This window comes from Pseudoalteromonas sp. L1 (assembly GCF_021728095.1).
In the GTDB taxonomy this organism is placed as follows: domain Bacteria; phylum Pseudomonadota; class Gammaproteobacteria; order Enterobacterales; family Alteromonadaceae; genus Pseudoalteromonas.
In genome coordinates this window covers 1-89,653 of record NZ_JAKKCT010000009.1, presented here as the reverse complement: position 1 = coordinate 89,653, position 89,653 = coordinate 1, and the positions used below count along the sequence as shown (strand labels likewise).

General features: G+C 41.2%; 89 protein-coding genes and 2 tRNA genes. 52 read left to right on the top strand and 39 right to left on the bottom strand.

The features are described 5' to 3' along the window. Nucleotides 1-500 precede the first annotated feature (500 nt). Together gppA and rhlB are read right to left on the bottom strand one after the other, a co-directional pair. Nucleotides 501-1,994, bottom strand: a complete 1,494-nt coding sequence (gppA, locus tag L3V38_RS19470; protein ID WP_237120453.1) for a guanosine-5'-triphosphate,3'-diphosphate diphosphatase — start codon at nucleotides 1,992-1,994, stop codon at nucleotides 501-503. 44 nt (nucleotides 1,995-2,038) lie between these two features. Next, nucleotides 2,039-3,316: an ATP-dependent RNA helicase RhlB gene (gene rhlB, locus L3V38_RS19465; RefSeq protein ID WP_130150350.1), complete on the bottom strand. Its 1,278-nt coding sequence runs from the start codon at nucleotides 3,314-3,316 to the stop codon at nucleotides 2,039-2,041. A gap of 90 nt (nucleotides 3,317-3,406) precedes the next feature. On the opposite strand from rhlB, the gene trxA reads away from it, so the two are divergent. The 3 genes from trxA to L3V38_RS19450 all read left to right on the top strand — a co-directional run bounded on the left by trxA (nucleotide 3,407) and on the right by L3V38_RS19450 (nucleotide 6,611). After that, nucleotides 3,407-3,733, top strand: a complete 327-nt coding sequence (gene trxA, locus L3V38_RS19460; protein WP_054554679.1) for a thioredoxin TrxA — start codon at nucleotides 3,407-3,409, stop codon at nucleotides 3,731-3,733. A gap of 180 nt (nucleotides 3,734-3,913) precedes the next feature. Beyond that, nucleotides 3,914-5,173: a transcription termination factor Rho gene (rho, locus tag L3V38_RS19455; protein WP_062569498.1), complete on the top strand. Its 1,260-nt coding sequence runs from the start codon at nucleotides 3,914-3,916 to the stop codon at nucleotides 5,171-5,173. A gap of 181 nt (nucleotides 5,174-5,354) precedes the next feature. After that, nucleotides 5,355-6,611, top strand: coding sequence for a methyl-accepting chemotaxis protein (locus L3V38_RS19450; protein ID WP_237120452.1), 1,257 nt, complete (start codon nucleotides 5,355-5,357; stop codon nucleotides 6,609-6,611). On the opposite strand, the gene L3V38_RS19445 is transcribed toward L3V38_RS19450, so the two are convergent. Then, nucleotides 6,584-9,418, bottom strand: a complete 2,835-nt coding sequence (locus L3V38_RS19445) for a tetratricopeptide repeat protein (protein WP_237120451.1) — start codon at nucleotides 9,416-9,418, stop codon at nucleotides 6,584-6,586. The genes L3V38_RS19450 and L3V38_RS19445 overlap by 28 nt on opposite strands. Nucleotides 9,419-9,574: 156 nt before the next feature. Here L3V38_RS19445 and L3V38_RS19440 point away from each other — a divergent pair, with 156 nt between their 5' ends. Beyond that, the gene (locus tag L3V38_RS19440) at nucleotides 9,575-10,156 is read left to right on the top strand and encodes a DNA-J related domain-containing protein (protein ID WP_237120456.1); all 582 of its coding nucleotides are present in this window, start codon (nucleotides 9,575-9,577) and stop codon (nucleotides 10,154-10,156) included. Nucleotides 10,157-10,160: 4 nt separating this feature from the next. Here the strand turns inward: L3V38_RS19440 and dbpA are convergent, their stop codons facing one another. After that, nucleotides 10,161-11,549 carry an ATP-dependent RNA helicase DbpA gene (dbpA, locus tag L3V38_RS19435; protein WP_237120450.1) on the bottom strand — a complete coding sequence of 463 codons (1,389 nt, stop codon included), beginning with the start codon at nucleotides 11,547-11,549 and terminating at the stop codon, nucleotides 10,161-10,163. A 193-nt stretch (nucleotides 11,550-11,742) separates the two neighbouring features. Between dbpA and L3V38_RS19430 the strand changes: the two genes are divergently transcribed. Further along, entirely contained in the window at nucleotides 11,743-12,693 is a 951-nt protein-coding gene (locus tag L3V38_RS19430) for a tetratricopeptide repeat protein (RefSeq protein WP_237120449.1), read from the top strand. Nucleotides 12,694-12,875: 182 nt separating this feature from the next. On the opposite strand, the gene L3V38_RS19425 is transcribed toward L3V38_RS19430, so the two are convergent. Beyond that, nucleotides 12,876-13,781, bottom strand: coding sequence for a DUF808 domain-containing protein (locus L3V38_RS19425; RefSeq protein WP_237120447.1), 906 nt, complete (start codon nucleotides 13,779-13,781; stop codon nucleotides 12,876-12,878). A gap of 115 nt (nucleotides 13,782-13,896) precedes the next feature. On the opposite strand from L3V38_RS19425, the gene L3V38_RS19420 reads away from it, so the two are divergent. From L3V38_RS19420 to L3V38_RS19405, 4 genes are all read left to right on the top strand, one after another. Further along, nucleotides 13,897-14,187, top strand: a complete 291-nt coding sequence (locus L3V38_RS19420) for an MliC family protein (protein ID WP_237120445.1) — start codon at nucleotides 13,897-13,899, stop codon at nucleotides 14,185-14,187. An 81-nt stretch (nucleotides 14,188-14,268) separates the two neighbouring features. Beyond that, the gene (gene ubiD / locus L3V38_RS19415) at nucleotides 14,269-15,735 is read left to right on the top strand and encodes a 4-hydroxy-3-polyprenylbenzoate decarboxylase (protein WP_237120444.1); all 1,467 of its coding nucleotides are present in this window, start codon (nucleotides 14,269-14,271) and stop codon (nucleotides 15,733-15,735) included. An 86-nt stretch (nucleotides 15,736-15,821) separates the two neighbouring features. Next, nucleotides 15,822-16,535: an NAD(P)H-flavin reductase gene (gene fre / locus L3V38_RS19410; RefSeq protein ID WP_130150342.1), complete on the top strand. Its 714-nt coding sequence runs from the start codon at nucleotides 15,822-15,824 to the stop codon at nucleotides 16,533-16,535. A gap of 167 nt (nucleotides 16,536-16,702) precedes the next feature. Continuing rightward, on the top strand, nucleotides 16,703-17,119 hold the full coding sequence (locus L3V38_RS19405; RefSeq protein ID WP_130150340.1) for a CBS domain-containing protein: 417 nt from the start codon (nucleotides 16,703-16,705) through the stop codon (nucleotides 17,117-17,119). Between the two features lie 11 nt (nucleotides 17,120-17,130). Here the strand turns inward: L3V38_RS19405 and add are convergent, their stop codons facing one another. The 8 genes from add to cyaY all read right to left on the bottom strand — a co-directional run bounded on the left by add (nucleotide 17,131) and on the right by cyaY (nucleotide 26,750). After that, entirely contained in the window at nucleotides 17,131-18,132 is a 1,002-nt protein-coding gene (add, locus tag L3V38_RS19400) for an adenosine deaminase (RefSeq protein WP_237120442.1), read from the bottom strand. Between the two features lie 111 nt (nucleotides 18,133-18,243). Beyond that, nucleotides 18,244-20,934 carry a CHASE domain-containing protein gene (locus tag L3V38_RS19395; RefSeq protein WP_237120440.1) on the bottom strand — a complete coding sequence of 897 codons (2,691 nt, stop codon included), beginning with the start codon at nucleotides 20,932-20,934 and terminating at the stop codon, nucleotides 18,244-18,246. Between the two features lie 33 nt (nucleotides 20,935-20,967). Beyond that, nucleotides 20,968-22,077 carry a heme biosynthesis HemY N-terminal domain-containing protein gene (locus L3V38_RS19390; RefSeq protein ID WP_237120438.1) on the bottom strand — a complete coding sequence of 370 codons (1,110 nt, stop codon included), beginning with the start codon at nucleotides 22,075-22,077 and terminating at the stop codon, nucleotides 20,968-20,970. Then, on the bottom strand, nucleotides 22,074-23,891 hold the full coding sequence (locus L3V38_RS19385; protein ID WP_237120436.1) for a uroporphyrinogen-III synthase: 1,818 nt from the start codon (nucleotides 23,889-23,891) through the stop codon (nucleotides 22,074-22,076). Before L3V38_RS19385 ends, L3V38_RS19390 begins: the two co-directional genes overlap by 4 nt. 1 nt (nucleotide 23,892) lies before the next feature. Beyond that, entirely contained in the window at nucleotides 23,893-24,831 is a 939-nt protein-coding gene (gene hemC, locus L3V38_RS19380) for a hydroxymethylbilane synthase (RefSeq protein ID WP_237120434.1), read from the bottom strand. A 29-nt stretch (nucleotides 24,832-24,860) separates the two neighbouring features. Next, a complete protein-coding gene (locus L3V38_RS19375) occupies nucleotides 24,861-25,751 on the bottom strand; it encodes a DUF2914 domain-containing protein (RefSeq protein ID WP_237120432.1) in 891 nt (296 codons plus the stop codon). Nucleotides 25,752-25,773: 22 nt separating this feature from the next. Next, nucleotides 25,774-26,430, bottom strand: coding sequence for a dienelactone hydrolase family protein (locus tag L3V38_RS19370; RefSeq protein ID WP_237120431.1), 657 nt, complete (start codon nucleotides 26,428-26,430; stop codon nucleotides 25,774-25,776). Continuing rightward, nucleotides 26,427-26,750, bottom strand: a complete 324-nt coding sequence (gene cyaY, locus L3V38_RS19365; RefSeq protein ID WP_062569480.1) for an iron donor protein CyaY — start codon at nucleotides 26,748-26,750, stop codon at nucleotides 26,427-26,429. Before cyaY ends, L3V38_RS19370 begins: the two co-directional genes overlap by 4 nt. Nucleotides 26,751-27,085: 335 nt before the next feature. Between cyaY and lysA the strand changes: the two genes are divergently transcribed. The 7 genes from lysA to L3V38_RS19330 all read left to right on the top strand — a co-directional run bounded on the left by lysA (nucleotide 27,086) and on the right by L3V38_RS19330 (nucleotide 33,075). Beyond that, nucleotides 27,086-28,339, top strand: coding sequence for a diaminopimelate decarboxylase (gene lysA / locus L3V38_RS19360; RefSeq protein WP_130150325.1), 1,254 nt, complete (start codon nucleotides 27,086-27,088; stop codon nucleotides 28,337-28,339). Between the two features lie 64 nt (nucleotides 28,340-28,403). After that, a complete protein-coding gene (gene dapF / locus L3V38_RS19355; protein ID WP_130150323.1) occupies nucleotides 28,404-29,234 on the top strand; it encodes a diaminopimelate epimerase in 831 nt (276 codons plus the stop codon). Next, nucleotides 29,231-29,842: a DUF484 family protein gene (locus L3V38_RS19350; protein ID WP_062569477.1), complete on the top strand. Its 612-nt coding sequence runs from the start codon at nucleotides 29,231-29,233 to the stop codon at nucleotides 29,840-29,842. The genes dapF and L3V38_RS19350 overlap by 4 nt, the downstream gene beginning before the upstream one ends. Beyond that, nucleotides 29,839-30,792: a tyrosine recombinase XerC gene (locus L3V38_RS19345; RefSeq protein WP_237120430.1), complete on the top strand. Its 954-nt coding sequence runs from the start codon at nucleotides 29,839-29,841 to the stop codon at nucleotides 30,790-30,792. The genes L3V38_RS19350 and L3V38_RS19345 overlap by 4 nt, the downstream gene beginning before the upstream one ends. Before the next feature lie 12 nt (nucleotides 30,793-30,804). Further along, complete coding sequence (locus tag L3V38_RS19340; RefSeq protein ID WP_130150316.1) at nucleotides 30,805-31,515, top strand: HAD-IA family hydrolase; 711 nt, start codon at nucleotides 30,805-30,807, stop codon at nucleotides 31,513-31,515. A 69-nt stretch (nucleotides 31,516-31,584) separates the two neighbouring features. After that, on the top strand, nucleotides 31,585-32,697 hold the full coding sequence (locus L3V38_RS19335; protein ID WP_237120429.1) for a retropepsin-like aspartic protease: 1,113 nt from the start codon (nucleotides 31,585-31,587) through the stop codon (nucleotides 32,695-32,697). Nucleotides 32,698-32,706: 9 nt separating this feature from the next. Beyond that, nucleotides 32,707-33,075, top strand: a complete 369-nt coding sequence (locus tag L3V38_RS19330; protein ID WP_130150312.1) for a HopJ type III effector protein — start codon at nucleotides 32,707-32,709, stop codon at nucleotides 33,073-33,075. Here L3V38_RS19330 and L3V38_RS19325 read toward each other — a convergent pair. Then, nucleotides 33,070-33,477: a GNAT family N-acetyltransferase gene (locus tag L3V38_RS19325; protein ID WP_237120428.1), complete on the bottom strand. Its 408-nt coding sequence runs from the start codon at nucleotides 33,475-33,477 to the stop codon at nucleotides 33,070-33,072. The two genes, L3V38_RS19330 and L3V38_RS19325, sit on opposite strands and share 6 nt — an antisense overlap. 46 nt (nucleotides 33,478-33,523) lie before the next feature. Continuing rightward, nucleotides 33,524-33,829: a DUF6482 family protein gene (locus tag L3V38_RS19320; RefSeq protein WP_063700650.1), complete on the bottom strand. Its 306-nt coding sequence runs from the start codon at nucleotides 33,827-33,829 to the stop codon at nucleotides 33,524-33,526. Nucleotides 33,830-33,902: 73 nt separating this feature from the next. Between L3V38_RS19320 and L3V38_RS19315 the strand changes: the two genes are divergently transcribed. The 3 genes from L3V38_RS19315 (at nucleotide 33,903) to L3V38_RS19305 (ending at nucleotide 36,248) form a co-directional block, all read left to right on the top strand. Further along, entirely contained in the window at nucleotides 33,903-34,589 is a 687-nt protein-coding gene (locus L3V38_RS19315; RefSeq protein WP_237120454.1) for a pseudouridine synthase, read from the top strand. Nucleotides 34,590-34,658: 69 nt separating this feature from the next. Beyond that, nucleotides 34,659-35,033, top strand: a complete 375-nt coding sequence (locus L3V38_RS19310; RefSeq protein ID WP_130150308.1) for a BlaI/MecI/CopY family transcriptional regulator — start codon at nucleotides 34,659-34,661, stop codon at nucleotides 35,031-35,033. A gap of 9 nt (nucleotides 35,034-35,042) precedes the next feature. Continuing rightward, nucleotides 35,043-36,248 (top strand): M56 family metallopeptidase, encoded by a 1,206-nt coding sequence (locus L3V38_RS19305; RefSeq protein ID WP_237120427.1) that lies wholly within the window; start codon nucleotides 35,043-35,045, stop codon nucleotides 36,246-36,248. A 63-nt stretch (nucleotides 36,249-36,311) separates the two neighbouring features. Here L3V38_RS19305 and L3V38_RS19300 read toward each other — a convergent pair whose 3' ends face one another. Further along, complete coding sequence (locus L3V38_RS19300) at nucleotides 36,312-36,695, bottom strand: MAPEG family protein (protein WP_237120426.1); 384 nt, start codon at nucleotides 36,693-36,695, stop codon at nucleotides 36,312-36,314. 231 nt (nucleotides 36,696-36,926) lie between these two features. Between L3V38_RS19300 and L3V38_RS19295 the strand changes: the two genes are divergently transcribed. Continuing rightward, complete coding sequence (locus L3V38_RS19295) at nucleotides 36,927-37,805, top strand: DMT family transporter (protein WP_237120424.1); 879 nt, start codon at nucleotides 36,927-36,929, stop codon at nucleotides 37,803-37,805. Nucleotides 37,806-37,845: 40 nt separating this feature from the next. Here L3V38_RS19295 and L3V38_RS19290 read toward each other — a convergent pair whose 3' ends face one another. Further along, the gene (locus L3V38_RS19290; protein ID WP_130150301.1) at nucleotides 37,846-38,163 is read right to left on the bottom strand and encodes a multidrug efflux SMR transporter; all 318 of its coding nucleotides are present in this window, start codon (nucleotides 38,161-38,163) and stop codon (nucleotides 37,846-37,848) included. Then, a complete protein-coding gene (locus tag L3V38_RS19285; RefSeq protein WP_237120422.1) occupies nucleotides 38,163-39,695 on the bottom strand; it encodes a carbon-nitrogen hydrolase family protein in 1,533 nt (510 codons plus the stop codon). Before L3V38_RS19285 ends, L3V38_RS19290 begins: the two co-directional genes overlap by 1 nt. A gap of 255 nt (nucleotides 39,696-39,950) precedes the next feature. Here L3V38_RS19285 and L3V38_RS19280 point away from each other — a divergent pair, with 255 nt between their 5' ends. After that, a complete protein-coding gene (locus L3V38_RS19280) occupies nucleotides 39,951-41,051 on the top strand; it encodes a GGDEF domain-containing protein (RefSeq protein WP_237120420.1) in 1,101 nt (366 codons plus the stop codon). On the opposite strand, the gene L3V38_RS19275 is transcribed toward L3V38_RS19280, so the two are convergent. Then, nucleotides 41,044-43,326: a penicillin acylase family protein gene (locus tag L3V38_RS19275; protein ID WP_237120419.1), complete on the bottom strand. Its 2,283-nt coding sequence runs from the start codon at nucleotides 43,324-43,326 to the stop codon at nucleotides 41,044-41,046. The genes L3V38_RS19280 and L3V38_RS19275 overlap by 8 nt on opposite strands. Before the next feature lie 168 nt (nucleotides 43,327-43,494). Here L3V38_RS19275 and L3V38_RS19270 point away from each other — a divergent pair, with 168 nt between their 5' ends. The 6 genes from L3V38_RS19270 (at nucleotide 43,495) to folX (ending at nucleotide 50,319) form a co-directional block, all read left to right on the top strand. Next, entirely contained in the window at nucleotides 43,495-46,869 is a 3,375-nt protein-coding gene (locus L3V38_RS19270) for a response regulator (protein WP_237120417.1), read from the top strand. A gap of 4 nt (nucleotides 46,870-46,873) precedes the next feature. Continuing rightward, nucleotides 46,874-47,500 (top strand): DUF480 domain-containing protein, encoded by a 627-nt coding sequence (locus tag L3V38_RS19265; RefSeq protein WP_130150292.1) that lies wholly within the window; start codon nucleotides 46,874-46,876, stop codon nucleotides 47,498-47,500. A gap of 67 nt (nucleotides 47,501-47,567) precedes the next feature. After that, on the top strand, nucleotides 47,568-48,404 hold the full coding sequence (nadE, locus tag L3V38_RS19260) for an ammonia-dependent NAD(+) synthetase (RefSeq protein WP_237120415.1): 837 nt from the start codon (nucleotides 47,568-47,570) through the stop codon (nucleotides 48,402-48,404). A gap of 260 nt (nucleotides 48,405-48,664) precedes the next feature. After that, complete coding sequence (gene folM, locus L3V38_RS19255) at nucleotides 48,665-49,384, top strand: dihydromonapterin reductase (RefSeq protein ID WP_130150288.1); 720 nt, start codon at nucleotides 48,665-48,667, stop codon at nucleotides 49,382-49,384. A gap of 18 nt (nucleotides 49,385-49,402) precedes the next feature. Continuing rightward, nucleotides 49,403-49,957 carry a GTP cyclohydrolase I FolE gene (gene folE, locus L3V38_RS19250; protein WP_062569460.1) on the top strand — a complete coding sequence of 185 codons (555 nt, stop codon included), beginning with the start codon at nucleotides 49,403-49,405 and terminating at the stop codon, nucleotides 49,955-49,957. 2 nt (nucleotides 49,958-49,959) lie between these two features. Next, nucleotides 49,960-50,319 (top strand): dihydroneopterin triphosphate 2'-epimerase, encoded by a 360-nt coding sequence (gene folX, locus L3V38_RS19245; RefSeq protein WP_062569459.1) that lies wholly within the window; start codon nucleotides 49,960-49,962, stop codon nucleotides 50,317-50,319. On the opposite strand, the gene L3V38_RS19240 is transcribed toward folX, so the two are convergent. Together L3V38_RS19240 and L3V38_RS19235 are read right to left on the bottom strand one after the other, a co-directional pair. After that, the gene (locus L3V38_RS19240; RefSeq protein WP_130150286.1) at nucleotides 50,316-50,750 is read right to left on the bottom strand and encodes a YqaA family protein; all 435 of its coding nucleotides are present in this window, start codon (nucleotides 50,748-50,750) and stop codon (nucleotides 50,316-50,318) included. The two genes, folX and L3V38_RS19240, sit on opposite strands and share 4 nt — an antisense overlap. A gap of 68 nt (nucleotides 50,751-50,818) precedes the next feature. Further along, nucleotides 50,819-51,190 (bottom strand): DUF4870 domain-containing protein, encoded by a 372-nt coding sequence (locus L3V38_RS19235; RefSeq protein ID WP_237120413.1) that lies wholly within the window; start codon nucleotides 51,188-51,190, stop codon nucleotides 50,819-50,821. A 190-nt stretch (nucleotides 51,191-51,380) separates the two neighbouring features. Between L3V38_RS19235 and L3V38_RS19230 the strand changes: the two genes are divergently transcribed. From L3V38_RS19230 to L3V38_RS19215, 4 genes are read left to right on the top strand one after another with little or no spacing between them, the layout of a single operon-like run. Beyond that, on the top strand, nucleotides 51,381-52,082 hold the full coding sequence (locus L3V38_RS19230) for a spondin domain-containing protein (RefSeq protein WP_237120411.1): 702 nt from the start codon (nucleotides 51,381-51,383) through the stop codon (nucleotides 52,080-52,082). A 10-nt stretch (nucleotides 52,083-52,092) separates the two neighbouring features. After that, nucleotides 52,093-52,818, top strand: a complete 726-nt coding sequence (locus tag L3V38_RS19225; RefSeq protein ID WP_237120409.1) for a spondin domain-containing protein — start codon at nucleotides 52,093-52,095, stop codon at nucleotides 52,816-52,818. Between the two features lie 58 nt (nucleotides 52,819-52,876). Next, complete coding sequence (locus tag L3V38_RS19220) at nucleotides 52,877-53,605, top strand: response regulator transcription factor (protein ID WP_130150281.1); 729 nt, start codon at nucleotides 52,877-52,879, stop codon at nucleotides 53,603-53,605. Between the two features lie 8 nt (nucleotides 53,606-53,613). Continuing rightward, entirely contained in the window at nucleotides 53,614-55,080 is a 1,467-nt protein-coding gene (locus L3V38_RS19215) for a HAMP domain-containing sensor histidine kinase (protein ID WP_237120407.1), read from the top strand. Between the two features lie 30 nt (nucleotides 55,081-55,110). Here L3V38_RS19215 and L3V38_RS19210 read toward each other — a convergent pair whose 3' ends face one another. Both L3V38_RS19210 and L3V38_RS19205 read right to left on the bottom strand, forming a co-directional pair. Next, entirely contained in the window at nucleotides 55,111-57,285 is a 2,175-nt protein-coding gene (locus tag L3V38_RS19210; RefSeq protein WP_237120406.1) for a S9 family peptidase, read from the bottom strand. 126 nt (nucleotides 57,286-57,411) lie between these two features. Continuing rightward, complete coding sequence (locus L3V38_RS19205; RefSeq protein ID WP_237120405.1) at nucleotides 57,412-60,840, bottom strand: S8 family serine peptidase; 3,429 nt, start codon at nucleotides 60,838-60,840, stop codon at nucleotides 57,412-57,414. A gap of 239 nt (nucleotides 60,841-61,079) precedes the next feature. Here L3V38_RS19205 and L3V38_RS19200 point away from each other — a divergent pair, with 239 nt between their 5' ends. Together L3V38_RS19200 and L3V38_RS19195 are read left to right on the top strand one after the other, a co-directional pair. Beyond that, nucleotides 61,080-61,550, top strand: coding sequence for a DUF2721 domain-containing protein (locus L3V38_RS19200; RefSeq protein WP_062569451.1), 471 nt, complete (start codon nucleotides 61,080-61,082; stop codon nucleotides 61,548-61,550). A gap of 103 nt (nucleotides 61,551-61,653) precedes the next feature. Continuing rightward, on the top strand, nucleotides 61,654-62,106 hold the full coding sequence (locus L3V38_RS19195) for a cytochrome c (protein ID WP_237120404.1): 453 nt from the start codon (nucleotides 61,654-61,656) through the stop codon (nucleotides 62,104-62,106). A 59-nt stretch (nucleotides 62,107-62,165) separates the two neighbouring features. Here the strand turns inward: L3V38_RS19195 and L3V38_RS19190 are convergent, their stop codons facing one another. Then, entirely contained in the window at nucleotides 62,166-62,816 is a 651-nt protein-coding gene (locus L3V38_RS19190; RefSeq protein ID WP_237120403.1) for a cytochrome b/b6 domain-containing protein, read from the bottom strand. Nucleotides 62,817-62,923: 107 nt separating this feature from the next. Between L3V38_RS19190 and L3V38_RS19185 the strand changes: the two genes are divergently transcribed. Both L3V38_RS19185 and L3V38_RS19180 read left to right on the top strand, forming a co-directional pair. Further along, nucleotides 62,924-63,631 (top strand): AzlC family ABC transporter permease, encoded by a 708-nt coding sequence (locus L3V38_RS19185; RefSeq protein WP_237120402.1) that lies wholly within the window; start codon nucleotides 62,924-62,926, stop codon nucleotides 63,629-63,631. Continuing rightward, a complete protein-coding gene (locus L3V38_RS19180) occupies nucleotides 63,628-63,927 on the top strand; it encodes an AzlD domain-containing protein (protein ID WP_063700605.1) in 300 nt (99 codons plus the stop codon). The genes L3V38_RS19185 and L3V38_RS19180 overlap by 4 nt, the downstream gene beginning before the upstream one ends. On the opposite strand, the gene L3V38_RS19175 is transcribed toward L3V38_RS19180, so the two are convergent. Beyond that, nucleotides 63,924-65,078 (bottom strand): iron-containing alcohol dehydrogenase, encoded by a 1,155-nt coding sequence (locus L3V38_RS19175; RefSeq protein WP_237120401.1) that lies wholly within the window; start codon nucleotides 65,076-65,078, stop codon nucleotides 63,924-63,926. The genes L3V38_RS19180 and L3V38_RS19175 overlap by 4 nt on opposite strands. A gap of 160 nt (nucleotides 65,079-65,238) precedes the next feature. Between L3V38_RS19175 and L3V38_RS19170 the strand changes: the two genes are divergently transcribed. Continuing rightward, nucleotides 65,239-66,105 carry a LysR family transcriptional regulator gene (locus L3V38_RS19170; RefSeq protein ID WP_237120399.1) on the top strand — a complete coding sequence of 289 codons (867 nt, stop codon included), beginning with the start codon at nucleotides 65,239-65,241 and terminating at the stop codon, nucleotides 66,103-66,105. A gap of 67 nt (nucleotides 66,106-66,172) precedes the next feature. Then, nucleotides 66,173-66,655 carry a glutathione peroxidase gene (locus L3V38_RS19165; RefSeq protein ID WP_130150266.1) on the top strand — a complete coding sequence of 161 codons (483 nt, stop codon included), beginning with the start codon at nucleotides 66,173-66,175 and terminating at the stop codon, nucleotides 66,653-66,655. 55 nt (nucleotides 66,656-66,710) lie between these two features. Here L3V38_RS19165 and L3V38_RS19160 read toward each other — a convergent pair whose 3' ends face one another. After that, a complete protein-coding gene (locus L3V38_RS19160; RefSeq protein ID WP_083515317.1) occupies nucleotides 66,711-66,899 on the bottom strand; it encodes a hypothetical protein in 189 nt (62 codons plus the stop codon). 390 nt (nucleotides 66,900-67,289) lie between these two features. Here L3V38_RS19160 and L3V38_RS19155 point away from each other — a divergent pair, with 390 nt between their 5' ends. Continuing rightward, entirely contained in the window at nucleotides 67,290-68,090 is an 801-nt protein-coding gene (locus tag L3V38_RS19155; RefSeq protein ID WP_130150264.1) for a YggN family protein, read from the top strand. A 52-nt stretch (nucleotides 68,091-68,142) separates the two neighbouring features. Here the strand turns inward: L3V38_RS19155 and L3V38_RS19150 are convergent, their stop codons facing one another. Continuing rightward, nucleotides 68,143-69,585 carry a PLP-dependent aminotransferase family protein gene (locus L3V38_RS19150; protein WP_130150262.1) on the bottom strand — a complete coding sequence of 481 codons (1,443 nt, stop codon included), beginning with the start codon at nucleotides 69,583-69,585 and terminating at the stop codon, nucleotides 68,143-68,145. Nucleotides 69,586-69,686: 101 nt separating this feature from the next. On the opposite strand from L3V38_RS19150, the gene L3V38_RS19145 reads away from it, so the two are divergent. Further along, a complete protein-coding gene (locus L3V38_RS19145) occupies nucleotides 69,687-70,616 on the top strand; it encodes an EamA family transporter (protein WP_237120397.1) in 930 nt (309 codons plus the stop codon). Nucleotides 70,617-70,670: 54 nt separating this feature from the next. On the opposite strand, the gene L3V38_RS19140 is transcribed toward L3V38_RS19145, so the two are convergent. Further along, nucleotides 70,671-71,519 carry a YegS/Rv2252/BmrU family lipid kinase gene (locus L3V38_RS19140; RefSeq protein ID WP_237120395.1) on the bottom strand — a complete coding sequence of 283 codons (849 nt, stop codon included), beginning with the start codon at nucleotides 71,517-71,519 and terminating at the stop codon, nucleotides 70,671-70,673. A gap of 323 nt (nucleotides 71,520-71,842) precedes the next feature. Between L3V38_RS19140 and L3V38_RS19135 the strand changes: the two genes are divergently transcribed. The 5 genes from L3V38_RS19135 to L3V38_RS19115 all read left to right on the top strand — a co-directional run bounded on the left by L3V38_RS19135 (nucleotide 71,843) and on the right by L3V38_RS19115 (nucleotide 73,882). Further along, nucleotides 71,843-71,983 carry a hypothetical protein gene (locus tag L3V38_RS19135; RefSeq protein ID WP_165381466.1) on the top strand — a complete coding sequence of 47 codons (141 nt, stop codon included), beginning with the start codon at nucleotides 71,843-71,845 and terminating at the stop codon, nucleotides 71,981-71,983. A 225-nt stretch (nucleotides 71,984-72,208) separates the two neighbouring features. After that, nucleotides 72,209-72,299 (top strand) — tRNA-Ser (locus L3V38_RS19130). 53 nt (nucleotides 72,300-72,352) lie between these two features. Continuing rightward, a tRNA-Ser gene (locus L3V38_RS19125) sits at nucleotides 72,353-72,445 on the top strand. 109 nt (nucleotides 72,446-72,554) lie between these two features. Then, nucleotides 72,555-73,046 (top strand): DUF4124 domain-containing protein, encoded by a 492-nt coding sequence (locus L3V38_RS19120; RefSeq protein WP_237120394.1) that lies wholly within the window; start codon nucleotides 72,555-72,557, stop codon nucleotides 73,044-73,046. A 68-nt stretch (nucleotides 73,047-73,114) separates the two neighbouring features. After that, nucleotides 73,115-73,882 (top strand): MBL fold metallo-hydrolase, encoded by a 768-nt coding sequence (locus L3V38_RS19115; RefSeq protein WP_237120393.1) that lies wholly within the window; start codon nucleotides 73,115-73,117, stop codon nucleotides 73,880-73,882. 122 nt (nucleotides 73,883-74,004) lie between these two features. Here the strand turns inward: L3V38_RS19115 and L3V38_RS19110 are convergent, their stop codons facing one another. After that, nucleotides 74,005-75,132, bottom strand: a complete 1,128-nt coding sequence (locus tag L3V38_RS19110) for an aminotransferase class V-fold PLP-dependent enzyme (protein ID WP_237120392.1) — start codon at nucleotides 75,130-75,132, stop codon at nucleotides 74,005-74,007. After that, nucleotides 75,132-76,301: a monodechloroaminopyrrolnitrin synthase PrnB family protein gene (locus tag L3V38_RS19105; protein ID WP_237120391.1), complete on the bottom strand. Its 1,170-nt coding sequence runs from the start codon at nucleotides 76,299-76,301 to the stop codon at nucleotides 75,132-75,134. The genes L3V38_RS19110 and L3V38_RS19105 overlap by 1 nt, the downstream gene beginning before the upstream one ends. A gap of 113 nt (nucleotides 76,302-76,414) precedes the next feature. On the opposite strand from L3V38_RS19105, the gene L3V38_RS19100 reads away from it, so the two are divergent. The 3 genes from L3V38_RS19100 to L3V38_RS19090 all read left to right on the top strand — a co-directional run bounded on the left by L3V38_RS19100 (nucleotide 76,415) and on the right by L3V38_RS19090 (nucleotide 79,447). Beyond that, nucleotides 76,415-76,876: an Lrp/AsnC family transcriptional regulator gene (locus L3V38_RS19100; RefSeq protein ID WP_237120390.1), complete on the top strand. Its 462-nt coding sequence runs from the start codon at nucleotides 76,415-76,417 to the stop codon at nucleotides 76,874-76,876. A 67-nt stretch (nucleotides 76,877-76,943) separates the two neighbouring features. Then, nucleotides 76,944-78,311, top strand: coding sequence for an alpha/beta fold hydrolase (locus L3V38_RS19095; RefSeq protein ID WP_237120389.1), 1,368 nt, complete (start codon nucleotides 76,944-76,946; stop codon nucleotides 78,309-78,311). After that, nucleotides 78,308-79,447 (top strand): GNAT family N-acetyltransferase, encoded by a 1,140-nt coding sequence (locus L3V38_RS19090; RefSeq protein WP_237120388.1) that lies wholly within the window; start codon nucleotides 78,308-78,310, stop codon nucleotides 79,445-79,447. The genes L3V38_RS19095 and L3V38_RS19090 overlap by 4 nt, the downstream gene beginning before the upstream one ends. Here L3V38_RS19090 and L3V38_RS19085 read toward each other — a convergent pair. Beyond that, nucleotides 79,424-80,014: a DUF938 domain-containing protein gene (locus tag L3V38_RS19085; protein ID WP_130150246.1), complete on the bottom strand. Its 591-nt coding sequence runs from the start codon at nucleotides 80,012-80,014 to the stop codon at nucleotides 79,424-79,426. The genes L3V38_RS19090 and L3V38_RS19085 overlap by 24 nt on opposite strands. 183 nt (nucleotides 80,015-80,197) lie before the next feature. Between L3V38_RS19085 and L3V38_RS19080 the strand changes: the two genes are divergently transcribed. From L3V38_RS19080 to L3V38_RS19060, 5 genes are all read left to right on the top strand, one after another. Continuing rightward, nucleotides 80,198-80,392: a hypothetical protein gene (locus tag L3V38_RS19080; RefSeq protein ID WP_054554610.1), complete on the top strand. Its 195-nt coding sequence runs from the start codon at nucleotides 80,198-80,200 to the stop codon at nucleotides 80,390-80,392. A 105-nt stretch (nucleotides 80,393-80,497) separates the two neighbouring features. Continuing rightward, nucleotides 80,498-80,863 (top strand): hypothetical protein, encoded by a 366-nt coding sequence (locus tag L3V38_RS19075; protein ID WP_237120386.1) that lies wholly within the window; start codon nucleotides 80,498-80,500, stop codon nucleotides 80,861-80,863. An 8-nt stretch (nucleotides 80,864-80,871) separates the two neighbouring features. Next, entirely contained in the window at nucleotides 80,872-82,248 is a 1,377-nt protein-coding gene (locus tag L3V38_RS19070) for a class II fumarate hydratase (RefSeq protein WP_237120384.1), read from the top strand. 149 nt (nucleotides 82,249-82,397) lie between these two features. Continuing rightward, nucleotides 82,398-82,886, top strand: coding sequence for a hypothetical protein (locus tag L3V38_RS19065; RefSeq protein ID WP_237120382.1), 489 nt, complete (start codon nucleotides 82,398-82,400; stop codon nucleotides 82,884-82,886). A 13-nt stretch (nucleotides 82,887-82,899) separates the two neighbouring features. Further along, nucleotides 82,900-83,298 (top strand): hypothetical protein, encoded by a 399-nt coding sequence (locus L3V38_RS19060; protein WP_130150240.1) that lies wholly within the window; start codon nucleotides 82,900-82,902, stop codon nucleotides 83,296-83,298. Here the strand turns inward: L3V38_RS19060 and L3V38_RS19055 are convergent. The 8 genes from L3V38_RS19055 to L3V38_RS19020 all read right to left on the bottom strand — a co-directional run bounded on the left by L3V38_RS19055 (nucleotide 83,291) and on the right by L3V38_RS19020 (nucleotide 89,364). After that, the gene (locus L3V38_RS19055; RefSeq protein WP_062569427.1) at nucleotides 83,291-83,476 is read right to left on the bottom strand and encodes a hypothetical protein; all 186 of its coding nucleotides are present in this window, start codon (nucleotides 83,474-83,476) and stop codon (nucleotides 83,291-83,293) included. The two genes, L3V38_RS19060 and L3V38_RS19055, sit on opposite strands and share 8 nt — an antisense overlap. A 65-nt stretch (nucleotides 83,477-83,541) precedes the next feature. Next, entirely contained in the window at nucleotides 83,542-83,859 is a 318-nt protein-coding gene (locus tag L3V38_RS19050; protein WP_062569426.1) for a hypothetical protein, read from the bottom strand. Further along, entirely contained in the window at nucleotides 83,856-84,494 is a 639-nt protein-coding gene (locus L3V38_RS19045; RefSeq protein WP_237120380.1) for a hypothetical protein, read from the bottom strand. The genes L3V38_RS19050 and L3V38_RS19045 overlap by 4 nt, the downstream gene beginning before the upstream one ends. A gap of 71 nt (nucleotides 84,495-84,565) precedes the next feature. After that, a complete protein-coding gene (locus tag L3V38_RS19040) occupies nucleotides 84,566-85,258 on the bottom strand; it encodes a PspA/IM30 family protein (RefSeq protein ID WP_062569424.1) in 693 nt (230 codons plus the stop codon). 24 nt (nucleotides 85,259-85,282) lie between these two features. Beyond that, entirely contained in the window at nucleotides 85,283-85,696 is a 414-nt protein-coding gene (locus L3V38_RS19035; protein WP_063700564.1) for a DUF2170 family protein, read from the bottom strand. Between the two features lie 79 nt (nucleotides 85,697-85,775). Further along, the gene (locus L3V38_RS19030) at nucleotides 85,776-87,497 is read right to left on the bottom strand and encodes a polyamine aminopropyltransferase (RefSeq protein WP_237120378.1); all 1,722 of its coding nucleotides are present in this window, start codon (nucleotides 87,495-87,497) and stop codon (nucleotides 85,776-85,778) included. Nucleotides 87,498-87,501: 4 nt separating this feature from the next. Continuing rightward, on the bottom strand, nucleotides 87,502-88,401 hold the full coding sequence (locus tag L3V38_RS19025; RefSeq protein WP_062566277.1) for a DUF350 domain-containing protein: 900 nt from the start codon (nucleotides 88,399-88,401) through the stop codon (nucleotides 87,502-87,504). A 30-nt stretch (nucleotides 88,402-88,431) separates the two neighbouring features. Then, the gene (locus L3V38_RS19020) at nucleotides 88,432-89,364 is read right to left on the bottom strand and encodes a CHAD domain-containing protein (RefSeq protein WP_237120376.1); all 933 of its coding nucleotides are present in this window, start codon (nucleotides 89,362-89,364) and stop codon (nucleotides 88,432-88,434) included. Nucleotides 89,365-89,653: the final 289 nt, after the last annotated feature.

The following is an 89,653-nucleotide window of genomic DNA, read 5'->3' as shown; positions in this document are numbered from 1 at the left end:
TGAATTCTGAATTTTGATATCTTTCGATATCGAATTGACTGTGCTGCAATAAATAAATTTATTGCCGTTGGTCACTCAGTTCAATTGAGACTCTAAATTTGTTTGCGTTACTCAGTATAAACTAAGCGTCGCTGTTAGAACTCAATCTGTACGAGTGCCCACACAGATGATTGCTTTATATTTTTAAAGAACGTTTATGAGACTTTCGCGTCTCAAGGGCTGTGCATTCTACGCAAGCCGTTATTTTTGTCAATACTTAATTTTGAGAAAAGTTACTTTTTTAAGAAACGTTTCAAAACTCAGTTTTACTTGACACCCTGAGTTGCTCTTGCCTCGCTAAACGTTGCTGTCTGCCGTCTCAGTGGGGTCGCATTATAGGGAGATCCGAATTGAGATCAACTGTTTTTTGAAGTTTTTATGAAAAAAATGACTGTTCGCGCAAAATACAAACGAAACGCGTAAAAATAGCACTAAAAAAGGCCCTAATGGGCCTTTTATCGTTATTTTACTATAAGCTTCCAACCTACTTTTGCTTGCAGCTTGGACTCTAGTTGCAGCTCACTGGCCATTAATGGGTGATATTTTAACCAATCGCCATCAAATGTCAGCGTCAGAGTATTTTCATTTGCACTCAAATCAAGCAGCGGCAGTACATCATCTTGTCGACGCATAGATAAGATCACTGCGACCCTCACTATTTTAGTCAAACATTCCGCTAGTTGTTTATGACACCCTAAATGATCAAAACTGTGTTTGATCAGATCTGAGCGATGTTCATTCGCAACGGCAGTGATCAGCTTATGCTCCGATTGTGAAAAACCAGGCATATCTGTGTTCTCTAGTATATAGGCGGTATGTTTATGATATTGTTTATACTCGATTAGCAAACCAATCTCATGCAATTTTGCCACTGTCTTTAATAACGCGATTGCATTGCTATCAATTGATTGCCATTGCCCTTTCACACTTTTTGCCAATTGTTCAGCAAGTTGTGCGACACGACAAGCCTGCTTTTGATCTACATGGTAACGATTCATTAAGCCATCAACTGTACGCTTGCGAATGTCATGGTTATGTAGCTCAGGCACCATGCTATATAAAACACCTTCACGTAATGCACCACGAGCAAGACCCATTTGCTTTATATTTAACGACTCGAATAAAGCAATTAAAATGGCTAGTCCTGAAACGAATACTAAGCGCCTCTCTTCTATTAAGCCAGGGAGCTCAAGATCAGCAATTGTGTCATATTGGATTGCTTGCTCTTTGATAGCTAAAAGCTTATCAAGCGTTAAGAGTTCATCTTGATTTTGTGCAACCATGATTTCTTGAATTGCTTGCACTGTACCAGATGCACCGCTGGCGATTTGCCAGCCAGATTTTTTATACTCTGCAACAATATCTTTAACAACATCATGTGCTGCTTTTATAGCCGCATTGAAATTCTTTTCATTGAGCTTTTGATCTTTGAAGTAACGCTCAAGAAAAGTCACGCATCCCATATTCAGACTTTTATAGTGTAATGCCTCAAAACCTTTACCAATGACGACTTCAGTACTTGCCCCACCAATATCGATAACAAGCTGTTTGCCATTGCAAGCTGATGTATGTGCCACACCTTTATAAATTGTCTTAGCTTCTAGCTCACCGCTGATGACATTGATTTTATGACCAAGGATCTGTTCAGCTTTTTGCTTGAATACATCGGCATTGGTAGCAAGGCGTAAGGTTGCGGTTGCAACGATGGTGATATTATCTTTTGGTATGTCTTGTAAACGTTCAGCAAACAAGGCTAGGCATTCCCAACCTCGTTGCATGGCTTCTTTGCTAAGCACGTTGTTTTCATCAAGCCCAGCAGCTAGCCTCACCTTACGTTTGACTCGACCGATCGTTTGCAGACCGCCAGCAATTGATTTAGCAATTAACATATGAAAACTGTTAGAGCCTAAATCAATAACTGCATACACATTTTTTTGCGGTTGAAGTTGCCCCACCGTTCAAAAACCTCTAGTTACTACTAAGTCTTAAAAACGGCCGTTTATGACGACCGTGATTTTTGGTAACTATTGTTTGGGCGACGTCCGTTGTTATTACGATTACGGGGGCCTGTAGAATAGTTCCGCTTTTTCTGAATAGTAGGCTTAGTTAAATCATCAAGCAATGCACTTTTATCATAATGTGATAATGGAATGCTGTGCTCTATATACTGTTCAATCTCATGAAGGTTATATGCATACTGCTCACAGGCAAAACTAATCGCGTGGCCTGATGCACCAGCGCGGCCTGTACGCCCTATGCGATGTACATAATCTTCACAATCATCTGGTAAATCAAAATTAAATACATGGCTTACTTCTGGGATATGTAAACCACGGGCAGCTACATCTGTTGCCACTAAAAAGTCTAAATCGCCTTTGGTAAATTGAGCCAAAATTGATTGACGCTTTTTCTGGTTCACGTCACCGGTTAATAACCCAACTCGATGACCATCCGCTTTCATCCAAGCATAAACATTTTCACAACTGTGTTTTGTATTTGCAAACACAATTGCTTTGTCTGGCCATTCTTCTTCAATTAACGTTAACAGCAACTTAATTTTGTCATCTTGTGATGGATGAAATAGCTCTTCTTGAATACGTTTGCCTGTTTTAACGTCTGGCTCAACTTGTACGTGCTCAGGGTTTGTCATATGTTCGAATGCCAACTCTTGTACGCGATAAGACAAGGTTGCTGAAAACAATAAGTTCAAGCGTTCAGCTGTTTCTGGCATACGTCTAAACATATAACGAATGTCTTTAATAAAACCTAAATCGAACATGCGATCGGCTTCATCAAGTACTACAACTTCAATTTCGTTCAGGGTATAACAACCCTGTTTGTAAAGATCGATGAGGCGTCCGGTGGTGCCAATTAAAATATCAACGCCTTTTTCTAGTTGTGCACGTTGTTTTTCGTAATCTTCGCCACCATATACTAACCCTAAGTTAAGATTACAGTGTGGCGCTAAAATTTTTGCATCTTTGTGTATCTGAATCGCCAGCTCCCGAGTTGGGGCCATGATCAGGGCTCTTGGATGTTTACTAGATGCTTTGCTAGATTGTAATAACCGATGGCACGTGGCAGTTAAAAACGCCAACGTTTTGCCCGTACCCGTTTGTGCTTGGCCAGCAATATCGCGGCCTTCACAAATAAAAGGTAGGCATTTAGCTTGAATGGGAGTGCAATATTCAAACCCATTTTCGGTTAAACCGGCAACCACTTCCGGTGCGATAGCAAAGTCTGAAAACTTTTTATCGGTCAAATGTGTCTTAGTCATAGCGTTTAAGCATAACGTTTAAACTTGCAATAAGAAACAAGAGTGTTTAAATACGCATTAAATATTTCGCCTAACTTATCGGAGATCGCAATGAGCGAGAAAATTATTCAATTAACTGACGATAGCTTTGAAGCTGACGTACTTCAATCAGACAAACCTGTACTTGTTGATTTTTGGGCTGAATGGTGCGGACCTTGTAAAATGATCGCCCCAATTCTTGACGAAGTAGCGGGTGAATTTGACGGTCGTGTGACAGTGGGTAAACTTAATATCGACCAAAACGCAGGTACACCACCTAAATTTGGTATTCGTGGTATCCCTACGTTACTTCTTTTCAAAGATGGTCAAGTCGCAGCGACTAAAGTAGGTGCACTTTCTAAAACTCAATTAGTTGAGTTTTTAGAGAACAACATCTAATTTTGACTGTAAAAAAGGGCTTTTTGCCCTTTTTTTAACTTTATTTTGTTTAAAGACTGGACGCCTAGCTAGTGACCTGCTAGTTTATAAAGCCAACTAATCCTTAGTTATACCAACAAACCTCACTCATGTATCAAACGATGATTTGAGTATGATAATTGTAATAAAGAACCCACCAATATGCATTTACGCGAATTAAAAGACAAGTCGATCAAAGAGCTTGTGAACCTAGCTGAGTCCATGGGGCTCGAAAACGTAGCCCGTTTAAGAAAACAAGACATTATTTTTGCCATTCTAAAAGCACACGCTAAAAGCGGTGAAAACATTTTTGGCGGCGGTGTACTAGAAATCTTACAAGATGGTTTTGGTTTCTTAAGATCATCAGAAGCATCTTACTTAGCAGGCCCAGATGATATTTATGTATCTCCGAGTCAAATCCGCCGATTCAGCATGCGTACTGGTGACTCAATTTCAGGCTTAATTCGTCCGCCAAAAGATGGTGAACGTTACTTCGCACTCCTGAAAGTTAATGAAGTTAACTTCGACAAACCTGAAAACTCACGCACTAAAATCCTTTTTGAAAACCTTACTCCACTTCACGCAAACGAACGTTTACGTATGGAACGTGGTAATGGTAGTACTGAAGACATTACAGCGCGTGTACTTGATTTGGCCTCACCAATTGGTAAAGGCCAACGCGCACTTATCGTTGCACCGCCAAAGGCAGGTAAAACGATGCTGCTGCAAAATATTGCGCAATCAATCAGCTATAACCAACCTGACTGTGAGCTAATGGTTCTTCTAATCGACGAACGTCCAGAAGAAGTAACTGAGATGCAACGCCTTGTTAAAGGTGAAGTGATTGCATCTACATTTGATGAACCAGCAAGCCGACACGTTCAAGTTGCAGAAATGGTTATCGAGAAAGCAAAACGCCTTGTAGAGCACAAAAAAGACGTGGTTATCTTACTTGATTCAATCACTCGTCTTGCACGTGCTTACAATACAGTGATTCCTTCGTCTGGTAAGGTATTAACCGGTGGTGTTGACGCTAATGCATTACACAAACCAAAACGTTTCTTTGGTGCAGCTCGTAACGTAGAAGAAGGCGGTAGTTTAACAATCATCGCAACTGCGCTTATCGATACCGGTTCGAAGATGGACGAAGTTATCTACGAAGAGTTTAAAGGTACAGGTAACATGGAACTACACTTAAATCGTAAGATTGCTGAAAAGCGTGTATTCCCTGCAATTGACTTTAACCGCTCAGGTACACGTCGCGAAGAGTTACTAACTAAACCTGATGAACTACAGAAAATGTGGATTTTACGTAAGATTGTCCATGAGATGTCTGAAATAGATGCGATGGAGTTCTTAATTGATAAGCTCTCAATGAGTAAAACCAATGATGAGTTTTTCGACTCAATGAAGCGTAAATAAACGCGGATAGACTTCAAAAAATGCCTGTTTAAAACACAGGCATTTTTTATATGCCATTCTAATAATACCAATACATTTTATTAAGAACGTTATTTTGAGGCATTGTTATTAATTAGTATAAATTGGAATATACATTAAAGCTGTTCTATACCTAATAAGATTAAAGGTAAAGGACACTTCAATGATTCGCTTTAAAGTAGCTATAACTCTGTTTGTAATAAGCCTACTTAGTTGTATTGCCTGTTTTTCTTTTTTTAACTTAAGCCCTCTTGCCTATATTACACTCAGCACAATCATTATTTTGCCTTGGCTTATCATGCTAGGTTTTTTATTCATAAATGATAAAAAGCAACGCGATCACTTAACTCATTTCGTCTCAAGTATTACCTCTGAACATGGCGTCAACTTTACCTTCAGGTTTGACGAAAGCAATGAACAGCTTCCCAAGGCATGTCATGCACTAAATGCCAGCCTAACTCTCGTCGATCACATGCTAAGTGAGATTTATGCATCCTCAGCACGGTTATTACCGATGGCTGATGCTTTACGGGATACTTATGCCTCCATGACCCAAAAAGCGACAATTCAAAATGCTCATGGTGTTGACCTAGCAAACACAATAGAAAGAACAATTGATGTATCAAGAGAATTAGATGCCAGCTTAGAACAGATTTACCATGCAGTATCCGATGCTACAGACTCAGTAAAGCAAACACGTGTAGATGCAGATAAAAGCCAAGCAAGCTTGGTAAAATTAGCAGAAAATATTAATCAGACGAGTGAGCAAATAATTCTTCTCAAAAAAGACAGTGATGCCATTGGCTCTGTGATAGATGTGATCAACGGTATTGCCGAACAAACGAACTTGCTGGCATTAAACGCAGCGATTGAAGCTGCCCGGGCTGGTGAGCAAGGACGAGGCTTTGCAGTAGTTGCTGATGAAGTACGAAACTTAGCAGCTCGTACCAGCCAATCAACGCAAGAAGTACAAGAAATGGTGTCTAAAATTCAACAAAGTACTGAACGTGCGAATCAGCTAATGCAAACGGCATTAAAAGAAACCGAGCAAACGGTTAAGCTATCGGAAGAGTCCACCAAAGAAACCAATAAAATCGAACAAGCCATGCTTGCCATTAATGCGTTATCTGAAAATATCCATGAGCAAGTTGCCATACAAAGTCAGATGTCTGATGAAGCGCAAGCGAGTATTGAGTCAATGGTGGAGCTTAATTCAGATGCGTTATCCAGCTCACAGATTCAAGCCGTTTCAAGTCAAGACTTAGTAAAATTAGCACATACATTAGATGAGAAGTTGTCGATATTTAAAATCACTCACCCGTCAACAGATGTAGTACAGCGAGTTGATCGTTCCCGATTTGAAAGCTCCCACGATAAAGCTATCGAACAAATTCAAGAGGGTGACATTGAGCTATTTTGAGCCTCTGATGCACTGTGCAGGAGATCAAGTAATTGAGCAACTAAGCTTGGTAACTCTATAAGTTGATTATGCTTAAGTGCCGACTCGAGTGCCATTGCGCTGCTGGCGACTTCATCGAGGGCAAACATTTTTGCTGCGCCCCCAATTCGGTGCGCATCTTGTTGTAGGTTAAATAAATCGTGCTCTGAGAAGTGCAACTGAACTTGTGAGGCTTCGTAGTCAAAACTACCAATAAAACTTGCAACTAAGTCGCTCATATCCTGTTGCTCGTCCATGACATTGAGGGTGTTTTTACAGTGTTTTGCAAGCTGAGTGTAAAACACTTTTTTGTCAATTGGCTTGGCTAAATAGCCTGTAAAACCTGCTTTTAAATAGGCTTCGACTTCATGACTGATGGCATTCGCTGTCAACGCATAAACAGGTTGAGTAAACCCACAATCACGTAACAATTTAAGCGCACTTAACCCGTCGAGCACCGGCATTTGAATATCAAGTAAAACAACGTCAGGAAAAGTTTGTAGACACTGTTCAACGGCTTGTTCACCGTTTTCTACTGCAATGACTTCTAATCCCATCGACTCTAAATAACGGTGAATTAACCTGCGGTTATCAACATGATCTTCCGCTAGGAGTACTTTTCCACTGAGCCCTGATGGCGTTTGTTGAGCACTTGCATCATGCTCTATTTTATCGATAGCTGGAATATGTTCTTTACAGGGTAAGTAAAAAGAAAACTCGCTGCCTTTGTTTACTTCACTCTCAACGCTTATATAGCCACCCATCATCATTGCAAGCTGCTGTGATAAGCTCAGTCCCAATCCCGTTCCGCCAAAACGTCGGCTAATACTATTATCTGCCTGACTAAAACATTCGAAGATCAACTTTAGCTGCTCTTCATTCATACCAATGCCTGTATCAGTTACTCGAAACCATACTCCATGTTGCGATAAAGAAACATATAACCTCACCTCACCTTGATGAGTGAACTTGATAGCATTTGCACATAGGTTGATCAAAATTTGTTTAACCCGAGTAAAATCTAAATAACTATAAAATTGCTCGCCTAACTCGTTATGGAATGTGAACTGCAGGTTTTTATCTATGGCTTGTCCACTAAGCATGGCATGAACGTCCGTTGATAATTTAACGAGATCACCTTCTTTTAGGTTTAATTCCAGTTTGTTTGCTTCGATTTTACTGATATCTAGCACATCATTAATAAGTTCTTTTAAGTGCTCACTTTGCTTATGAATGACACGCAATTCGTCATTGAGGGATTCAGGTTTATAAAGGCCATTCATCAAGTTATCGGTCTGACCTAAAATGGCTGTCAGTGGGGTACGTATTTCGTGGCTTATATTCGCTAAAAACTGACTTTTTATTTCATTAGCTTTGCGTAGCTGATCCGCTGTTTTTTCTAACTCTTTAGTGCGCTTGGCAACCATTAGAGACAGCTGCTCTTTTGCTCTTTTTTCTATGCTACGTCGATAAACAGTGACCCCTGTCACCACCAACATAATAAATAGAATAAACAGCATAATAGCCAACTGTCGCTGCTTAGACATTTCTAGCTCTTGCACACTTTGCTGTTGTTTTAAATCAAGGATCTCTTGATTTAGCTGGCTTGCTTGTATTTGACTTTGTAGCTCACCCAAGGATTTCAGTAACTTTTCATTTTTAGCAGTATTTGTGTCGCGCACAAATTGATCAAACAAGGCCACTGACGCCTTATAATCTCCTTGCCCTGCTTTAATTAATGCACGCATGCCCAAACCGTCAAGAACGCGTAATTCATCCTTAAATTCTTCTGCCATTTTTGTGGAGGCATTAAGGGTTTGCTCTGCCTTTGCTAACTTCCCTTGCAGTAACTCTATTTTCGCAAGCGAAAATAGGCCCGCTAACTCCAATGACTTATTATCTATCTGTTGGGCAAACTCTACCGCTTTCTCTGCATGACTAATAGCAAGTTCAAGATCACCTGTGCGCAAGTAAACATTGGCGATATTGCCATGTCGTGATGATAAGTAATAGGCATTATTTGTTGATTGGTAATAGCGTAAAGCTCGCTGATAATAATGTAGTGACAACTGATATTGCCCTAACTCAGAATATGCGACCCCCATATTGCCATAAGACTGTGCCACTCCATCTTTATCACCTAGCTCTTGATAGATCTCAAGCGTCTCTCGATACATATCAAGTGCTGTACTATAACTCGATAAACGAATATAAATGCCTGCAATATTGTGCAAAATATCAGCTTTATCTTGAGCAGTACCGTATTGCTCAAACAACGTTTTAGCTTGTTTATAGTAATCAAGTGCTTGATGCATATTGAACATATTAAAATAAGCAAGGCCAATATTACTGAGCAAATTTGCTTTAGAAATAGGATCTTTCATGTTTTCCGCGACTTTCAAAGCACGTAAGTACGTCGCGACTGCTTGTTGCATTAAACCTTGGTAATAATAAGTGACGCCTTGCATTTTCATTGCTAAAAAATACCCCTCAGGATCCGATTCAAGGGTCGTATTTTTCTCAGCTAACTGGTAATGCTCAACGGCAGCCGCAAAGTTGCCCTGCTCGAGTGCCAAATCGCCTAGTTGCATATGAATATCATGCTGTTTGTGTGAACTTAACACAGAAGAAGCCAACAGTTTTTTTCCTAACTGCAGCTTTTCATCCCATTGCTGAGATTGATTAAAACGCTCCAATACTGAAGGATGGGCATGCGCAATATCGGTAAATAAAAACAAGGAACAAAAGAACATCAAGTTAATTAAGCCGCTGCGCAATTTTATAAGCATATTGTATATATCCCTAAAAGCTTAGTATGCATTAAGCCACTAAAATTAAATCTTGATTAACTGCGCCAACGATTAAAAACACAAGCGTGGTTTTAGTAACGCTGCTGTGATAGCGTGTATAAATTAAAGATTACACTAAACATCGGCTTACGAACAATGGTTAACCCACTGATTGACGAGATTTTTTGCTTACTTATAAGACAGCCGATTTGGAAAGTTCATACATTAGCAAGCGCCTTATCAGAAACTAATCACATCAAAGCACTCGATGATGGCCCGCAAAAAGACTTGTTTAAGCGCAATTTTCTAGTCATGAATGCACTTTATCAGCTGCAATTACAGCTGTTCCCTGACTACCATCTACGTATCGCTTCGCTGCATATAGAGCTTTTAAATACACCGTCACATACAGCATTACTGCAAGCGGAACCTTTAAGAGATTACTACCTAGATTGGCACAATTACGACACATCTAACGATGAAATTGAAGCTCTTCTTGATAATTTCTGGCAACGTTTTGCTCAGCAACCTTGCGTAAAAACAGCAAAACTCACTCCCTTTCAACACCAAGAAATACGGGAGCGGTGGAATTTAAATACTGAATATTCATTAAAGGATGTACAAAAGCGTTGGCGGCAACTTGCATTAAAACACCACCCAGATAAGCAGGGCTCTGCGGCGGTGTTTAAACAAATACAAGATGAATATGAGCAACTTAAATTATATTGCTCATTATGATCAGTTAACGAGTGAGGCGACGCGCCCGGATTTTACGCTTTTTGATATTGCCTTCTGTTAATTTTCGTAAAGCAGGTTTTGCAGCAACACGCTCAACAGCAATAAAAGCGACATTATCCAGCACATTAATTTTACCAACTTGATGGCCTGCAACCCCTTCTTTACCAGTTAACGCCCCTAAGATATCACCCGCACGAATTTTTTGCTTTTTACCCGCATCAATCATGATGGTTGCCATCGTTGGCTTATAAGCTGGCTTTTCGAGTAAATTAAACGGCGGTAGTGGTTCAGGGTCAAAGTCACGCTCATAGTGGTCACCGATTTGCGCTACCTTGAATTGTTCTGCTTCCCCATAAATTGAACAAGCAATGCCTTTTTTACCTGCCCGCCCAGTACGACCAACTCGGTGAACATGAGTTTGTGGGTCATGAGCAAGGTGGTAGTTCACCACCATGTCCATATCATTAATATCCAGTCCACGAGCAGCCACGTCTGTCGCCACTAAAATAGAAGCACTCTTATTCGCAAAACGAATTAATGTACGCTCTCGCTCTCGCTGCTCAAGGTCACCATGCAGTGCAACTGCACTGAAGCCCTCAGCAAAAAGGTCATCACAAATCTGTTGCGTCTCTACCTTGGTGTTACAAAAAATCACACAGCTTTCTGGTTGAAACTTCAGTAACAGTAGCTTTAGGGTATTAAAACGCTGCTTGTTGTTATCCAACTTATAAAAATATTGCTTAATAGTGCTTTTTTCTTGCTCTTCTTCAACCTTAATCATTTCAGGGTTGCTAAGTACTCGCTCAGCAATCGCTGCTATCGACTTTGGATAGGTCGCGCTAAACAACAGTGTTTGACGCTGTGCTGGAATGCAATCAACAATCGCGTCTAACGTATCCTGAAACCCCATATCAAGCATTTGATCGGCTTCATCCAGTACCAATGTCTCGACATCATCTAAACTCAATGTCCCTTTACGAATATGGTCATCTACACGGCCAGGCGTACCCACTACTATGTGAGCACCATGTTCAAGTGAACCTATTTGCGGACCAATAGACACGCCCCCACATAAAGTTAATACCTTAATATTATGAATGCTGCGCGCTAGCTTACGTACTTCTTGGGCCACCTGTTCGGCTAATTCACGAGTAGGGCATAAGATTAATGATTGAATACGAAAACGCTTTACATTCAGCTTAGCTAATACACCTAAGCTAAATGCAGCTGTTTTACCTGAACCAGTTTTCGCTTGCGCAATAATATCTTTTCCTTGCAAAATCACAGGCAAGCTTTGTGCTTGCACTGGGGTCATTTGTGAATAACCTAAGGTCGATAAATTTTCTACTAGCTCTTGCGGTAAAGCCAATGATGTAAAAGCAGTTGCTGTCACAGTAAAATTCCACACTTGATAATTGAGGGACATCCTCGAAGATGTAGGTGATCATAGCAGACATTCGCTCTTTTCTCTAAAGCAAAAATAAGTACGACTCTCACCATGCCTGCAGTTCATATTTCGTTACAGTTTGCTACTTTATAACTCACTGTATATGTTCTAACTTAAGGGTATTACCAAGGAAGAAGCTATGTTACTTTTTAATACCGCTGTTGCTGATGTTTTCTATAAACAGGCTACAACTTGCCCTCACTGTCAGAGTAAACACTTTTCACTGATTAATAACAGTAAGCTGCTTCGTTTTACTATTTTACCTGTTGCCCCTTTATCTATTAGTTATCAGCGCCAATGTGATGATTGTGGTCATATAACTGATGTGCCTTGGTACTCTCTGCCCGTTTTAGAGCTCATTTCATTTATAAAGTATTTCATAGGACTTTTAGTTATTAGCTACCTCTTAACGACGTTTATATTAAGTAGCCAACGCCAGAGCGAAAATGAAATACACTACCTAGATACACCAAAGCAATTTGATACTTACTTTGTTCTTTCGGAACAATTTACGGGCCATCCCAAACGCGTTAATAACTTAAAAGTCGCCCAATTAATTGAATTTGATGATAATACGATGACCTTTCGTGTAGGTAACTACACTTATAAATACAATAAAGATATCGAAATTGCGATGCGAACCAGCATGCTGGTACAAGATAATTACTTTGCCAGTAAAACAATTACCTTAACAAAACAGCAAGTTCATAACTTTTACCGCGATAACATCATCTATAAGATTTTACGCCCAGAGCTTTATAGCCTATTTGGTGGCTTTGTGATGCATCCACCTAAACCTAAACCTCTTTATACAGGCGTAAAGCTTGATAAAAATAACCAGCAAGGGATCACTTACTTTAAAGATGGTCTTTATAAGGAAGCGATTGAGAGCTTTACCCTCTCAGCAGAAGCGGGATACTCATGGGGACAGCTCAACCTTGCTCAGATGTACCGAGATGGACAAGGAATCCCTCAAGATACTGCTAAAGCTGCTTACTGGTTAAACAAAGCAGCACAACAGAGCAACCCTAAAGCAAAAATTGAACTCGCAGAATTGTGCCAATCTATCGACTGCACCCATTTAGAATAATCTAGAAAGATTCACGCAAAATAGTATTTACAACACAATTGATACAATATAACATAATCACATCATTACTTAAGTTTAATCAGTAAATCGCTCATTAAACTTAAGATAGACCCTGCACACTAGCACGCTAACGTTCCCGTGCTACACTCTTGCCGGCGGGGTTATCTCGCCGGCCTTTTCAATTAACCTTTTAGTTTATGCCAACCTTGTAGACACACCACCATTATAAGCCCTGCAAGTATGCCGAGCATGCCATCAAATAAAATAGGAGCAACAAATTCTCCTGCAGCACCTGCATGTTGCAATGCAAAATGAGTAACGGCTTGCTGAGTATGATGTAACAGAGCAATGCCATGTACTAAAATACCACCACCAACTAAAAACATCGCAATGGTCCCTGCAATAGCTAAGAAACGCATTAATTTTGGCGCCAATGCAAGTAAAAATTTACCGAGTAACTCTTTTAGCCTACTACCACTATTTTCTGCAGTTTGAAGCAAATACAGTCCCGCATCATCCAACTTAACGATACCTGCTACTAAGCCATAGACACCAATCGTCATGATCACCGCGATAACACTCAGCACTAACGCTTGGTTAATAAGTGTGGCACTCGCAACAGTACCTAGCGTAATGACGATTATTTCGGCTGAAAGAATAAAGTCGGTACGGATAGCTCCTTTAACCTTCTGCTTTTCATACTCTGTTAAATCTTGATGTTCTAAGGATAGCTGCTCGGAACTCTCCTTATGACCCAATAACTTTTCGACTATTTTTTCAGCCCCTTCAAAACATAAAAATAAACCACCAATCATTAGCAAAGGGGTAATAAGCCAAGGAAGCCATGTACTGATTATTAACGCGGCTGGTACCAGTATCGCTTTATTAAGAAAAGAGCCTTTAGCAACAGCCCAAACAACGGGTAATTCACGGTCAGCTGTCACACCAGTAACTTGCTGTGCATTGAGTGCAAGATCATCGCCAAGCACACCCGCCGTTTTCTTAGTTGCGACTTTACTCATAGTCGCAATATCATCTAAAAGTGTAGTGATATCATCAAGTAATGTGAGTAAGTTAGTGCCTGCCATAGTAATTCCTTGCCAATTAATTACACTCACAACATAACTTATCTAGTCATTTTCACCAACGGTTAATTTTTCTTTGTTAGGCTTATACTTCATTCAGTAAACAGGGGGTGTTGCAATGATAAGACCACTTCTCTCAGGACTCGTTCTCGTTAGCTTATGCGCATGTGCAAAGCAAAGTGATCCAAATAATTACACATGTAGCGAAGACTCCACTGTGAGCATTGCTGACATCAGCGAAGATGAAGCCGAATTGTTGTTCAAAGAACAGAGCTTTGTATTAAACCGACAAGTAAGTGCATCTGGCGTTAAGTACAGCAATGACACTGTTCTTTTTTGGTCAAAAGGTGCTGAGGCTATGCTCATTTTAAAAGGAAAAAAATATCATTGCGCACTAAACCAATCCTAGCAAAATCTGATTGTTGAAATTCGCTTAATCACTGGTTTTGAGTATAATGGCGACAGTTTATCCAGCGTTTAAGTAGCCATAATGAAATACAAAGATCTTCGCGAGTTTATCGAATTATTGGAACAAAAAGGTGAATTAAAACGGATCAAGCAAGAAATCGATCCTTACCTTGAAATGACCGAGATTGCCGACCGTACTTTGCGTGCCGAAGGCCCTGCATTGTTATTCGAAAACCCTAAAGGTCACTCTACCCCTGTATTAGCAAATCTATTTGGTACACCAAAGCGTGTTGCAATGGGCATGGGACAAGATGATGTTAGTGAACTACGTGAAGTAGGTAAACTGCTCGCTTTTTTGAAAGAGCCTGAGCCTCCTAAAGGTATCAAAGAAGCACTTGGACAAATCCCAGTATTTAAGCAAGTGCTAAATATGCCAGCAAAAGAAGTAAAAAAAGCCCCTTGCCAACAAGTGATACTGGAAGGTGATGATGTTGATTTAACAAAGCTTCCAATTCAGCACTGCTGGCCAGGCGATGCAGCACCTTTAATCACATGGGGACTAACTGTCACTAAAGGGCCTTATAAAAAACGCCAAAACTTAGGTATTTACCGCCAGCAGCTACTTGGCAAAAATAAAATTATTATGCGCTGGTTATCTCACCGTGGTGGAGCACTCGACTTTAGAGAGTGGTATAAAGAGCACCCTGGTGAGCCTTACCCTGTATCAATAGCACTTGGGGCTGATCCTGCCACCATATTGGGTGCTGTTACACCAGTGCCTGACACCTTGAGTGAATACGCCTTTGCCGGCCTGTTACGAGGAAGTAAGACAGAGGTCGTTAAATCTATCTCAAATGATTTACAAGTACCTGCAACAGCTGAATTTATTCTTGAAGGCTATATTATGCCGGATGAAACGGCACCTGAAGGCCCCTATGGCGATCACACTGGTTACTATAACGAAGTTGATGAATTTCCAGTGATGACGGTTACCCATATCACACACCGTGAAAATCCAATTTATCATAGTACTTACACAGGTCGTCCACCTGATGAACCTGCCGTTTTAGGTGTAGCATTAAACGAAGTATTCGTGCCGATTCTACAGAAGCAATTTCCTGAAATTGTTGATTTTTACCTACCACCCGAAGGCTGCTCTTATCGTATGGCCGTGGTCACTATGAAGAAACAATATCCAGGACATGCTAAGCGAGTCATGATGGGGGTGTGGTCTTTCTTACGTCAGTTTATGTATACCAAATTCGTCATTGTTTGCGATGATGATGTAAATGCACGTGATTGGAATGATGTCATTTGGGCGATCACCACACGTATGGATCCTGCGCGTGATACCACACTGATCGAAAACACTCCTATCGATTATTTGGATTTTGCCTCGCCAGTATCTGGCCTTGGCTCAAAAATGGGTATGGATGCAACCAATAAATGGCCTGGAGAAACAGACCGTGAGTGGGGTGAACCCATTGTGATGAGCCCTGAAATCAAACAACGTGTTGATGAAATATGGGACAGCTTAGATATTCTCTAGCCTGTGTCTATGATAAACTGTTCAAAAATTAACGGTTGTATAAACCTACAACCGTAAAATGCGTTTCTGCTTATTAAAGGTAAACTATGCAAACATTACTCGCTGACGTTGTTGCGATCAGCCCGCTTACAGACCATGTACATAAGGTCATTTTGAAACCACAGCAGCCTGTGTCATTCGAGGCAGGCCAATATATGCAACTTGTATTAGGCGAAAAAGACAAGCGTGCCTTTTCAATTGCTAGCCGCCCTTCTCAAACGGATCAGGTTGAACTACATATTGGTGCATCTGGTGCAGACTCATATGCTATGCAAGCACTTGAGCATTTACGCCAAGCACATACAGAGCAGCAGCAAGTAAACGTGGAAGTGGGCTTAGGTGTATCGCAACTTCGTGCAGAAGGTGAGCGTCCAATCATTTTACTAGCTGGCGGAACAGGCTTCTCATACGCAAAGTCAATGGCTGATCACCTCGCAGAAATTGGTTGTGAACGCACCGTATTGTTTTACTGGGGTGTCCGCGAACAAGCAGCATTGTATGCTCATGATGAAATGCAAGCATGGGCTAACAGTAACCCACACTTTCAATATATCCCTGTCGTTGAAAATGCACCAGCAAGCTGGACAGGTAAAACTGGCTACGTTCACAAAGCTGTTATGGCAGATATCGTGTCACTCGAACCCTATGATATTTATATGGCAGGTCGTTTTGACATGATTGGTATTGTACGTGATGACTTTATTAATCATGGAGCAATCCGTGAGAATATGTATGCCGACGCATTCGCATTCATCAAATAAATAGTCAAAAAGCTCTCTAGGCATTCAATATAGAATGCCTTTTTTATTAATCTCTTCAACAAACTACTTTGTGCAATTAATGATCAATTAAATCCATACAAACGATTTCACAAACTGCATTTCCTTGACCATACTTTGTTTAGAATAACGAATGGGGAGAAACCCACATGCTAAACACTAAAGTACAAGACTTCATGCAACGTAAGTTACCGCATATTACACCAGAAACAGAAATGACTGCGGCCATCAGTGAATTACAAAAATTTAAACTTTTGGGTGCGCCTGTTTTTGATGACAAGCAATGTTTGGTCGGCTTTATTTCAGAGCAAGAATTGCTGCAACCTTTAATGCAAAATAGCTACTTCTGCGATGGTGTTGTAAAAGTTAAACAGCTCATGCGCACCGATGTGGTTACTGTCAGTAGTGATCAAAATATTATTGAGCTTGCTGATAACATGAAAACAGGAAAACCCAAAAACTATCCAGTTGTCGAGGGAACAAAAGTGGTCGGTATGATCAGTCGCGGGGATGTGCTCAAAGCATTATATGAAAATTACCTTTCATGCCAAGAGCACCAAGTATAAATAGCTCACGATTATCGATTTGCAGCTAACTGCTGTAACGCTGCTTTATCAGTATCGCTTAGGTATGCTATTTCAAGCGCATTTGTTTGTGCTTTTTCCATATCAGCTTGACTTAAACCAGCGGCAGGAGCAGCAATTTGATATTCATGCGCAATTTCAATACCTTCCACAGCGGGATCATCGGTATTAATTGACGCTAGAATACCATGATCCAAAAAGGTTTTTAGTGGATGAGTAGCAAGTTCGGCTACCGTACTGGTTTGAATATTACTGGTTAAGCAAGACTCAATACCAATACGGTTGTCACGTAGGTAATCCATCAGCTTCGCATCCTCAATCGCTTTTACGCCATGACCAATACGGGTTGCACCCAACTCGTTAATTGCTTGCCAGATACTTTCGCTGCCACGTGCTTCACCGGCGTGAATAGTCGCTGCCAAGTAAGCATTATGCACTTGCTTAAAATGATCAACAAACAACTCTCCCGGGAAGCCCATTTCGTCTCCTGCCAAGTCAACAGCGACTAAGTCATTTTTAAATGCTAATAAGGCATCAAGCTCTTGCTGACAAATTTTAGTGCCATAGGTACGCGACATAATACCAATCAGATTCACCTTAATTGGAGCACCTTGGCAAGCACTTTTAATACCATCGACCACAGCCTCAACAACGCCTTCTGGGTGTAACCCTTGGCTCTGAGCCATATAGTAAGGACTAAAGCGTAGCTCTACATAATCAAGTTTTTGGGCTATGGCATCTTCAACATTTTCAATAGCAATACGGCGACACGCATCATAATCACCGAGTACCTTTACGCCCCAATCTAATTTTTGTAAAAAAGCCACTAAATTAGGTTCAGGGTCTATCACTTGGACATGTGGGATTAATGCTTCTACATTATCTGCTGGCAGCGCAAGGTTAAACTGACGACCAAGTTCTAAAATGGTTTGTGGACGAACATTTCCATCAAGGTGACGGTGAATATCAAGCAAAGGCAGTTTGTTATTGATCATAATTAGCACTCAGGTTCAGTAAATTTGCGCGGATCATACGTACCCACAACGATATTTCAAGTTTAGATGATTTTATTTACTTTTTTGAGGCCAAATGTCTGCCTCTGTCTATTAGCGTTGTTTTTGTATAAACCGCCAAATAGTTTTAAAAAGTTTTTCTGCATCAATCGGTTTGGTTAAATAACCATCCATGCCGCATGCAATGCCTTTTTTATAGTCATCATCATGGGCATTAGCAGACAAACCAATAATGGGAAGTTCTGTCATCATCAGCTCTTGGCGAATCACTTTAGTCGCTTGCAAGCCATCCATATTAGGCATTTGAATATCCATAAGCACAACATCATATTTATGTTCGCTGATCATCTTAATCGCTTCATACCCATCCTTAGCGACATCAGGCTTACAGCCTTTGGTTTCTAGAATAGCGCACGCTACATGTTGGTTTAATGGATTGTCTTCAACCAATAAAACAGCGAGTTCTGCAAATGAAACAGCGCTGATATCAATATCATTTAAATCGTCATTCGCATGTTTGATAGCTTCTAAAGGTGACACAACAGGCAAAGTAAACGTAAATTGTGCCCCTTGTCCTTCTGCGCTTGATAACGTTATATCACCGCCCATCATATCGATAAGCTTTTTACATATGCTTAATCCAAGCCCTGTGCCACCAAAGCGACGTGAGGTCGAGCTATCGGCTTGTGAAAATGGCTGAAACAGTGTTTCTTGCACCTCTTTTTTAATTCCTATACCAGTGTCGATAACACTAAAATATGTTGTATCGTTTTGCTGCCAAATTTTTAAGGTAATGGTTCCTTGCGGCGTAAATTTAACTGCGTTATTCAGCAGATTTAGTAATATTTGTTTCAGTCGAATGGCATCGGTATGAATCACCAGCGGCTGTGTATTATCGTAATCGACAACAAACTGCAATGAACGCGAATTCAGTTCAAATTGCAGTAAATTACTCATTTCACTGACCAAGTTACAGACATTAATTGGCTCTTGATGTAGGTCTAAGCGACCTGCTTCAATTTTTGAAAAATCGAGCACATCGTTCAACACGCGTAACAAAACATTAAGCGCACTATCAGCTTGCTCAATATAATTACGCGCTTGCTGCCAGTCTTGCTCTTGTAATGCCAAATAGTGAAGCCCTTTAATACCGTTAATAGGCGTGCGAATTTCATGGCTCATATTGGCTAAAAATTCACTTTTGATTTGGCTTGCTTTATCCGCTTTTAATTTTTCATTACGTAGGCTTTGGGTTTGTTTCGCAACCTGTTGGCGTATTTGTATATTTGTGCCCGTTACTGAAATTAAAAAAATAATCAATAACCAAACAAATAGCATGCCTACTATCTGTGCAAACCAATACATTAGCCAGGATGACTGCTCCACTGACTCCCATAACTTTATTTGCCACACCCGTTCGCTAATATGAAAATCAAAATGCGCAATTTGCTTAGTCCCAATGCGCCCAGAGTTTGAAATTTCAATGGGGTTTTGAGTATCACTTACATCATAAAAACTGGCTTCAATATCAGTCGTTTGATTGTAATTAAGCGTTTGTGCCAAAGCATCTAAATTAATGACCGCCACGACATACCCTTTGAAACCGACCTGCCGATGTAAATCAGCATAAACAGGGTTAAAAAATAACACCCCACGTTCATTACCATCGCCTTGCATTAAGCTAATGGGTTCACTAACAGATATATTTTTAGTTAAACGAGAGTTTGTCAGCGCTTCTCTTCGCACTTCACTTGAGGCTAAATCAAACCCTTGAGCTGACTCATTTCCTTGTAGTGGATGAATATATTGAACAGGGAAATAAATAGCTCGCTGAGAGACGCCTTGCCATTCGCCCGCCACATTCTTTTCTTTCACATAAAATGTTGGGCCCAGTTCTTCGCGTAGTGACTTTTCGTAATCAGGTAATTGTGACTGAATCACTTTTGGGGCCCACTCAAAGGCTGCAATTTCATTACTGTCTTGTAATTGTCGAGAAGTAAAGCGCTTGAACTCTTGAAAGTCGACATCATCACTACTGGCAAAAAATGTCGCAAGTAAAGCTAGGTGAGACTGTATTTCACTTACTTTGTGCTCTAGGTTGGCTTTAATCGCACTCACCTTCGCCTGTTGGCGCTGCTCATCTTTGTCCTTTTTCACACTTGCTGCACCATAAAAGCTAATACAAATGGTCAAATAGATAAGCAGTGAAGGAACAATAATCTGAGCCCGCTGTTGCATAAGGTTATAACTAAATGCCGCCAACACAAGTGGTGTGAAAATCAACACACCAATGCTGTCGCCTATCCACCAAGCAATAAAGTTATTCAGGGCCATGTAGCTAGGTATAACCTGATTTATTATTAATAGTGCTGTCCCTGTCAATGGAGCAATTAAACAACAGATAGGGCCACCTATAACAAGCCCTTGCACGCTGTTTTTAAGGGATGACAACTCAAGCGGTATTTTTATGATATGGGTGATAATGTAGTACGCAGCCCAAGCTTGGAAGGTAGACGCTGCAGTTACGCCAACAGCTTGGAGCATGATCTGCCAATGAAGAATATCAGAGACACGATCTAGGTGAATCAAATTAACTAAAAAAGCACCAAGAATAATCCCCGCTAAGGCTCGGTTGCGTTGTAGTAAAATACTCGCAAGGGCAATCCCTGCGGGTGGCCACGCTGCAACCGCATAACCATCAATAGCGAGTAACGAATTACTTAAATACCCTGTAAGAAAGTAAGCAAGCGCAATACTTATTGTCAGCGTAAACAAGTTCTTCAAGCCATTTAACTCCTTTTTTAGGCAAATGGGGCTCTATTGATATAACACCAGCGCTTTATCTGGTTGGGCACTTTTACTATAACTAAGCGCAGCCTGCTGAAGGTATTCATGGCGATTATTGGCATTCAGTGCTTTATCAAAAACACGCGCAGCTAAATCGTACTCACCATGGGCATTCGCAAGACAAGCTAAAGCTAAAAGCAACTGGGTATTGTCAGTGTCTTTTTTCAACACATCTTGCAAACTCGCCTGTAATTTTAATGCATCCCCTGCAGCACTGGTTTTCAAAATGTGTGCTAAGTCTTTATGTTGCTGCGGATTTTTAATCATTTTAATTAAGCTTAGCTCAATTTTATTTAAATCGCCTGCTTTCGCCATGGCAGTGAAGTAACTAACTTCAGCCAAGGGTTTCAAATTCTTTGCTAATTGTTCAAATCGTTCTGTTAATGCGCTACTAGATTCTGCGTCAAAATAGCGATTGAATAATTGCTGCCATTCTTTGTCTGTGAGTGCTTTCTTACGAAGTAGACGCGGCATAAAGTCATTAAGTGCAGACCACTTTTTCTCTTGAACTAATACATGAGCATACATTTTCAGTTCAAGATTTGACGCTTTTTTATGCTCAGCTAATGCTTTCAAATCGGCAAAAATCGTGCTGGTTTCACCACTAGCAATCCATAGGTTTGCCACTTTCAGTTGCTTACTTTGACTAATTTTATCAAGGTAACTAATCGCTTTTTCGCTGTCATTTTCAGCCAGCGCAGCTTTTGCAAGTAAGGCATAACGGACATCAACCCACTGCTCAGCGACACTGTTATTATTCAGTGCTAATTCAACTTCAGTGTAATCATTGTTAATAAGACTCCACACACCTTGCTCAATAGCCGCTTGCTTTCGCTCTTCACTGCGCGCAAAAAAGCGATGACGTGTATGGCTGTACAAAGACCATAAATAACGCACCAATTTGTAGAGTAAAAACCCAGCACCAGATATCAAAACGATCAGTGCACAGACGCCCCAAATAGTGCCCTCTACGGTCGTTTTATTAAATGAGATTAATACATAGCCTTTTTGATCGATGAAAAAAGGGGCGATCCCTAAACAGATTGCAACAGCAATTATTAATAGTAAAAAGCGGATCATTGTGCCCACTCCTTCACCTGCTCAGTACTTTTCAGCGATACATTAGGGTTAAAATCAAGTTGCTCTTTTGAAAGCTCATGCAAACTCTTCAGAGCAGCTTTAGTAACCGTGTCATCTTGCTTGAAATAGTCCTGTACTAAGTCATGCGCAGCATCAACGGCAGTGAAGTAAACGCTACTTTGTTTCGATAACACAGCATCTTGTGCTTGAGCTAGATACAAGCTCAAACGCTGCTTCACTAAATGACGTTCTTGCTCACTTAAAAATGGCGCAACAACCATGTCTTCACGGGTACGCACGGTAACAAAGAAGTCTTTAAATTGTTGCCATGACTTAGCTAGGTTTTGACGCCACTCACTAACATTTTCACTCAGTTTACTAGGGTCTTCTTGGCTCACTTCTTCAGGTAAAGAAATCGCGTTAAAAACAAGTTCATCAATATGCTGCGCAACACCATGCAATTTTAGATAGATAGCTTCAACTGCAACAGGCTCAATAGCATTTAATGTTTGTAAATCTTGATGAATTGCCTGACGTATGTTCCCTGTACCTGGGTGTTCAGCTAACAAAGAGTCTAAACGTGTTAACACAGCAGCCGCACCCTGATAGTCATGCTCTGCCCAAACCTTAAACTCAGCCATACGCTGTAAACTTGTTACTTCTTGTGGGTTTAACGTATAGGTCTGCTGCTCAGCACGTTTTAATGCAGCGTCTAACTGTTGTTGAGTTTGCTGCACATTTTCGTTCAATGCAGCCGCTACTTTTTGCTCACTGTTGTACAGTGAATGCTGTAATGTTTGCTGCGCACTTTTAACAGCATCAAGTTGTTGTTGTAAGCGTTGGTTTTCGGTTGTCAATTCAGTCAATACACGTGAAGATTGCTGATCACTATTAAGTTTTTGATAAAACTCATAACCAACTGCAGAAGCAACTATTACAGAGATAAGTAGAGCTAAGCTACCGGTTTTACTAATCCCTTTTTTGTGATGAACCGTTTGCCCTGAAGCAGCCTTACCTGCTTGCGCCTTTTTCGTGGACTCGGCTACTGGTTTAGTTGACTGTTTTAAATCTGATTCACTCATTTTGCTACCTTGCTCATTGATACAGGCGAACATCGCATTATCGCTTGCCCCCGCAGCAATATGTATATGTGTTCTTGTTACATTTTTTTGCTGTAAATAATCAGCAATACGTTCACTTGCAACATAAAACTGACGCTTAATTAACCACGCTAACTGTGACCCATTTTGGCCATTAAAAATGGCGTCCACAGCGGCATTACTTGTAATGACTATACCTTCAACATCAATTGTTTGCCAGTGGTCCATCCACTTACCAGGTTCACTTTCGATGGCGCTACGCTTATACACAACCAGTTGATTTAATAATGCACCACGTTGCTTCAATGTTTTAGCTATGGTGGTGCGCCCACCTTCGCCTTTCACTAAAACAATATTACTCAGTTCAACATCTTGTAGTGTTTTTAGCTCAAGCAACCCTTCAGAATCGTGCTGCTTTGGCACCGCAGCACGACGACCAAAGGCCTCATAAATGGCATCCGCAGTTTGTTGTCCAACGGCATATAGCTGAGCAGCTTTATTTATAACAGGAGTGAGGTGAAGTAATGCATGAACCGCATCTTGCGATATAAAAATAATTTTATCTGCATTTTCCAGTGGCGCGAGTTCTTCACTATTCGGCGTTAAGTAGTCAAGGGTCAATACTGGGCAGTGGGTTGTTTGATAACCCGCCTGCTGAAGCTGAAGAGCAAGCTCAGTGCCTTTACCTTCTGGACGAGTTATCAAAATATGCATATTACGCGTCTCTGTATACGTCAGCTAAGATTTTATCAGCGCCTTGAGCAAGTAACTTTTCGGCAAGTTCAATGCCTAGTTTCTCCGCATCAGCGACTGGGCCTGTTACTTCGTCACGGAGCATTTGACTACCATCAACCGCGCCAACTAGACCACGCAAATGGACCTGCTCACCATCAACGAGTGCAAATGCCCCAATAGGTACCTGACAACCACCTTCTAAACGTCGATTCATCGCACGTTCGGCATTTACACGAATGCGTGTTTCACTATGCTCAAGAGGTGCTAACAGGGCTTTAGTCACGTCATCGTCAATACGACACTCTATGCCTACTGCGCCTTGGCCGTTTGCTGGCAGAGATACTTCTGGCTCAATAAATGCGGCGATGCGCTCCTGCATTTCAAGGCGAATTAAACCCGCAGCAGCGAGAATAATTGCATCATATTGGCCGTTATCGAGCTTTGCCAAACGCGTATTAACGTTACCGCGTAAATCATGAATAACAAGGTCTGGACGGGCTTCGCGAATTTGACACTGACGTCGAAGACTTGATGTGCCCACAATCGCGCCTTGTGGCAACTCATCTAAGCTTTTGTAGTTATTTGATACAAACGCATCGCGTGGATCTTCGCGCTCACAAATAGTATTAAGTTCTAAACCATCCGGAAACTCAACCGGCACATCTTTCATTGAGTGAACAGCAATATCCGCTCGCCCATCTAACATAGCTTGCTCAAGTTCTTTAACAAATAAACCTTTACCACCAATCTTGGCAAGTGGTGTATCAAGAATGATATCGCCCTGCGTTGACATGGGAACAAGTTCAACGGTGACATCATCATGAAAGTGCTCAAGCTGAGCTTTTACAAATTCAGCTTGCCATAAAGCGAGTGCGCTTTTACGTGTCGCAATTCGAACGTATTTTGTTGTCTGAGTCATGAAAAATCCAATTATTTACTAAGCTGACGCTAGTCAGCTAAAATTCTAAATTCTTTTTGTGCAAGCAAGTTACCGTCGGTATCAATAACCTCAACACGCCAATCACCTACTTGCTCAGGCATAATATTTTTAGTCGAGTAAGTGCGAAAACGCGGACTGCTTATCGCTAACTCTATCGAAGCCAGTAGCTGATTTTGGTAATACCATACATGACGTACAGTTTGCCCCTGCATATTCTTAAGCTCACTGAAAAAGCTAAGGCTTTGGCTAATATCAAGCAATTTTACATCGCTTTTTAGAACATTGACTGGTTCTCGATCAACAACATCTGTCGTTAATACCGCTCGACTCACTTTATCCGTATCTATTTTAGCGCCAATTGCCACACTCGCGATATGGGCTGTTTGAGCAAACTGTTGTTTGTTCTGAACAACTTTAGGCTGTGCTTCGTCTTTTGGCTCACTAATTTCAGGTGGCGTTTCATCAACGCTTGGTAACACGTCGTCGTTTTGATCTGACTCTACCTCAACAGCTTGTGCTGTCACTTGCGGTGAGTCGCTTTGTTGCTGCAAATCGGTTTGCGCTTGAGTATTAATTAACGAGCTAGGTTCATCTTGCAAACTTATTGTTGCAGGGGTTTTGGCCTGCTCCGTGTTATGCTCCAAGCGCGGCAGCTCATCAAGCTCGCGACTTAACTCTGTTTCAGTGGCCAATGATGCTTCTTGCTGATTTTGCTGTTCTGATTGCTCTGCATTTACCGCGCCTAAAAAGCTATACGCCACAATAGCAAGTGCGATTAACAACACACTACCAACTAAAACTATGCGCCGCCAATGCCATTGATATGTTACTGAAGAAGGTGCAGCACTGACTGATTCGGCACTTCCCATATTTGCTGTTATTACCAGTTTTTTTGTCATCTTGGCCTCTTTACAAGCTATGTTAGCTCAAGCGAGCAATTAACCACTCTCTGATTGCCATCAGTTCTTCACCACACACCTGATGCGCCATCGGATAGTCTTGCCAGCTTACTTCCATGTTATTCGCACACAATACGTCAAACGCTTGCCTACCCGCACTATGCGGTACTACATCATCAAGACGACCATGCGCCATAAATATATTTAAATTTCTTTGTTTCGCTTCGTCAGCAAGCTTATCAGGTACGCACATATAAGTTGATAGCGCCATAACCCCCGCTAGCTTTTGCTCTAAGCGAGGTGCTAAATGCAGTGATACAACACCGCCTTGTGAAAACCCAGCAAGGACAATCTTATTGGCAGGAATACCTTTCGCTATTTCTACTTCAATAAGCTCGGCGACTTTTGCTGCTGAGTCTCTGACACCTTGCTCGTCAGCACGCTTATCTAAATCCATCGACTTTATGTCGTACCAAGAGCGCATTGCCATTCCACCATTAATGGTGACCGGTTGCACAGGCGCATGTGGAAATACAAAGCGTATTCCCAGCTCTTTTGGTAAAGCTAACTGCGGAGCAACAGGGGCAAACCCATCACCTGAGTCGCCCAGACCATGCAGCCAAATAACACTTGCTTTATGCTCCCCTTGAGCAGGGTACTCTACGAACGCTAAACTCATAGTTCAGAGCGCCACTCAATAGGCTGTCCTGCTTGACGAGTCGCAGCATCACACATAAATTGCCAAAATTCAGCACCTGAACGGTTATCAATCCACTTATCGTCACGTAATTCAAAGTGATGACCATTAAATTTAGTCGCAACCCACACCTGATGCAGTGGTGCTTGTTTATTGATCACAATTTTACTGCGATCTGCAAAGATGATTTCTAAAATACCTGATGCAGACTCGTAGTCTAAATCAGCATCACAATCATCGATTTGCTCTTCAATCGTTAGCATTAATGCATCGGCTAATGTGTGGTATTCATGATCAGTCATTTTTATGTCCTTTAACTGGCTTATAAGCCTAGATCTGGGGGCAGATTATGTACATCAAGTGTAACAGGAATAAATTCATCCGCGAATAGCTGCATTTTTTAAATATTCTGTTACTCTGCGATTATAAAGCCAGCAACCGTATTAATCTAATGAAAGAGACTCATAGCCAAAAATTAAAGATCATTTTACCCTTTGCCCTTCTGCTCACCTTAGTCGGCTGCGGACAAAGTGGTGCTCTTTACCTACCAGATGATACGCCGCAGTCAACAGAATCTCAGCCTGAGGCTACTCCATCCGAACAACCAGAACAACCAGAACAAAAACAGGACTAATAGATGGACTTTTTTAATTACAAAGATAATCAGCTGTTCGCTGAAGACATCGCTGTCAAAGAGCTTGCCGAACAATATGGTACGCCTTGTTATATCTACTCACGAAAAACCTTTGAACGTCATTACTTGGCCTTTGCCGAAGCCGCAAAATCACATAAAAGCTTGGTGTGCTATGCCGTAAAAGCGAATTCAAATATTGCTGTACTCAACATCTTAGCGCGCCTTGGTTCTGGTTTCGATATTGTTTCAAAAGGGGAGCTTGCTCGTGTAATTCAAGCCGGTGGCGATGCATCTAAAGTGGTCTTTTCAGGGGTTGCCAAAACAGCTGATGAAATCGCCTATGCACTTGAATTGGGGATCAAGTGCTTTAATGTTGAATCAGTGGCGGAACTTGAGCGTATCTCAGAGGTCGCCACTTCATTAAATCGTATTGCACCCATTTCTATTCGTGTAAACCCTGATATCGATGCAAAAACCCATCCGTATATCTCTACCGGTTTAAAAGAGAATAAATTTGGTATTGATATTCAAACCGCTGTTGCTGTTTATCAGCATGCTGCATCTTTACCAAGCTTAAAAATAACAGGTGTTGATTGCCACATAGGTTCACAGTTAACAGAAATAAAACCCTTCTTAGCAGCGCTTGAAAAAGTGCTTACTTTAATTGAACAACTAAAAGCCGTTGGCATCAAACTAACTCACCTTGATATTGGCGGTGGCCTTGGCGTGCCTTATAACGGCGAAACCCCACCTCACCCAAGCGAGTATGTTGACAAAATCACGGCCCGATTAGCTGATTATCAAGATCTAGAGCTTATTTTCGAGCCAGGCCGTGCTATTGCAGCCAACGCGGGTATATTAGTCACCAAGGTTGAGTTTATTAAACAAAATCAAGACAAATACTTTGCCATTGTTGATGCTGGCATGAACGATATGCTTCGCCCATCACTTTACCAAGCGTGGCAAAGTATTGTTCCTGTTATCCCACGCGCAGACGATACTAAAAGCCACAACTACGATATTGTGGGTCCTGTGTGTGAAACCGGTGATTTTTTAGGTAAGGATCGTCAACTTGCTCTTCAAGCAGGCGATTTACTCGCACAGCGCAGTGCGGGGGCTTATGGCTTTACGATGAGTTCAAACTATAACTCACGTCCTCGTGTTGCAGAGATAATGGTTGATGGAGAACAAAGTTATTTAATCCGTCAACGTGAAACTCTTGAAAGCCTTTGGCAAGGTGAGAAAATTTTACCATAAACGTTTTTATAACCGCCCTGCTCTGTGGCATGATTAGCTCAGAGCAAACCCGAATTAGAGCGTTATGTTAGTTAATTTCTCAAAAATGCACGGCCTAGGTAATGACTTTGTTGTTATTGATAACATTACTCAAAATGTTTTCTTATCGCGAGATCAAATTAAAAAGCTGGCAGATCGCCACTTCGGCATAGGTTTTGACCAATTACTCATGGTAGAGGCACCCTATTCTCCGGACCTAGATTTTCACTACCGTATTTTTAATGCTGATGGTAATGAAGTCGAGCAATGTGGTAATGGTGCCCGCTGCTTTGCTCGGTTTGTGCGTATGAAAGGCTTAACAAACAAGCACAAAATCACCGTATCAACCAAATCGGGAAATTTGACTTTATATATTGAGAAAGACGGCCAAGTAACGGTCAATATGGGCCACCCGACTTTTGAACCAAGTAAAATTCCACTTAAAGCCAGTAAACGAGAGCTCACTTATATTCTTCGCACTGAAGAACACACCATCTTTAGCGGTGCAGTCTCAATGGGTAACCCACACTGCGTATTAGAAGTCGATGATATTCAAACAGCTGATGTTGACACTTTAGGGCCACTGCTTGAAAACCATGAACGTTTTCCACAACGAGCTAATGTGGGCTTTATGCAGGTAATTTCGCAAGATCATATTAAACTAAGGGTGTGGGAACGCGGTGTTAGTGAAACCCTTGCTTGTGGAACAGGTGCATGTGCAGCAGTAGTGATCGGTCAAGCCCAAAGCAAGCTAGCAAACACAGTACAGGTCGATTTACCAGGCGGTAGCCTGCAAATTCGCTGGCAAGGTGAAGGCCACCCCGTAAGAATGACCGGTCCTGCGGAGCATGTTTTTGATGGGCAAGTAGCACTATGAGCAAACAAACAGAACAACAAATTGCAGAATACTTAAAGGCACACCCTGATTTTCTAGTTAATAACCCTGATGTGCTTGCAGGGCTTGAACTGCATCAACAAACAGAGGCGGCAACGTCGTTAGTACATATCCAGCAACGCCAACTGCGAGAGCACAACACCTTGCTGAAAAACAAAATTGCGACGTTAATTGAGCAAGCAAAAGAAAATGAGCTCATTTATCGCTTATTTAGTGAATGCCATCGTCAGCTTTGGACCAATTACGACTTTACAACACTGGCAAGTAACCTGCGCAATATAATTTGTACCAACCCCTCAATAAATGAGTGCCACCTTGTTAAGTATGATAAAAAGTTTGATGATTTAATCGCGCATCGCTTACAAGATACAGGCACTTATTTAGGTCGTGTAAATCAACAAGAGCGCGACTTACTGTTTTCTGATTCAACGCAATCTACCGCATTATATTTAATTGGTAACACTAAACATCCAGTGGCCATTTTGGCGTTTGGCAGCGATGATGTGAATCATTTTGAACCTGCTAAAGATAGCTTCTTCGTACTCGATTTTGTGCGCTCATTACAGCTACGCTTACTGGAACTTGCATGAGTGAGGAAATTGCGCCAAATACAGACGAGTTAAGCGATGCTTGGCGCACGCCTATCCAACTTTTTGCAGACTACTTGCGCTATGAAAAACAATATTCAGCGCACACTATAAGCCAATACACCAGCCAACTAGGCTTTGCTGCTTTGTACTTTAGTAAGCTTTGTGAAAGCTGGTTTGATGTACAAGGTGAGCATATTCGTCGTTACAGTATGCAATTGCGAAGTAAACAATTAAGTGGCCGCACGATTAGTTTAAAACTGAGCTGTATTCGTAGCTTGTATAAATTTTTAAAAGCCAAAAACATTGCAAACCAAACACATTACCACAACCCTGCCGAAGCCATTAAAGGACCTAAATTTTCTAAGCCATTGCCCAAAAATTTAGACGTTGATCAAATGGCAAAGCTATTAGAACTCCCTGATGATGAACCATTGGCTATTCGCGACAAAGCAATGATGGAATTAATGTACTCATCTGGCCTGCGCATTAGCGAGTTAGTTGGCGCTAACATACGAGATATTAACCCCACAGAAGGGGAAATGTTAGTACGCGGTAAGGGTAACAAAGAGCGCTTACTCCCTGTTGGAAGTAAAGCCCTCAATGCTTTAAAAGCATGGCTAAAAATTCGCCCACAATTTGCACACCCAGATGAAAGCGCAGTCTTTGTTAGTAGCCAAAAAAAACGTATTTCAGTACGCCAAGTGCGCCTGCGCATGCAAGAATGGGGCATTAAACAAGGCATAAGCTCACAAGTACATCCGCATAAGTTACGCCACTCATTTGCCTCACATATTCTAGAATCATCCGGTGATTTACGTGCTGTGCAAGAGTTATTAGGGCATAGCAGTTTATCGGCAACACAAGTTTATACACACCTTGATTTTCAGCATTTAGCCAAAATCTATGACAACACCCATCCACGCGCTAAAAAGCGCTCAACACCAGAGTAACCCGTTGTAATTATGATCCGATTTAATCGTGCCTTATCGCCAGTATCTGTGTTAAGTTTTGATTTAGATGACACGCTATACAATAACCATCCAATCATAAAATCAGCTTTGCAAGCGCAAGCCAATTACCTCGCTAAAATAGAGCAATGGCCAACCGATAGCACGACTTATTGGCTAAAGTGTCGCGATAATGCCTTAAAACAAGATACAACATTAATCGATGATGTAACTCGTTGGCGACAAGCCGCCTTGTTGTATGCCATGACAGACTTGGGGTTTGATAAAGAAGCTGCTCAGCAGCATGCACATCAAGCCTATCAAGCTTTTGCCAATGCCCGCAGCCAAGTAACCGTTGCTAATGATGTACTTAATTTACTTGCTAACCTTAATAAACAGTACCGTTTAATTGCCATCACCAATGGGAATGTTGAGGTAGAAAAATTTAATCTCAACGGTGTTTTTGAGCTTGTTTTACAAGCAGGCCCGCACGGCAAAGCAAAACCACACAGCGCCTTATTTGATAGTGCAGCTGCCAAGCTAAACGTCCCTCATAATGAGATTTTGCATATTGGTGATAGCCTAGACACGGATGTACAAGGGGCTAATAACGCAGGCTGCCAAAGCGTTTGGCTGAATAACCAAGAAGCTCAATACCAATATAAAGGCCTAGCAGATATCGAAATCAGTAACATTCTAGCCCTTCGTTACTTAGTTAAAAGCTAACTATTTTTTAATTTGTTTTATGCTGATAAAGTAACCAAGTTAAGAGAAGGCTTTTTACAGGCAAGATAGATGAATACTCTACTCAAATTAATATTGGTGTGTTCTCTTTGTTTAAATACTTATTTTATATGGCAAATAAACTCTCAATACGCCCCTGAAGTAACGCCAGAGCAAGCCACTACTAAGACGCTAGAAAAAACCACTGTTTTGCCCAGTGAGTTTGAACAAGCTATTGTATTTTTTAATAACCAACAATTTGATAAAGCAATTGAGTTTTATACACAACTTCTTGCAAACGACCCTCACCAAGCCAAACAATTAAAACAAGCTTGGCAACAAGAGGTTGAAGCTTGGCTCTCAGGTCACGATGAAGATTTAAGCGAGCTGTTTCTAAGCACATTTTTAAAACGTCATCCTTATGACATTACAATGCTAAAACTTGATGCTAAACGACTTATCAATCAAGGCCATCTTCAGCAAGGGATCGTGAGCTTAATGGCATTAGCAAATAGATTGGATAGCAATCAACAAGGCTCTTTAGCTAAACAGATTGAGGAATTAGTCACTTTACAGATCAATGCCCTCACTCAGGCACAACAATGGCAACAACTACTAGAGCACAGCTTACAGTGGCTAAACTATGCGCCACATAACCCACACTACTTATATACTTATGCGATGGCTTACTATCAGCTAGGAGACTATGTTGCCAGTCAAGTAGCCCTTGAGCAACTACCTGAAAATCATGCATTTATAAACCAAGCCAATGAGTTACGTCATAAATTACAGCAAGCATTAACTGGCGTGGATATCATTGAACTCACCCCTCGTGGCGCGCACTATTTGGTTAACAGTGTTATTAATGACACTCTGCACATTAAATTAATGATAGATACGGGGGCTAGCTTCACCGTGATAAACCAAGCGCAGCTGGATAACCTCACAGAGCCAGCCATTTTTATAGGTACGCTACAAGTCAATACTGCAAATGGCATCGTTGTAGCTAAACGTTATAGGCTACGCTCTTTTCAAATTGGTCAGCAATATATAGATAATTTTGATGTATTAGTGATAGATAATCACTCTGGCGTTGGATTACTAGGTATGAACTTTCTCGGAAATTATAAGTTTAATATCAATCAACAACAGGATGAGTTAGAGTTAATAAAAAGTAACAATTAAGGATGAAGCATGACACTCAATGAATTTTTAGCAAAACTAGCAGATACACCCACATTGATTGAATTCACTGATACCATGGCCGTTATCGAGCAAAACTACCATTTCACTCCCAGTGGGTTTAATAACCATGGGCTTATTAGCTCAGCAAATGAAAATAATGGCTCATGTAAGATCTTTGCCTTTGCCAAACTAAACCAATTGAGTAAACAAAACACATTAGATTGTTTTGGTGCTTTTTACCGTGACGATGTGCTTAAGCATCCTGATGCACATGATCACATGAATATTCGTACATTTATGCTCGCACCAGAAGCCACGCCCTTTTTGGGAGTAACATTCACGGAAGAAAATGTCCTAACGGCCAAATTTGAGCTATAGGCTTTTTTCCATAAAGTAGCGGCAACCATCAAGTGGGTAATTGACCATTTGGTATTTCACTTGGTAACCGTTTTTCTCATAAAAAGGCTTTGCTTGGAAGTCGAGTGTATCAAGTTGAGCTATATTTGCGCCAAGCGCAGTAGCTTTACTTTCAAGCTCATTCAACAGTCGCGAGGCAAGGCCCCTACCTCTAACAGAGTCATCACACCATAGCCAATTTATTAATAACCAATTGCCAAATACTTGGCCGCTAATACCTGCAACCATTACTCGCTTTTTATCAACAAACTTAAAGCCTAATGGAATACGTTCTGCGTTAAAATGCTGCTTGTTATAAGTAACAATATGCGCTCTTAGCTCATCACTTAACTCTACTGAATCATCACTTTTTAATTGATACATAGCATACCTATAAAATGTTATGACTCAGTATACGCTTTAAAATCAATCAGTATAGATGATTCTTGCCATAAGGAACCTCAAGCATGTTGCTGGCGAGCTTCTCTGGCTGCCCACACATTTCATCATAAGCACTGGTGTGGCGTAAAACCATATCACCATAACTTAAGTGATCGAGGCGCTTTTGAATGTGCAACGGGCTAATATCGCGAATAAACTCACCTTGCTCATCAGTGACATAATATTCAACGTTATTGATCACCACAGACACCTGATACAGTGCCATTTCCAACGAATGAAGGATAACCTTTTGCAGTGGTTGGTGCGCTGCAAGTTCAGATAACTTAATTGCCATGTCGAACCCCCTTTTTTCTTCTTATACGCGGGTTTGATATACTGTGATCAAATTAACTGTACAAAAATCACTCATGCTAGAAAAAGTACGACTTGCTAAATTTATTGCCCATGCTGGTGTTTGCTCTCGAAAGCAAGCATCGCGCTTGATAGATCAAGGTGAGGTAACAGTAAATGGCCGTGCTGCAAATCATATAGATCACGTAGATGAGCACGATGATGTGATGGTACTTGGCGAGAAAATTACAGCAAAAGCACCACTTACCTACTTTGCGTATCACAAGCCTGTTGGTATAGATTGCAAGTTAAATGCTGACGACCCAACAAGCCTTATTCATAGCCTGCCTAAAACCACTCGCGTTTACCCAATTGGTCGGCTCGACAAAGACTCCCGAGGTTTGTTGGTTTTGACCAATGACGGTGAGTTTTGTAATCAATTGATCCACCCTGATTACCACCAACCTAAACGCTATTTAGTCACCGTTGATAAACCACTTGATAGTGATTTTTGTAAAAAAATGGCGGGCGGTGTGCCTGTCGATAAACAAATAACCCTCCCTTGCGAGGTGACTCAAGTCGACGAAACGCAGTTTTGCATCGTCTTAAAACAAGGTTTAAATCGGCAAATACGTAAAATGGCACGTTTTTGTGGCTACAAAGTCATCGATCTTTACCGCACAGATATCGCAAAGCTTTCACTCACCACGCTGGATTTGCCCGAAGGACAGATAATCAGTATCAAAAAAAGTGACATTATCTAACAAAAAAAGTTTGCATTAATTGATTACGCGTGTAATCTTAAATTAAAGATTACATCTGTAGGCATAAAAATGATTGAACTTTCTAAGGCTGAATTCGAAGTATTAGATGCTGTGTGGATTAACTACCCTGCCACGGCAAGTGAAGTAATTGCGCGTTTGAGTGACGATAAAGAATGGCACGAAAAAACCATCAAAACGCTACTAAGTCGTTTAGTTAAAAAAGGCGCACTAAGCTTCGAAAAACAAGGTCGTCAATATAACTACACTCCCTGCATTGCCCGTGAAGAATACACATTAAAAGAAAGCCAAAGCTTTATTGAACGCTTTTTTAATGGCCGAATTGCGCCGCTGGTGAGTGGCTTTGCTAAATCAGAGCAACTCTCGCAACATGATATTGATGAGCTGAAAAAGGTTATCGATGATTGGGAAAAACAGCAAAAATAAGGCGTTGTTATGTTAGATGCATTTTTTAATTGGTTGTTAGATCAACAACTTTTGATCTCATCTGCAATTATGTTTTTATTGCTGCTAGAGCGAAAGTTACTAAGCCAGCTATCGGCACGCTTGGTTTATACACTGTGGGCGCTTTTACCAATTAGTTTATTGTTAGCGAACCTACCAGAGCACTTAAAGCCAATTCAAAACGACTTTATCAGTAAGCTGACTATCACGCCAAACACAGCAATAATGCCGCAGTTTACGCTCACTTGGTTTGCTATTTATGGCTTTATTAGTGCAGCACTGCTGATCACTGCCGTGTATTTTCATTATCGCTTTTTAGCAAAACTGCAATTAGCACCAATTACGGTTGATCATCACAGCAACCAAAACATGCGTTTATACCAAAGTAAACAAGTGAGCTCACCGATGGTTGTTGGAGTTATAAATACTAAGCTAGTGCTGCCAACAAACTACCAAAGCCACTACGATAGCCATGCTTTAGCGCTAATTTTAGAGCATGAATCAGTGCACATTAAACGCAAAGATAACCTAATTAATGCCCTCGCTTTAAGTGCCACTATTTTGTTGTGGTTTAACCCTGTCGCTTGGCTTGGTTATGCAAGTCTTCGCCGTATTCAAGAGCTTTCATGTGATGAGCAAGTACTCAAAAATAAATCAACTGAACAACGAATTTTATACAGTAAGGCATTAGTGCACTGTGCAAGCTTTAGCAGAGCAGGCTTAATGGCTTATTCACAATACGGAGATAAAAACACCATGTTACAACGTCTAAATCAAATAAAGCAGATCGACAACAGCTCATTTATCGCAAAAACAGCGTTAGTTATTTTTACAACAGGCATGCTTAGCAGCTTTGCCATTGCAAAACAGCCGATGTCAGTTGAAAAGACAAAAGACTATCAAGCGGTTATGCGCGTAGAGCCGATATACCCCATTCAAGCTGCGGAGCAAGGCATTAGCGGTTCAGTCGTTTTGAAATACGATATTTTACCAAGTGGCGCCACCAGCAATGTCAGTGTGGTAAGCGCAGAACCTGAAGCTGTTTTCAATCGAGAAGCGAAAAGAGCCTTAAAAAAATGGCAGTATGCGCCATCTGAATCTGGCTATAAAAACGCCTTAGTACAACTCGATTTCGCCTTAGACGAAAACTATCAAGCAAAGGATTTAATTGAGAAAATTAAAGTTAGCTCTAAGTAAGAGTAACCACTTAAGACCCTAAAGCAAGCGCCTTATTTAAGCCGCTTGCTTTGTGGTTTTTGACTAGAGGCAAAGAGCAATCATTGCCACAGCACTTACATAGCCAACAAGCCAAACTAACGAGCGCAAAATATCTTGGTTTATATAGTAAAAAATACAATATAGGACACGAGCAATTATATGCGCAACAGCTAGCATTTCAGTGGCTTGATAAACATTGTTGGTCGCAATTACTACCGCTAAAGCAACAGCAAAAACGGTTAATGACTCAAAACTATTTTGATGAGCAGCCAGCGCCCTCGCCCCAAAACCTGTCAACTTACTTTGTTGATCTCTTGGGTGTTTATTGTCATATCCTTCAAGCTTATTTTGCGCAAAAGCCACGGGAACTTTAGCTAAATAAGGTATGAGCACTGCGATGAGTGCGCAGATAATAAGTGTGGTCATGATATTTCCTTATTTTGTTTGTAACACTACCCTATCGCAAACAAAAAAAAGCCGCTACTTATAACAGCAGCGGCCAGCAATAGCATCATTGTCACTATAGCCTAATGACCGCATAAAAGCCCTGCGGCATATTGTCACAGCTGAGTTTTTCTCAAGTTGGTCGATAAGCTAATGCTCTCATACTTTGGTTTTGCTACTCTAATTGCCTCTCCTCATTAATTTATTTTCAATATGACTTGGATTTTCTTAACTATTTTTGCGGCATTTATGCAGTCGTGGCGCAACGCTCTGCAAAGTAAACTCAGTGCAACAGTGAGTGTTGCAGGGGTAACACTTGCTCGCTTTATCGTTGCCAGCCCAATTGCTGCCCTGTATTTATTTGCACTTTATCAGTATCAAGACGCCGCACTTCCTGATTTTAATCTGGCTTTTATTGGCTACATTGTTGGTGCCAGTATCGTCCAAATCGTTGCCACTGGTTTGATGGTAAAACTGTTTAAAATGAATAATTTTGCTGTCGGCGCAGGGCTTGCCAAAAGTGAAGCACTGATGGCGGCGATTTTAGGTGTAATGTTCTTTGGCTCAGCACTGTCATTGCTAGGTTGGGTTGGGGTATTTATTGGTGCAATTGCGGTATTGCTATTAAGTGGCATCGCGAATGTTAAACACTTTAATTTGGGCACCGCACTGCTTGGGCTTGCCTGTGGTACTTCATTTGCTCTTTCATCGTCATGGATCCGTGAGGCAAGTTTAAATTCAGGACTGACTTTCCCACACTCTGCAGCTTGGGTACTGGTACTGATAATCAGCTTACAAACATTGATGCTATGCGCTTATATTGCATTCAAAGAGCGCGATACATTTAAGAAAATGTGGCATCACAAAGGCACCACTACCGCTGTCAGTGTTTGTAGCTGTTTAGGTTCCATTGGTTGGTTTAGCGCCATGAGCTTGCAGCATGTTGCTTATGTAAAAACACTAGGGCAAATAGAGGTATTCTTTACCATTTTGGTATCGATTCTTTGGTTAAAACAGCCGTTAAAGCGCCAAGACACAGCGGGGCTTGTGTTAATTGCGCTGGCAGCCATTCTGGTAATGCTACCCAACTAGATGCGTTTCTAGTCATTAAAAAAGCGGCTATGCCGCTTTTTTAATGACTAATTTTTAGCGTTATCACACCACTGATTATCAGCAGTACTCCGGCAATGCGGCCAAATGTGGCAGCATCACCATAAAATAAAATACCGACCAAGAAAGTGCCCGCAGCGCCGATGCCTGTCCATACTGCATAGGATGTCCCCATCGGAATATCCTTTTGCGCCAACCACAACATAAAGCCACTAGCGACCATAAAGGCGACGGCTATCGCAATGCCTAACCAGCGACTCTCTGATTCTTGAGACATTTTAAGACCGACTGGCCAGCCTATTTCTAACAACCCTGCGACAATTAAATACAACCACGCCATTATTGATCTCGCTTTTTCAGGATCACGTCATATAAATCTTCACGGCGATCTTTTAAGTTTCTTACCGTGCCTTCACTGTGAAGAATTTTTAGTTTATCCATATCTAAATCACTGAATAACAGCATTTCGGTATTCGGTGTTGCTTCATTCAAGGTCGCATCATGCGGGAATGAGAAATCAGAAGGGGTAAGCACTGCCGATTGCGAGTACTGTACGTCTAAGCTCTCTACCTCAGGTAGGTTACCAACCGAGCCTGCAATCACAACATAACACTCATTTTCGATTGCGCGTGCTTGCGCACAATGGCGAACACGTAAGTAACTATTTTTAGTATCTGTCCAAAATGGCACGAACAAAATATCCAGCCCTTGCTTAGCGAGAATACGCGACAGCTCAGGAAACTCAACATCGTAACAAATTTGAATACCGACACGGCCAGCATCCGTTTCAAATACGGCAATTTTGTCACCCCCTTGGATTACCCAGTCATTTTGCTCATGGGGCGTGATATGTATTTTGCGCTGCTCATCAATTTTACCGCTACGGTGGCACAAATAGCTGACATTATAAATCTTGTCATCTTCAGCGAGCGGCATTGAGCCGGTAATAATATTGGCATTGTATTCAACTGCCATGCGCGACATCGCATCACGGAACGTTTCAGTGTATTCGGCTAAATAACGAATGGCTTCCGTTTGATTGCACTGCTCGGTTAAGCCCATTAACGGCGCATTGAAAAATTCCGGAAATAAAATAAAGTCGCTTTTATAGTCAGACACCGTATCAACAAAATACTCAACTTGCTTAAGTAACTCCTCAACTGAGTCGACGCAGCGCATTTGCCACTGTACAGCACCAACACGCACTATAGATTTAGTTGATTCAAGTACCGTATCAGTGGGTTCAAACATAATGTTATTCCACTCTAGTAAAGTGGCATAACCCACTGACTCCTGATCTTCTGGTAGGTACTTTTTAAGTAAGCGCTTTACTTGGAAATCGTTAGAAAGTTGAAAACTTAGAATTGGATCATAAAGCTCTTTATGATCAACCTTTTCGATGTACTCCATGGGTGACATTTCAGAGCTATGATTGTAATAACGTGGAATACGCCCACCCGCTAAAATAGCGCGTAAATTATACTGACGGCATAATTCTTTACGCGCATCGTATAAGCGTCGGCCAAGTCTCATACCTCGGTGAGTTGATGATATAACCACATCTAAACCATAAAGTGCATCGCCTTCTGGGTCGCTAAAAACACGGTCGTGACCATCAACAATATCTTCGTAGGTATGCGGGTTAGAAAAACGTGCGTAATCTACTTGCACACTCAAAGCGATACCCACAAGCACACCGTCATCAACAATGCCGATTTGACCTTCAGGGAACTGATCGATTAAACGAAAAATAGTGTGGCTTGGCCATGCTCCACCTAGGCCTGGGTACGCTTGATCCATCAGAACTTTGATTTGTGGATACTGCTCTTTGGTTAAATTACAAATCTCTAGATGCGTTTTTTCAGCCGACATACATACTCCTTTAGGGCATTACAGGAAACACAAAGCAAACTATACGGTAGCACGTTTAAAATAGCTCTTTTAGAGTGGCATCAATTACACACTATGCCAAGTATCAGCATAATAAACATCGTATGAATATGCGTTTAATTAAATCCACTCACAATAAACTTATCAATGATTCAAGGTGATATTGGTGATTTATTCATCAGCAAGGCTATTTTCATCTATACTTTGTGTTTAAACGCCTGCTTGTATGAGGTTCATTTGATAAAACATTTACTAAAACAATCAAAGCAGCCAGGTTTAGAAGAAATAGAACAAGTAAAGTTTTTAATCATTTCTAAAATCGCATATTTCGCACTGATAGTGCATGCGTTGCTCATTCCACTTTTTGCCCATGTGGGCGCTATTACTTTAGCTTTAGTCAATATTCTTAGTGTCGTTGCTTGGGGCAGCGGTATCTTTCTAATAAAACAAGGCTTGACCTCTTTAGCATTGAGGGTATTTTGTTTGGAAGTGCTTATCCATGCTGTAGTGGTATGCGCCACATTAGGGCTCGATTTAGGGTTTCAATTTTATTTATGGACTATCTCCTGTATTTTGATGATTGATTACCAATTATCACTAAAACGCGCTGCACTATACAGCTTATTGATGATCACTACCTTTGCTCTTCTATACATCTTTTTCAACGATGTACCTTATCAATATACCTACCCGCAGCTTATTCCTTATGTACATTTAACAAATATTATCATTGCTGGTTTGCCTATGGTTTACGCTATTGGGCTGATCAGAGAAATTACGCTTTCACAACGTATTGAATTAACCGAAATGGCATCACGAGATCCACTCACCAAACTTTATAATCGCCGCTTTGCTAAAAAATTAATTTTAGCAACCTACAGAAAAAGCATCGAAGCGGAACAAAGTTTGTGCCTTGTCATGGCTGATATCGATCACTTTAAACAAATCAATGATACCTACGGTCATGACAAAGGCGATGCGATTTTAGTTAATATTGCACAAGCAATATGTGAATTCTTAAATGAAACAGATATAGCTGTACGCTGGGGCGGTGAGGAGTTTTTGCTCTTACTCGATAATACCGATGAGCATCACGGGTTACAAAAAATAGAGGCCTTGCGTGAATATATTGCGACACTAGACGCTCACCAAGAGCTGCCAAACTTATCGGTGACAATGAGTTTTGGTTTAATTGAATGGCAACCGCTTGCATCTTTAGAGAGCATGTTGCAGCAAGCTGATGCAGCGCTATATGACAGTAAAGATGCAGGAAGAAATACTACCACGGTTGTAAAAGCATTCTGTTTACAACTGGATGATACTGATGCGGTTAATTAACCGCATCTATCGTAATACTATGCATAATGCTCTGTGGCATAAGAGGGGTGAGACCTTCACTAACATAGTCATCAAATCCCGCACGATAAAACTCAGACAGTGGATGCCCAGACTGACCGCCAGGAATTGCCATTATAGCCTTATCTAAGTACCCAGGCTGTACAATAAATCGTTGTGAGGCACCAAAACTACGCCCCTGTACTGCTGGCATAAAGGTATCACCAAACCCTGGAGCTGCTGGCATGTTGAGCAACTTTTTGAGTACGGGAATTTGTTTTGCGAATGGGTGCTCAATAACGAGCTCATTCACGCTTCCCCACTGCCAATTTTGCATGTTCTGTCCATATTGAGTGGTCAGCTTATCAAGGGTACGATCAAATGCTGCTCGCATTTGCTCAGACCAATCAGCATAATCAGGATTTAGCCAACCTTTCGGTTGAGTATTTATTAGTTGCCAAACAGCAGGTTCAAGATCTCGCTTCACGTGCTTTAAGCTGCCATCAAACGTTTGCAGTTCGTTTTCCAGCGGGCTGAAGAGGCCATTAATCACTTCATCACGGTAGTACTTCACTAACGTATAACCAATTGAATCTGCACATGCACATGCTTGCCAATTGTTTAACTCTGATAGATAAGCTTTATACTCATCGGGTCTACTTTCAAGTTGCTTTACAAGTAGGTTATGCCATTTTGTTAAAAAGCGAGCTTCATTATCATGCTGCAACTGATAAAAATCACTCTCTGTGAATTGCTGCTTTTCAAATAAACGGTCGCGGATCTGAGCTGAACGTGCGCCCATCGCATAAGCACCATTACCAAAGCGTTTATTATCTTCAGCCGAAACAACACGTGAGTTCCCAGTCCAAAGTCGACCACTTGCAGGGTTTTTAACATAGGGTCGCTCAGTTTCATTTTCGTGCCACCCTACAGGGTAATTTTGCTCCGAGACAGCAAGTTCACTAGGGACTTTGCGTGCAGGAATCGCCCCCATGTTCTTCCAAGCAGCATTCCCACTATCATCTACAACCATTAGATTTTGTACAGGAATACCAACATCAGCTGCAAGCGCTAACGCATCATCAACATTATTTGCTTGCTCAAGCTTTATTAGGTCCATATTAACCGCATAATCATGATGTGCCACCCAACTTAGCGCATAAGGCTTACCGTTAATATTTTTTACTGGACCATACTCACTCATGGTCAGTGCATAGTTTTCACTACTACCATCATTAAGTAAAATAGCTTCATCTATCTGCCATGTTTTGTCGTGCCCGTCGAGTGCAATCCAATCAGCTGTATCCAAGTAGCCATTGGTAAAACCCCAAGCGACTTTATTGTTCGTGCCAACCACAATTGCAGGGGCACCAGGTAGCGAAACGCCTGTTATTTGTTGCATCTGGCCATTTAAAGGATAATTCAACTGCGCCCTATACCAAATAATCGGCACCGCAAACGACAAATGCATATCATCAGATAACATCCCAGCACCTGTTTGCGTTAAATCCCCCGTAACAGCCCAATTATTACTGCCTAACTCCTTCGTATCTTCAATATGCGTGATCATACTCAAAGGTGCTGATAAGGAAGGGATCGAGTGATTGTAAGGAGCTAGCTGACTATTATCGAGAGCAGCCTGATACAGGCTAGGTTGCGTAATAAAAGCAACCATCTCTTTACCAAATATTTGCTCTATTTGAATCAGGGTTTTATCTCGTTCAAAAGTCGCTGTTTGCAAATCTAAATACATACTAAAAATAGTCAGTAAGCTGTCTTCACTTTGCCATGGTTTCGCTGTAGCAGCTGTTAGTAAATATTCAAAACTATCAAAGCCCGTTTGCGCATGTCCCTCATTCACACCTTTTGCATATGTCGCCAATAGTGCTCGATCTGACGAAGGTAATTGCTCGAGTAAAATTTGGCTTCGTTTTCTCAACTGATGAAAGCGCATTGTTTTATCAAGTTCCAGCGCGGCTTTGCCAAATAATTCACTTAACTCTCCGGCTGCATTTCGACGCAATAAATCCATTTGGAAAAAGCGATCTTGTCCATGAGCAAAGCCAAGCGCATATGCCGCATCTAAACGACTTTGTGCATGAATCACAGCTTGACCAAGTACATCTCGTTCGATTTTAACGGACTGTTCAATTGCTGTACTTTTTCCTTTGCCATCCAGCGCTGGCAAGCTTAAGTTCAACGCGCCATAAATAAGGCCCGTAGCCAATAACGCAACGACGAGTAGACTCATCAACAACCATTTAATTATTTTAAACATATTAAATACGCTTCCGCAGGAGTTATAGGCCTATAGTAACCAGTGTTTTATGAAAAAATAGTGTTTCGATACAAATAATTAAATTTAGTTTTACGATTGTGTGCTTCATTTTTATTTACGACAGAAATTGTCTATAGTAGGTAGATAGTATAAAAACCGATACCTCTCATGCCACTAGCTACTGAAAATGATAATAAAAAGCTAAAAAAACTAAAGCTCACCTTCTGGCTTTCTTTAGGTTTGATTATCTTAATCGGTCTAGTCATTGACCATATCAATTATACGCGAGAGAAAGACGCCTACCGCTCACAAGAACTTGCGAAAATAAGTACTTATCGCGCTGAGTTAGAATCAACGCTGGTGTCAAATATTCAACTCGTACGGGGTCTTGCTGTTGCTGTTGCTGCAGAGCCGAATCTTAACCAAGCCCGCTTTTCACAAATAGCAGCACCACTATTTGAAACCTCCTCTGAGCTCAGAAACATCGGCGGTGCACCCGATATGATAATAAGAATGACCCATCCCCTTGAGGGAAATGAAAAAGCAATTGGGTTAAATTTTTTAAAAAATAAAGCCCAACGCTCAGATGCCATAAAAGCACGGGATGAGAATAAAATTGTTATGGCGGGTCCCCTAGAGCTGGTACAAGGCGGCCAAGCACTCATTGCTAGAGTGCCCGTATTTACCCAGCCAAACAATCAATTTTGGGGTCTGCTATCGGTCGTTTTAGATATAAATAAAGTGTATAAAAACGCTGGACTCACTTCGCTTAGTAATGAGTATGAACTTGCACTGCAAGGACGAAATGGCAAAGGGCTGGATGGCGAGTTCTTTTATGGTGATGAACAAATTCTAGAGACTAACCCACTTAGCTTTAGCATTTCATTCTCAGGCGGTCAGTGGCAAATGTACGCAACACCTAAAAAAGGCTGGCAGCCTGCTAATTCTTCTATTTGGCCATTACGGCTGGCGATTATTCTAATTTGTGCTTTATTCGCAGGTGCATCTGTTTTTTTACTGAAAATGCTTGAACGCCAATACAGAAACGAGCGCATGCTCGAAACCATGAGCGGTTTAGCAAAAATAGGGGCTTGGTCCTTTAATCTCGAAACTAAAACAGTGTATTGGTCAGAAATGACTAAATTGATTTTTAAACTACCACTTTCAAGCCAGCCAGAATGGCCCAGTAATTTTAATTACTTCAAACCTGGCTACAGCAGAGACAAAATTCGTCATCTAACAGAGAAAGCGATTAAAAATGGCGAGAGCTTTGAAACACAAGTACAAATATTAACGAATGAGGGCAATCCTGTTTGGGTTCTTGTCAATGGCGAAGCCGAACATCACAACAAACGATGCGTGAAACTGTTTGGCTCTTTGCAAGATATAGATGCCCGTAAACGTGTTGAACTTGAAAACAGTAAAATAGCCCTCCACAACGAAATTTTAGCCTCTTTAACTGTTAATGATGCGGTTTTAACAGGTAACCTCAACCTATCAAAACATATTATTGTGCAAGCAATTTGCCATGCGCTTGGTGTTGACCGTGCAGGAATCTGGCTCTTCAGTGATGATCGACAATCACTTAATACGTTTGCGATACACGACCAAAGCAACCCCCAATTCAGCGAATCTATTGCTCTACAGCAAATCGACTTCCCTAATTATTTTGACGCCATAAATAATCATGCTGTGATAAGCGCAAGTGATGCACAATGTGATTCTCTTACAAAAGACTTATCTGTTGATTACCTAGAACACTTTGATATTCGTTCTATGCTAACTGTTATCATTCCCACAGGTAGCAAAACGATGGGGGTGGTTTGCGCAGAAATGTGTCACAACCGACGTAAGTGGAGCAAAAATGAGGAAAGCTTTTTAATTGCGGTGGCGGCACTCATTGGCAGTTTACACGCCAGTCAACGACGAATTGAAACCGAACAGCAGCTTGTCCAAGCAAAAGAAGCGGCGGAGCAAGCGGTAAAAGCCAAAAGCGAATTTTTAGCCAGTATGAGCCATGAAATCCGAACCCCAATGAATGGTGTGATTGGCATGCTTAATATAATTAAACAAAGCAAGCTTGATGTTCAACAAAGTCATCACATTGCACTTGCTCAGTCATCGGCTGAATCTTTGCTGCATATCATTAATGATATTTTAGATTTCTCAAAAATCGAAGCCGGCAAACTAGACATAGAGAATGTATCGTTCAATGTATCGAAACTACTGGGAGATACCATTGAGTCCTTTGCAATCAAAGCAGAACAAAACAACACCAAGCTGATTCTTGATGCCACTAATATTAAGCATGAATTTATCATTAGTGATCCAAATCGAATTCGTCAAATTATCAATAACCTACTAGGAAATGCCGTCAAGTTTACTAACGACGGTGAAATAATCGTCATAGCCAGCTACGAAGAAGCAGACAACGACAGCTTCTTGTGCTGTTCCATCATTGATTCAGGGGTTGGGATCAAAGCAGATAAACAAGCCACATTGTTCGACTCTTTTACTCAAGCCGATGCATCAACAACTCGTCAGTATGGCGGTACAGGACTTGGGCTTGCAATTGTGAAGCAGCTCTGTCAACTAATGGAGGGAGATGTTGGGGTAGTAAGTGCGCTAGGTGAAGGCAGCACCTTTAATTTTACTGTGAAAGTAAAACTAGACCATGCACAACAACAACCCGAGCCGAGTCATATTATCGACAAGAAATTGATCCTCATTGCTGACAACTGCAAGCTAAGCAGCGGTATTGCTAAAAAACAATTGCAGCTATGGGGTGCTAAAGTAGAAATAATTAATAATATTGACGACTTACTTGCCCGTGCACAACAACCAACTGGCTGTCATTTTGATGCTATTTTTATCGACTACGCGCTATTCGCTAAAGCCTCTAAAGTTCAACAAAAAGCGTTTCAAACCCACTTTAATGCAAGCCGTTGTAAACGTATTTTAATGGCACCGATGAGTTTAACGGAAAAGCAAACGAGACATGTGTTAAAAGTAGAGAGTATTATTTTTAAACCCCTCACCCCTTCGGACTTATTTAACTCGCTTGCTAATGAAAAATACATTGAGCAACAGCACACAAACAAAGAACCGGTAAACGCAAAAATAGCAGAAGTTAACACTGACACTGAGTCGCAAGTGCTTTTAGTAGAAGACAATAAAGTAAATCAAATGGTGGCAAGTGCCCTGTTGAGACAAGCCGGAGTGAGTTTTGACATTGCAGAAAATGGCCTTGAAGCAATCTCATATTTGAGCAAGCGAGAAGACACTCCTTACGAGCTTGTATTAATGGACTGCCAAATGCCTGAAATGGACGGTTATCAAGCAACACGCTCAATTAGAGCTTCAGAAGCGGGAGTGGCTCATCAAGACGTTAATATCGTGGCCTTAACCGCGAATGCAATGCAAGGCGATAAAGAACGCTGTCTCAGTGCTGGCATGAATGACTATTTAACCAAACCACTTAACTTCGATGCTTTAAATAAAAAATTACAAATGTGGCTAAGCCCGCATAAACACAGAGAGTAAAACAATGCACTTATCATCAAACCAACAACGCGTTATTGGCTGCTTACTTGAAAAGCAAATCACAACCCCTGAGCACTACCCTCTCTCTTTAAATGCATTAACGAACGCTTGCAATCAAAAGTCAAACCGTGAACCGGTTTTATCGCTGAGCGAGTCTGATGTACAAAACATCATAGATGAACTGACCAATTTACGTTTAGTCACTGTTGATGAAGGCCTTTCAGGCCGAGTGAATAAATACGCGCATCGCTTTTGCAATACTCAGTTTGGCAGCTTACAGTTTACTGAGCAACAGCGTGCGATTATTTGCTTATTATTGCTAAGAGGGCCGCAGACCCCAGGCGAGTTACGCACCCGTAGTAATCGCCTCGCCGAGTTCTCTAATGTGAGTGAAGTTGAAATCGCCCTTGATGCCCTGATCGAACAAGAACATGTTGCTCGTTTAGCCCGTGAACCAGGTAAACGAGAAAGCCGTTATATGCACTTATTTGTTGACTCAGATAGCTTAGCAAAAGATATAGTTGATCATGAGCCTGAACAGGCCAGCGACAGCGAAGTTCAACAATTGCGTGCCGAAATCGAAGAACTCAAGCAACAAATTAACGCGATAAAAGCGCATTTAGGTCTTTAATAAAAGCGTTGCTCGTAACATAATGTACAAGACGCTGAACAACCACAACGAAAATAGGAGCTCAACCATGCGTGCCGATATTCTGGCAGAAATGAAAGTCCAACCCACGATTGATGTGAAGGCGGAAATTACGCGCCGCGTCAACTTTCTAAAAAGCCGACTTCTAGCTGCGCATTCACGTTCGCTTGTATTAGGTATTAGTGGTGGTGTTGACTCATCAACATGTGGTCGTTTATGCCAATTAGCCATTGATGAATTAAACCAAGAACACAACACCAACGAATACCAATTCATCGCGGTGCGCCTACCTTACGGTGTACAAGCAGATGAAGACGAAGCACAAATGGCCGTTGATTTTATTAAACCCAGTAAGCGCATGACCGTAAACATCAAAGCAGCGGTTGACGGGATGCACGAACAAGCGATGGCGGCTGTGGTCGGTGGCGGCGTTGAGCTTCCTGATCAAGCAAAAATTGACTTTATTAAAGGCAATGTGAAAGCACGCCAGCGAATGGTAGCACAGTACGAAATTGCTGGTTTTAGCCAAGGTTTAGTTGTGGGCACTGACCACAGTGCTGAAAATATTACGGGGTTTTATACTAAATTTGGTGATGGCGCATGTGATTTAGCCCCTTTATTTGGTCTTTCGAAGCGTCAAGTAAGAGCCCTTGCAGAGCAGTTAGGAGCGCCTGCTTTACTGGTTCATAAAGCACCAACAGCTGATTTAGAGTGCGATCGCCCAGGTTTAACAGATGAAGAGGCGCTAGGCCTAACGTACGAACAAATTGATGACTTTTTAGAAGGCAAAGATGTGACAAGCGAAGTAGAAGATAAACTAACCGCTATCTACTTACGTACCCAACATAAGCGCCAAGCTATACCCACTATTTATGACGAGCTTTAAGCTCAAAATATCGAAGGGCGATTTATAGCAATCAGCAAATAAATTGCCCTCTTTTCCTCGCTACACTGATGCACCTTCCCTAGTATTACCGGCGTTTTCTCAATATGATAAATGATCGGTGTGAAAACTTTGCCCGTAAAAAGTTTTGCAACATAATTGCAGTAAAGATGAAATCGTTCTGTAATTTGGTTTATAGTGGCTAGAGTACAAACTAAATAGAAAGCTTAACACACAGACATCTAAGGATTTATACATAGTTTATGTCATCGCCTATTTTAATTACTGGCGCAGGCCAACGTATTGGACTCGCTTTGGCCGAGCACTTTTTAGCGCAAGGACAAGCAATCATAGTCACATACCGCACTCGCCACGATGCTATTGATATCCTCGCAGGTAAAGGAGCAACGTGTATTCATGCTGACTTTGATAGTGATGCAGCAATTACACATTTTATTGAACAACTAAAAAGCCATACTAATCAGCTAAAAGCAATTATTCATAACGCGTCGAGTTGGGACTGTGAAGCCAATAACCAAGATTATGCGACGCTGTTCGATAATATGATGCGCATTCATGCTAAAACCCCTTACTTAATCAATCTAGCAGCAGCTGATCTATTGCTTCATTATCAACAGAATACAGGTCAAGCTGCCGATATCATCCACATGACAGATTATGTGGTGGAAAAAGGCAGCCCTAAACACCTAGCCTACGCAGCTAGTAAAGCAGCACTCGATAACTTAACTAAATCATTTTCAGCGAAATTTTCACCGGCAATTAAAGTGAACGCAATTGCACCATCACTCATTATTTTTAATGATCATGACAGTGAAGAATACCGAGCCAAAACCATCAAAAAGTCTTTAATGGAAATAGAACCTGGCTGCACAGAAATTATTAATAGCGTCGAGCTACTACTTAACAGCCACTACATCACAGGACGTTCATTACCTGTCGATGGTGGCAGACATTTAAAATAACGTATTACTGAGAAATCTATGCACGATGATTTAAAAAAGAGCTATCAAGACATAATTAGCGCAGTAGGCGAAGACCCTCAACGAGAGGGCTTACTTGATACGCCGAAACGCGCAGCAAAAGCGATGGAATACCTAACTAAAGGTTATCGCCAAACTCTTGATGAAATTACTAATAACGCCGTCTTCACCTCTGATGCTGACGACATGGTATTAATTCAAGATATTGAGCTTTACTCTATGTGCGAACACCATTTACTGCCATTTGTTGGTCGTTGTCACATTGCTTACATTCCTGATGGTAAAGTACTCGGTTTATCTAAATTTGCTCGTATTGTCGATATGTTTGCACGACGCTTCCAAATTCAGGAACAGCTTACTCATCAAATTGCAAAAGCTGTTGAAGAGGTCACAGGTGCAAAAGGTGTTGGTGTTATTGTTGAAGCAAAACATATGTGTATGATGATGCGCGGTGTTGAAAAACAAAATTCAAGCATGCGCACCTCAGTTATGCTTGGCAGCTTTAGAGCCGATCCAAAAACCCGTAATGAGTTTTTGCAGTTAGTTAGAGGGTAATCATGGCCAATGCAATTATCAATGTAACTAACCTCAGGCTAAGAACCTTTATTGGCTTTAACCCTGAAGAGCGTGAAAAAAAGCAAGATGTCGTGATTAACCTTGAAATTCACTACCCTGCTGAGCAAGCTTGTGAAACTGACGCTGTTGATAAAGCACTTAACTACAAGACCATTACTAAAGAAGTTATCGCTTTAGTCGAAGAAGGTCACTTCTTACTGCTAGAAAAGCTCGTTGCCGAGATTTTAGCTATTTGCCACCAGCATAAAAGTGTTCATTACGCCAAAGTCCGTGTTGATAAGCCACATGCGCTGCGTTTTGCGGACTCAGTATCTCTGACTCTCGATTGGCAGAAAAACTAAAAAAACTTTTCAAGCCCAACAGCAAAGGCAAGCACAGCTAAATAACGTGCACCTTTGCCAAGGGCGACAAGTACCAGAAAAGTTAAGAACTTAACGCGAAAAATTCCACCGACCACAGTAAGTGGATCGCCCACCACTGGCAGCCAAGCAAACAATAGACTGTAAATACCGTATTTATTGAATTGTTTTTCAGCTTTTTCAATGGACTTTTTAGAGACCGGAAACCATTTACGATCTTTAAAACGCATGACCTGTGTGCCAAGCCAATAGTTAACACAACTACCAAGCACATTACCGAGTGTTGCACTAAGCCATAGCAACCAAAGAGAGTAGCTCCCTTTGGCAATCATTGCCGTCATTACCAACTCTGATGAACTAGGTAACAAAGTTGCTGAAATAAATGCAGTAAAAAAAAGCGAAAGATAGGCCATACATACCCAAAAAAAGAAAAGCTCAGCAACACTGCTGAGCTTTTCTAGTATATCTAATTTTCTCAGTTTTATTTTATAAATTCGATGCTCAGCGGATAATCCACTTCTTTACCATCATTGGCTTTGATTGCCGATACAACAACCATAATAAAAGCGAAAATTGCGATGACAGGTAATAAAATGATGCCGATAACAACAAACATCAACAAGAAACTAATGATATATGCAATCATCATCGTTAGCTGAAAATTTAATGACTTACGGCCATGCTCAGCCACTAACGGCATTTCATCCTTTTTAGCAAGCCACACAATGAGTGGCCCGATGACAGATCCGAAAGGAATTAATAATCCAGCAAATGAGCTTAAATGACATAGCATTGCCCACGTTCGATGATCCTTATTATCCGTTATAACTTCAACCTTTTGATTATCGTCCATTATGACTCCTTGTTATTTTTTCTCATCTTCACTATAGCGTTATATTTGCCTAGTTAATATACCATGAGTTGATTTAACCCGCTGTTTTCACTCCACCTCGTTACTGTGATAAAAAAGTGATAACTTCGTGAGGCTTTTATGATATTGCTATTTGATACTGTTTTTGAACAGTCAAAAACAGGAACAAATAATGAAAACTTTATCTTTAACTTTGCTAGCTGCTACAGCAATTTCTAGCTTCACGAGCCAAGCAGCTGAGCTAGATATCAAACTAACAAATCTCACTCAAGGTGTGCATTTTACACCTATTCTGATTACAGCCCACAGCAGTGATACATCACTTTTTGAAGTCGCAACACCAGCATCTACAGCGTTACAAACAATGGCTGAAGGTGGCAACATTGCACCTCTTGTTGATGAAGCAACAGCCGCAAATAGCGATATGGTTGCCAACCCAGCTGAAGGGTTACTTGCTCCGGCCGCATCGACAATGGCAAGCCTAACAACAACTGAAGGTAACGACTACTTATCTCTAACAGCCATGTTGTTGCCAACAAATGATGGTTTTGTCGGCTTGAATAGCTGGAAAATACCTACCGAAGCAGGTACTTACACTATTTACTTAAATGGCTATGATGCAGGCACTGAAGCAAATGATGAACGCGTTGTTGAAGGCTCAGGGGCTTTGGGCGTTCCCGGTATTCCTGCCGCACCAGGCGGAAATGCAGGCACTGGCGGTAGTGGTGTCACAAGCAGTGAAAGCAACACAATGGTACATATTCACCCTGGTAACTTAGGTGATGATGATCTTGAAGCAGGGATTAGTGACCTTGATAACACAGTACACAGATGGTTAAACCCAGTTGCTAAATTGACAGTAACGGTTAAGTAGGAGAGCTATTATGCTTCGTTTAACAAAAAGCTTGATCATCATTGCTTTTGGCGCCAGCCTCGCGGCCTGTGGTGACTCAAATAATAATCGCTCAGAGACTCCGCCTGAAGTCGTGTCACCTCCCGTTGTTAGTCCAGTCGTTACATACGAATTTACAATACAAGTAAGTAACTTAACTGCCGCACAACCATTATCACCAATTGCTGTGATTTCTCATACCGAAAACATGCTTTGGGAAATAGGTAGCCCTGCATCGACAGCACTTGAGGTAATGGCTGAAGGAGGAAACAACAGCGACCTATTAGCGGTTGATTTTGCAACCGCAGTTGCATCTGCCGATGCACCTCTTCCACCAGGAAGTCAGGTAACATTATCACTCTCAACAGAGCAACTAGATTCATTAAAAATAAGCTTAGCAACCATGCTGGTGAATACAAATGATGCATTTACCGGTCTTAATGCAATAGATGTGTCTTCGTTAGCTGTCGATGAAGCGCTTACTTTTACTACATTTGCTTATGATGCTGGAACAGAGGCTAATTCAGAAGCCGCGGGGACAATCCCTGGACCAGCTGATTCAGGCGAAGGATTTAATGAAGAGCGTAATGATGTTAACTATGTGGCTATGCACCCAGGTGTTGTTAGCCAACATGATGGTCTAAGTAGCTCAGTACTTAGCAGTCAACATAAGTTTGATAACCCATTGACTCAAGTTGTCATTACGCGGACGCAATAACATAGCACTCACTTGCGCTAAGGGCATAAGGAAGTGCCTTAGCGATTTGGACAAGACTATGCGCCCAGAAAAACTTTTAATTGTTGAAGATGACCGTGCTATACGTCAACTTGTAATAACTCAACTTAGCAACCTAAATTTACATATTGATGAAGCCGATTCTGCTGAATCAGCATTAAAAAAACTAGCAAGCAATGATTATGGACTTGTTATATTAGATATAAACTTACCGCAAATGGATGGCTTAAGTTTATGCCGCAAGATTAAAGAACACTACCCCACGGTATCGGTTATTTTACTTACCGCTTTGAGCAGTGACATGGATAGAGTTATTGGTTTAGAAATGGGTGCAGATGACTATATATGTAAACCATTCTTTGCAAGAGAATTACAAGCGAGAGTAAAAACTCAATTGCGCCACCGAGAGCAACTACTTATAGCTCAATCTTCCATAAAAAAGAAACCCGATGAAGCACAACTTCAACTCGGAGCCTTACACATAGAGTTTTCGAGTCATCAAGCTTACTTAGCAAATCAAGCCGTCAACTTAACCGCGACAGAGTTTGATTTACTGGTACACTTTGCAAAGCACCCTAACCATGTTTTCAGTCGCCAGCAGCTACTTGATCAAGTTTGGGGGTACCAACACAGTGGTTACGAGCATACCGTTAACTCCCATATTAATCGCCTTCGCAGTAAGTTTGAACAGCACCACCGTGCTCTATTTATAGAAACAGTTTGGGGTGTCGGTTATAGATTAAATCCAGGGCAGTTAAATATACAATGATGTTTTCGATGACCCTTTACCAAAAACTAGCTTGGTCACTAGTTATTATTTTTAGCCTGCTGTGTGCGCTTATATTTAATTGGAGCAAAAAGCTTGAACAACACTCTCAGCACCAAGCACAACAGCAATTACACATACACCTCGCTGAGCACCTTGTAAACGACAATCCATTAATAAAGCAAGGTGTATATGACTATAAGGCGCTGGAAAATTTATTTCATACCCTAATGGTACTAGGACCTGCTTTCGAATATTACTTTGTAGACCCAGAAGGTAATTTGCTGACCTATTCAGCCAAACCAGGCAAGGTAGTGAGGCAAAAAATAAATCTAAGCCCAATAAAAAAATTAATTTCACAACCAAGCTCTACACCTATTTACGGTGACGACCCCCGCAACATTGAGGGTCAAAAAATATTTTCTGCTGCCCCTGTTTATAATCAACAAAAACTGCAAGGTTACTTGTATATGATTATTGGTGGTCAAGCTTTTGATGCAACGCTACACGAGGTAAAACGTGATAATCCAGTTTGGCTAGGGGCAATGTGGTTTGTAGCTGCTATGGTCGCGCTATTTATCACTATGTTGCTGTTATTTCGCTTTTTCACCTCGCCACTTAAACAATTAAATAAAGAGGTCAGTCGAATAAAAGCTGCCAACTACAGCCTCACAGAAATGGCGCTTAGCCCGAGCTATATGGGGAATAACGAAATTGGCAACTTAAGTAAAGGGATTTATGGCATGCTATCTCGTATTGATGAGCAGTTTAAATCTTTGCAGCAAATAGATAAACAGCGCCGAGAATTACTTACTCATTTATCACACGACTTAAGAACGCCACTTGCTTCATTACATGGTTTTCTTGAGGTTATGAAAAAGCCATATTCTCAGCTCAGTCATCAAGAGCAACAACGTTACCTGACCTTGGCAATGGATAATTGCCAACAATTGAAGCTGTTAATTGAACAAATTTTTGAACTGGCTAATTTAGAGTGTGGGCAAGTAAAGATAAAAACTGAAACGTTTAATCTTGGCGAATTAATTTACGACTGTGTCGCCAAACTAGCATTAAACGCTGAAGCAGCAGGGGTAACAATAAAAGTCACTCCCAAAATTTGCGACTTTCCAGTTACAGCAGACATTGCCAAACTAGAGCGTGTACTTACTAACCTTATAGAAAATGCGATACGCCATACCCCCTCTAAAGGATTAATCACTGTAGATGTGTCTCAACTCAACGAACAAGTTTTTGTCTCAGTCTCTGACACTGGTGTAGGCATTCACGCTGATGAGTTAACGGCAATCTTCGAACCTCACTACCAAGCACGTAATAGCATTAAACGGGGTCAAGGTGGACTAGGCTTAGCTATTTGCAAACAGCTACTTAAACTAATGAATAGTGATATTGAAGTACAAAGTACCCTGGGTAAGGGGACCCAATTTCGCTTTAACTTAACGAAGCATGCACCAGTTTAAGGTCGAATCACCCACTGGTGCGTATATTGATTATTGTTTGATACCTGCCAAATCAAGCATAAAAGCATAATACAGTGCGGTATCTTCTAAACTTTTGAATCGCCCTGACGCACCACCGTGTCCTGCTTCCATATCGGTTTTAAAGAGCAATACATTATTGTCAGTTTTCAGCTCACGCAATTTTGCCACCCACTTTGCAGGTTCAAAATATTGTACTTGTGAGTCATGTAGCCCCGTTGTGATCAACATATTTGGATAGGCTTGTTTTTTCACTTGATCATAAGGTGAATATGACAACATATAATCATAATACTTTTTATCATTTGGGTTACCCCACTCATCATATTCATTGGTAGTAAGCGGTAAGCTTGTATCAAGCATCGTTGTTACAACATCAACAAAAGGAACGGCTGCAATCACTCCTTTATAAAGTTCTGGCGCTTGGTTTACTATCGCCCCCATTAGCAAGCCACCTGCACTGCCCCCCATTGCAAAAATAGTGTTTTTGTCACCATACTTTTGTGCAACTAAAGATTCTGTTACATCTATAAAATCGTTAAATGTGTTTTTCTTATGAAGCAACTTACCATCTTCGTACCATGGGCGCCCTAGCATTTGTGAGCCGCGGATATGCGCAATTGCAAATACGAACCCGCGATCAAGTAAGCTTAATCGCGAACTCGAAAAACTTGGATCCATCGTCGCACCATACGAACCATAGCCATACTGTAATAACGGATTAGTACCGTTTTTATCAAACTTATCTTTACGATAAACGAGGCTCACAGGCACATCGACACCATCTCGCGTTGTCACATACACCCGCTCAGATGCATAATTATCTGGGTTAAAGCCACCTAACACCTTACGCTGCTTGAGAAGCGTTTTTTCACCGTTTTCTAAATTAATATCGTAACTTGTACTTGGCGTGGTCATACTTGAATAGTAAACACGTAAGTTAGGGTTATCTAGCTCATAGTTGTCATAGCTAGAAACTGTATATGTCGGGTCCTTGAAGGCAATCACTTGTTCTTGCTGATCACGTAAATGACGAATTGTTAAATAGGTTTGCCCCATTTTTCGCTCTTCGTATACGAGGTGATTACTAAATAACTCAATACTTTCCAGCTTGATGTTTTCGCGCCCAGCAACCAGCGTTTGCCAATTTGCTTTATCGTGAGCTTGTTCACGACGCACCTTCATTAATTGAAAATTTACGGCGTTTAAATTTGTGACTATGTAGTACCAATCACCTAATTTCTTAATGTCATACTCAAATCCAGTTTCACGTGCAATTAAACGTTTTGGCATGGCACTGATATCGTTTGCATCAATAACCGATACCCCAGAGGCACTCGTGCTACTATGCTTGATATAAATTTCTTGGTGATCTTTACTCTTCTCAATACTGGTATAATAGCTAGTGTCATGCTCTTCGTACACTAACTCATCATCCGCTTGAGACGTGCCTAACCTGTGCCGAAAAACTTGGTATCCCAGTAAGGTTTGTGGGTCTTTTTTAATATAATAAAAGGTTTTATTATCATTCGCCCAAACAACATCACCTTCGCTGCCTTCAATTGTATCCGGCAATAATTGATTAGTTGTCAAATCCTTAACTTTTACCGTGTATATACGTCGACTTAACGTATCTTCACCATAGGCCAATAAAGCGCCATTTGGGCTTACATCAAGCCCTGTTACTGCAAAATAATCATGATTCTGCGCAAGCTTATTTACGTCTAAAATAACCTGCTGATGCAGTCCTTGCTTATCAGTACTTCGTATATAAACCGGATATTCATTATCACCATGAGTTTGTGAAAAATAATAATGGCTTCCCTTTTTTACAGGTACTGATTCATCATCTTTTTCAATACGTCCTTTCAACTCTTCAAATAACTTATTTTGTAAAGCATCTGTATGAGCCATCATTTTTTCTACATAACTATTTTCAGCAGCTAAATGGGCAAGAACTTGTGGGTCAGTGCGAGTATCGTCACGCATCCAATAATAGTTATCAACTCTTGTATCGCCATGAAGAGTCATCTCATAAGGTACTTTGTTAGCAACAGGTGCCAACGTGTTCACTTTTTCTACAGCATAAAATGCGCTGGATTCATTTACAGAATTAGGAGTTTTGTTACACGCCGCAACAATGGCGAGTGGTACAGCCAATAAACAAAGAGAGTGACTAATTTTCATGGGGTTCCTGAGTTATTTTTTTATCCCGACTTTAATATAAGTAAAATTAAGTCACGATATAAGTAGGCTTTGTGAAGCAATGTAAAAAGGGAGCTACAGCTCCCTTTATTCAAACGTATTGATTATCTACTTTTGCTTACGGCGACGCACAAATGCAAACGGTGCAGCTAAAAGAGCTAACCATGCAAGAGAACCCGATGAACGCGATCTATTTGCTGTAGTAGCAGGTTCTGCTGGCATCTCAGATGCTTCATCTGCAAGGTTATTTACAAGTACAGTAACCATGGCGGGATCCGAGATATTGCCTGACTTATCACTAACAACAACTTCAAGTTCAATGGCTGTCATTCCTGCATCATAATCCAAAATATCTTGTTGCATTACCACAACATCACCTTCGGAAGTGACTGAAACAGCTGTAGAAGTCGAGCTGATAACAATAAACTCAGAAACAGGGCTGGCAAGGTCTGCACCAAAACTAGCTTCTAACGTGCCAATTACCGTACCATTCTCTGCATTCTCATCCACTGAGAACTCAGCATCCGCTAAAACAGGCGAAGTGTTAGCATCACTTTGCGGAGTAGCAACATATGCTTTCGAACCTGAATCAGATAAAATTAAGAAATCAGCACCAGCATTAAGCATAGTTGCAGACTCTCCTGGTGCTAATGAGCTGACAGCATTCCCAGCATCATCAATTAAGGTCGCGTAGACATTTTCAGATGCATCACTGAACGTATAAGTTCCCATTGCAACATCACCTAGGTTTGTCGCCAGTGGTGTCCACAACTCTTCTTCTGTTCTAAAGCGGATATTTGCAGTTACATTGTCTAGGTCATCCGCCGTTAAGCCAAATGTTTCTAAACAAGTTTGAAGGGTCAAATGATTGTTACCGATAATTTGAAAAATATTATTTATTTGACCTGAAGTGCTGCCATAGCTATGAGTGAAAGTGATTGCTGTGCCAGGCTCAATATCTCTAAAGAACCATTCAAGCTTACCATTTTGTACTGTTACATCGTATGTACCATCTTGATCAAGGTCAAAGTCAGCCATTAAGCCCGCAACGTATGAGTGAGTAATCCCCTCATTTAGAATAACGGTTGTTAAAGTCACATAACCGCTTTCACAGATATCCGCCGTAACTGGGAATGTTTCAATCGATGCTCCCACTAGATCAAAGCGATGCGCTTCATCAATATCATCAGTCATCACTGTTGGTGCAAAAACAGGGTTTAGCGTTGTCGCGCCTGTATTAGTCAACTGATGCGCTACACCACTTTCAGTTTCAACTGGTGTAAAGCTCATGGCAGCATTTGCTTTTGGTAATACGTGATAAACCAAGTGGAAAGCTGGCTCATCGCCATCAGAGAAAACTAACGCACCATCTAACTCCAAGTTAGTTAGATCTGCTGTAGTCGCTTGCGAACCAATATTATCATCTGTCAATGTCCACTCAGGCAACGTAGCAGGGTCGATTGTTGCCGTCACATCAAATGACATTGTTTGACCAGCAGGAACGGTGATGGTTTCAGGGTACTCTAATGAAAATGAACCACGCTCTATGTCGTTTTGATACCGCTGCTCAAGTGATAACGAATATACTTTCACTTCATTCGAGAAGTTTTTAACTTGAATAGTTTTTGTTAATTCAACAGTCTCAGAAGCGTTAACCAGACCAAATGAAAGTGCCGCTTGTTTAGTATCAGCAGCCCATGCTGCAACAGGTAAGTTAGCAGCTTTATTAACATCAACTAAACCTGCACCAATATAGCTAATTGGCGCAAGTTCAGCATCTGGGTTTATTGCACGAGGCTCCATGGTGACATCTAAGTTTGCCGTGTTCATTAGTGTCGCTTTAAGCTCTAACGCATTACGCTCTGGTTGTGCTTCTTTTAAGAGGCTCACAGCACCTGCGGTAATAGGCCCAGAGAAAGATGTACCCGATACGCCAGTTAACCCATCACCAAGCCCTGGATGTGCTGTCATAATATTCACACCTGGCGCTGTAATCTCTGGCTTAAGCAAGCCACCCATTGATGGACCACGAGAGGTAAAACCCGCAATTGCTCCTGTAAGAACAAGTTTTTCAAGTTGAAAGTGATATTCAGGCTGCTCACCTGCCGCTAGCTGCTCTTTTAATTGACGCCCTACTCCTTGAGTTACCGAGATAACACGAATAGTTACTTGATCAGCTTCTGGACCCGCTGACATGCCTGGTGCCCCACCTTCTGCATTATTTGCAATAATGACATAAGCAGCCCCGCGTTGCTGTGCTCGCAATGCCTTAGCAGAAAAACCACATTCACCACGATCGATAATGACACCTTTACCGGTAAAATCGACATCTTCGGCAAAGTCAACACATGCCGTTGCATTGTCACTTGGGTAAACTAACTCATGATCTTCGCTGGTCAAGACAAACGCATCTGTATTTCCGAATGATGCTAAACCCGTTTCGATTTCTTCGCCATTTAAATCATTGGTGAATACATTATCAGGTTCACTAGGGTGAGTCATAGCACCTACAGAAAGTGCATTTTCACTGGTACTTGGGCCACCAACAATAAATGGATATGCACCATCATTACCAGCAGAGATAACCACGTTTGTGCCTAGCTTAACGGCTTCATTGATCAATTGGCCTACTGCATCGGTAGCAATATCTCCGTAATCACCACCCAAAGACATGTTAATTACATCTACACGATCAGAAATATCACCATCACCATTCGGATCCATCGCGTTCTCTAATGCAAGTAATTGTGCTAAGCCAGGACAAGAGCGATCTGTACACACAGAATAAACAAATAGATCCACATTTGGCGCAATACCATTTACCGAGTGAGATACATGGGTTCCATGGTTAGTGATCACATCAATCGGATCAGCATCATCATTTATATAATCATAGCCGCCTAATACTTTACCTTGCGGCCAATCAACCGTTGTTGGGTCTGCCGTCGCTGCCGCATAGGCTGCATCTGTGCCTTCGCCGCCAAATGCCGTATGGGTGTAGTCAATACCTGTATCAAGTACAGCTACGCGTACCCCTTGACCTGTTGCTAAGCCATTTGAGACAAGTGGGGTTGCTTCAATATAATCCGCACTACCAGCAACATGTAGCTCATAGTCATAGACAGGATATATCTCTTCAACTTGAGGATTCGATAAAAGCATTGCGACATTTTGCTTGCTACCATTTACAACAACTGAGCTAACAAGTGTTGATGTTTTAGCAATAACTTGCACAGGTAAATCCATACTCTCAATAGTTTGCTCTACTGATGCTTGCGCCGTCTTAGCAACTGCTTGTACTGAAGCAATATCAGCTCCCATGGTTTTTGCGCTAACTGTTGCAGGTGCTTTGAGTTTAACCAACCAGCTTGTTGCTTCACCTTTTACATTTTTTTCTTGTTTAGTAACAGCAACTGGCTTAATTAGTTTTTTACCCGCTAGGTTATACTTTGAAAAATCATTTGCCTGAGCACTTGCACACATTGCGCTTGCAACAGCGAGTGCGACTGTTGTTCTTTTTATTAGATTATTAGACATAGGGTCCCCTAGGATATGTTATGTTATCGTTTTGACAGTGATTGAAACTGAGTTTCGCCGTCAATATAAAACGGGACGACAAATAGGAACAACAAAATAATTACACTATGATTACAATAACCACAAAAATAGACACAACATCGTTTCAAACCCATTGTTTTTAAAATAATTTATAAAAAACAGTGGGTTGTAAATGTTTGTAAACGAATATTGTATTTTTTAACGCAAAGCGAGACGAAATGAACTCAGACGTCATTAACATTTTAACGATGGCAAAGGTAATCCAAACAGCCGTAGCCCCCGTTTTCTTAATTACTGGTATTGCTGCAACACTGGGGGTTTTATCTAATCGCCTTGCACGCATTACTGACCGTGCAAGACAGCTTGAGCGAAAGCTAAAAGTAAGTACCGACGAAGATTTTAATCTATCATTAACGACCGAATTAAGAGCTTTGCTCAAACGCTCGCGCTGTATCCATATTGCATTTAGCTTAAGCGTACTTAGTGCTCTACTTGTCTGTGCTGTGGTCATGTGTCTGTTTTTATCACACATTCAATCTATTAATTTAAGTGTGACGATTGCCAGCTGCTTTGTTGCAGCAATGGCATTACTCATTTTTGCCTTTTTATCACTGCTTGGTGAAGTTTTCTTAGCAACACGAAGTATGCGCCGTGGTATGATCTTCGCAGACATTGACATAAATGATTAAATTAAACTTAAGTTAAGATTAACCGCATTACACTTGAATAATCTATTTAGCTGAGATAAAACTCGGTTAATTTATCTTTATGACATATTAAGGGGCAAAAGGAATGAAATTAAAACAATTAGTATTAGGTACGATACTGTCGACTATGGCACTTAGTGCATCGGCAAACTCTGTATTTGAAGAGCCAAGTGACGCTATCGAATACCGCCAAGCGGCATTTTCAATGATTCGCGTACAAATTGGTGACATGGGCGATATGCTAAAAGGAAAAGTACCTTTTGATGCAGAACGTTTTCAGATGCGTGCAAACAATGCAGCAGCACTATCAAAAATGCCTTGGGAAGCTTTCATAGCGGGTTCTGATAAGGGCGATACATCTGCACTTGCAGCTGTATGGAGCGACAACGAAACCTTTATGAAAAAAGCCGTTGCTTTCCAACAGTATGCTGATGAACTAGCAGTTGCAGCACAAAGTGGCGACCAAAAAGTTATTGGTAAAGCATTTGGCGCATGGGCTAAAGGTTGTAAAGATTGCCATAAGTCATTCAAAGACTAGCAAAAAACGTTGACCAAAAAAGGCGCTTATCAGCGCCTTTTTTAATGTTTTGAAGCACCTTAGCCAAACAAGTAATTTAAAGGCTCTGCTCCCCAAGTCGTAAATAACACCACTAAGCACACGGCAAAAATAACGAATGCCATAACGGGTGATTTAGTCACAGGCTCCGTGACTGAGATTTGATCACTACTGCCTGTAAGCATAGGCTTTACCAAGTTCTTACCCTTTATACGATAAATAACAATCGCCAAAACATGCAAAACAATGGCATACAACAAAATATCAAAATTAAGATGATGCAACCAACCTGCAAACTCCACGGTATCTGAGGATACATGCGCCACCAGCGGGCCATCCGTTAATATATCGTCACTCGTCATTAAGCCAGAGGTTAATTGCACGATGAGCAAAGCAAAAAAGGCTATCACCATATAGCTACCAGCCGCACCATGTCCCGCTTTGTGTTCACTACTCGTGAACGACTTAATTGCAGCAACAGGAGAGTGAATTAGTGCTGAGAGCCTCGCAGTTTTACTACCAATAAGACCCCAGATAAGACGAGTAACTAGCAATGCAAGGGTGAAATACCCTGCTGCAAAGTGCAACTCAAGCATGCCCTCTTCGGCACTAAAATAAAGTGTCGCGATAGCCGCAACCAACAACCAATGGAAACTTCTTATAAAGCCATCCCATACTTTAACTTTAGACATTGTAACCCTCCCTAAGAAATGTATATTATTGCAAACTTCGACGATTTTGACACACTCCAATAATAGGTGTTTTGATCTGAGCCATAACAACAAACAAGAGCGATAAGATGCAAAAACCCATTCTAAAAGCCTTACTTAAAGGTTTTTTTGACATGCTCCCCTTATGCCTTGCGGTATTACCTTGGGGAATTTTATGCGGCTCTTTAGCAATTCAAAATGGGTTTAGCGCATTTGAAACACAAGCGATGTCGTTACTGGTATTTGCAGGGTCTGCGCAGCTGGTCGCCATAGAATTAATGGCTGGCAATACGCCGCTTTTAACTATTTTGTTTACCACACTCATTATTAGCTCGCGGCACTTTTTATATGGCTTGGCAGTACGCCACAAGGTCATCGATCAGCCTTTTCGTTGGCGGCTTCCCGTTAGTTTTGTTCTCACTGATGAATTATTTGCTTTCTCGCACCATCGTAAAGCTTATCGAACAAAAGTACGCCTTATTTATGCTTTAAGTGCTGGGTTTAGTTTTTATATTGCGTGGAATATTTGGACCCTGCTAGGCATAGTCGCGGGAAGCTTGCTCCCCGATTTAACAAATCTTGGCCTTGATTTTGCCATTGCAGCCACTTTTATTGCTTTAGTTATTCCTGGCGTAAAGAACCTTGCTACCTTGGCGACCGTGATCACCGCAGGTGCAGTTGCAACGCTATTGAAAAGCCAAGGCTTTCAACTGTGGCTAGTCACAGCGGCCCTTATAGCTATGACGGTGGGTTATGTAATTAGTCGCTGGCGAGCAAAAGAGGAGCACGTACAATGATGACAACTATTTTATTGATGGCGTGTATCACCTTCTTCACCCGTTACTTATTTTTACACCGTGCGCTACCGTTTAAAGTCGGTCCGAAAATGCAGCAATTTTTAAGTTTTAGTGCCCCTGCAGTACTTACCGCAATTTGGGTACCCATTGTGTTTATTAATGACGAAGGGATAAATCTAGATTGGCAAAATCCCTACCTAAGTGCTGCAATCGTATCCGTTATTGTGGCTTATAAAACACACAATATTTACTACACAACACTGGCAGGGATGGGATTATTTATAATCTTAAGTTAGACACTTGCAAGTAAAATCGCGCGACTTTTCTCAAGCGTAACTTGCTCGCGCTCACCAAGAGCCGTCATACCATGACGCTCAAGCTGAGCCACAAGTTTATCGGCAACACTGTCATCCAACTCGTAATCGCTTAAGCGAGTTGGCATTTTAACACTGTGGAAAAATGCTTCTGTTGCAGCTATCGCGTTATCAATTGCCGTATCTTCATCGCTAATATCAAGGCCTAATACTCGCTCAGCATATTGCAATAACTTGCCACGCTTAGTGTCTTTTTGCTCTGCCATCATACGTGGTAATACAATCGCTAATGTTTGAGCGTGATCCAAGCCATACACAGCAGTCATTTCATGACCAATCATGTGAGTTGCCCAGTCTTGCGGAACGCCAGCACCAATTAGACCATTGAGTGCCATAGTCGCTGACCACATAATATTAGCACGCACTTGATAGTTATCGGGTTCAGAGAATGCTTTAGGACCTTCTTCGATAAGCGTCATTAAAATCCCTTCAGCAAAGCGATCTTGTAATTTGGCACCCACATCATAAGTTAGGTACTGTTCCATCGTATGCACAAACGCATCAACAATACCATTCGTTACCTGACGCTCAGGTAATGAGAATGTCACAGCAGGGTCTAGCACAGCAAAACGAGGACGCACAAACTCACTAGCAAACGGCAGTTTATCTTGTGTCTCTAAGTTTGATACCACGCTGAAGGTGTTCGATTCAGACCCTGTTGCAGGTAAGGTTAAAACAACACCCAATGCGACTGCTGACTTTACTTCAGCGCCTTTTGCTAAAATATCCCATGGTTCGCCAGCAAACTCAGCTGCAGCTGCGATGAACTTGCTACCATCAACTACAGAACCACCACCAACCGCGAGGATGTAGTCAATTTGCTGCTCTTTAACTAGTTCGACTGCTTTCATGCACGTTTGGTAGCTAGGGTTTGGTTCAATACCAGCAAACTCAAACCAAGTATGCTCGCTTAATGCGGTTTTAACTTGATCATACACACCATTTTTCTTAATGCTGCCGCCGCCATAAGTAACCAGTACCTTGGCATTTTTTGGGATCTCATTTTGAATTTCTTTAATTTGTTGTTCACCAAAATGAATTTTGGTTGGATTCTCAAAGCTAAAATTTAACATGCTTACTCTCTCATATTTGTGAGTATTAATCAGTGACCCGGCTATTGTAGTTATTTTTATATAGGGATAAAGGATGGAAATAAATAATCACTTTTGCAGACATGCAACAATAATCATCATAAACTAGTCGTAATTAAATGCAGCATCCTAAGGGTCGAAAATGTGGCAAGGCTTAGAAGAGTTCTTATATGTCGTTGAGCATGGTAGCTTTACGCATGCAGCCAAGGCTATGGAAGTATCCACCTCACACATAAGTCGGCAAGTACAACAGCTGGAGAACCGTTTAGGTTCCGTATTATTTCAACGCACCACACGAAAAATTAGCCTCACTGATGCAGGGCGTGAATACGCCGTTAAATTAAAAGCGATACGCCAAGAATTGATTGATGCAAACAATCAATTACAGGGCGAACAACGCCAACCAAAAGGCCTAATACGTATTACAGGTGCTGGCGAATTTGTAGCAAACCAAGTCGCTCCCAAAGTCGCAGAGTTTGTCAAACGCTACCCTGAGGTTGAAGTCGACCTCGACTTTAATAGTCGTAACGTTAACTTAGTTGAAGAAGGTTTTGACTTAGCTATTCGCTTTGGCAGAATGCAAGACTCAAATTTAATTGCACGACCACTCTGTAAACGCGTAATGACACTCGTAGCAAGCCCAGAGTATTTAGCTAATCACCCAACTCTTAATACGCCTTTTGATCTCACTGAGCATAACTGTCTAATTACCATGCGAAAACGCTGGCGATTTAATATTGATAATCAAGTTAAAGAGGTTCGCATTGATGGTAATTGGCGTAGCAACCATCCACAAGCTATTTTAAATGCTGCTGTTGCGGGTGTTGGTATTGCACACCTTGCTCTGGATATTGTTGAACCTTATTTAAATAATGGCCAATTAGTGAGTGTACTTGATGAGTTTCAAGTCAGCGATAATGCATCTTGGTTAGTATACCCTCGCAAAGATCTATTACCGTTTCGCGTACGTTTGCTGATAGAACATTTAACCGATGCATTCACTGATTAAAATTTACGCTTTTAGAAAAATCTCAAGCAAGTTAGAATCAGTGTAACAATAATAAAAAGTTATCATTATGAGCGAATTTTACCAACTTTCTGCTACTAGCCTTCAAGGCCAAACTATCGACTTTTCCGACTTTGAAAATAAGGTTGTGCTCGTGGTAAACACAGCCAGTGAATGCGGTTTTACGCCACAGTATGAAGGACTCCAAAAGCTACATGAAAAATACCATGATAAGGGCTTAGTAATTATAGGTTTTCCCTGTAATCAATTTGGTAAGCAAGAACCCGGTGACGCTAAAGAAATAAAAGAGGGCTGTCTAATCAACTATGGTGTCAGCTTTTTAATGATGAGCAAAGTTGATGTAAACGGCGAACACGCACACCCCGTTTTTCGACATCTAAAGTCCGAATTACCAGGCTTTATCACCCGCAAAATAAAATGGAACTTTACCAAGTTTTTAATTGGCAAAGATGGTAAAGCCATTAAACGCTTTGCACCACTAACAAAACCAGAGCAAATAGAATCAACCATTGTAGCAGCATTACATAAATAAAGCGTACGTCAAAAAGCAATAAAGAGGCGCTGCGCCTCTTTATCTAAATTTATACTTAGTCGTTCAAATAATCATCAAAATCATCTTCACCTAAGTTTCTTCGCAAGCGTTTTTGTTCAAGATAGTCTTCCAACTTCTTCTTAACGCGTTGCTTTTTCTTGTCGTGTTGATTACGCCCGACCATTTCGTACTCGTCTTCAACAAAATCGTCATCTAGCGCGTCATAACTAAATGTCTTACCCACAACCCACTCCATAAAGTGTTTGAGACCAATTCAACGGTTTTAAATTTATTCCATGAATTGGCAAAGTTTAAAAAGCTCAGTAGTAATTTAGTACCTAAAAACTACCAAAATAAAGCCATACCCCCATGCTAAATAGGTGATATGTCAATATTGTGAATAAATAGCGCTAAATTCGATTTCTGAAAAGTGAGAGTTTTTTATCGTTTCGATAAAACTCATTTATGTATATGGATTTTTTGGTTAATTTGACCAAAAAATGGTTAAAAATTAATTTTTATTTCTTATCCACAAATGAATAAAAACAAGCAAGCTTTTGATATTAAATAACTTTAAAAGCTTGGCACTCTATTTGATTACTAAATTTTGTCATTTCAAACAGGAAAGAAAAAAATGAAAAAGTTATTGTTAGCAAGTTCTTTATTTATCGCCACAAGTGCTATGGCTCATAACGATAATGATACAAATATTTCATTCAGTGGTGAGCAATGTGATGTTGAATTTAAAAATGATGTTCGTATTACGCCAAGCGAGCTAGAAGTTTACACAGCCGATAATCGTACTATGAAAATCATCAACCAAAATAATCTATATATTGATGGTCAAAGCGTATCCCTCAATTCTTCGCAGCAAGAGGCTATTGCCGCTTATTCCGACAGCTTACGCAGCCAACTCCCTGAGGTGGCAAACATCGCGCTTGATGGGGTAAAAATCGCAGGTGTAGCAATCGAAGAAGTTGCCAATGCTTTTAATATTGACGGCCTAAACGACATATCTGAATTAATGGATGACATTAGCGTAGAAGTGCAGAACGCTTTCTATCAACAAGGTGCATTCACTATGGGTCAGCAAAATTTCGAAAAGTTTGGCCAAAACTTTGAGAATCAGTTTGATGAGCAAATCGAATCAGCGGTTGAGTCAGCCATGATGCAATCAATGGGCAGTATTTTAGTTGCTCTTGGCTCTGAATTAATCGGCTCAGGTGGTGATATGGATGCTTTTGAAAAGCGCATGGAAAACATGGGTGAACAAATCGAAGCGCGCGTAGAAACCCAAGCCGCACAACTAGAAGAGCGTGCCGATGCACTCTGTGGCAGTTTTGCAGATATTGCCCATAAAGAGCAAGAGCTAGTCGCTTTAGTACCTGAATTAAAAGAATACCAGCTGTTCACATTTAAACAGCATGCTGAGTAAGATATCCCTGAACCAACGCACTTGGTTTTGCGCAGAGCTTGCTCTGCGCTTTTTATTTTTTGGCTAATACTGTGAGCTGCGACAAGGTTTTAATTGCTTGTTCTAAATGCTCAGACCAAGGTAAACCATAGCTTAAGCGAAAACAGCTGCGGTATTTTTTACCCGCTGAAAATATTAACCCTGGAGTAATGCTAATCCCCGCCTCTAACGCTAAATGGAATAACTTTACCGCATCATACTGCCCCCCAAGATCAATCCAAATCACACAGCCACCTTGCGGATTACTAATGCGCGCACAACTTGGCATATATTGCTGTAAGCACCAAATCATACGTTCTTTATTTGTACTCAAGCGCTGCCTCAACAAACGCAGATTACGATCGTACTCACCACTGGCGATAAACTCATACAAAGTCCATTGATTAATAAGTGGCGCGGAGCAACTCAGAGCACGTTTATAACGCCTTGCTTGCTCTGCAAACTTGCCCGCAATGATCCAACCAATACGATAGCTTGGTGCAGCTGTTTTTGAAAACGACGCACAGGTGATCACTAAGCCTTTTTTTGAATAAGCTTGCGCTGGCGTAGCACGTTTAGCAGTAAAATGTAGATCGCCATAAACATCGTCTTCTATGAGCACAACGTTACGCTCTTCTAAAAGAGTCACTAACTGCTCGCGTTTAGTCTCTGGCATAAAACTACCAACGGGGTTATTTAACGACGTTGAAAAAACACACGCTTTGATATCATGCTCATCGAGGGCTTGAGCCAAATCATCTAGCCAAATTCCTTCATCAGGACACAGAGGGATTTCCAGCGCCTTTAAGCCTAAGCTTTCAATTAATTCAATAATGCCAAAATAACAAGGCGATTCGATGGCGATGATATCGCCAGGTTTAGCGACACATTTAAGTGCTATTGCCAATGCCTCTTGTGCGCCATTAGTGATCACCAATTCATCACTATCAACACCAATGCCAAAATCTAAATAGCGGTGGATCAATTGCTTTTTCAATGGTGCAAAACCATCCATTGGGCCGTAGTTGATTGCCGATGCACCAGCCAGTGTCATTACACGTCGCATTGTTCGTGCTAGCGCTTTATCTGTCGGTGCTGCTGCAATAGGGTTTGCAATACCGAATGGCACAACATTGGCTTTATGTATGGCACTATAAACTTGCTCAATCAAGCCTTGCTTATTCACCATCATTGGTTCGCGACTTAGCTTCACTCGTTTCGGCCGCGATTGATTTAATTGAGACGACTTTAAAAAGTATCCTGACTTTTCTCTGGCTTCTATCAACCCTTGCCCTTCTAAAAGTTGATAAGCTTGTTTCACTGTTGGGATACTTACGTTTAACTTATCAGCCATTTTTCTTAGCGACGGTAACTTCTCTCCAGGCAATAACGACCCTTGAGAGCAAAGATCTCTTATTAGCTGAATCACCTGTTGATATAAAAACTCACTATTACTGCGACTGATTACTTGTGACATCGGACACCAAACTGTATAGGTTATATTTTTAGTTTTCTGTATATGTTAAGTATACAGAAGAGGCCTAAAATGAACATACTTTAAACTTTTGAGTACTAACTATGAAAAGTGCCGCTCTTTACCTCGTCACGGTACTAATTTGGGGGTCAACTTGGCTAGCGATTGAGTTTCAATTAGGCAATGTTGCCGTTGAAATCTCCTTGTTTTATCGCTTTGCTATTGCAGCCGTTTTAATGTGGGCTTTCGTGCTGATAAAAAAGCTACCTATGCAATATTCACTACGTGACCATGGCTTTTTCGCTTTACTGGCATTGTTCAACTTTGGTTTAAACTATCTTGTTTTATATTGGGCACAAAATTACCTCACTTCAGCCATGGCATCGATTGCTTTTTCCATGCTGTTATTGATGAATATCATCAATACACGGTTATTTTTTGCCAAACCTATCGCCAAGCGAATTTACTTTGGTGCACTTCTTGGCGTGATGGGAATTGCTAGCTTGTTTTGGCCACAAATTCAGCAATTCAACTTGAGTAATGGTGCGTTGGTCGGGTTACTACTTGCGCTATCAGGAACCTTTGTGGCTTCATTGGGAAATATGGTCAGTGTTCGAAACTCTCAGCGTAACATTGGCGTACTACAAGGCAACGCGTGGGGTATGTTATATAGCGCTTTAGGCTTGGCTGCTTATGTTTTAGTCAGTGATGTAGAGCTTACCTTGGATGCTCCAACAAGTTATTGGGTGTCGCTACTCTATTTGGCTGTGTTCGGTACAGTAATCGCATTTGCTTGTTATTTTGCACTACTAAAAAATATCGGCCCAGAACGGGCAAGTTATGTGATCGTATTATTCCCACTGGTTGCAGTGGTACTAAGTACCTTATTTGAAGGATTCGAATGGCAAGCGAACACCTTTATCGGATTTAGCTTAGTTTTATTTGGCAATGCCATTGTACTAACACCGACAAAACAGATTAAAGCTTTTTTTGCTGCTCGCAGTATTCAGCAAAAAGGCTCCGTCCCCAGTTAGAAGTGACTATGTCGCCTCTAACACCAAGCGCTGGCAAATTTTGCCGGCGCTTTTTTATGGCACATGAAAACGTAGCGCTTGCGGGTGAATACTAACCTTCGCAGGCGTATAACCCACCAGCTCACCATCGGCCTCAATAAGCTGTCCAGTGGTGGTTACTTCTGCACTGACTAGCTGTGAATATTCTAGCCTTTTCAAACTATGATGCTTTACCAGTAGTAAATACACAAAACTGAGCAGGTTCTTCAGCAAACCACCTGCGGGCATGCAGTAACAGTCAAGCTGACCATCATTTAGCTGTGCTTTTGGGGCAATCTTTAAGCCACCACCAAAGTAATGATGATTGGCAAAAATCGTCGCTAAGTTACTGTAGTTGAGTGCTTTACCATTAAACTCACCCTGAAGTGGCCGTGCCTGAAATAAAAATAGCTGCTTAATGCCCTGCCAAGTGTAGCCAAACGAGCTAAAAGTTCCGGCTTTGTTTAGTTGAGCCACCACTTCAGCGTCAAAGCCTATACCCGCAACATTGATAAAATAGCGCTGGTTTATTTGTCCAACATCGATTAACTCTGTACGGCTATTAAAAACGGCTTCATACCAAGCCTGTTGTTTACACGCAAAGCCACGAGCAAAATCATTACCTGTGCCTGCCGGAATTAACGCAATTGAACAATCACTCTCTATGACTGCATTAACAGCTAAGTGTAAAGTTCCGTCACCACCAATCACCACGATTTGAGTTTGGTTCTTAGCCAAAAGCGCAATATCAGCGCAATCATTCTCAAACTTACCTGTGGTTAAATACAATTCAGGCTCAATCTGTCTTTTTTTACATTCTTTTAGTAGCCAATCAACACTGTTTTTATGATTTTTTTTATCGCTTGGCTTTATTATTATCAACATCAACGATTACTTCTTTTCAAGCAGGGCAAAAACAGCCACTCATTCAAATTATATTAATCTGAATATTTAGTCACTTTATAAATTTAAAAACGCATAAACAAAACAACATAAAGCAAAAACTCTTTATATGCCTGAAGTTAATAAAAAAGCACCTTGCATAACCATGCAAACTATAGCAAAACAGAAAACTTAACCCATTGTTAATAAAGTGAATTCGGATTAAAAAAAGTTATCCGATAGACTCAATTTTTATCGTTTTATTTTTGTCCATTTTGGTTGCAAAATACCCATGTTTTCAACCAAACACAACCTGGAGCAAAGTAATGAACCCGATTAATACACTAAACCAAAGTGCAGCAACTCATGTTGCCGTAAAACCAACTAACAGAAAAGCAAAAATGCTTGCTAAGTTAAACCGTTACGGAAAAAAACTGGCACTTGGCGGCGCAGTACAACACAAGTAATCCCCAACCATGGTTACTTTATCGGTGCAGTAAACACCCAACCACTAATGAAGATCCTTCTTTAGCTCCTCCGTTTACTGCTCCAACCCTTCTTTTAAGTTAAAAACAGCAAATAATTAAACCTTTTTACAAAAAACACCCTCTTTACGCTCAAAAAACAAGCAAACGAACTTTTTCCTATTTACACATCCGATTCAGCTAAGTATTATTCTCGCATCACGATGTGGAGAGATGGCAGAGTGGTCGAATGCACCGGTCTTGAAAACCGGCAGGGGTTTGTAGCCCCTCTAGGGTTCAAATCCCTATCTCTCCACCACTTATTTTTATTTGTTGATTTATTTCAGCAAATTACAATCAGAATTATGCGCTGGAGAGGTGGCCGAGTGGCCGAAGGCGCTCCCCTGCTAAGGGAGTATAGGGTTTGTAGCTCTATCGAGGGTTCGAATCCCTCCTTCTCCACCATTTTATTATTAAAAACCGCTTTTTAGCGGTTTTTTTATGCTCGAAAAACTTGCACACCTCATTATATTTCATGCATGCTAAGTATCTATTTGCTACACAAAGTGATGCTATGTTTCGTTTTGTATTTGTTACTCTTGCTCTATTTGCCAGCGCCAACAGTCAAGCCACTATTTATAAGTGCATGATTGACGGAGTTGCCACCTTTACCGAGCAGCCTTGTGGTAAAGATGCAGCAATCGTGAAAATTACACCGCCACCAGCAAGTAATCAAATCCCAGCCACAGAGCAGCCGCAAAAACCAGCAGACTTAAGTGTTGAGGATTATTTAAAAATCCAAAAAGTCGATCGCGAAATAGACCGCCTCCAATTAGAGCTCAAAGAACTACAAAAACAACAAAGTGAGCGCATCGATAAACTCAAAAATATGACGCAAGATACCGCCAACAGATTGGGGGCAGCGTCCATTGACGATGCTATTAGCAAACAAAGCGAACGTATTAACGCTTACTATAAAAGCCAAATCGCCACCCTAGAAAAGCAAGTAGCACAGCTAGAAGAAAGCAAAAAGCAGCTTAAAGATCAAAACAGCCAGTCCAATTAGCTTAGCTTACCAAAACTGGTCAGACATGATATAACTGATTTGCTGATTAAGTTTAGGGATCAATCGTTTTGCAAATTCACACGCTCGAAGGTTATATTCAGAATATCTATTTAATTGAGTATCCAGATAAATTGATGCTGCTTGATGGCTGTTGCCGTGCTGATGTGAATACTGTATTTGACTATATTACCGAGCAACTAAAGCGCCCTGTCACTGACTTAAAGCTTGTTGTGGTGACCCATATGCACCCAGATCATGCCGGTGGAGCACATGCATTAAGAAAGTTAAGCGGTGCTAAAATAGCCACGTCAAATGCCCCAGGACAATGGTATAGAGGCATTGATGGTTTCTTAATGCACTTAACTGATATTGCTTTGGCTTGGTGGGTCGCTGGTAGGTTAAATAAAAAACGTCACAACCTTTGGTACAGCCGCCATCTAGATGCTGATTATTACCTTGCCACTGATGCAACCCTACCGGGCTTTGAGGATTGGCAAGCACTGCATAGCCCAGGTCATACAGACCGAGATATTAGCCTGTACCATATTCCCAGTGAGCGAATTTACATTGCTGATTTATTGGTAAAAGTAAAAGGGCAGCTCGTGCCACCCTTTCCTGTTTTTTACCCAAAGCTGTATTTAAACTCTTTGCTCATGCTAAAAGCGCTGCAACCCAAACGAATTATGTTTGCCCACAGTAACGAAGTCAGTATCGAAGACATCGACTTTGAGCAAGTTTTAGCACTGGTCCCCGAAAAACCAATGACCCACTGGCGTTCAGTCAAAGCAAAGGCTCGACAAGCACTTAACGTAATACCAACTCGCAATAATACTTAATCATTTTGAGGGATAAAACCTGTCGCTACCTGCGTTAAAAATTTTTCATTAAGAACAACTTAACTACGAAATTTTTGCCTTGTTATCAACAAGGTTTTATTGCCTCAAAAGAGCTTACTTAATTAAGCGCGTTGGTATAAAGCGCTTTTCACAGTCGTAATAAAGGCGTCAATATCCTGCTGATCATTGTAAATATGAGCAGAGACTCTTAAGCCTAAGTGACGTTCATCAACCGCAATGTTCGCAGCATTAAGCGCAGCTTTAACAGCCGCCTGTTGCTCGCCAAAATGCATAATGGCCGTTCCAGAGCATTTGTCAGCCTGTATTGGTGAACGCATATAATCAGCTAATTGATCATGAAACTGCGCGAGCATTGCTAAGTTATGAGCGCGTACTTTTTCGATACCAAGCTCTGCAAAATAATTAATACTATGAGAAGCCAAAATATAAGGTGCAACCGAAGGGGTACCGCCCCAAAAGCGCAACGCGGTTTGATGATAAGCAAAGTGCTTAATATCAAATTCAAACGGATTTTGATGAGAAAACCAGCCAACATCTTGTGGCTGACAAAGTGATAGCTGCTTGCGGTTAACCCATAAATAAGCAGCACCAGGTCCACCACATAGCCATTTGACACTCGAGCCCAACATAAAATCGGCATCAAGCTTAGTTAAGTCGACCTCTAAAATGCCCGCAGACTGCGCAACATCAAGTAAGCTCAATGTGTTGTGTTGCTTTGCAATATTTATAATTTCATGAATAGGCGCTTGCTGACCCGTGTTTGAATAAACATGGCTGATAAAAACTAAATCAATATTATTATTCGCTAAATATGACTGCCAAACCTGTGCATCTGTTAAATCTTCATGTTTACCAATAAACACAATTTCAGCACTTTCAGGTAGGGCTTTTTGCATTGCAAAACCCATACTTGGAAAGTCACTTTCGGCCATCAACACTTTGCAATTTTCTTGTTGCAGTCGCGGGTGTGACATCAAAAGCTTGGTTAAACCGCTCGATAAGTTAACCTGTGGGCAAAACAACTCACTTTGCGAGTTAAATAATTTAGCGAGACTGCTCGTAAATGCCTCGACACCTTGCAGCCACTGTTGCCATGGTTCTTTATTTTCATTTTGCCAAGCTGCAAAAAATTGCTGATGAAAATGCTGCTCAGCAGATTTTAAGGGTCGCCCCACAGAGTGGTTAAGCAAATAGCTGCCTTGTGGAATTAGAAAATCGTTTTTGTTCATTACTTAATCCACTGTTTTAACTTAGTTAAATCATCAAACCGAGTGCGAATATCATCCCGCTTTGCTGCCGCACGGCGATCACGCAACTGCTCTAGTGAGTTTAGTAACACATGCAAAGGCGGCCCACTGGCTGTGACTTTATCCATATGTTGTTGCTGCATTTGCTGTGAAGGTTGCGCAATGTATTTACTGACCAATTGATTATGGTGGCCAATCGCAGTATCACCATGCAATTTACACACTTGAATAAACAGTTTTAAGTTAGTTTGTAGCCATTCGCTATCGCGCTCAGCTTCTGCCGCTAAAAAGTCATCCATAATACTTGTCATACGCATGCTTTCGCGCAGAATCTGCTGATCTTCAGGCATCATATACAAGAATTTATCCACCAGCATTTGCGAGTAGCTAGGTTCATTGGCAAAACAAAGCCCAAGCAATAAATCGATGACATTAATGCCCGCAAAATCACCAGCATTCGCGCCACGATATATCTCTTTACCTACTCGATACGGCTTGTAATACGGCCTTACACAATAGAAAAAGCGGTCTGTATCGAGCTTGTTGTATAGCGCATTATTCGACTCAATCACATCAAGCAGCGCTTGTTTTGCCACTGCAAGTAAATCTGCCGCGATAGGATGCGATATTCCTAACGGCTGAATTTTTAATAAAGCATCCGCCGCACGCTTATACGCTAAAATGCCCTTGGTATTGTAATCGATAAAGATTTTCTCATCTTCAAGGTCAGTAAAGCGCTTATACACACCATCAACCGCTTTATTGTGGGTGGTTAAATGCGCCGTAGCAAAACGCGGGGTTACACCAATTGATGCACCAATGTGCATTGCCAGCGCAGAGGCTTCAACAAGCGGTGAACTTGTTTCACGAGAAGGCTCTGTTATCTCATGTCGACGGCATGCCGCCATATACAAGCCAACATTACCTAATAAGTCAAAGGCGTTATCAAAGCCTTCATCGGTATTGCCCTCAGCCAATAAAGCACGAATATGCTCATTACCCTCTTGCTCTAATTGGCGCTTAAGGTGCTCACCGACACCCTCTACATTCGCTTTATCGTCTTGCTGCCAATATAGTTTTTCTAATTCGCTGTTGATCTCAACAAAACGGGTGCGAAGCCAGCTATCAAATGCTTTGGTGTTCTCAGTCACAGGCTCACTCCAAAATAATTATATTGCGATAATGTTAACAGAGTTCAATGAGTGCTAATCGCCAAAATATAGACTAGAATCCATCTAGATTAGTGAAAATCACTCAAATAAAAATGAAATTAGACAAAAAAGACCAACAATTACTTAATGCGCTACAAGATAATGCGAGAACTTCTGTCTCAGAGCTTGCACACTCGGTTAGCCTGTCAGATACCCCTTGCCTACGCCGCATTAAAAAGCTCGAATCAGCAAATGTGATCAGTGGTTACCATGCTGCCATCAATCCTAAAGCGGTTGATTTAAATGTCTCTGTGTACGCCTTTGTTCGCTTAAACCAAAACTCAGTTGCTGCTGCTGAGCAATTTGAACAACAAGTTGAGAAGCTTGAACATGTACTTGAGTGTTCTGTTATTTCAGGTAGTTATGATTATCTACTCAAGATTATTGCTGTTGATTTAGAAAGCTATGAAAGCTTTGTGAAACATAAATTAGGCAGTATTAACTGCATCGCTAATATCGAGTCGACGGTGGTATTAAAACAAGCATTTACCAAGCGCCATTTACCGCTCGCTTGACGCAGCTTGCTTGCAAATAAAACATAACTCGATAAGCTAAAAAAAGCTTTAGAAGGACGCTTAAAATATGAAATTCATCACCTTAGTTGCTATCTCTTTGGCCATCTGTGGACTATTTAGCAGCCCATTAATGGCACAGCAACAAACCTGCCTTACTCAGCTTGAAGACCAAGCACTGATGATGAAAAGTAAGCGCGAAGGGCTATTTAGAGAACCGCTACCTCGAACACAAAGTACTTTTAGCTTTAATACCGAGCAGGCATTTAGTGACTACTTAACCGCAGCTTATTTACAAATTAGCAGCGAAAACCCCCGCGCAAACTTGCCATGCCCTGTTTATACCGACACCTATCAACAACTGGTTGCACAAGGTTCGCGACCCGAAAATGCCACTATTGCCGACTTAATAAGCCCGTTTGAGCTAAAGCATGGCAATAGCCGTAAGGCGGTACTATTGATTCATGGTTTAACCGATTCACCCTTTACCTACCATGACCTTGCACAGGTCTATTACCAGCAAGGTTATACGGTACGCACTATCCTCTTGCCAGGTCACGGTACTGCGCCTGCAGCACTTAGAGACGTAGACGCCGATGACTGGCGAACAGCCAGCATCTACGCTATAGAGCGTACATTGAAAGACTTTGATCAGGTCATATTAGGAGGTTACTCAACAGGGGCAGCACTGGTGATTGATTATTTGACGCAAGGCCCTACCAATGAAAAAATTTTAGCAGCGATGCTATTTTCTCCAGCCACAGAACCCCATAATAAAAATGGTTGGCTAGCCAAATGGATTGACGCTATACCTTTTGTCAACTGGATTGATAAAGATGCTGATCTCGACTTCGCAAAATATGAGTCATTCCCCTTTAGTGCTGCAACAGCAAGTCATCAAGCCATGAGTCGTATCAATATTGATGAACTTGCACCGCGTCAGTTACCAAATATCGCGTTATTCACTACCTTTAGTGATATTGATACCACTATTGATAACCAAGTTACTTTTAAACTTCTGGCCGCTTTACATGATCCTAAAAAGCGCATAAATAATAAATTAGATCGCCTCATTTATTATGGCGACGATAGCAATATCCCAACTAACTTTCCGACTGATTACAAAATTATCCGTGATGATTGCGACAACGATACCTGTAAAAAAATACAAGGAATGTCACACATAGGCATCGTTAATAAACCTAGTAATCCTTATTACGGTCAGCACGCCTATTATCGTAATTGTGGCAGCTATTTAGATGATGACACCTTGTATAAAGCCTGTAAGTTTCAGGAAAATATTGTTTTCGGAGAGCGCACAGAGGCCAATTTAGCAAAACATAAACCCTTTGCACGGCTTACTTTTAATCCCTATTTCGATAAGCTCGCTATGCATATCAACGACTTTATCAACGATATTGAATCGGCTGCGCGATGAGTGAATTTAGCCACCGCTGGTTTAATCAAATAAGCGAGATTGATGCCGCTCTTTGGCAGTCATTTTTTGATGATACACCCTTTACGGATCACGCATTTCTAGCTGCCCTAGAGCAAAGTGGTTGTGTTAGTGAAGAGTCGGGCTGGCAGCCCATGCATTTGGCAATTTACCAGAAAGAACAGGTCATTGCCTTACTACCCGGGTATCTAAAACATCATTCTTATGGTGAGTATGTATTTGACTGGGCTTGGGCTGAAGCCTATCAACAACATGGCCTAGATTACTATCCTAAATGGCTGTGTGGCGTGCCATTTACCCCAATTGCAGGACAAAGAATTGGTACCAACGATACTGACCCCGCTGATGTCTATGCCTATATTAATAATGTACTCACAGCAACAGCAGCGCAGTTAGGCTGGTCTGGGTGGCATATAAACTTTTGCCATCAACAGCAAGCCAATGCGTTAACTAGCGACACCGTAATGCAACGTCAGGGCGTGCAGTTTCAGTGGTTTAACGAAGGCTATCATTGCTTTGATGACTTTTTAGCTTCACTCACCGCAAGAAAGCGTAAATCAATTAAAAAAGAACGTGGTAAAATCAGTGAACAGCAAATAACTATAGAATGGCTTGAAGGTGCTGACATCTGCAAACAACACATGCAGCAATTTAGTCACTTTTACCGACAAACCTATTTAAAACGCTCTGGCCACAATGGTTACTTGAATACCGCCTTTTTTGAGTTATTACAGCAAAGCATGACCGAAAAACTGGTGTTAATGTTCGCTAAGTATCAAGGCGAGGTGATTGCCGCCACGCTCAGTTTTAAAGATCAGAACTGTTTATATGGTCGTTACTGGGGAACAAATTATGAGCTCGATAGTTTGCACTTTGAGCTTTGCTATTACCAGGGCATTGAATACTGTATTGCCAACAAACTTAAACAGTTTCACTCTGGCGCGCAAGGTGAGCATAAAATAAGTCGTGGCTTTAAGCCCGTAAATACTTATTCACTGCATCATATTCAGCACGGTGAGTTTGCAGCAGCCATTAGTGATTTTATTACTAGAGAACGCCAACATATGGCGCTCTATAAAGCCCAATGCGAAAGCTTACTGCCTTTTAAACAGCAATAATTGGTTATTCGCTGGCATTTGCACATCTTCAACAAAGGATAAGCCAGTTTGCTCTGCAAGTTGGCAAATCGCTTCAAAATCACGAATTGCACTATTGGCATCTTGCTGTTTTAAAAAAGCATCGAATTCTGCATTACTGGCACTGGTATACTTACCTTGGTACTTAAATGGTCCATAAATACATAATTTACCTTTAGGCGCTAAATGCTTTGCTACACCTTGGAAAAAACGCTCCACCAGTGGCCAGCTAATTATGTGCATTGTATTCGCCGTAAAAATAGCATTCACAGTTTCAACCGGCCAAGGATTATTAAGGTCGAGTGTGAGTGGCGCATGCAAATTCGTTAGTGCAGCTTCTTGATGCCACTGTAAAATCCCAGGGTGATTAACCTCGCGATCACTACAATGCCACTGTAAATGTGCTAAATGCGTTGCAAAATGCACACTATGTTGCCCTGTACCTGAGCCGACCTCTAATACATCCGTCACATCACAAAAGAACGCTTCTAATACGTTTAAAATAGGTAATTTGTTGTTTTCACAGGCTTGAGAGAAGGGTTTATCCATACAAATTAGTGCACCATGTTTGGTAATCAGTGCACAACAGTAAAGCAAAAATAACCCGTAAAGTCGCGGGTAATTTATAGCTTAAAATTATAAATTCAATATTTTCATTGGGTTAAGGACTTTTATAAAGACTGGTACAGCTTATGCTATTTATTCTATGAATTAACCAACTGGAGATACATTATGTATATTTCACCCTACACCGCTGTAGATGCAGCACTTGCCGCCAGTGAGCGAGCAGAAAGCGAAAAAGCCGCCTTAACAAGTTGTGATGACAGAGCAACTGTAATTGATCTTCTTTCTCAATGTAATAAAGAAAATGTGCAGGCGCCGAAAAAACATGAAACAGACCAGATTTTTATTCTTGGTTACAATTAAACCAAAACAGTTAGTCACTTCAAGCTTTATAACTCTACATAAAACTTGCACTAAAACCGATTAACTGTAATGATAATTGTTATCATTACAGTTAATCGGTTTTCTATGCACACTCACAATGCTATGCTCCATTATCAATGGCAAATGAAATGTGTTTGCCAAAGACCTGGGTTACACGCCCCAGCACTTGTTGCTAACTATGTTGAAGCGGGCTTAAACGTTGCACGCTATTACGAAAAGCACCACAATTTTATTTTACAAGAGCTTTATTTAAGACGTACCTTTCATGAGCTACTTGAAAAAATGTGTGATTCATTAATACATAATGCAATTCGTAAACAATGTTTAGCTCAGCTTTACAAGCCGCAACTTGCACTAAAGCGTTACTACAAAACTCATAACTGTATTGAAAAGTATTTCAGTTTGGAGCGAGAAGCGTGCCTTCTCAGCCAAGAATTTAACCCGATTTAGGAGTGTTTATGAGCCAATTTAGAACCGAATCTGATAGCATGGGTGAGTTACAAGTCCCTGCCAATGCTTTGTATCAAGCTCAAACGCAACGCGCTATCAACAACTTTAAAATTAGTGGCTTAGCCATGCCTAAGCAATTTATCACCGCCCTCGCGTACATTAAGCAAGCCGCTGCACAAAGTAACGCAGCATTAGGCCATTTAAGCCAAGGTAAAGCCAAAGCCATTGAGCAAGCATGCCAAGCGATTATCGACGGTAAACATTTTTCAGAGTTTCCTGTTGATGTATTCCAAACAGGTTCTGGCACAAGCTCAAATATGAATGCTAATGAAGTGATTGCCACACTAGCCAGTGAATTAGCAGGCGAGACTATTCACCCCAACGATGATGTGAATATGGGACAAAGCTCAAATGATGTAATCCCTACGGCTATTGCAGTAAGCAGCGCCATTAACATCATTTATGAACTGTTTCCTAAACTCGATAGGCTCAGTCAAAGTCTACAAAATAAACAAGCCGAAGTGGGCCATATCGTTAAGACCGGCCGTACTCACTTAATGGACGCTATGCCTGTGAGTTTTGCACAAACACTCGCTGCATGGCAGTTACAAGTGGATCATGCAATGACTGGCATTCGCCAAACACTCGAACGAGTTTGTGAACTTGCGCAAGGTGGTACAGCCGTTGGTACCGGCATTAATGCCGACCCAGCATTTGCCAGTGAATTTTGTCAGCATTTAAGTGAGAATGTAGGAATTCGCTTTAGCCCTAGCAAAAACTTTTTTTATAACATAGGGTCACAAGACGCCATTGTTGCGCTTTCAGGTCAACTCAAAGTTTTGGCAGTAGCACAAATGAAAATAGCCAATGACTTACGCTGGATGAACTCAGGTCCACTTGCAGGTCTTGGTGAAATTGAGCTTGAAGCCTTACAGCCAGGTTCTTCAATTATGCCAGGTAAAGTAAACCCTGTGATCCCAGAAGCTGCGGCTATGGTCAGCGCACAAGTAATTGGTAATGATGCCACCATAACCGTAGCTGGCCAAGCGGGTAACTTTGAGCTCAATGTGATGCTACCTGTGATTGCCTTAAATATTCTGCAAAGTATCGAACTGCTTGCCAATAGCAGTGAAGCTCTTGCGGACAAAGCGATTGCTAGCTTTAAAGTAAACCAAAGCAACGTTGATAAAGCTCTCGCGAAAAACCCTATTCTGGTTACCGCGCTCAATCCGGTGATCGGCTATAGCAAAGCAGCAAAAATTGCCAAATTAGCTTACCAAGAAGGCCGTCCAATTATTGATGTTGCTGCAGAGCATACTGATATTTCGCGCGAAGAACTGAGCGAGTTACTTAACCCTGCCAAACTAACCCAAGGTGGTTTGTAATACCTACTTATTGTGGAGTGGTATAAAACTTTCATCTTACTGTAGCTCTGTGAATACAGAGCTACTCACTGAAAGCTAACGTTTTTATTGCCCCACTTTGAGCAATGTGTATGATAGTGAGTACTTATTCAACGATTTTTAGGTATGTTATGCGCTATCCTCTATTGGCTATTTTATTTCCTGTTTTACTCACTGCCTGCTCAGATGCAGTCATTAATGAGCAAGCCGAAACTACAAGCAATCGCAATAAAGTTATTGATCCTCAAAAAACCGTTGAAGTAAAAAAATCAGCTGTTGATGTTAACAAAATTGCGCCAGACCAAGCCACGATTAAGTCTACACATGAACAACTAAACCAACTTATTGATGACCCTAGCTGTGATAACAGCAGCCAATGTAAAGTGCTCCCTGTAGGTAGTCGCGCTTGTGGCGGCCCAAGTAGCTTCATTGTTTATTCAACCAAAACAGCTGACACTGCTGAGGTTGAAAAACTTGCAAAAGACATCACCGCTCTTGAAAAGCAATTTAACGCAGCAAACGACATGATGAGTATTTGTCAGCATTTAACCACACCCAGTACGCAGTGTTCTAATAACACTTGTGTTAAAATCGATGGCTCTGCGCAAAGTGTGTACTAAGGAATAAGCAATAATGGTTCGTTCAACGTTAAAAAAACTTTTCATCACTACTGGTATATTTGCGGTAATAGCATTAACAGGTTGTGAAACAACAACATCAAGCAATTCTAGTAAGGTTGATTTAAGCGATTTAAATGAACAATTGAACGAGTTAGCGAGCAACAATAGCTGTACAGCAACTTTCCAGTGCAAGGTATTAGAAGTTGGAGAACGTGCATGTGGAGGGCCAAGCCGCTACGTTGTTTATTCAACCTTAAACACAGCGCAAGAACAGGCTGAGCAACTTGCCGAGCGAATTACAATGGCAGAAAAAAACACAGAACAGTCTTTAACTGTGAATGATTGCTCGCCTGTACTGCCTGTACAGTCGCTGTGTATTTCACAGCAGTGCCAAGCCATCGAGATTAAGTAAATAATGCAATAAGGCCGGATATTATCACCACACTGATGATGCAAATACCGGCCTTATAAATGTATTTTATGTGCATCGTGTTATGCACCCAGTAAGCGTAAATGTAACGTACAAAGTAACTTGCCGCGGTGCCAAATAATGCAAAAATAACTAAATAAGCAAGTAAAATAATATCCACAGTTATGCCACTTCGTTAAAACATCTTTTCTCAGTGTAAGGGCTTAAAGAAGTAAAGGCAAAACCTTAGCTTTTTTTACTGTGTGCAATCAGTAACTCAGCAACTTGTTGTTTCACTGCGCGCTTATCATCAGCAGCGACACCAAACCGCTCAGCCAATAAGGCAATTTCTTCATCATTTAAGTTAAACGATAAACGCTGTCTGGTTTTTTTCGACTTAACGTCGAGTTCCAAAATCTTACGGATCATATCTGAGGGGGTAAGCTCTTGGTCAATGGCTTGCTTCTTAATTGATTTTTGCACTTCAGAGCTTAAATCAAACGCCATTTGCGTTGCTCTAACTGCTTGCTCCTGACGCTGCCACTTGGCTTTTGCATCACTCACTTGGCATCCCCAGGAAATAAATCAACAATATCACTTATTGGTCTGGTTAACGTCAGTGATACTTCTGTTTCACCCCCTTCCCAAACCTCAATATTTAAACCATGTGATTCATCATCAGAGCTTAAACAGATCATTTCACACGGCTCACCGCCTTCATCTTCATAACGAGGTAAAGGCTTATTGCGGTAATCTTTGTTGTGGAAATAACACACATAAGGTGCTTCTGATTGTTTGTAGCTCGATGCTAAAAAGTGACTAAAACGCTCTGGGCTATTTTGCACATTAATTGCCGTTAATTCGTCTTCATCAAAAATACGAGCGAACTCATCAAGGGAAAAAATCTCATCAACATCGTCGCGTTGAATTTTGATCGCAAAGTTTGCCCACTGTTCACCGTCATCAGACTCAATTTGCAAAAACACCACTTGTCCTGACTCGCTTTCAAGTACCAACTCATACTCCGCACTACGTTGATACTGATACGTTTGTACATCAACAACACGTAATGTTTGTCCCTTTAGCCAGCTCGGATAAGCAAATGAATCTATGACGCTTAACATATCACCAACTTGCAATTGGCTAGGCTCAGTGAGTTGACGCTCCGGTGCTTTTTTAGATTTGAAAAAGTTAAACATTGGCTGACTCCTTGTTGAAGCAAAAAAGGTAGCCCAGTGCGTGGGTTACCTTTTGTTTTTCCGCTAACAGATTAGCTATTTTGCTTTGCTTTAATACGCGCCAAAATATCTGCGCTTTTCGGATTGGTATCACCAATGCCCGCTTCAGCCATTTTCGCTTTTAAATCATCGCCGTTAGTATCCGCTTCTAATTGCTTAGCCGCACCTAACTGGTCTTGACGGTCTTGCTGACGCTGCTTAATACGCTCTAGAGACTCACGTGCTGATGTCATTGATGAGCTATTCGTGTTTAGCGTGCTGTTTACAGCCATCGTTGCTTGTTGCACGCTTTCAGTCGTTTTAACCATTGTTAATTGGCGCTGATTTTCTTTAATCGACTTTTCTGCATCTTTAACTTGTTGCTTTAGTTGCACAATGTGGTTACTAAAACCAGCTAACACTTCTTCGTTCTCTGCTTTTTCAGCTTCAAAATCACCGATTTTTTCTGCGATTTCTAATGCAAGAGCTTCGTTACCTTTTTCAAGTGCTTGGCCTGCATATGCTTCATGTTCAGCAATTGATGCATCTAGTGCGCTAATTTTACGCTTCGTTTGCATCTCTTTTGCCATTACTTCAGTCAGGCTTTTCTTAGCGCGTTGTAGGGCATTTTGTGCATCAGCAATTTCTTGTTCAAAGATACGGATACCGTTTGCATCAACAATTGCTTGTCCTGCTTCACGAGCGCCACCACGTACAGCTGTAAATAGTTTCTTTAAAATACTCATAATCTTAACTCCAGAAATTGCTAATTAATCGTTTAAATAAATGGTCACGGCCTCAAGTGCATCAATCGCATTGTCTGCCAGTGTTACCAACTCATGGGTAATATCATCAAACGATGAATTAACCGATAACGCGCCAAAAATAGCGTATTTATCATCAATTTTTGCAAATGCGCTTAATGGGATTGGTACATTTAAACGTAGTAACGTTTCGTTTAACTCATTACGCATATCTGCTTGTACTTCGTCTTCAGCAAACAGGTAGCTAATACACAGTAATTGCTCTTCTGTTTGAGTAACAAAGATAGGTAACTCATCATTCCCATCGACGATAACTTGTAACACATCTTGCTCACCTTCGTTGGCAATCAAGAAAGACTCAAAGCTCACACCTTCGGTTTCAAAAGACGCTAATTTGATTGATAGTTCATTTAATTCCATGTCTCACCTTTTTACGTTTTGACATATTATGTCTGAGTTAAGATTTGCATAGCCGACATATTATGTCAACTGTAAAATATCAATTTTTGTACAATTCGGTTTCAACTTGCCATGCTTGGCGGTAATAATCGTACAAGGTTCCAGAGCCTAATCTATTGACTTCAATCGTATTTATTTGTTCAAAAAAATGATTCGGAAATACAAAAGAAGCTAATAAATATTCTTTGCTTACCCAACGAGATGGCACGGGTAATTCATTAGTTTCACGAATTCGCTGACTTGCTGATTTACCAGCGGTAGTCGCGATTGTCCAACCCCATTGACCAAACGAAGGAATATTTTGTTGGTATTGCTCAACATAACCAAAACCCGCAGCTTTCATTGTTTTAGCAATACTCAAAAATGCTTTCTTCGCATGATAAGGGGATGTTGATTGCACGGCCACAGCCCCGTCAGGCGCGAGCAACTGACGCACATGATTATAAAAATAGTCACTGTACATCTTGTTGAGATCAGGGTGATTAGGGTCTGGTAAATCAATTAAAATAGTGTCAAAACGCTCGCCCTTTGCCAGCATAGCTTCAACTTCTAAAAAGGCATCAGCAGTACGTATTTCAGCGCGAGGATCACTCATAGAGTGATTATTAAGGGTTGCTAAACGTGTTCTGATCTTTTCTGGTGCATCATAGTCGCCCACATCATTACCAAATAAGTTTAACAGTTGACCATCTAGGTCAACCAAGGTGACATGCTTTACTGGCCACTTCAAAACATCACGCAATGCAAGCCCGTCACCACCACCGATGATCAGTACGCGGTCGTGACGATTTGAGGCGAGCATTGCAGGATAGACAAGCATTGAATGATAAATTTGCTCATCCACACTTGAGAACTGTAAACGACCATTGAGATAAAGATCGGTAATTGCATTCGGCTGATTGCGACTCAAACGCTCAGTTAACACCAAGTGCTGATACTTAGTTGCTTGCGAGTAAATGACTTTGTCTTTGTATAAAACATTACTGAGGTTTTTCATCCAGCTAGTACCAAGTACAAGTACAAATGCAAAAAACACTAACAACAGGACATGGCAAACTAACAGTAACTTAGCGAAGCGAACGTGTTGATGATAGCGCCATAAAAATACCAGACCGGCAATAATATTAAATAACGCTGTCCACGCTGCTGCCTGCATAATTGGCATCGCCAGCATAATGCTCACCCAAATCGCAGCACCTATACCGGCACCGATATAATCTGCGCCGTAAATGGTGCCCGCATTGTTCTCTAAGAAGCGCCCATAAACTTGCTGGCGAATACGCGCAATTAGCGGGATCTCCATACCAATTAATAGCCCAAGTAATAAACCAAACACATAAGGTAAAAAACGAGACCACTCTTGTAGCTTCTCGAACACATAACCATTGAGTACTGTGTCGGCTGGTAGGTTAAAAATCTCGGAGAAGATATGCGGTAATGAATAACTAACGGCGATAACACTGGCAATCGCTAAAATACAGCCCATGCCGACCAAAGCAATAAGACTCTCTAACCAAGCAAAAGCAGTAAACGCATCTTTAAACCATCGCGCTAAAAAGGCACCGATACCCATAGCGACAATCATGGTGCCAATCATGGCATATATAGCACTCTCGACCGAGCCTAATACACGACCAGCATAATGAGATAGCAGGTATTCATAAATAAGGCCGCACCCAGCGAGTACGGCCATAACAGTTATTAATAGGAAATCATGCCCAAGTAGATGAGCTCTACTTGGGGCGCTTGTTGTAGTAGACACTTAATTAGGCACCTAACAAGGTTGCCATAGTCGACCCAATCGCAAATGAGATTGCTGCAGAGATAGCAGCTACACCCACGTTCTTCTGGCGGTTCACTTCGTCTGAAATATCACAACCAGATAGGATGATTTTGATAGTCACTAAGTGTAGTAAAATGAAAGCCACTAAACTCACAGCGGCACTTAATGCCCAGTAACCTAAACTAGCTACAATGTTGTCAGCGGCATAAGGAGCAATACCTGATGCAGCAGTTAATGCCAATGCACTGCCCACTAAAAAGCCAGCGTAACGAATACCCACAGCTAAGTTGCCGTCAATAACCGCTTGTTGTAAGCAATCGCCACTGCGATTAGTACGTTTGAATAACTGCACGCGATATTGACTGATCAGTAGCATCGCAATGCTGCCAATCGCAAAAGCTGCGATCACAATTGGAATACCATGCCAGCCTTCGGTCGCTACCCAAAATAAAGCTGAGCGAATAACGATAGCCACACTCACTACATGGCCAAAATCAATGAGTGCAGCAGTCGCATTACCTTTTACGATTTCGTCGTGCAGGCTCACTTTACGTAGCGCTACTTTGTCTTGGAAGAAATGACCTAGCTTAATAAGTACAATCGCCATCACACCATAACCAAGCATTTGTAATGCTTCTTGTTGCAAGGTCGGTGCAAATGAGCCACTGCTCACGCCACTTAGAACAATAGCCAGTGCCACTAGTCCTGCCGCAAAGCTAATACCAAATGCAAAGTTATCACGTTCAGTAATTTCATCATTGGCGTGTAAGTTAGATACCCAGCCTTTAATAAATTTTAAGCTTACAAATAAAGCGATAATGATTGCAAAGTCGATTGCTAAAGCTTGCAACGACCAAGTTGTTATTCCATTAAATTCATACATATGTTGTAACTCCGGTGGTTATTCTTTTCACTACTTACCGCGGCTAATGCCACGTGATGTTCTGCTCGAGCTGTTACGTAATGACCCAGAGCTTTTACTGTAACTACTGCTAGAAGCATAGCTACTACGTGTGCGTGGCGGCGTATAGCTGCTACGGCTTAATCCGGATGCACCACTGCGCTTAGTGGCATACGGACTAGTGAATTGTTTACCTTGGCGTTGATAAGACTGTCGAGTACGCGTCTCTACCGTTTGTTGTGCTTTAATCTGTTTTGGGCTCGAATAACGATAACGGCCATAGTCATTGTAATAGCTATACTTTCTATGACGGCTCCAGCGACCATATTCAACTCGGTCGAATACATCGCCCAACATGCGATACATACCGTACCAAACCCAAAAACTGGTACCGCTGCTATTCGTTTGCCACTGCCCATAGTTAGGGTTACCAACTAACTGGTTACCAACACTTTCGCCTTCAGCTGCTCCACTAATTGCGCCAACACGTACAAGCGTGCCATTCGACATATCTGCAAGCATATTGATGGGATCTGTGAGTGCATCTTGAAATAATGACGGTTTTGCAGCATCACGTATTAAATCAAGTTGATGAAGCGTATCTTCATAGGGTGGAATTAAGTATGTTGATTTAGCGTCAGCTAAACGCTGAGTAAGGCCAGAATAGATAGCACCTTCACGAGTCGCATCAAGGCTAATAACACGGGCGATCTCAGAAAGTTGCGGTTGCTGCTCAGCTAAAACCTTTCCGTATTGTTTTAGTATCGTCGCATTGCGAAGTGAGCCATTATCAAGCGCTGTACCTAGCTGGTTCAACTCGACTTCAGCTTTTTCTATAGATTGTTGAATTGTTTGTTTTAGCTGCTCTTCTTTAGACTGACAGCCCATAAGCAAGCTTATCAAACAAAACAGGCTTATAAGTTTCCAAGCTTTAATTTGAGACATTCATGTCACCTGATTGAGGTTTAAAAATCCCAAATAGTTTTACATAGCTCAGGTACTAAACCAAGATTAAAATTGCAACAAAGAGTAAATATAGTGGAAGGTTGTGGAGTGAGTGAAAATCAAATATACAATCACGCCCACGCTTTGGCATTTTGATAGTGAGTAGCAGATGTATGGACTCCTCCCCATTAACGGGAGAGTACGGTATAAAGAAATTGCAAAACATCTTTTACCAATTAAGGAGTCCATACATGACACAGTCTAATTTAATTGCTATTGATTTAGCAAA

Excerpts from the sequence above, each read along its gene's own strand:
- L3V38_RS19075 (WP_237120386.1), top strand. The coding sequence starts at position 80,498 with ATGCACACTCACAATGCTATGCTCCATTATCAATGGCAAATGAAATGT.
- dapF (WP_130150323.1), top strand. The coding sequence starts at position 28,404 with ATGTTAGTTAATTTCTCAAAAATGCACGGCCTAGGTAATGACTTTGTT.
- L3V38_RS19035 (WP_063700564.1), bottom strand. The coding sequence starts at position 85,696 with ATGGAATTAAATGAACTATCAATCAAATTAGCGTCTTTTGAAACCGAA.
- L3V38_RS19335 (WP_237120429.1), top strand. The coding sequence starts at position 31,585 with ATGAATACTCTACTCAAATTAATATTGGTGTGTTCTCTTTGTTTAAAT.
- L3V38_RS19020 (WP_237120376.1), bottom strand. The coding sequence starts at position 89,364 with ATGTCTCAAATTAAAGCTTGGAAACTTATAAGCCTGTTTTGTTTGATA.
- L3V38_RS19025 (WP_062566277.1), bottom strand. The coding sequence starts at position 88,401 with ATGTATGAATTTAATGGAATAACAACTTGGTCGTTGCAAGCTTTAGCA.
- ubiD (WP_237120444.1), top strand. The coding sequence starts at position 14,269 with ATGAAATACAAAGATCTTCGCGAGTTTATCGAATTATTGGAACAAAAA.
- L3V38_RS19045 (WP_237120380.1), bottom strand. The coding sequence starts at position 84,494 with ATGTTTAACTTTTTCAAATCTAAAAAAGCACCGGAGCGTCAACTCACT.
- L3V38_RS19185 (WP_237120402.1), top strand. The coding sequence starts at position 62,924 with ATGCAAAAACCCATTCTAAAAGCCTTACTTAAAGGTTTTTTTGACATG.
- hemC (WP_237120434.1), bottom strand. The coding sequence starts at position 24,831 with ATGACTCAGACAACAAAATACGTTCGAATTGCGACACGTAAAAGCGCA.
- L3V38_RS19215 (WP_237120407.1), top strand. The coding sequence starts at position 53,614 with ATGACCCTTTACCAAAAACTAGCTTGGTCACTAGTTATTATTTTTAGC.
- L3V38_RS19080 (WP_054554610.1), top strand. The coding sequence starts at position 80,198 with ATGTATATTTCACCCTACACCGCTGTAGATGCAGCACTTGCCGCCAGT.
- L3V38_RS19100 (WP_237120390.1), top strand. The coding sequence starts at position 76,415 with ATGAAATTAGACAAAAAAGACCAACAATTACTTAATGCGCTACAAGAT.
- trxA (WP_054554679.1), top strand. The coding sequence starts at position 3,407 with ATGAGCGAGAAAATTATTCAATTAACTGACGATAGCTTTGAAGCTGAC.
- fre (WP_130150342.1), top strand. The coding sequence starts at position 15,822 with ATGCAAACATTACTCGCTGACGTTGTTGCGATCAGCCCGCTTACAGAC.
- L3V38_RS19445 (WP_237120451.1), bottom strand. The coding sequence starts at position 9,418 with ATGCTTATAAAATTGCGCAGCGGCTTAATTAACTTGATGTTCTTTTGT.
- L3V38_RS19230 (WP_237120411.1), top strand. The coding sequence starts at position 51,381 with ATGAAAACTTTATCTTTAACTTTGCTAGCTGCTACAGCAATTTCTAGC.
- L3V38_RS19190 (WP_237120403.1), bottom strand. The coding sequence starts at position 62,816 with ATGTCTAAAGTTAAAGTATGGGATGGCTTTATAAGAAGTTTCCATTGG.
- L3V38_RS19135 (WP_165381466.1), top strand. The coding sequence starts at position 71,843 with ATGAACCCGATTAATACACTAAACCAAAGTGCAGCAACTCATGTTGCC.
- folE (WP_062569460.1), top strand. The coding sequence starts at position 49,403 with ATGCACGATGATTTAAAAAAGAGCTATCAAGACATAATTAGCGCAGTA.
- L3V38_RS19040 (WP_062569424.1), bottom strand. The coding sequence starts at position 85,258 with ATGAGTATTTTAAAGAAACTATTTACAGCTGTACGTGGTGGCGCTCGT.
- L3V38_RS19305 (WP_237120427.1), top strand. The coding sequence starts at position 35,043 with ATGTTAGATGCATTTTTTAATTGGTTGTTAGATCAACAACTTTTGATC.
- L3V38_RS19425 (WP_237120447.1), bottom strand. The coding sequence starts at position 13,781 with ATGGCAGGCACTAACTTACTCACATTACTTGATGATATCACTACACTT.
- L3V38_RS19205 (WP_237120405.1), bottom strand. The coding sequence starts at position 60,840 with ATGTCTAATAATCTAATAAAAAGAACAACAGTCGCACTCGCTGTTGCA.
- L3V38_RS19310 (WP_130150308.1), top strand. The coding sequence starts at position 34,659 with ATGATTGAACTTTCTAAGGCTGAATTCGAAGTATTAGATGCTGTGTGG.
- L3V38_RS19275 (WP_237120419.1), bottom strand. The coding sequence starts at position 43,326 with ATGTTTAAAATAATTAAATGGTTGTTGATGAGTCTACTCGTCGTTGCG.
- L3V38_RS19220 (WP_130150281.1), top strand. The coding sequence starts at position 52,877 with ATGCGCCCAGAAAAACTTTTAATTGTTGAAGATGACCGTGCTATACGT.
- add (WP_237120442.1), bottom strand. The coding sequence starts at position 18,132 with ATGATCAATAACAAACTGCCTTTGCTTGATATTCACCGTCACCTTGAT.
- L3V38_RS19165 (WP_130150266.1), top strand. The coding sequence starts at position 66,173 with ATGAGCGAATTTTACCAACTTTCTGCTACTAGCCTTCAAGGCCAAACT.
- L3V38_RS19370 (WP_237120431.1), bottom strand. The coding sequence starts at position 26,430 with ATGAGTTTAGCGTTCGTAGAGTACCCTGCTCAAGGGGAGCATAAAGCA.
- L3V38_RS19325 (WP_237120428.1), bottom strand. The coding sequence starts at position 33,477 with ATGTATCAATTAAAAAGTGATGATTCAGTAGAGTTAAGTGATGAGCTA.
- L3V38_RS19390 (WP_237120438.1), bottom strand. The coding sequence starts at position 22,077 with ATGATCCGCTTTTTACTATTAATAATTGCTGTTGCAATCTGTTTAGGG.
- L3V38_RS19405 (WP_130150340.1), top strand. The coding sequence starts at position 16,703 with ATGCTAAACACTAAAGTACAAGACTTCATGCAACGTAAGTTACCGCAT.
- L3V38_RS19240 (WP_130150286.1), bottom strand. The coding sequence starts at position 50,750 with ATGGCCTATCTTTCGCTTTTTTTTACTGCATTTATTTCAGCAACTTTG.
- L3V38_RS19225 (WP_237120409.1), top strand. The coding sequence starts at position 52,093 with ATGCTTCGTTTAACAAAAAGCTTGATCATCATTGCTTTTGGCGCCAGC.
- L3V38_RS19175 (WP_237120401.1), bottom strand. The coding sequence starts at position 65,078 with ATGTTAAATTTTAGCTTTGAGAATCCAACCAAAATTCATTTTGGTGAA.
- L3V38_RS19070 (WP_237120384.1), top strand. The coding sequence starts at position 80,872 with ATGAGCCAATTTAGAACCGAATCTGATAGCATGGGTGAGTTACAAGTC.
- L3V38_RS19140 (WP_237120395.1), bottom strand. The coding sequence starts at position 71,519 with ATGTTGATAATAATAAAGCCAAGCGATAAAAAAAATCATAAAAACAGT.
- nadE (WP_237120415.1), top strand. The coding sequence starts at position 47,568 with ATGCGTGCCGATATTCTGGCAGAAATGAAAGTCCAACCCACGATTGAT.
- L3V38_RS19315 (WP_237120454.1), top strand. The coding sequence starts at position 33,903 with ATGCTAGAAAAAGTACGACTTGCTAAATTTATTGCCCATGCTGGTGTT.
- L3V38_RS19120 (WP_237120394.1), top strand. The coding sequence starts at position 72,555 with ATGTTTCGTTTTGTATTTGTTACTCTTGCTCTATTTGCCAGCGCCAAC.
- L3V38_RS19450 (WP_237120452.1), top strand. The coding sequence starts at position 5,355 with ATGATTCGCTTTAAAGTAGCTATAACTCTGTTTGTAATAAGCCTACTT.
- L3V38_RS19195 (WP_237120404.1), top strand. The coding sequence starts at position 61,654 with ATGAAATTAAAACAATTAGTATTAGGTACGATACTGTCGACTATGGCA.
- L3V38_RS19065 (WP_237120382.1), top strand. The coding sequence starts at position 82,398 with ATGCGCTATCCTCTATTGGCTATTTTATTTCCTGTTTTACTCACTGCC.
- L3V38_RS19320 (WP_063700650.1), bottom strand. The coding sequence starts at position 33,829 with ATGGCAATTAAGTTATCTGAACTTGCAGCGCACCAACCACTGCAAAAG.
- L3V38_RS19300 (WP_237120426.1), bottom strand. The coding sequence starts at position 36,695 with ATGACCACACTTATTATCTGCGCACTCATCGCAGTGCTCATACCTTAT.
- L3V38_RS19270 (WP_237120417.1), top strand. The coding sequence starts at position 43,495 with ATGCCACTAGCTACTGAAAATGATAATAAAAAGCTAAAAAAACTAAAG.
- L3V38_RS19345 (WP_237120430.1), top strand. The coding sequence starts at position 29,839 with ATGAGTGAGGAAATTGCGCCAAATACAGACGAGTTAAGCGATGCTTGG.
- L3V38_RS19145 (WP_237120397.1), top strand. The coding sequence starts at position 69,687 with ATGAAAAGTGCCGCTCTTTACCTCGTCACGGTACTAATTTGGGGGTCA.
- rho (WP_062569498.1), top strand. The coding sequence starts at position 3,914 with ATGCATTTACGCGAATTAAAAGACAAGTCGATCAAAGAGCTTGTGAAC.
- folX (WP_062569459.1), top strand. The coding sequence starts at position 49,960 with ATGGCCAATGCAATTATCAATGTAACTAACCTCAGGCTAAGAACCTTT.
- L3V38_RS19350 (WP_062569477.1), top strand. The coding sequence starts at position 29,231 with ATGAGCAAACAAACAGAACAACAAATTGCAGAATACTTAAAGGCACAC.
- L3V38_RS19285 (WP_237120422.1), bottom strand. The coding sequence starts at position 39,695 with ATGTCGGCTGAAAAAACGCATCTAGAGATTTGTAATTTAACCAAAGAG.
- cyaY (WP_062569480.1), bottom strand. The coding sequence starts at position 26,750 with ATGACTGATCATGAATACCACACATTAGCCGATGCATTAATGCTAACG.
- L3V38_RS19295 (WP_237120424.1), top strand. The coding sequence starts at position 36,927 with ATGACTTGGATTTTCTTAACTATTTTTGCGGCATTTATGCAGTCGTGG.
- L3V38_RS19440 (WP_237120456.1), top strand. The coding sequence starts at position 9,575 with ATGGTTAACCCACTGATTGACGAGATTTTTTGCTTACTTATAAGACAG.
- L3V38_RS19060 (WP_130150240.1), top strand. The coding sequence starts at position 82,900 with ATGGTTCGTTCAACGTTAAAAAAACTTTTCATCACTACTGGTATATTT.
- L3V38_RS19095 (WP_237120389.1), top strand. The coding sequence starts at position 76,944 with ATGAAATTCATCACCTTAGTTGCTATCTCTTTGGCCATCTGTGGACTA.
- L3V38_RS19430 (WP_237120449.1), top strand. The coding sequence starts at position 11,743 with ATGTTACTTTTTAATACCGCTGTTGCTGATGTTTTCTATAAACAGGCT.
- L3V38_RS19170 (WP_237120399.1), top strand. The coding sequence starts at position 65,239 with ATGTGGCAAGGCTTAGAAGAGTTCTTATATGTCGTTGAGCATGGTAGC.
- rhlB (WP_130150350.1), bottom strand. The coding sequence starts at position 3,316 with ATGACTAAGACACATTTGACCGATAAAAAGTTTTCAGACTTTGCTATC.
- L3V38_RS19420 (WP_237120445.1), top strand. The coding sequence starts at position 13,897 with ATGATAAGACCACTTCTCTCAGGACTCGTTCTCGTTAGCTTATGCGCA.
- L3V38_RS19385 (WP_237120436.1), bottom strand. The coding sequence starts at position 23,891 with ATGCATATTTTGATAACTCGTCCAGAAGGTAAAGGCACTGAGCTTGCT.
- L3V38_RS19155 (WP_130150264.1), top strand. The coding sequence starts at position 67,290 with ATGAAAAAGTTATTGTTAGCAAGTTCTTTATTTATCGCCACAAGTGCT.
- L3V38_RS19265 (WP_130150292.1), top strand. The coding sequence starts at position 46,874 with ATGCACTTATCATCAAACCAACAACGCGTTATTGGCTGCTTACTTGAA.
- L3V38_RS19150 (WP_130150262.1), bottom strand. The coding sequence starts at position 69,585 with ATGTCACAAGTAATCAGTCGCAGTAATAGTGAGTTTTTATATCAACAG.
- L3V38_RS19090 (WP_237120388.1), top strand. The coding sequence starts at position 78,308 with ATGAGTGAATTTAGCCACCGCTGGTTTAATCAAATAAGCGAGATTGAT.
- L3V38_RS19290 (WP_130150301.1), bottom strand. The coding sequence starts at position 38,163 with ATGGCGTGGTTGTATTTAATTGTCGCAGGGTTGTTAGAAATAGGCTGG.
- L3V38_RS19340 (WP_130150316.1), top strand. The coding sequence starts at position 30,805 with ATGATCCGATTTAATCGTGCCTTATCGCCAGTATCTGTGTTAAGTTTT.
- L3V38_RS19210 (WP_237120406.1), bottom strand. The coding sequence starts at position 57,285 with ATGAAAATTAGTCACTCTCTTTGTTTATTGGCTGTACCACTCGCCATT.
- L3V38_RS19110 (WP_237120392.1), bottom strand. The coding sequence starts at position 75,132 with ATGAACAAAAACGATTTTCTAATTCCACAAGGCAGCTATTTGCTTAAC.
- L3V38_RS19200 (WP_062569451.1), top strand. The coding sequence starts at position 61,080 with ATGAACTCAGACGTCATTAACATTTTAACGATGGCAAAGGTAATCCAA.
- L3V38_RS19085 (WP_130150246.1), bottom strand. The coding sequence starts at position 80,014 with ATGGATAAACCCTTCTCTCAAGCCTGTGAAAACAACAAATTACCTATT.
- L3V38_RS19375 (WP_237120432.1), bottom strand. The coding sequence starts at position 25,751 with ATGACAAAAAAACTGGTAATAACAGCAAATATGGGAAGTGCCGAATCA.
- folM (WP_130150288.1), top strand. The coding sequence starts at position 48,665 with ATGTCATCGCCTATTTTAATTACTGGCGCAGGCCAACGTATTGGACTC.
- L3V38_RS19330 (WP_130150312.1), top strand. The coding sequence starts at position 32,707 with ATGACACTCAATGAATTTTTAGCAAAACTAGCAGATACACCCACATTG.
- L3V38_RS19180 (WP_063700605.1), top strand. The coding sequence starts at position 63,628 with ATGATGACAACTATTTTATTGATGGCGTGTATCACCTTCTTCACCCGT.
- lysA (WP_130150325.1), top strand. The coding sequence starts at position 27,086 with ATGGACTTTTTTAATTACAAAGATAATCAGCTGTTCGCTGAAGACATC.
- L3V38_RS19235 (WP_237120413.1), bottom strand. The coding sequence starts at position 51,190 with ATGGACGATAATCAAAAGGTTGAAGTTATAACGGATAATAAGGATCAT.